Raw genomic sequence first — 115,343 nt, 5'->3', positions numbered from 1 at the left:
ATCGTCATCACAGCTTTTTTCGGCGGATCTTTAATTCTGAGCAATGCCGGTCTCGAATTCACCATGAATCTACGCCAAGCCTTCATGATGACCTTCATGAGTTGGGTTGGCCTGTCCCTCTTCGCTTCCCTCCCCCTAACGCTTGCAGGACTAAACATGAGCTTCACGGATGCGTTTTTTGAAGCCGTCTCCGGCATCACCACCACCGGCTCCACAGTCATGACTGGCCTGGACACCGCCCCCCCCGGCATTCTGCTCTGGCGTTCAATTCTACAATGGCTAGGCGGCATTGGGATTGTCCTGATGGCCATGTCCGTCCTGCCAATGCTCAGCGTTGGTGGCATGCAAATTTTTCGAACCGAACTCTCAGAAAATGAAAAAGCCCTACCCCGTACAGCTCAACTCGCCAGCTCCATCGGCGCAATTTATGTCGGGCTAACCATGCTTTGTCTACTCACATATTTATTGGCAGGTATGGGAAAATTTGACGCCCTCAACCATGCTTTAACCACATTAGCAACCGGCGGATTCTCTACCTACGATGCCTCTATAGGGCACTTCCACAGCGACATAATAGAGTTACTCTGCTCCTTTTTTATGATCATTGCAGGGACCCCCTTTATCCTGTATTTAAAAGCCGTACGAGGCAACCTCAGGCCTCTATTTGTAAATTCACAAGTACGCACATTTTTGCTAATTCTCAGCCTTTCAATAGCGGCAACCACAACCTACCTAGTCATAACCCACGACATGAGTGTATACCGGGCATTTATAGGCGCTACATTTAACATGACTTCATTGATGACCGGCACAGGCTTTGCCAGCGAACATTACGACCAATGGGGCGGCTTCGTTATTGCCCTCACCTTCTTCCTCATGGCCATGGGCGCCTGCGCAGGATCAACCTCCTGCGGCATCAAAATCTTCCGTTTTGAGATTTTCCTATCTGTCATCCGTGTACAAATACAAAAGCTCCTGCATCCGCACGGCGCCTTTGTTGCCCACTACAATGGCAAACCCATCCCCGAAGATGTTCCGCTCTCAGTGATGAGCTTCCTCTTCCTCTACGCCATATGCTTCATCGCTCTCGCATTGGCGCTCTCTGCTCTAGGACTGGATTTCATAACATCGCTTTCCGGCGCCATGACCTCCATATCGAATGTAGGTCCTGGGCTGGGTGAAGTCATCGGACCATCAGGAAATTTTTCACCCCTCCCCGACAGTGCCAAATGGGTCTTAAGTGTCGGCATGCTGCTAGGACGCCTCGAAATCCTGGCCGCACTTATCCTGTTGCACCCGTCATTCTGGCGGCATTAATGCTTTTTAGCTGGCAGGAAACTTTTCACGCGCATAGCTATATTCCTGAGAACAAAATTCACAGCGCATGGAAATCCGACCATCTTCTGCCATGTAATCAAGATCTTCAACCGACATCATCGTTAACATGGTACAGACCTTCTCTTCACTGCACCGACAACCTTTAAAGACATTCACAGGCTGAAACACCCGTACATCTTCTTCATGAAATAACCGCGTCAGCAGCGCATTAGAATGCAAATTCGGATCAAGAAACTCATCTTCCGTACAGCTTTCCAGTAAAATCATCGCCCGACGCCAGTCATCCTCATCCATATTACCCTTGATTTCCGAATAACCATCACCATCTGGCATTTTTTGAAGCATCACACCACCAGCCCGCCAAACGCCGCCGCGCTGCCCCACGGCCATCTTAATCCCGCTGATAATCTGCTCGGATTGATTAAAATAATGCTGCACACAATCCACCAGCGAAGCCCCACGCAACTCGACAACCCCCTGATAACGCTCCGCCGCCTCACCCTGGTCAACTGTAAAAGCGACATAGCCCTTCCCCAGATATTGCGCCAAATGATTACGCGAAGTCTCTTCGGCCTTTAAGGCCAAGAGCTGCGCCCGCGCCTGCTCTAAACGCTCAGAATCAAAATGCGCACACCCTCGAATTTGCCCTTCCGATGTCATATCAGCCACTAGAAGACTCACCGGACCATCTCCCCTGATTTGCAAGGTAAATATCCCATCAAATTTCAGCATCGAAGAAAGCAAAAGCGTCACCGTTACCGTTTCGGCAACCAAATGCGCCACCGGATTTGGATAATCATGCGGCTCAAGAATATCATTCAACGCGCTGCCCAACCGCACAGCGCGCCCCCGCAATGACGAAACATCCAACTGAAAACTCTGTATAACATCGTCGTCTGCTTCATCAAAGGCGCCGGGCGCATCAAGGCACCCCTCTGAGATTAAATCATCCATCCCTTCATTATAGCACGAAAACACAGGGCTTTTACGACTTGATTTTATAACCCGTACGCAACATCCAAAGCGTCAGCATAGCCAAAGAAAAATTAATAACGATCAAAAGACTAATGCCAACCAGCGTATTTCCATCCGCCTGCCCAATAAACCCGGCGCGAAATCCGTCAATCATGTAAAAAAACGGATTATAATGCGCCAATCCTTGCCAAACCGGCGGCAAAGCCTCCACCGCATAAAATGTCCCTGATAAAAAGGTCAAAGGCGTTACAATAAAATTTGTCACCGCTGCAATATGATCAAATTTTTCCGACCAAATTCCGGCCGCCAGCCCCAAAGAACCAAGCATCATCGTACCCAAAACAGCATAGGCAATAATCAACCACCACGAACTCACAGAAATCGGTACAAAAAAACTCATCACCGTCCCACTCACCAGCCCGACAATTAACCCGCGAGCAACAGCACCCACGGTAAAACCAACATACATTTCAAAGCTCGACAATGGTGGCAACAATATATCAACAATGCTGCCCTGAACCTTGGAAATCACGATAGAGGACGACGTATTGGCAAACGCGTTTTGTACCATTGTCATCATAATCAACCCCGGAGCTAAAAACTCCAGAAACGGCACATCACCAACCCGACGTGCCACACCACCAAACGCCAGTGCAAAAATCGTATAAAATAACAACGTTGTAATAACCGGCGCAACCAATGTTTGCATATACACATTCATAAATCGGTCAACTTCACGCTTAATCAACGTCAAAAGACCGATAACATTGACAGTGTTGATATGAAGGGGTGTTAAGGACTCTGGCATTTTCATCATATTTTCGTTAAAATTCATACCATGTCACAAAATAATATTTCCAACACCAATAGCAAGCCACAAAACAACAAGCGCAAACGCCCAAAAAAAATTACCGAAACCTATCTCCACAATGCCGGACTATATTACCTTGAACGCTACGCCTCCAGCGCCGCGAACTTCCACGATGTCATGCTCCGCAAAGTCAAACGCTCCTGCATAACCCATGAAGATCAAGACTACACCCAGTGCACCGCATTGGTAGACCAACTGGTTAAAAAATTTATCCGCACAGGCCTGCTCGACGATGCCGTCTATACCCGCGCCATGGTCACATCCTTGCGTCGCCGCGGAAAATCCACCCGCGCCATCCACAGCGCCTTACGCGCCAAAGGGCTCGATTCCAGTCAAATCGAACAAACACTGGTCATAATAGATCAGGAATCGCACGAGAACCCAGCCGAAGCCGAGCGCCACGCCGCTCTCACATTTGCACGAAAAAAGCGCCTGGGACCCTGGCGCAGCGACAAAGAAATAAATTTTCAAAAAGAGCTCTCATGCATGGCCAGAGCCGGATTTTCTTATGATACGTCGCGAAGCGTTTTAGAAATAAGCGAAGACAATATCCCCTTCACATAAATACACATTATTCCGTCGCCTCAGACGCCTCCTTAACCGAAACACTAGCGGCCTCCCTCTTATCCCGAACAACACGCTCGGCAGGTAAAATAACCGTTGCCGTTGTCCCTATACCCTTTTTCGAAAACAGGTCAAACGAACCACCATGAAGCCCCACAAGCGCACCAACCAATGTCAGTCCAAGCCCCGTTCCCGAACCGCTGCGGCTCAAATCATTATCAACCTGCCCAAAAGGAGAAAGCGCCTTTTTAATCTCATATTCGTCAAGTCCAACCCCCGTATCCGTAATCGAAATATGCATATCACCTTCACGACTAAGCTGCGCACTCACCGTAATGCGCCCATCGTAGGGCGTAAACTTGACCGCGTTAGAAAGCAAGTTCAACAAAATCTGCTTCAAAGCAAGCTCTTCCACGATAATATTGGGCACACCTCCCAACGCCCGAGTGATATGCAAATGAGCATTTTCAATCTTAGTCTCAAGCAACTCGGCAACCGAATCAAAAACCGCTTCAATATTAACGACACTTTCATTCAACTGCCGGTCCCCGGCCTCAATTTTTGAAATATCCAGAATTTCGTTAATAACCTGCAACAACTTATGCCCGCTCTCATGAATATCACAGGCATATTCCCAATAAGGACGATGCTGAATCGTCCCACACACCTCATTCTTAATCATCTCAGAAAACCCGATAATTGAATTAAGCGGCGTACGCAATTCGTGGCTCATATTCGCCAAAAACTCGGACTTCGCGCGGTTCGCAAGGTCAGAATGCACTTTCGCTTCCTGAATAGCCAAATCAGAGTTTTTCCGACGGGTTATATCCTCAACACTTCCCTCAATAAATAAAAGCTGCCCGCTGTCATCAACAACGCCACGAATATTTTCATGAACCCAAATAATCTCCCCATCGCGCTTGTACATTTTAACCTCATGCGAAAGCGCCTCCGGCAAACTCGTAAGCCTGTCATAAACACTTTGACGCTTCGCCGTATCAACATAGACTTGCTCATTGGCATTTTTGACCCCACGAAGTAACTGCTCCGGACTATCATAGCCTAAAATCTTCGCCATCGCCGGATTGGCACTTAGATAAAGCCCGTCAGACGTCATCTGAAAAATCCCGCCAACAGCATTTTCAACGATAGAACGATACTTCTTCTCCGCATCGCTCAATGCCCGTTCAACCTTACGGCGCTCCTCAATATTGGTAAAAGTCCCAACAACAAAATCGTGACGGTGTCCCCCGTTTGTATTACGAGCAACAGCCTTCATAACCAGTTCCACAGCCTTAAAGGTACCATCAGCCACGCGGATTTGCGTAAAACTGCGTGCCTCATCCTTGCCCTCATACAAAACAGCCCGCAAACCACGCATTACCTCTTCACGATCCTGAGGATAAACAAGCTGCTCAAGATTCTGCCCCGTTGATTGCCCCACATCAAAACCGGTCACTTTCTCCCAGGCCCGGTTCAAAAAAACAATTCGCCCGTCACGATCAGCTTCAAAAATAATATCACCAATCGCATCAACAACCGCGCGGCTGCTCCGCTCCGCCGCCTCTACAGCATCCGCAAGACGTTCACGCTCTTCAACCTCAGCTTTCAGCTCAAAATTCTTCCGCGCCAAGGTATCATTCATTTTTTTAAGATTATAAGCCTGCTTCTGCCCATAATGAACGAAAAATGCCCCGGCAACCACCAGGAAAACAGCCAAAAAAGCAACCATATAGGGAAAGCCGCCCAACAACCTCACACGCTGCGAAACCTGGAAATCACTCGCAACCTCAAAATGACGGCCCGCAAAAGAAAATTCATAAACCTGACGTCCCCCCGTTGCAGATGTTGTCTCGGGATTACGGACAAACTCAAAAAGCACATTATTACTTTCAACATCTTGTATGCGCATAGATAGAACCTGCTGATGCCCTGTAGCCCAACCCTCATCATAAAGAGAGGCTACATCAACAACTGCCAGTAAAAATCCTTTACGCACCCCTCCCGCGCTCACAGATTTCATTAAAGCAAACGGACGGTAAGTGATTTTAGGATTCTGACTGCGGACATATTGCTCAAAGCCTCCAACGTTAGGCACCAAACGCAAATCACCAGAGACCTCAAGCTTCAAAAGAACTTTAAGCATCTCAGCATCCGGTTTAAGCTGGGGTCCACCATTAATTTCATTCTGCAACGTATTGCTTCGCAAATACGAAAACGTCCACTCTTTATCAGGGGTTTCATAAAACCAGACAATCTGGCTATAGGCCTCAAACGCTGAATGTTCTTGATTAATATAGCGGCTTAATCTGTCCTCTTTCATCTCAAAAGACAAAGCCATCATGGCCGCCAACCCCTTTAATGGTTCTGACAAACCACGAAAATCACTAACAATCTCTTCAACAAAATCCTGTGAAACGTGGACTTGCTCTTCCACTACAGCCCCGCGAACAACACTTTGCAACACCGTAAATGTGCTAAAAACTAGCACTAATCCCACAACTAAAAATACATAAAGGACAGCAGAATCGGAGCCTTTTCGCTGATGTTCAAAGCCGTTAATAGAACTATTTTGCTGCCCTTTAGGTTGCCCCTGCATGATGTAAACTCATTTGTAATTCGTGCATTATCCCCTTGCACACCCCCATAAAGATGCCTGAAAACCCTTAAAAAAATGCTAAAATACGAAACGTTCTAAAAAACCCTGAAAAACAAAGCTATAAGACAGGCCTGTTCTCTACATTTTTTCATTTGTGCACTGCTACGCTTTAATGTAACAATGGCAACAGCAAACCTGTGGCATTCACCATTTTGAAAAGGAATATCACCATGTCGCGACAAAATCCTTTTGCTGAGTTTTTCACCGCCAACGATTTTTCAAAATTTTTTGAAAATGCTCAATCGATGCCTTTTGACCTGCAAGGTTTCATGGAAACCCAGCGCAAAAACATGCAAGCCCTGTCCGATGCACAGCAAATCGCCATTGAAAACCTTCAGACAATTGCTCAACGCCAAAGTGCCATCATCTCAGAAATGGTTGAAGACAATGCACAAATCACCAAAGAATTGATGAGCGAAGGCACACCGGAAGAAAAAATCTCCCAAAACGCCGATCTGTTCAAAACACTCTATGAGCGCAGCGTCAAAAATATGAACGATATTGCTGAAATGATGAACAAATCTAATCAGGAAGCCAGCAGTATCATCAACAAACGCGTCAAGGCCACAATGAACGAAGTCAAAGCCGCAATGGACAAATCGCAGAAAAAAGCGGCCTAACTAACGCTTTATATATTTGCTTTCCCTACGAAAACAGGGAGCTTCTTCTCTCATGAACATAAACTATTCATAGATTGCAGTTGCCTTTTCTAAAGCGGCATCCGCACCATAACCTTTAAACCGCCATACTCACTGGCCTCAAGCCAAATCTTACCGCCATGCGCATGTATAATATCCATCGCAATCGGCAACCCCAAACCAACGCCGCCAGTTTCCGCGTTGCGTGAGCTATCAACCCGCATAAAGGGCTTAAACACCGCCTCATACTGATCCTCCGCCACCCCCGGCCCGTTATCCTCAATCACAATCTGTAACTTTTCGCCGTCTTTCCTGGCGCTCACCCAGATATGGTCCGCATACTTCCCTGCATTCGTTAACAAATTGCTGATCGCGCGCTCAAACGCAAGTGGCCGTACCACCAAACTCAATCCTCCTGCAACCATCAAATCCGTTTTTACTCCCTGATGTTTCATCTTCGCGACCAACCTCTCAAAAAATTCTGCCAACGAAACGGCCTCAAATTCCTCATCACCATCCCCGCGCACAAAATCGAGATACCCATGAATCATCCGCTCCATATCGGCAATATCTTGCTGCATATCAGCTTTATCCAGCCCTTCCTCCATCATCTCAACCTGCAGCTTCATCCGCGTCAATGGTGTGCGCAAATCATGAGACACACCGGCCAGCATCTCTGTGCGCTGCGAAACCTGACGCTCAATACGTCGGCGCATCTCCAAAAACGCATGACCAGCTTGGCGCACCTCTTTTGCCCCTTCCGGCTTAAAAAACGGCGCAGCGCGCCCCCGTCCAAATCTGTCCGCCGCCACCGCCAACTTGCGAATAGGCCGCACCTGATTACGCATAAACACCACCGCCACGACGAGCAGCAATAAAGACGCCCCTATCATCCACAACAAAAACACATAACCAGACGAAGAAAACAAGCGCCGCTGCGGCAAGGAAACACGCACCAGCCCATCCTCAAGCTGAATAAACACCTCAATCATCTTGTCGGCAAAGTTGGCATGAATAACAAACGGCTCAGAAATTTGCGTCGCCAGCTCCGCTGAAAGCTTTTGCGCCACAACGCTCTCCCATACTTGCACAACTGAAGATTCCTGTTTATCTGGCAACCGCCCATCGGGAATAAAACGAACATCCAAATCCAGATACCGCCCCGAATACGCAATAATATTTTCAATATCCCTAATTGTATCACCATTCTTAATCGTTGCCGTAATCACCGACAACTCACCCGAAACGGCAAAAGCCAGCCGTGTTGTCATTTTGCTCCAATGACGGTCAAAAAACACAAAACTGGTAATAATCTGGATCAACAACACCGGCGTGACCAAAATCATCAACGAACGTCCAAACAGGGTTCGCGGCAAAAACTTTTTAATAGGCAACCCTTCGCTCATTCCCTAAAGCTCCTCACTCCTAAGAACATACCCTTTACCGCGCACTGTTTGTAAATAGCGCGGTTTCTTGGTGTCGTTCTCAATTTTTCGCCTGAGCCGGGTTACCTGCACATCAATCGTGCGCTCCCCGGCATCCACGCCGCACGCGCGGGCCAACTCTTCGCGCGATAAGACCTCTCCTCCACGCGCGCCCAACGCCTTAAGCAGCTGCGCCTCTGCGCTTGTCAACCGCACAACATCACCGCCTGCGCTAAGCTCCTCATGCACCGGATCAAACACCCACGGCCCAATCTTTAGGCTTCGCTCCACGTGCACAGGCTTGGCTGTGCGCTTCAAAATCGCATTAAGACGCAACACCAATTCTCGCGGCTCAAAAGGCTTGGACAAATAATCATCCGCCCCCGCTTCCAGACCCGTAATCCGGTCTTCTGTTTCCCCCAGCGCTGTCAGTAACAAAATCGGCACTACCGAGCCGCTCTCCCGGTATCCAGCTGTAAATTCCAGCCCCGTCTTGCCCGGCATCATCACATCCACCACAAGCACATCCACCTCAAAGCTTTCAAGCAACGCCGTCGCCTCAAACGCATCTGCCGCCGCAATCACCACAAACCCTTGCTCACTCAAATACCGGCACAGCAAATCCCGAATGCGCCGGTCATCATCAACCACCAGAACATGCGGCCAAGCCTCATACGAACCGCCATCTTTCGGGTAATTTTCTTGCGAACTCTTGCTCATCATCATGAAGTGGTTTACAAATCCTGTTAGTTTACCGTAATTTATAGCCGAATTTAACGCGGAGTACACCTCAAATGGCTTTAATTCCTTACGATGATCGTGATGGCTTTATCTGGATGGATGGAAAAATGCTGCCTTGGCGCGAAGCCAAAATACACTATCTTACCCACGCTCTGCATTACGGCACACAAGTCTTTGAAGGTGAACGCGCCTATGACGGCCACATCTTCAAAAGCCGCGAGCATTCGCAGCGCCTGCATAACTCTGCCAAAATCATCTATATGGACATGCCGGTTTCCGTAGATGAACTCGAAAACATCAAGCAAGAAGTTCTTAAAGCCAACAACCTCGAAAACGCCTATATTCGTGCAGCAGCATGGCGCGGAGCGGAACAAATGGGCATCGACGTTGCCGGAACAAAAACCCATGTCGCCATCGCCGCCTGGGACTGGGGCAGCTATTTTGACCCGGCAATTCGTGAAAAAGGCATTTCCCTGAAAACGTCCACCTGGCGCAAACCCGCACCCAACACATCCCCCACCGCGGCTAAAACCGCTTCACTCTACAATCTAAGTTGCATGGTCAAGGTTGAAGTCAAAAAAGCCGGCTACACCGACGCCCTTATGCTTGATCACGAAGGCTATGTCGCAGAATCCACCGGCGCCAACCTCTTTGCCGTCAAAAATGGGCAAATCCACACCCCCATCGCTGATCGCTTCCTTAACGGCATCACCCGCCAAACTGTCATGTCATTGGCCCGCGAAAGAAACATCAGTGTAGAAGAACGCCGTATAAAGCCCGAAGAACTTGAATCTTTTGATGAAATTTTCCTCACCGGCACCGCTGCCGAAGTCACAGCCGTTGGTAAAATTGATGACATTACCTATAGCGTTGGCCCCATCACCCGCAAACTGCACGAAGCCTACGAAGACCTCATCCATGGCCGCACACAAGACGTAAAGCAAAGCGCATAAAACCTCGCTAAGGATACAAAGCGTCATTGCGAGCGCAAGCGAAGCAATCCACTTGTGCCACAGAGGGTATGAATTACCGCATCGCCTTGCCGCAACTTGCAATTACGGCCCCATAAAATCAGTATTACCCTTAAATAACAATGAATTAATGCTTTGTTAATCTTTCTTCTATACCATTTGCATAACGATAATAATTAAAACGACAAAAAGCTTAAAAATTAGCGGCGTTTAAACAGAGGGTATATTGATGGCGGTTAACACCCCAGATGTTCAAAAAATTTTGCTAGGCAAAGTCCGCGACTGGCTCAACACCAACCACGACGCCCTCAATGCGCTTGTTCCAAACGACCATGCGCAAAAAGCAGCGCTTACGATCAATGAAATCCCCGAACTCAGCGCGCTGCCAAACTCTACAGAAATTGTCAGCAAAACGGCGCAACAAGCACACGCCATTCTGGAACAATTCGACAACCAAGCGCTCAGGGAAAATTTCGCAAACGAAATCATGCCTGCCCTTCAGGTCATAGCAATAAGCGAAGCGATAAAAACGGACCTTGAAAACAACACAATTTCGCTGGAAACACAGGCCGGCACTTTCCAGATCAAATGGAACCACATGCGAAACGGTACCATCAACCCGGAACTGGAAAATGGCTTTTCTTACAGAACTCATGATGGCAAAAAACTCGAAAGTTTAGACGCACAAAACGCTATCAACAGCGCTCTAATAGACCTAACCGCAGGCCCTCTCATACAAGGCGAGATGGCCAAAGTTATTGCCCGGCGCCTGCAAGAAACTGATAGAGATGCAGATGATAAAATAAATTTCCGCGACATTCGCGCAGTAAGACAAGGCTTTTTAAGCCAAACTGGGCGTCTAACCCCTAACAACTTTATAGACATCGCAACCATTCCTGCATTCTACAAGGCGATGGAATTGGTCAAAGATGATGTAGAGGCTGATGTTTTCGAAAGAGTTATGAAAGACGCAGAATCCGACATAAAGATGGCGCAAGAAGCCTTCAGTGCCCTCACCGAAACCCAAACACCGGCACAACCGGACGCGCCAGCCCAACAAAAAAAACCTCCGGCCGAAAAACCTGCAGCATCAACGCAGCAAGAAAACCCTCCAGCTGCAGCAAAAAAGCCAGAAATCACAAAGCCTGCTACAGAAAAATCGGCCACCACAGAAGAGCCAAAGGCAAAGGCAAAGGCAAAGCCAAAAAACGAAACCATCGTCCTCTCTGATTATCTTAGAGAAGAAGTGCAATACGCCACCCTCCTCCTTGAGCGAGCATTCGCCGAAGGCAAATCACATAAATATCTGTTTTACAATGAGCCGGATAAATCCCTCGATCCAGCCACACTCGCGCAAATTCGCGACACGTTAATAACCGCAGTTTCTAAATACGGCCAGGAATATTACGACGGCGACAAATACATCCTCGGCCCGGACGATAAAACCCGCTACACATTCAGCAAAGAAGGCTATATCTACAGCTACCAAATCATCGATGGCAAACCGACAGACAAAGAAACCATCGGAAAAATCACCGATGGCCTGAATCTTGAAATTGCCGAAGAGGGCGAATTTAAAGGCAAGCTCGTCGGGCAGATCAAACCCAACCCGATAGTTGTTGCCCTCATCAACGACATCAGAAAAGACCTCTTCGCTGTCGATATAGATGCCGAGCAGGAAAAACTCGCCCTCGAACAAAGAAAGCTTGAAGACAAGCAAAACCGACTCATTGAAGACTATTTTAATGCAAACCCGGCTCTGGCAAGTCTAGAAGATGAATTCCGCGAAGCCCTCAAAAAACACGACAACGCCGACCCGTTCAAAAACACGGCCATCGCAAAGAAAATCCGCGAGCAAAGCGCCGATAAAGAGACCTTTGATCTCTTCCTCGTCGCCATTCTGACCAATCAACAATCCATGAACGAACTCGGCGCAAAAAGCCAAAACTTCGGCCAGGAACGCGCAGACATCAGCGCCATTGCCAATCTCTTCCGAGTCATGAGCGACGACAAACTTTATGACCCGAATAAGCTATCGGAGCTATACGGCAAAGCAGACTTTAAACCGGATAATATTCTTTCATTAAACGCCTATACGTGGCTCGAAGGCTATAAAGGCGACCACCCCCTTGCCGTCGAAGCGCTCTATCTGGGGCTTGACGAAGAGAGAAAACAAGCCATCCTGCAAGCGTTCGAAGGCAAAACGCAAGTCACTTTACAAGAGGCCAGAGTTTTTGTCCGCCGCCAGATCGACCTGCGCGCCATCAAAACCCTGGACCCAGGCACCTACGCCGACGCCGAAAAAGCAGGCAAACTTGATACCATAGCCGGGCAAAACGCCTTCATCGCCGCCAACCACGCAACCCTGCGCGGCGTCAGCCAGGCCATGATGGAGGGCCGCTTCAACCCCGACGAACGCGATGTCAAAATCGCCTTCAAAGCCTTCGGTACGCTAAGCATACAAGACCCGAGAATCCGCAGGCACATCAACCGCATGATGACCCTGACGGACAACACCCGTCCAAACGCAAAATACGCGCAATATGTCCTGACGCCGGATGAACTGGAAACACTTACAAAAGACAAGGTCAAAGAACTCACAGACGTCGGAATTATAAAATCCCCACCGGGCACGGAATTCAAGGCTCTGGCCTCTGTCGCAAAAGAAAAAGTCCTGCAAAGCATCCTTGCACAGCCGCTGTGGAATGACCCAGGCCGCCCGGGCTTCGAAGCCTATGAGCGCCTGATGCTCCAATACTACGAAAGCCACATTAATAACTATCACGCCTGGCACAATGGTGACGTCAACGACCAAACCATGGACACCTGGAACGGCCGCTACGGCGGGCCAACGCAGGATCAGATGATGTATCTTTACGTGCGTAATAACTGGCACCACATGAATGAAATCTTTAAAGGCGACACAAGCTTTTTCTTTAATAAAAGCGGCAATCGCTTTAATCACGGCCTGACCTACGAAGAAGCGGTTGCACAACTCAGCCCGGAAGATCGCGCAACCCTTGATGCAGGCATGAAAGCGCTGGACCGCGTCTCAGCCTACACCTATCTGGTCGAACGCCGCCCCAGTGAGAAATACGAAGACAGAAGCTATTACTTCGAACTGCGTCAGGACCGATATGTGCCAAACGTGTTAGCCGCAGACCTTAAAAATAAATTTGGAGAAAAAGCCGATCCGGTAGCCAAACAAGAGCAAAGCGGCCCCAAAAAGGACGAAGACAGCCCGCAGCAAAGTCTTACCAACAAAGAAAAAGAAGAAATTCCCGGCAGACCAGATTCCAATTTACTGGAAGATGACGGCCTTCCGCCGGCAAATGCAGCAAAATTAGCAACTTGGGCAACGTCAGGCTATGGCGCAGCAAAAGCCTTCAACAAAGCCGGACAAATAGCACAAGTTGTTCCTGAGGCTTCAGCCAAACACGCAGCAGCAGCAATGAAAATTCTAAGAATTGCCGATAACGCAGAAGTTGGCTCAAGAAAACAAATTGACGCTTTAAACCGCGCAAGCGGGCTCATGAAAGAAGTAGGCCTCACCGAAGCGCAGCTCCGCCTGCAAGGCGCCCTTAACGGCACCCATCCCATCCCGGAAAGCAAGCTGGACAAAGCAGGTCGCGCACTTAAATTATTGGTCGCCGCCGACAATGCACCGCAATACTCTCCGGACATCGCAAGAGCTCATGAGCTCGCACAAAAACTCATGGACAAAGCCGGCCTCAGCGAAACGCAGGTCCGTCTCCTCGGCCTCCAAAACGGCACCGAAATCCTTCCTGAAGGCAAAGAAAAAACTGCAAACAGAGTTCTACGCGCCCTGGAAATTGCCGACAACGCGCAAACTGCGGCCAAACGAACGCAAGCCATGGAATCAGCTCAAAGAATGATGAAAGCCCAAGGCTTGACCGAAGCACAGGTCCGCGCCTTCGGCCTTGCGCAGCAAAATCCGAAAGCTGTTAAAGAGCTAACAAAAATAAACCTAGACATAGAAACAAAGACAAAACAGCCGACAAAAGCAAACCCGGCTGCGGCTGCGGATACGAATACGACAACAAAGGCTAAACAGCTTGAGAGCACAGCTGCTGCAAAACCATCAAGCGACACTCCTGACAAAAAAGATCATATAATTAAAAGAATTGAAAACATTATTGAAAGCGCAAAGCATCCAAGCATAAGTGAAAAAGAACGTGCAAGCAGATTAAAAAGTGCAGAACGTTTAATGAAAAAACACGGGATAACAGAAGATCAAATCAAAGAACAGACACCTTCGAAAACCACCGAAACGACTTCAAGAAAAACAGCACAAAAAGATGCCTACAAGATTACCTCTTCTGAAGGAAAAGCACTCCTTTCTGAAAGAGAAACATCTAAAGCACTTACGTTAACAACAAAACTTGATGAAATTCCGAAAATTGAAGCCCCCAATATCTTGAAAAGAGCAACTCAAGGTCTTTCAAAACTCTTCAAGCGCGCCGGTAAAGGCGGCGCGGCAATTTCAAAATCTGTTTTTGGCGGGACCTTGGCTGGTTATGCCGCTGGCGCAGGCGTCGGCATAACCATAGCCGCAGCAGAAACCAGCCATCTGGAAAGCAAGCACGACTTTCTTATAGCATCCAATCTTCTGACAAAAGACCAACACACAGCGCTAGCCAACCTTTACGGCTGGTATATCGGCTCTATGATCGCTGATCCCTCGACCGTTACCAGTGAATACCTCATCAAAGACGCCATCAAAGATCTCGGCCTCAACCCGGTCGTCACCGAAATGGTCAGCCCCGACATGATCATAGACGTCTTGGAAAAAGGACTAACTGACGCCGAAGTGAAGGCCATAAAGGAACAATTCACCGATAAAGATAAACTAGCAGAAATGTATACAAGCATTGCAAAAGCGCACGGCTTACCTGAAAAAGTCACAGTGGAAATCAACGGCAAACCTCAAGAGATTTCAATCGGCGTGGCCATGCTTGACCCTAAAGCCGCAAAAGAAATATGGACAAAATATACAAAATTAATTCCAGACGGAAACGACAACAGCGACAACCCTGAACACATCACACGATATGTTGCAGATGAGAGCGTAAACCCAACAGAACGCCGTGGCCTGCTATATCTCGAAACGGTCAACGAAATGACCGCAACCACCACACAGATGGTTCAGGAATACGAAAAAACGCAGGAAATGCTGCACACACCATCCAACATCATTGCCCCCTAATGGCGCCTTTTACAGCTAAGGAAATGTTCCACGTGCTATCAACAAAACAAAAGGCGGCCTGAACACCAACTCTATAAAAAACGGCATATCATTGAAAACAGCTTCGCCAAACTCAAAGACTGGCGCCCCGCATAGCAGCTCGCTACGATCGTCATATGGCAAATTTAATGAGTCCTGAGCCTAACAGACGCGCTTATGAGGCCATGTCTGGTAGATACAGATCAAAATCAGTGCCCATAAGATAACGGCACCGGCCTGATGCGTGGTTGCGATGTGCAGCTCAACGCCTGATAAAATTGTGGCTATTCCTAAACATAATTGCAGCAGTGCCATTATTACGGCGGCATGGAGCGCACGAAAGCTTTGTTTTTTTGCCATCGCGTGCATCCAGAGGCTTAGAACCATACCAACAGTAAGGATGGCCAGCCAGCGGTGAATGAATTGCACGCCACTATGATTTTCAAGGACGTTGGGTAGAAGCGCATCATATTTCCAAAAATCCGGAGGAATCCACTCGCCGCCCATTTTCGGAAAGGTTTCGTTATATATTAACCCTGCATCCAGCCCCGCTGTGAAAGCTCCCCAGAGGACAGTGATGGCGATAAAGACCAAAACGATCCAACCATGGATATTAAGGGCACGGTTTGCGTAGCGGCGGGTTTTGAATGTGAGTGATAATCCGACCCAAAGCAGGCTGGCGAAGATGATAAATGCCAGCCCTAGATGTGCGGCGAGGCGATAGTGGCTAACTGCTGGCTGATCGACAAGACCGCTTTTGACCATATACCAGCCCATAAAACCTTGGGCGCCGCCCAGTACAAATAGTCCAAGAAGTTTAAGGTGATAGCCGTGGGGGATCATTTTACAGAGCCAAAAGAAAATGAGTGGCAGGGCAAAAACGATTCCAATAAGACGGCCCCAAAGGCGGTGAAACCACTCCCAGAAAAAGATGGTTTTGAAGTCGTCAATTTGCATCCAGGTATTTTTCTTTTCGAATTCAGGGCTTTCCTGGTAAAGCGTAAAAACGCGTTCCCATTCGGCGTCATTCAAGGGGGGCAGAGCGCCCATCAAAGGCCGCCATTCAACCATTGAGAGGCCGGATTCACTAAGGCGCGTAATTGCGCCTATGACTATCATGGCAAAGACCATGAAGGCGCAGGAATAAAGCCAGATGGCGATAGGTTTATTGTGTCGGCGGTGGGGTGCGATAGGCATTTTAAAAACCCTTTTCCTGTATTTCAGCGCTTTTACAAAAAGCACAATTGTGTATGATCTTGGTTTATACAGGTGAATATAAAGAGAAAAATCGTCGTGGCTAGTTTTGATTTTGTAGAAAGTACATCGCAGGCGTATCGCTTTGTTTGGAACAGACGGGTGGATGTGGTGCGCTTTTCGGCAATGGTTTTAGTTCTTAAGATTCTCTTTTTTGTTGGTTTTGTTGCTTTTGATATCCAGAAAGAGGCCTTACGGCAGGGGCTCTTGCTTTTACCGATTTTTTTTATGGAAGGCTGGGTCATTGCGACGCTGGTGATTATGGCGCTGCATGCGCATGAAACCCGGCGTGAAACGCGCAGCTCTATTTTGCCGCCTGCAGAGGATACTGCGCGGAATATTAAAGCTTCCATGATTGTGTATGTATTGATCAAACTGATGCTGTCCTTTGTTGTTGGCTCGGCTTATCACGGTCAACAGACCATTCCAGACGCTCCCCCACCCGATCCAAGTTTGCAGACATTTATATTGGCGATGATGCTTATTGTATTTTTGATCTGGGCGTTTCGCTTTTTGTGGATTTATATTCCGGTTGTAATGGGGAAATCTGTACGCACCTATTTGATTCGTTTCCGGGCATATTCGGATTCGTTTCCTTTGCTGGGTGTTTGGGTTTTGTGTTTCGTGCCAATGATGTTGTTTATGATTTTACTCAGTGAATTTTATGGCACGGTTATGGGGGTTTTGGGTGTTGGTGATAGTTCTATCGTATTTGAAACCGGCATGGCTGTTATTCAGGCTTTTATAGATTTTGTGCTTTCGCTGGTTTCTAGTCTTGCTGTTGCTTATGGCGTGTATTCAGTTTTTAACAATGAGAATAAGAAAACCGATATTTGGTGAGAGTGTGAAATGAAAATTTATGTGACAGATCAAAACGGGGTTGAGCATGCGCTGGATGCGGTTGAAGGGTGGCGCGTGATGGAAATTATTCGTGATCATGGATTGCCGATTAAGGCCGAATGCGGCGGGGCTTGTGCGTGTGCGACGTGTCATGTTTATGTTGATGAGAACTGGTTAAGCAAGCTGGCGATGATGCGTGATGACGAAGAAGAGATGCTTGATGAAGCATTTGACGTGCAAGATAACTCACGCCTATCGTGTCAGATTATCATGGATGAAAGTCTGGATGGGTTGAAGGTGCGCTTGGCATGCTATGATTGATTACATCTAAACTGTAAAAGTCATAACTTAATCTGACGATTATGAATTATCGGCCAGCCAGCGCTTCTTGAGGCGCGCTGTCCGATAATTCTTGCACGTTATCGATATTTTTCGATTGTGCAAGCTCTTTGGCATCCCGGAAGGTTTGCATTGGGGGTTTGCCGTAGCAGTATTTCCCGGAATGAGGCCGCGTTTCATTATATTTTCGCAGCCATTCATCGACGTCCGTTTGCAGCTCTTCGAGGCTGTAATACAGCTTTTTGCGGAAGGCGATGTCGTAGAACTCCTGCTTCATGGTGCGGTGGAACCGCTCGCAGATACCATTGGTTTGCGGAGAGTTTGCCTTCGTTCTGGTGTGATCGATATTTTCGATTCCCAGATAAAGCTGATAGGCGTGGTTCTCGGCTTTGCCGCAATATTCCGTGCCGCGGTCGGTAAGGATACGCAGCAGCACAAGCCCTTCTTCTGCGAAGAACGGCAGGACCGTGCCGTTAAGTGTATCGGCCGCCGTGATGGCGGTCTTCTCGGTATAGAGCCGGGCAAAGGCCACGCGGGAATAGGTATCGACAAAGGTTTGCTGATAAATCCGGCCCACGCCCTTGATGTTGCCGACATAGTAAGTATCCTGCGATCCCAGATAGCCCGGATGTTCGCTCTCAATCTCACCATGGGCCTCGCGCTGTGATTTTTGTTTTTCCAGCGCGGCGAGTTGTTCTTCGGTCAGGATGATGCCGTCTTGGGCAACCTTGGCTTCCAGCGCATTGAGGCGCTTCTTCATGGTCTCCAGATCGTTGCGCAGCCATACCGAACGGATGCCACCGGGCGAGATCAAAATGCCTTTTTTACGCAGTTCGTTAGCCGCACGTTGCTGGCCGTAGGCCGGAAACTCAACGGCGATCTCAATGCAGGCCCGCTCCACGCTTTCCGCCACGCGGTTCTTCAAGATCGGCTTCTTGCGGCTGATCTCGATCAGCGCTTCTTCTCCGCCGTTCTCGTACAGTTCACGATAGCGATAGAACGTATCACGGCTATAGCCCATGACTTTGCAGGCTTGCGAAACATTGCCCAATTGCTTGGCAAGCTCCAATACGCCCAGTTTCGGTTTGATGATTTTTTCCTGATAACTGCTCATGTCTGACACTCCTTTGCTTTTAAATGCAGTTTGTAAAGAATGTCAGATCAAGTCTCAACTAATACATCTAAACAAAATAACATCCCCATCTTGCACAACATATTCCTTGCCCTCTTGCCGCATTTTCCCAGCTTCTTTTGCGCCTTGCTCACCATTCATCGCAGCATAATCTGCAAAAGCAATCACTTCCGCCTTGATAAAACCTTTCTCAAAATCGCTATGAATAACGCCCGCCGCTTCCGGCACTTTTGCTCCAACGCGCACAGTCCACGCACGCGCCTCCTTTGGCCCAGCTGTAAAATACGTCTGCAAACCCAACAGCTTAAAACCCGCCTTGATAATTTTATCAAGACCGGATTCCTCCAGCCCTAGCGTTTCTAAAAACTCCATTTTTTCTTCAGCGTCATCTAATTGTGCAATTTCGGACTCAATAGCCGCACAAATCACGACTGATGGCGCCCAGAGGTGGTCTCGGTTCTTCGGCCAGCTTTGCGGCGAAGTTAAGCTACGATCGGTTGGTTATTGTCATGCCGCCTGCCTGTGGTTTTGTTTCTCCGGGTGAAGGGCGCGGCCGCCGGAGCCGTTAGGCGGAGGCGGCAAGCCCGAGGCCGGAGAAACAAAATTTCGTTCATCATAAACGTCGTCCGGGGTTTGTCCATCAAATACCGAATGCGGCCTCTGCGCGTTGTAAAACGCCAGCCAGCGCCCGATATCCCGCCTGGCTTGCAGGCCGCTCTCGAACGCGTTCAGATACACGCATTCATATTTCAGACTCCGCCACAGCCGCTCGATGAACACATTGTCCATCCAGCGGCCCTTGCCGTCCATCGAGATCGCGATCCCGTTTTCTTTCAGGACGCCCGTCCACGCGTCCGCCGTGAACTGGCTGCCCTGATCGGTATTGAAGATCTCCGGCGGCCCGTAGCGGGCGATGGCTTCCTCCAGCGCCTCCACGCAAAAGCGCGTTTCCATCGTGTTCGACAGCCGCCAGGCCAGCACCTTCCGGCTGGCCCAGTCCATGATCGCTACCAGATACAAAAACCCGCGTTTGACAGGGATGTACGTGATATCCGCGCACCATACATGGTTCGGGCGGGTGATCGTGAGCCCCTTGAGCCGGTAGGGATAAATCCGGTGGCCGGGATGCGGCATCGAAGTGCGCGGCCTTTGATAGACCGCCTCGATTCCCATCAGGCGCATCAGACGCCGCACGCGGGTGCGGCCTACCTCGTACCCCTGACGGCGCAGATGCCGGGCCATCTGACGGGACCCGTAAAACGGGGTTTGCAGGAATTGCGCGTCAATCAGCCGCATCAGCGCCAAATTGTCCGCGCTCTCCCCGCGCCGCTCGTAATACCAGCCAGAGCGGCTGATCCCCAGCAACCGGCACTGCGCCGCGATGCCGATATTGTCATTGGACGGGTCTACCATTTCCTGCCGCCCCCGGACCGCAACCGGGCGGAGGCATCGGCTAAAAAATCACGTTCCACTGTCAGCTGTCCGATCTTGGCGTGCAAGTCCCTGACCTCGGCGTTATGCGCGTCCGCTCGCGATTCCAGCTTGCCCGCAAAACCCGCCTCCAGCGCAGCCAGAGCCTCCTTCTTCCAACGGTGAATGACCGTCGCATGCACCCCGTAACGGGATGACAGCTCCGTGATCGGCGCGTCCTCCCGCAACGCCGCCAGCGCAACCTGCGCTTTAAACTTCGCCGGGTAGTTCTTCCTTGTCTTACTCATAATCCATGACCCTCCTTCGGTCATAGATCGTAGCTTAACTCACTGTCCGAATTCTTGGGACCACCTCTCAGATCCAGTCTCTGAGGATCATAAGGCGTACCGATAACACGAAAAACATGCGACCTTACTGATAAAAATTCTGTTGCCCATACCGTCCGTAATCTCTACGAAGAAAAGAACATTCGTATTTTCATTAATGCCGCAGCGTATACAGCAGTAGACAAAGCCGAGGACGAGCCAGCAGCAGCACTTGCTGTTAATTGGTATGGAGCAGGGCATTTAGCTACAGAAATTTCTAAATATGAGGATGCAGTTCTTATTTATTTATCGTCAGATTATGTTTTCGATGGGAAGAACCGAACACCTTATGAAGAAAACGCACCCGCTAATCCACTTTCAGTATATGGCCTATCAAAATTTGCTGGTGAAATTGTCACACGTTCTTTTGTTTCACGCCATATTATCTTGCGAACCTCATGGGTTTTTGGCGCAGACGGACAAAACTTTCTCAAAACCATGCTTGCATTAGGCAAAGAAAAAGATGAATTACGAATTGTAAATGACCAGTTTGGCGCGCCAACCTACAGTTGCGACGTTGCAAAAGCCCTATGGCACATTGCCAAAACCGTTCAAAAACCCGGCTTTAAAGAATGGGGGCTTTATCATTACACAGGTCAAGGACCTGTGAATTGGTATGATTTTGCCGCTCATATTTTTACACAACATAAAAAAAACGGCGGGAAAGTACCACACAATCTTATTCCTGTACCATCCATAGCGTTTCCACAAAAAGCATCAAGACCATCTTATTCCTATATGAGTTGCGCACGCATAAAAAAGGTTTTTGGCCTTGAGCAAAGCGATTGGAAAAAAGGCATAAGAGAAACCTTGATGCTACTGTTCCTCTAACAAATTTCTATTGACGATACAGTCATTTAAAGTACTGATCCGGCACACTGGGCGCATGGCCAATGGCAAAGCCTTTGTCCTTCAGTTCCCCAAACATTTTTGCTCTGCTGTAAAAATAACCTACTTAAACAGTGCTGAAATAGAGCGTTCCTCATTAATCCGGCGCATTGCCTCACCAATCAGCGGCGCGACAGAGAGCTGCTCAACGCTGTCGCTGGAACTCACAGACTCGGTCGCCGCAATTGTATTGGTAATCACAATTTTCTCCATCGGAGACGCTTCAATCTTGCTCACCGCCCCGCCCGATAATACCCCATGCACAACGTAGGAATACACAGACTTGGCCCCGTTTTCTTTCAGCGCCACCGCCGCATTACACAACGTTCCGCCGGAATCGACAATATCGTCAACCAGAATGCAGACTTTGCCTTTAACCTCCCCGATTACATGCATAACCTCGGAAACCCCGGCCTTTTCCCGGCGTTTATCGATAATCGCCAAAGACGCATTCAACCGCTTGGCCATCGCCCGCGCCCGCACAACCCCGCCAACATCCGGCGAAACGATGCAAATTTCCTCACCGTCAAATTCATCGAGAATTTGTGGCACAAACACCGGCCCGGCCACCAGATTATCCACCGGAATATCAAAGAACCCTTGAATTTGACCAGCATGCAGCTCCATGGTCAAAACCCGGTCCGCGCCCGCCGCCGTAATCAAATTTGCCACTAGCTTGGCCGAAATCGGCGTCCGGCTACCCGTCTTACGATCCTGCCGCGCATACCCGAAATACGGAATCACCGCTGTAATCCGCCGCGCCGACCCGCGTTTGAGCGCATCAATCGCAATCAACAGCTCCATCAAATGGTCATTGGCCGGAAAAGATGTCGATTGAATAAAAAAGCAATCCTCGCCGCGCACATTCTCCATAATCTCAACGAAAACTTCCATATCGGAAAAACGCTTCAAACTCGCCTGGGTCAACGGCACATTCAAATAAGAAGAAATTGCTTCAGCCAGCGGACGATTGGAATTCCCGGCAATCAGTTTCATTTTAACCCTAACTTGTTATTTTTATTAAAAAATACGCATATCAAGCTGCATACGAGCGCACTATACGGAAAAATCACCAGCAAAATCAAGCACGCTTTTGGATAAAAAACCCGGTTATGATCACTCTTGAATCATAATAACCGAAATCTGCCGACCATAATCTTTTTCATGCCGATGCGTCGCCCTGCGATAACTGAAAAAATCCTCTTCATTAAAATACGTATCCAGATCCTTGATCAGCACGTTTTTAACGCCCGCCCGGCCCAGCTTCGCCGCGCAATAGCCCGGCAAATCAAACTGCAAATGCCCTGCGCACCGACCTGCCGTGAAAAACACCTCATTCCTACCATCTTCCTCTAAAAACGTATCTGCAAAATCATCCCTCACCTCATAGGATTTCTGCCCAATGCACGGCCCTATACAGGCGCGAATACTTTCCGGTACAGCGCCAAGCTCCAGCATCATAGCTAACGTATTATCCAAAACCCCTTTCAACGCACCACCCCAGCCAGCATGTGCAGCCCCCACAACCGGCGCACCATCACTTTTTTTTCCATAAAATAACACTGGCGCACAATCCGCCGTTAAAACTCCCAACGCCAGGCCTGACACATCCGTAACCATCGCATCAGCCTTCGGACGCGCTTCAATATCCCAACCCTCGCGTACCACCAGACATTGGTTGCTATGGATCTGATGTAAACTCAACAAGTTTTTAGCCTCACACCCGACAATTTCGCTCACAATCTGGCGGTTTTTCTGAACAATACTTAAAGCCTCCCCCGACCCGGGTCCACAATTTAGCGCGGCAAAAATGTCCCGGCTTACACCACCGCGACGGCTAAAAAAACCATGGAAAACCGTATTATTTTGCAGCCCCACAAAATCACTATGCTTAAAATAAAGCGGATCAGAATCCTGCTGGAGCAAGAGGTTTGTCATGATAATAAAATCCAATCACTTTAAACAACGATCCCATTTGATCTGAATCAATCAACCGATGCAAACCTTTTTCGATCATATCGACCTGCTGCACATCGGCTTTTTCTGCCAACATCCGCGCCCGTAAACCAATACCGAGCGCCCGCAGAAAATCCCCCTGCTCCACCGGCCCGGCAACACCAATATCAACACCTCTCTGTAAAGCCTCAAAATTCACGTGGCTGGTCAAATCCGCATCACCAATATGACTCAGCACATCAACATATTCATGGCCCTTAATCGCCTGAAATGTATCGCCCGGCCCTGAGTGCACATGCCCGTAATCAATAAACAGTGCTGCCCCGCCCTGCGCCTTTAAGCGACTACAGACGCACTTCACAAAATCATTTCGATACGGAGCGAATTCATATACATCACCCTCCATTGGCACAAAAACCAACTGAGCGTCTTCATCCAGCCCGACCTTGCGTTGCACATCACCCACATATTGCTCAAACGGCAAAGCATCCAAAAACTCATTGCCAATCACAATCATCGGCACATCACCCGGCACACCTTTAAAATCTTCATGCCAAACCACCTCATATTCGGCCAACGCCTCTCGCTGTTTCCCGCGCAACACCGGACTCATCTCAACCAGATGAATCCGCAAAGCATCATGAAACCCTGCTACATTTCGACTAGCACGCAATATATCAGCCATCAACGTCCCACGCCCCGGCCCGCATTCCACCATGGCCAGCCGCTCAGGCGCGCCCATCTGCATCCACAAATCCGCCGCCCATACGCCGATCATTTCACCAAAAAGCTGCGAAACCTCAGGCGCAGTTACAAAATCTCCAGCCCGCCCAAACGGGTCGCCCTTCATATAATAACCATGCTCAGGATGCCCCAGCGCAAGGGCCATAAACGCGCCGATCAACATCGGCCCATCCGCACGAATTTTCTGTCTTACGATCTCTTCAAGCGGACTGGGCATCGGATCGTTTCCGCGCTACCGCATAAATAACCAGCCCCAGCCCTACCACAATCATTGGCGTACTCAACACTTGTCCCATCGTCACCGCCCCGCCAAATACAAATCCAATATGAGAATCCGGCTCGCGGAACAGCTCAACAAACGCCCGCGCGCAGCCATAGCCGGCCAAAAACATACCCGATACAATCCCGGGCCGCGCCCGCACCCAGTCACTCCGGATCAACACAAACAGGATCAAAAACAACACCAACCCTTCCAGCACCGCCTCATAAAGCTGGCTTGGATGCCGCGGATATGGCCCACCGCGCGGAAACACCATCCCTAACGGCGAATTCGTCACCCGCCCAAACAATTCACCATTGATAAAATTGGCGACCCGCCCGAAAAACAACCCCAAAGGCACACACGCACACACAAGGTCAGCCAGCCGCAGATGCGAAAATTTATGAATGGACGGATAAATCAAGAGCGCAACGATTACCCCTAGCGCCCCGCCATGAAAGGACATCCCCCCCTCCCATAACATCAAAATTTCTGCCGGATGCGCCGTGTAATACTCAAGATTATAAAACACCACATATCCGAAGCGCCCACCCAAAATCACCCCGGCAATCGCCCAGGGCAAAAAGTCATCAATATCCAACTTGTCCGGACGCCGGTTCTCATCCAGATCAGCCAGCCGTTTGCAATACCACCAGCCAAGCAAAAATCCGGCCAAATATGCCAGCGCATACCAACGAATATCAATCGGCCCTAAACTGATCGCCACAGGATCTATATTTGGAAATTCCCACATGGCCCCCTTTATAAATCATCACCCCAAAATAGAAATAAAAATTTCCACAGGCCTAAAGATTAAAAATCTCAAAACAATTTGGACTCTACACAGAGCCATGATACTGACTCAAAGCTACACACAAGAGCTGGAACAATGATAAAAAGCAAAGATAAAATGCTGGATGACATCGCCCATGTTGCAGACGGAACATTAAGTATTTTCAGTGGTTTAGGTGAAAATATTCGTGAAGACGTAAAAACACGCATTGATGAAATTGCCCACCGCCTTGACCTTGTGCCACGCGAAGATTTTGACCGCCTCGAAGCACTCGTACAGACTCAGGAAAAACGCATTCAGACTTTAGAAAAATCTCTAAAGACAAAGAAATAAAACAACAATCACGGAAAGACTTTATGACCACGCAGCTTGAAACCTACGAAGACGACATCCACCCGCTCGACAGTGTTGAAGATGTGCTCAGTGCCAACAACTGGACATTCGAACGCATGGCCGAGGATGAACTGGCTGTCGATATCATGGGTCGCAGCGGAAGCTATAAGTTGCTCTTTATCTGGCAAGGGGAAATGCACGCTCTGCAATTTTGCGCCCAATTCGATTTACAAATCGCGGGTAACAACATCAAAATTGCGCGCGAAGTGCTGCTGGAACTAAACGAATCCCTTTGGATGGGCCATTTCGACCTGCCTGCAAAAAACACACGCCCGGCATTCCGCCACACTTGCTTGCTGCGCGGCTCATCTCCCGCACTTATAACCGAATTAATCGATGACATGGTCGATATCGCTCTGGCCCAATGCGAACGCCACTACCCGCTCTTCACCCTGCTCGCCAGCGCCAATGACATCAACGATGCAGCGCTGTCACTGGCGATGATGGAAACAGCCGGGGAATCATAAGACCCTATGAGCGCTCAGCCCAACATTGTTCTGATCGGCTGCGGTAAAATGGGCGGCGCCTTATTACAAGGCTGGCTTGACCAAAATATCGACGCAAACTTCTCCGTCATTGAACCGCACGACATCTCAATCACCGAAATAACGCACCACAAAACCGTTGAAGCCGCCGCCAAAGACTTAAAATCCGCCGCCCTCATCGTGCTAGCTGTCAAACCACAAACTATGGCCACACTCTGCACAGAGCTGAAAAACCATATCAACGAAGACACCACCATCCTGTCTATCGCTGCCGGACAATCTCTAACCAGATTTTCTCAATATTTCGCCCCCACCCAGCCGGTAATCCGCGCCATGCCCAACACCCCTGCCGCCATCGGCAAGGGCATGAGCATCGCTGTAGCCAATAAACACACCAGCCAAAGTGCCAAAGCACTGGCCGAAACCCTGCTCAAAACCGCCGGAAAATTTGAGTGGACAGACGATGAATCCCTGCTCGACGCTGTCACCGCCCTCTCAGGCAGCGGCCCAGCCTACGTCTTTTATTTAATCGAAATGCTGGAAAAAGCTGGAAACAAAGCCGGCCTCCCTATAGAAATGGCCACCACCCTCGCCCGCCAGACCGTCATCGGCGCCGCCGCGCTGGCCGAAGCACAAAGCGAAATACCCGCCAAAACCTTACGTAAAAACGTCACCAGCCCCGGCGGCACCACCGCCGCCGCGCTTGAAATCCTCATGGATGGCCGCACCCAGAACCTCTTCAACGAAGCTCTGCAAGCCGCTACAGCCCGCAGCCGCGAATTAAATTCTTAACGACCTTTAGTACCCAACCCAATATCTTTAGCCAGCTTCGAGCGTTGCGCCGCATAATTCGGCGCCACCATGGGGTAATCCATCGGCAGCCCCCAGCGCTCACGATATTCCTCCGGACTCATCCCATAAGCCGTTTTCAAATGCCGCTTAAGCATTTTGAGCTGCTTACCATCCTCAAGACAAATAATATAATCCGGCATCACAGACTTTTTAATCGGAACTGCCGGCTGAGGACGATCCGTGCTAACATGGCTATCCGCATTCACATTGACCAGCGTTTTATAAACCTGCTCAATCACCGACGGAATTTCCCCGGCCTGAATTGTATTATTAGACAAGTAAGCCGAAACAATTTCCGTTGTAAAAGCAAGATATTCTTCCCGGTTTATTGTTATTGTCATGAAAACGCCCTCTCTTCAGAAATGGAACACAAAGTACAATCTAGGTAAGGTAAAATATTTGTCAAGAAAATGCGCCGAAGAACAATACTCACCCCGCACCTTCTAAAATACGAGACGCTTTTTTGGGCATCGATACGTCCGCATCCCGTAAATACACTGGCCGTGCATCACGCTCAAAAACGCCGTCTACAAGCCCTTGGTCCTGTAAAACCTGCGCCACCATCGCCATATCCGCCAATCCATATCCATAATCAACATCATTCCATAACCCATGAATTTCATTAATAAATCGTACGACGCCATCACCAATCAACACACTATTTCTTGGCAAAGCCTTCAACAAAACCTCAGCCAATTCCGCCCGCGGCGCAGATACAGCCAACCCTTGCGCATTAAAATCCTGAATATAAAAATCGCTACGCTTCGTTTCTAAAACTACACTGCAATCCAAACCATGCTCAGCAACATAATTCATAGCCAACGCTTGCAAAGTTGTAACCCCGATAACAGGAATATCCAAACTCAGCCCAAAAGCCCGCGCCGCCGACATCCCAATCCGCAAGCCCGTAAACGCTCCCGGCCCGATCGTGCACAACACAGCATCAAGATCCCCATAATCCAGCCCTGCCTCTTCCATAACTTCCTGCGCAAATGGGATCAGACGCTCAGCCTGCCCGCGCACCATCGCCTCACAGCGCACAGCCTCGCGTTCACCGGCAACCACCGCAGCCACACATCCCCCCAGCGCCGTATCCAGCGCCAGTATATTTTGAAAGTCACTCATAGCATCTTTACTTAAAGTATTGAGCACGCCTCATCAAATGTTAATCGCGGAGCCCGTGGATGCAGCGCAGATGCATCCCCATACCCCAGATTACACAGGAAATTCGGCTGCACAGCGCTATCCGCAAAGAATTCGTCCTTCACGCCCGCCGCATCAAAGCCCGACATCGGCCCGCAATCCAGCCCCAATCCACGCGCGGCTATCATAAAATACGCCCCCTGCAAACTACCATTGCGAAACGCACTTTCGGCAATCAACGCCTCATTACCGGCAAACCAGCTCCGTGCATCTGCATGTGGGAAAAGCTGCGACAGCTTCTCATAAAATTCCAGATCATGAGCTATAATCGCCGTCACCGGCGCCGCCATCGTCTTCTCAACATTACCCTCATCCAAATGTGGCTTTAAACGAGCCTTGGCCTCCGGTGTTTTCACAAACACAATCCGCGCCGGACAAGAATTCGCCGCCGTCGCCCCAAATTTCATCAAATCATAAATCTCGCGCAATAACGCATCAGGCACGTCTTTTTCCAGCCACACATTATGTGTGCGCGCCTCTCGAAACAATAAATCCTTCATTTTTTCATCCATAGCGCTCATACGATATATCCTTTTCTTTACGACAAAACTCAACTACACAAAAAGCATGAATAGATTACTTCTTCAATGCGCTTTAACACTTTTGCTCATAGCCGTACTGTTAAGCCCGGTTTACAGCGCCGCATCCGAAAGCACGCAAAACCACGCTGTAATCCTTACCTATCACCGCATTGGCGAAGATAATCTCCCTGATGAAAATCTAACAATCGAACAATTCACTACCCATATCCATGAAATTAAAACCGGCGGCTACAATGTCCTGCCGCTTACGACAATCCTTGAGGACTTTGAAACAGGTACGCTACTGCCACCGCACACCATCGCCATCACCTTCGACGGCGCCCACAAATCCGCACTGGAAAACGCTGTGCCCTTGCTTTTGAAAGCAAAATTACCATTCACCATTTTTTATGCCGCGCTAAACCTTGATCAAGAAGACCCCGCCAGCGCCAACTGGAACGATTTAAAAAAACTCGCCAAAAACAAAAATATCACGCTGGCCTCGCTCCCCACGTCCTACAACCATATTGCCTACAAAACCCGCACAGAAATGCTGACCGCCCTGAACGAAGCACGCAGGCGCCACCGCGAAGAATTCGGCCACGAAACGCCATACCTCGCCTACCCATTCGGAGAATACAGCCTGGCGCTTAAGGACCTCGCAAAAACGCAAGGGTTCAAAGCCGCCTTCGGCCTGCACTCTGGCGCAATTGACGCCACCAGTGACCGCTTCGCCCTGCCGCGTTTTAGTATGACCGAACATTACGGAGACCTCGAGCGTTTCCGTCTCGTCACCCGTGCCATACCCCTGACCGTGACCGACATCGAGCCACCAGACCCGGACTTAAAAACCGCTCCCTTTTTCACAGGCTTCACCCTTCCCGATGCATTAGCCAGCAAGAGCAAAAACCTCTCCTGCTTCATCTCAGGCGAAGGCCGTGCCAAAACTGAGATATTAGGAAACCGCATCGAAATTCGTGAAGATACCGGCCTGCTAGACAACGACCGCATCCGCCTAAACTGCACACTTCCCGGTCCCCTATCTGAAAATGACGAACCGCAATGGTATTGGCTCGGTCTGCTCTATTTTAGAAGTTCTCAGCCGGACGAACTTCAACGACCTCAGGAACAAAATGCTTCAACATATTCTCAATACCCATCTTCAAAGTCGCCGTAGAACTTGGGCACCCTGAACACGCCCCACGCATATGCAAAAACACCACACCATCTTCAAACCGGTCAAAAACGATGTCACCGCCATCCATCGCCACCATAGGACGCACCCGAGTTTCAATCAATTCGCGGATCTGCGCCGAAATTTCATCATCCTTGCCCTTATCCTCGGAAAGCCCCTTGCCTTGATAATACGCCTCCAGCACCACCGGTTGCCCCGTTGAAAAATGCTCCATCAAGGCTCCCAAAACCATGGGTTTAAGCACCGACCAATCCGTGTCTTCATCCTTGGACACTGAAATAAAATCTGCCCCTAAAAACACCCCCTCAACGCCTTGTAAACCAAATAAGCGCTGAACCAACGGCGCCTCTGACGCCTCCCCTGTGGTCTTAAACTCCGCAGTTCCCCTATCCAAAACACTTTGTCCAGGCAAAAACTTAACTGTCGCCGGGTTCGGCGTTGCTTCCGTTTGAATAAACATTAGTAAAAAGTCCCTTTCCGATAGCTGAAATAAGACAGGCGACCATTAAAATCAAGTCAGGAGTTAAGCGTTTCAGGCACAATCATAAGCGGCACTCGCAATTCACTTAACCCCTTACCAGTAAAATAAGAAATCAAAGGATTGGAAGACGAAGACGAAGCGCCTAAAACCAGTGCGCGGATCGTCGGATCAGTATTAAGGATCTGCGCAATTTCACGATATGTTTTACCTTCCTTGATGTAAATTCCGGGAATACACCCCGAAAGCTCGTAAAAACGCTGCGCAGCCTTCCATAAGGCTTCCTCAGCCTCTGCCCGCTTATCACGCTGAATTTGCTTTTCAATGAAGTTCCAGTGCAAAAAACCTTCATCTTCTATCACATACAAAACAGCCGCATGACCGCGTTTCTGCTTAACAAGAGTCGCCACACGCCGAAGCGCCGCATCAAACTCCGAGCTATCATCAACGACAACCAAAAACACCCCACCATCTGTATCCGGCAGCAATGAGCGAACATCGTCTTTCTTTGTCTCAGCTTTCGTCATAAAAAACACCTTAAAGCATCCACAGCCTTTATCCTAGCTGCGCCGCACAATAAAATTCGACAACCATCCGGCAAAACATGCAATCAAAACGCACAGAGCCCCATACAAAAACGCATGATTTCGTGAAAACTCATAAATATCAGAGCTAAAACCGGTCAACCCCACCCGTAAACTTTGCGCATCCTCATACACGACCTTGCCCTTACCAACAAGCAAAGCCCGCACCGTATAGTTTCCCGCCGGGACATGCGCTGGCAAATGAAAATCCACCCGAAAAAAATCATCCCCCAAAAACTCGACTGCCCCGGCCTTCTGCGAATAAAGCTGATGCTGCTGTTTATAACGCAACAAAGCGCTCTGAAAGAGCTTAATTTTATCCTCATCTATACGTTTCTCTTTAGGCACAACCCGTAACGCATTTAAACCAACATGATATTCCTTAAGCAACTCATCGCTCATCAATTTCTTTTCATCATCAACGCTTAAGGCGAAATCATAATAAGAAGGAATATTATCAAACTGCAAAGTTTCCCTATTCACCCAGGCCCCGAAAACCTGGCTTTTCTGACGCACCACAGTCGAACGCGGCGGCCCCTCAAGCGTTAAAACAATATCCCCACGCCCTTTTCGATATCCGATCATCGACAAAGTTGTACCGGTAAAACCCGTTGTAATTTCGACATAATCATCAGCAATATCAAATTGCAGAGGCTCCGCCGCCGCAATCTCCGAAAAAGCGCTAACAACATAAACCCCAAGTACAAAAAAGAACGCTATCGCGCTAAAAGAATTCAAAAAACGTCGACAGCAGGTCATCGAACATACTCCGCTGAGAACAGATCAACCGGCATAACGAACAAATCGACAACAAGCTTCAAACACACCGACAAAATAATGATCGCCAAAGTAACACGCGCTGTTTGCCCCTTAAAGAACCGGGCAAGAACAACCCCGAACTGCGCACCAACAACGCCGCCTAAAATAAGAATAAGCCCTAAAACAATATCAACAGTATGGTTCATCAATGCATGCATAATCGTTGCCGCAGCCGTTGTGAAAATCACCTGAAACAAAGACGTGCCAGCCACCAGCAAAGGCGGCATACCCAAAATATAAATCATAGCCGGAACGATTAAAAAACCGCCGCCAATCCCCAAAACAGAAGCCAGAACCCCGCCAACAAAACCAATCCCGGCGGGCACCAACGCACTCACAAACAGCTTTGACCGGGGGAAACGCATCTTATAAGGCAACGACAAAACCCAGGGAGAAACCTTGCTATCATTAAAAGCCTTGCGCACGCCCTCCTTTTTCTTAAGCACGGACACAAAACTTTCCATAATCATAAGTATCCCGATACCGCCAAGCAAAATGATATATAAAAATGAAATTGCAAAATCGATCTGCCCCAGATAACGCAACAACTTAAAGATAAAAATCCCCACAACCGACCCCACAGCCCCGCCGGAAACCATCACCAACCCCATCTTGATGTCAACATTACCCCGCCGAAAATGCCCCATCGCTCCGGCCATACTCGAAGCCACAAGCTGGCTGGCCTGCGTTGCCACCGACACCGCCGGAGGAATACCAAAAAATATTAAGAAGGGCGTTGTTAAAAAACCGCCGCCAACGCCAAAAATACCAGACAAGAGCCCGACAAACGCGCTCAACATAAAAACGGTTTCCGCAGAAACCGCCATTTCAGCAATCGGCAAATAAATCTGCATGGACTAGAAGTATCGTGTTTCCTTACTGTGCCCCCACAGTGCCGAAAAACTGTCAAATTTTCAAGATTTTATGACATAAAACTGAAAAAAACAGGATAACTAATAATAGCCATCCTCAAAAACACTCGGCCCGCGCACTTTCAGCGTCTTATCCTGCAAGAAATCACGATAATATCCGGTAATCGCAAAATTTGTTCCATCATGAAAATCAACCGACTTAATCACATTCAAAAACGCGTTATGCCATTCGTGATACACGCTTTCTTCCGCCGAACATTCAACCAGATAAACCCTGTTCCGATAATGCGAAGCAAAGGCAATCCCGCGTTTTTTCACCTTCGCACCTTTATAATCTTCAAACGAAAATGACGCCATCGAGGCAAACCCCTCGCCTAAACCGTTATTGTCCGTCCCCTCATGCACAACGACATCATTATACAGCCCAAAATACCGCTCCCAGTAATCCCTGCTAAAGGCTGTACGCTGAATGGTCCCGGCATTCCGGCGCGGATAAATCTTAAACCGTCCATCATTCTCAATATTCACCTTGCACCCGGCAAAATTATACAGTCCGTGCGCCGCCGTATTCGGAGCGCGAATAGTCAAGACATCCCCCGGATTTTGATTGGAAACAGCGTCCCATCGATCATCATAGGTCAGGCTCATCTTAGAGCCCACATCCCGCCACATAGCAACATCCGCGGCGGCAGAGGATACACCGGCGCAAAGAGCCAACGCGCAAACACTTGATAGTCTAAATATTTTTTTCATCTGATTGCCCCAAAGAAAATATGGGTGGCTGAAACGCCGTGAACTCCCATGATTATGCCTCAAACACAACCATTTTGCCAGAGGGAATATGAATAACCGGTTAACCGACGTGCCAGAAACCCATAATATCCCGAACTTCAGCTACGGTTCTGTTCGCGATTTCATTCGCTTTTGCGTTGCCTTGGGCCAAAATCGCATCAATCTGCGCCGGGTCAGCCATTAATTCATTCATCCGTGCCGTTATAGGAGAAAGCTTCTCCACTGCAAGCTCAGCCAGAGCAGGCTTAAATACGCCCCAGCCCTGCCCGGCATATTCCGCCAGCACATCCGCCTTCGAAATACCCGCCAGCGCGGCATAAATCGTCACCAGATTGGCCGCCCCCGCGCGCCCTTCAAGCCCTTCAACCGCCTCAGGCAATGGATCAGGGTCAGTCTGCGCCTTCTTGATTTTCTTGGCAATTATGTCCGCATCATCAGTCAGATTAATCCGCGATTTCTCACTATCATCCGACTTGCTCATCTTCTTGCTACCGTCTTGCAAACTCATCACCCGCGTCGCCTCACCGACAATATACGGCTCAGGCGGCAACAAAACATCCCCGCCAAAACGCGCATTAAATGTCGCGGCAATATCGCGCGCCAGCTCCAAATGCTGCTTTTGATCCTCGCCCACCGGCACATGCGTGGTCTTATATAATAAAATATCCGCCGCCATCAGCACCGGATAGGCAAACAGCCCCAAACCCGCCCGTTCGGCGTTCTTCCCTGCCTTATCCTTGAACTGCGTCATGCGCTCCAGCTTGCCCATCTGCGTCATCGTGGCCAAAAGCCACATCAGCTCAGAATGCCCCGGCACCGCAGACTGTACAAAAATTGCCGATTTTGACGGATCAATTCCACCCGCAATAAACGCCGCCGCAATCTCGCGCGTCGCCAATGTCAAAGCCTCCGGCTCCTGCGGCACAGTAACCGCATGCAAATCCGCCACCATATACAAACACTGGCTATCCGGCTCTTCCTGCAAAGCCACCCAGTTTTTCAGCGCCCCGAGATAATTCCCCAGATGCAAATGTGATGTCGGCTGCATACCTGACAAAATGCGTTTCATTCTTATACTTTCTTTTTCTTTAAAAATCGCTTTAGCTGATCAAGATTCACTAACCCAAAAACCAAAACTAAAACACTATAAATCCCCAAACCTGAAACCACAGTTATGATCATCCGCTGCATTTTACTCATTGCATAATCGTTATCAATTGCCAGCATCAGAAAAACAACCCCACCGACCATCAAACCAGTCGCCCAAAAAATTTTCAATGACGCCCGTTTGAGCCTATCATCGAATTCTACGCGTTTTCCTTTAAGGGCTTTAACATGAAAAATGAACTGCAACCAACCCGTTAATCCTGTTGCAAGGGCAATGCCCGCTACTCCGATATACTGAATAAGCAGCAAACTCAACGCAATATTGATAACAGTAGCAATAACGGAAATCTTCACAGGTGTTTTAGTATCCTGAGAAGCCCAATGAACAGTAGAAAAAACTTTTACACAAATATAGGCTGGCAAGCCAAAAGCATAGCCGGTTAAGACCATCACTGTTGCCTGACTATCCTGATAATCAAAAGCCCCTCGCTCAAACAACCCTCCAACAAGATCGCGACCAAAGAATGCCAGAGCCGCCGCCGCAGGCAGCGCCAGCAACAAACACATCTCCAAGGCGCGGTTAAACAAATCCCGCCCCTCATCCATATCACCCTTGGCCAGCGCCTTAGAGAGCATCGGCAACAATGCCGTGCCCACCGCAATCCCTACCACGCCCAGCGGTAACTGATTGAGCCGGTCGGCATAATAAAGATAGGAAATCGAACCCGCACTCAGGAAAGACGCAATCACCATATCAGCAAACAAATTGATATGCATCACGCCCGCGCCAATCACACCGGGGCCCATCAACTTAAACACACGCTTAATTTTCACATCAAATACGGGTCTCTTGAACCGCAAATACACCCCGGACCGCCGCGCCGCCACAACCAGCCAGATGAGCTGCAAAACGCCCGCAAACAACACCCCAAAACTGAGCGCCTGCCCGGCATCAGCAAAATACCCACTCAGCAACAACGCCGAAATCAGACAAAGGTTAAACAGCACAGGAGCAAACGCAAACGGCGCAAACCGGTTCAGCGCATTCAAAACCCCGCCCAAGAGCGCTGTCAACGACATCAACAACAAGTAAGGAAACGTAATTCGCGAAAGCTGAACCGCCGCATCAAACCGCACCGGGTCATCAATAAAACCCGGCGCAATCGCAGATATAACCCACGGCATCCCGGCCAGAGCCAGCAAAACCACCACTGACAACATCGACAACATGACCATAAACACATTACTGGCAAACGCATCGGCCTCTTCCTGCCCCTCCTTCTCTACGCTTTCCGTATAAAGCGGCACAAAGGCGACACTAAATGCGCCCTCCGCCGTCACCCGGCGAAAGAAATTCGGCAATTTCAGCGCGACAAAAAATGCATCTGCAACTGGCCCCGCGCCCAAAATTGCCGCCGTCATGATATCACGGATAAATCCAAAAATGCGGCTAAGCCCCGTCAAGCCCGCCACCGTCGCCATCGCTTTTGCAAGTTTCATAGAAAACTACTTACCATCTGATAATCGTCATTGCGAGGAGCTTTTGTGACGAAGCAATCCATTTTAACGAATTTCTGGATTGCATCACTCCGTCCGCAATGACAGTATGCCAAGATGCAAAACCCTGAAAGCACACAATTCGGACAGCGCACTGTCACCCCCGAGGAAAAAACCGGACTCGTGCGCGGTGTATTCGATTCCGTCGCCGACAATTACGACCTCATGAACGACCTGATGTCCGGCGGCCTGCACCGTCTGTGGAAAGATACGTTCGTCCGGCGCATTCGCCCCAAAAACAACATGAAATTTCTCGATGTCGCGGGCGGCACCGGCGACATCGCCTTTCGCATTAAGAAAAAATCGCCCGGGTCCGACATCACCGTCTTCGATCTCAACCCCAATATGCTAGAAGTTGGCCGTGACCGTGCGATTGATCGCGGCTGGATCAATGATTTTGAATGGATCACCGGCAACGCCGCCAACCTCCCCTTCGAGGATAACAGTTTCGACGTCTACACCATCGCCTTTGGTTTGCGTAACGTGACCCTCATCGATGAAGCCCTGCGCGAAGCCACCCGTGTCCTGAAACCCGGCGGGCGCTTCTTCTGTCTTGAATTCTCCCATGTGCGCGAACCGTTACTCGCCAAAGCTTACGACCTCTACTCCTATAATATCATCCCGCGCATAGGCCAAATTGTTGCCAAAGATCGTGACAGCTACCAATACCTTGTTGAAAGCATCCGCAAAATGCCGCAGCAGGAAGAACTCAAAAACCGCATGGAAAATGCAGGGCTTAAAAACTGTTCATTTTCAAATCTTTCCGCCGGAATCGTCGCAATTCACCGTGGAACCAAGCTGTAAACACACCGCTAATTTGCCATAATTACAATGGCTTGTCGTTTTTTATTGACTCGCAAGTCTCGATTGCGCAAAAGTGGCCATTCACAAACCACTATATAACTGTGAGAATTAAGGAGAGGACTACTCTAATGAATAACTTTACAAAATCAATCGTCTATTCCGGTGTTGTACTGGCCGCAGGTCTGGTTGCAATTTTCGCAATCTACAACAACATGGGAACATCTGGAAATAACATATCATACATTGAACCTGCAGCAGGTTCAGAAGCCGCTGAAGGCATAGCTGAAGGCGTCTCTGGCTTTGCTAGTTCAATCCAGGAAGCAGCTGGCGAAGCTGCTGAAACTGTTTCTGAAATGACAGAAACAACAATGGAAACAGCCGCTGATGCAGCCGATGCAACAGCCGAAGCTTCTGATGATGTTTATGACGCCATGGCTGAAATTGCTGATGATGCTGTCGAAGCCACAGAAGAAGCAGCAAGCGAGACTACTGAAGCAATCGAAGACGCCGCAGCAACAAATCCGGATGAAGAAACAGCCGAAACCATTGAACACGCAGCTGACAGCATTGAAGATACCATTGAAACAGAGCCTGCTTCCGGTGATGCAATCATCGAAAAAGCAAAAGAAATGATGCAATAAGACTCGCTCTTAAAGCAAAAGTTTAAAAGCCCTGCTAGCCATAGCAGGGCTTTTTCTTTATAAACAGCGTCATGACACAAAATCTTAAAGAAAAATCTATCCTCTTGATTATCAGCGGCGGCATTGCCGCTTATAAATCACTTGAGCTCATCCGCTTACTGAAAAAAGCCGGATGCACTGTGCGCTGCATCCTCACCAAAGGCGGGGAGCAATTCGTCACGCCTTTAAGCGTCTCCGCCCTGTGCGAACAAGAAGCGCTAACCGGAGATACATACAAAATGGATCACATCCATCTCTCACGCACAGCCGACGCTATCGTCATCGCCCCGGCCAGCGCCAATATCATAGCTCAAATAGCCCACGGACTGGCCCAGGATCTGGCCACCACCGCCTTACTGGCCGCCGACAAACCCGCCCTCATCGCCCCGGCGATGAACCACAAAATGTGGCATAACCCGGCAACACAGGCCAATATCGCCACGCTGCAATCCCGCGGTCATACTATTATCGGCCCCGAAGAAGGCGACATGGCCTGCGGCGAACGCGGCTTGGGACGCATGAGCCAGCCCGAAGACATCCTTAAAGCCGTTCTTTCCAACATTCCAACATTCCAACATTCCAACATTCTAAAGGGCCGCACGGCCCTTGTAACCTCCGGCCCGACCCTCGAACCCCTCGACCCGGTACGCTTCATCGGCAATCGATCATCAGGCAAACAAGGCCATGCCATTGCAACCGCTCTGGCCGCCCACGGCGCCGATGTCACCCTCGTCACAGGCCCGGTCGCCCTGCCAGACCCGCCCGGAATCAAAACCATCCATATTGAAACTGCCCAGGAAATGCTAAACGCCTGTGAAAACGCCCTCAACACCAAAGAAGCCATTGACATCGCTGTGTGCGCCGCCGCCGTATCGGATTGGTCTCCAACCAAACTTCAAAACCATAAAATCAAAAAACGCGCCGGCAAAACCCCACCCTCCATCGCGCTCAAAGAAAACCCGGACATCCTCAAAACCTTGAGCACACATAAAAATCGCCCGATGCTCATCATCGGCTTTGCCGCCGAAACCGAAAACTTGGCCAAAAACGCCGCCGACAAACTCAAACGAAAGAAATGTAACTGGATTCTCGCCAATCTCGTTGGCCAGCCTGCCCAAAAAACCTTTGGCGAAGACCAGAATCACGTCTATCTTATAACCTCTTCAAAAACTCAGGACTGGAAGCCCATGAGCAAAGACGCCATTGCCACCCGCCTAGTGAAAGAAATAGCAAACTACTTTGAAACAAAAGCAGTACAGGACGCAGCAGAATGAGCGAAGTAAGAGTTAAACTGATGCCTTTGGAACACGCCGTAGGACTTCAACTCCCCACCTACGCCACCGAACAATCCGCCGGCATGGACCTGTCCGCCGCCCTCGAAGAAGCCCTCGAACTCGGCCCCGGCGACCGCGCACTGGTTCCCACCGGCCTGTCCATCGCCCTGCCCGAAGGCTATGAAGCTCAAATCCGCCCGCGCTCAGGCCTCGCCCTCAAACATGGCGTCACCGTCCTCAACACCCCCGGCACCATCGATGCCGACTACCGCGGTGAAATCAAGGTCATCCTGATCAATCACGGCCAACACGCCTTCACCATTGAACGCGGACAAAGAATCGCCCAGATGGTCGTGGAAAAATTCGAAACCGTAAACTGGGACGTCGTCAAAACCCTCGAAGAAACCGACCGCGGCGAAGGCGGCTTCGGCTCAACCGGCACGGAATAATAAATGAAAAATAACTCATATCTAATATTAGCAATAGTTTTTCTTTTTACTTTTACTCCCCCTTCTCGAGCAGAAGAGGAAGCCATATGCTCATCTCTTGAAACTTGTTTGGAAATGGCAAAAGAAGGAAATGCAGAAGCGCAGTACATCCTGGCAATGTTATACTTAAAAGAAGCAACTGAAATAGCCGAAGAAAACGAATTTGAGCATAAAACGAATCCAAGAGCTAGAGAGTTATACACACAACACACCAAATGGAAAAAGGAAGCTCTGGACCAAAACTACGCCCCTGCGCAAGTTTACGAAGGCTATCAACAATATACCAAAAAATTTATTGTTCCAGAACCCAGCCTGCAAGAACAAAAAGATGGCCTTCAAAAAGGAGCTGAATTGTTTCTGAAAGCCGCTAAACAAGGAGATCGACGCGGTCAATTTTTAAGAGCAATAGCCGTAGCAGAAGACGATAATACATCAAATGATATTGAAGGTTACGCATGGATGCTGCTTGCTTGGAAACAAGGGCTAAGAAAATATCCCTACAGGCCGGAAATACCTACTAAACCATTCTTGGATTCTTATAAAGAAAGCCTTTCGGAATCTGACAGAAAAGAAGCCTTACTATTATCAGCAGAATACAAAACCTTTTATAGCAAATAGATAAAATCCATCCACAAACCGCCCCTGTGCTTCTCCTGTGTTCACTGTGGTTTAAATTTTTTTCTTCGTGACCTGAACGCCCTTAGTGGTTTAAATAAACCCTATGCAACAAGCTGCGTTAAAAACATCCCCAAAGTCACAAGATGACTTCCTCGCCGACGGCCACACGCCGATGATGGCGCAATACCTCACGCTCAAAGACCGCCATAAAGACTGCCTGCTCTTCTATCGTATGGGCGATTTTTATGAACTCTTCTTCGACGATGCGCTCAAAGCCTCCGAGACTCTCGACATCACCCTGACCAAACGCGGCAAAACCGCCAAAGAAAATGGGGGCACGGACATCCCCATGTGCGGCGTCCCTTATCACGCCTATGAACCCTACCTCGCCAAACTCATTCGCGCCGGCTTTAAAGTCGCCATCTGCGAACAAACTGAAAGCCCCGAAGAAGCAAAGCTGCGCGCCAAAGCCGAAGGCCGCCCCGCTTCCAAAACCCTCGTCAACCGCGATGTCGTGCGCGTCGTCACCCAGGGCACCCTGACCGAAGACGCGCTCCTCCAGCCCCACGAAAACAACTATCTCTCAGCCCTCACCGATGTCGGCAACCAATACGGCCTGGCCTGGACAGACCTGTCCACCGGTTCATTTACGGTGCAACCCGTCCTCAAAGACCAAATCCAGACCGCGCTGGAACGCATTGCTCCGCGCGAAATCGTCATCCCTGACACACTCGCCACAGAATTGGGCCATGACCCGCGCCACAGCCCGCAAGCCCGTTCCTTATTCGACAGCCAAAACGCAAAGAAAAAACTGGAAGACCTCTTCGACGTCAACACACTCGAAGGCTTCGGCGCATTCTCCCGCGCCGAAATCGCCGCTGCCGGAGCGCTGATCGACTATATCCAGCGCACCCAGATCGGTAAAATTCCGTATCTCGAAAAACCCCGGCAAATGACGGCTTCGGCCAATATGGAGATTGACGCCGCCACCCGCCGTAATCTCGAAATCACCCGCACCCAAAGCGGCGAGCGTAAAGGCTCCCTCCTGGCCACAATCGACCGCACCATCACGCCGCCCGGCGCGCGCCTGCTACAAACCTGCCTGTCTGCTCCACTGATCGACATTGATGAAATCAACGCGCGCCTGAACCGCGTCGAATATTTTACAGGCCAAAGCCCTTTGCGCAATCTCCTCCGTGAGCAGCTCAAAGCCATGCCCGACATGGAACGCGCCCTCTCACGCCTGTCAGTCGGGCGCGGCGGCCCGCGCGATCTCGCCATGATCAGGGACGGACTGATGCAAATAGAGATCATCCGCGCCGCATTACAAAATCATGATGGCGCAAAAGAGGTTCTCTCCGATCTCCTCACCGCCCTGCAAACCGAAGCCTTTACCGCCGAATTACAAGACAAGCTCACCCAGGCCCTCGAAACAGAACCGCCAATGCTTGCGCGCGATGGCGGCTTCATCCGCACAGGCTTTTTCAAAAAGCTCGACGACCTCAAAACGCTAAAAAGCGAGAGCAAACGCCTCATCGCCGGCCTGCAAAGCCAATATCAAAAAGACACCGGCATCGACGCGCTCAAAATCAAATTCAACAACGTGCTGGGCTATTTTATCGAAGTCCCTGCCCGGCGCGCCGATCCGCTGATGGAAAAAGGCCCCGAAAGCCCATACATTCACCGCCAGACAATGGCGAGCGCCGTGCGCTTCACCACCACCGCTCTCGCCGAACTTGAACGCGACCTCTCTTCCGCTGGTGAAAAAGCCCTCGCCATCGAACTCGAAATCTTCCAGCAACTCACCGAAGAATGCGTTGCGGCTTCCGAAGAAATTGGCCAAAGAGCTCGCGCCATCGCCACCCTCGATATGGCTACCGCACTCGCCCAACTCGCCAGTGACCAAAATTATTGTCGCCCTCTTCTTGATAACAGCCTCGCCTTTACCCTCGAATCCGCCCGCCACCCGGTCGTCGAAACCGCGCTCAAAAAAGACCACGAAACCTTCGTGCCTAATGATTGCACCCTTACCCCCGACAATCACCTCTGGCTGCTCACCGGCCCCAACATGGCAGGAAAATCCACCTATTTGCGCCAAAATGCCCTCATCGCCATTATGGCGCAAACCGGGTCATTCGTTCCGGCAAAAAAGGCGCATATTGGGATCATCGATAGGGTTTTCAGCCGTGTCGGAGCATCAGATGACCTGGCGCGTGGACGATCCACCTTCATGGTCGAAATGGTCGAAACCGCCGCCATCCTCAACCAGGCCACCGACCGCTCCCTCGTTATCCTTGATGAAATCGGCCGCGGCACCGCCACCTTTGATGGCCTGTCCATCGCCTGGGCCTGCGTCGAACACTTGCACGATGTCAATAAATGCCGCGCCCTTTTCGCCACCCATTACCACGAACTTACCGCCCTGACATCACGCCTGCCCGCCCTGTCCTGCCACTCCATGCAGGTCAAGGAATGGCAAGGAGACATCGTTTTCCTCCACAGCGTTGCCCCCGGCGCTGCCGATCGTTCCTACGGCATCCACGTTGCCAAGCTCGCCGGCCTGCCAGAATCCGTCATCGCCCGCGCCCGGAGCATTCTGGAAAAACTCCAAACCGGTGAGCAGTCCGGTAATCTCGCCCGGCTTTCCGAAGACCTGCCGCTATTCTCCCTCGCCGATAACAAGCAAAGCGCCGCGCACATCAACCCCGCACTCGAAAAGCTCGAAACCATAACACCCGATACGCTCTCCCCACGCGAAGCCCTCGACGTGCTCTACGCCCTCAAAACACTCCTCAAAGACTCATAACCTATACTTGACCACCCTAAAGCCCCCCCTTTAAGCAAAGCCACCTTGCATTCACCTGTATAAAATATTATATCGACAACAGAATAAAAACAGCAGAAAAAACAAAAACACAGCACAAGACAACACAAGGATAAAGGCTTTGACAAACGCCAAAACCACGGCCCCGCAAAAAGACACAATAACCACCGATGCCATTATCATAGGTGCAGGCCCCTGCGGCCTGTTCTGCGCTTTCGAACTTGGCCTGCTGGATATGAAATGCCATTTCGTCGACATCCTCGACCGCCCCGGCGGCCAATGCACAGAGCTTTACCCCGAAAAACCAATTTACGACATCCCCGGCTACCCGGAAATCACCGGCCAGGAACTTACTGATAAGTTGATGAAACAGATAGAACCCTTCCATCCGACATTCCACCTTAACCAAATGGCTGAAAAACTGGAAAAGCTTGATAACGGCAACTGGCAACTCACCACCGACATCGGCACAATCCTCGAAGCCCCCGTCGTCATCATCGCTGCCGGCGGCGGCAGCTTTGTCCCCAAAAAGCCCCCCATCCCCGGCATCGAAGAATACGAAGGTGCATCAGTCTTCTATGCCGTGCGCAAAATGGAACAATTTAAAGACAAAAAACTCGTCATCGTTGGCGGTGGTGATTCTGCACTGGACTGGACCCTGAACCTTCAACCACTGGCCAAACAACTCACCCTCATTCATCGCCGCCCTGAATTCCGCGCACATATGGACAGCGTCAATAAAATGCGCAGCCTCGAAAACGAAGGGAAAATCAATTTTCAGCTCGGTCAGGTCAAAGAGCTCAAAGGCGAGAACGGCCAGCTTTCCTCAGTAATCATCGAACATAAAGACAAAACAACTACAAAAATCGAATGTGATTGCCTGCTGCCCTTCTTCGGCCTGACCATGAAACTCGGCCCTATCGCAGATTTCGGCCTGAATTTACACGAAAACCTCATCCCCGTGGATACGGAAAAATTCGAAACATCAACGCCGGGCATCTTCGCCGTCGGCGACATTAACCATTACCCCGGCAAACTCAAACTCATCCTCTCCGGCTTCCATGAAGCCGCTCTCATGAGCCGCCAGGCCTTCCGCTATATCTACCCCGATGCCAAACTGAAATTCGAATACACAACCTCCAGCTCAAGCCTTCAGGAAAAACTCGATGTCCCGACCGCCAAAGAAAAGAAAACTGCTTAGGATCAAAAAATCTACATAACGTAGATAATAACCGCTTAATCCTCAATATCCTCAAAAAGAGCCGTAGAAATATACCTCTCCGCAATTGACGGAATCATCACCACAATCTGCTTGCCCTTGCTTTCAGGCATTTTCGCAATCTGCTTGGCCGCTGCCATCGCCGCGCCCGATGAAATACCGCAAGGAATGCCCTCCAGCCGCGCCACCTCGCGCGCCGTTTCAATAGCTTCTTCACTGCTGATTTTGACTACACCGTCAATCAACGTCGTATCCAGATTATCCGGCACAAACCCCGCGCCGATCCCCTGAATCTTATGCGGCCCCGGCTCACCACCGGAAATCACCGGACTTTCTGCCGGCTCCACCGCATAGGCCAAAAACCCCGGCTTTTTCTCTTTAAGCACCTTGGAAACGCCGCTCACAGTGCCCCCGGTCCCGACACCGGCAACAAGAATATCCACAGCACCATCCGTATCATTCCATATCTCCATTGCGGTTGTTTCACGGTGAATTTGCGGATTGGCCGGATTATCAAACTGACTAAGCATAAACGCTTCGCCCTTCTCAGAAACAATCTCCTCAGCCCGCGCAATCGCGCCCTTCATTCCTTTTTCCGCCGGTGTCAACACCAGCTCCGCCCCCAAAAAGCGCAGCATCTTGCGCCGCTCCAAAGACATGCTTTCCGGCATCGTCAAAATCAACCGATACCCCTTTGATGCCGCCACCATCGCCAGCGCAATACCCGTATTTCCAGACGTCGGCTCCACCAAAACACTCTTGCCCGGCGTAATCTTTCCTGCGCGTTCAGCAGCCTCAATCATCGCAAAACCAATCCGGTCTTTCACCGAAGACACCGGATTAAAAAATTCCAGCTTGCATAAAATATCGGCCTCAAGCCCATATTTTCCAACAAATTTAGGCACTCGCACGAGCGGCGTATTCCCGATTGTTTCCAAAAGGTTATTGTAAATCTTCCCGCGGCTCTCTCCATCAGGCCTCAACGGCCTTGAATCTAGCGCGGGCTTCGCAGATTTATCAGCTGGGGAATTCATACTCTAATCTCCTTACTCAAATTAGCTCCTCAAACACACAAACATTTCAGACGAAAAGACAAAGATTAATCACCCTCGCCAGGTTTCGGACTAAAATGCTCTTCCATCTTATTCGGAACATCTTTCATCTTTTCCGCATCCGGCATCGGCGCCCGCGTGCTGGTAATATTGGGCCATTTTTCAGAATATTCCCGGTTCATCTCCACCCACTTTTCCGCCTTGCTATCTGAATCAGGCAAAATCGCATCAATCGGGCACTCCGGCTCACACACACCGCAATCAATGCACTCATCCGGGCTAATAACCAGCATATTCTCACCCTCGTAAAAACAATCAACCGGGCAAACCTCAACGCAATCGGTATACTTGCACTTTATACACACATCTGTGACCACAAAGGTCATGGCACATTCTCCTTATATCTATGCGCTTGATTATCAATAAAACCGCTCAAAAACATTAAGCCCCAAACCCTTATAACGCAAGGGGTCTGATAGGAAAATTTATATGTGAGAAACTCCATAAAGCCACTAAAGCTCAATAGACGCTTCAACAAAACCGCGATAACCTTATAACTATGCGCACCCTGTATTTTTTGACATGCTTTTGCCTGCTTCCGCTTTTACTGGGGGGCTGTTCGCATCCTCCTCCACCAGACGCCGAGCTCACTCCAATGACACATCAAATAATAGACCCCGATGACGCAATCCTCAGAGAATCCGTCAGCTACTTCCTCGAAAATAGCGAAGCCCCCAGCGCATCGACTTATGACTTCGAACGCATAGACCTGAACGAAGATGGCCGCCGCGACGCTTTAATCCTGTTCAAAACACCTTACGGTTACTGGTGCGGAACACATGGCTGCACCATGCTTATTCTGCGCGCTCATAACAACCATTTCTCACTTGTCAACGACATCCAGCCCATTCGCGAACCGGTCTATATCAGCCCTGCAAAAAGCCACGGCTGGAAAAACTTGCTCGTACGCGTATCTGGCCGCTGGGATAAAGCTAAAAACGTTGTAATGGCATATAATGGAGAAAAATACCCGAACGACCCATCAAATTTGCCCCCATTCGACCAATACAATGATGACGAATATGTCCGCGCACTTTATAATTAACTGTGAAACTCCACGGGCCAAGGCCCGTGGTATCACTTTAGTTCAAGCTGCGCTTGTCCAGTATCTTCTTCTCCCTGGTTTTGAATATAGCGCTTAATAACACTCTCACCGATGCCCACTGTGCTGACAAAATAACCGTCGGACCATATGCCATCTGCGCCCCAATATGCTTTGCGCATATACTCAAACCTTTTCTTCATAAGACGGCCTGATCACTGACACGCATCTTGGGGGGAATTGATAACAACAGGTGCACATGATCAACATCGTGATTGATCTCCAACACTTCAACCTCAGGCAACATCTCATGAAAACTCGTTATCAATTCCCGCAGATAGGCAAATGATCCTTCATTGAAAATTTTACGCCGGTACTTGCTGGTCAAAACCAGATGGTATTCGCATTTGTACGCACAGTGGCCTTGCTTCCTTAATCGCATGAAGAAGATACTGGACGCACTCCATCCACGGGGCAAGCCCCTTGGTTTTTACGTGCCTATAAAAAGAAACCCACCTTACTTATGAAAGCGATTTTTCAAAAATTCATCACGATAGGAATACACAATATCTTTAAAGCTTTTCTTCCGCTTCGCACTTGCAAACACCATCCCTTGCGAATCATCTTCAAACTCAAGACCAACACTACCAATAAGCTCGTCCAGATTCGTACATTTCAAATGCGCCTCTTCAAGTTTCAACATCACCGCTTGCTCTTCTTTGCTATAATCCCCATCAATATGCACAAGCTCCCGTGCGAATTGGAAAAAATGCGCCTGATCACGCACGTCCGTAATCCCGGCAAACATTTTCTCAATATCCTGCGCCGTTTTTACATCTTCGTTTAAAATCGCCCGCTGCTCATCCGAAAACGGAATATCATCCAACGCCTCCGCCATAAAACGCAGCTCTTCATTTGAAACAACATCATCCGCATGTGCCACAGCAAACAGAGTCCGCCACATATAAAACTGACTATCGGTTACAGCTTCACTCATCCCACACCTTCCTGCTGATAAAATGCAATCATCTGATAAATCACCTGTTTAAGCATCTCTTCTTCCGGACTGGCCGCCTGCTCTCCCAACGGCAAATCAGGCTTGCGATTCATCCAGCGTAAATCCGCCTCATAAACCGCCGCCTCATCACCCAAATCATCCTGAATACTTTCAATAACCGCAAGCTCATCATCATGTAAAACACCGTCACACCAAACCACAATCCGCGCCAAACGAAAAAACTGGCTTCGATATTCGGAAAGTTCAATTTCTTGAAACAAATGGCGCGCATCACAAGGCACATGCATATCTTTCTCAATAACGGCACACTGCTCAGGCGAAAAACTAAAAACACCCATCACCTGTTTAACCAGATTCTGCTCGACCTCAGCCAACTCCCCATCCCCGTGCGCCAGTGAAAACACTGCCCGCCAAAGCGCAAACATCTCACGATCTGGAGCCTGCGAAGCGTGATACTGAATTTCTGCAAGAAGACTTTCCATTAATCTCCAGTAATAACTCTGTCATTAAGCGACTGCACAGGCCGTGCATTCACCGGGAAAAGCGCCTGAAAAGCCTTAAGCTGCATCTCGGAAATCTCAATGGGCTCTTTCAACACATGCCAGCGCACACCTTCGCTGCATGGAGGAGTCGTCAACGACCCATCATATTTGTAATACTCCAAAGATGCAGGCATCAAATCTGCCGCATTGATTTCAACACTTTCAATGCTTTTGCTTCCACCTGCCTGAATCGGCGCATTTTGCCAAACCCCTTCAATCACAGGGTTATGCCCCCCTATTTTCATCATCACGCCAATCACACCCAGCGTTCCATCCGCAGCCTTATGCACCAAATGCATTTCCATGGGATACGGCGCTCCGTCTAAATAATGCTCACTGGGCGTATGAAAATGAAGCTGCAATAAATTATAGTTCACACCAGCCGCCTCAAAACCGCTTCCTGCATCATAATTCACCTGAATCGTATGCCCGTTATTCACCACATTCAAAGACGACGGCTTATAGGAAAGCGTAATATCCGGCACGTCTTCCTGTAAAAACTTGGCAATATTAACCGGTGATTGCTCTTGACCGCTTGCACAAAGCTCATAAGAACCATCCAGAGTACCCCAATACGGCGCCGCCTCACCGCCACTATATCCCCAATGCGCCTGTGCAGTGCCATGATGTTCTACCGCCACCGTCTCAGCATCCATATCACCATGCCCTTCATCTGCAGACATACGATCTCCAGCGGATGACTCGGCTTTTACAACCTGAACATCAGTGCCAGCCTCTTGCGCATACGCAGGCACCACCGCTTCCTGCACCACCTTCACAACACCATCCGCAGTTTCTTCAATAACAGGCTGCACTTTTCCCTGCACCGCATCGACAGGCACCACCGCTTCCTCAGCCCACCCTGGCATAACAAAAACAAAAGAAAAAACAGTGCTTAAAAGAAATTTTTTCATCGGTGATCCCCACTTCAATCCGGTTGGTGTAACGAATGAATCGAGTTTACAACCTCACCGCCAAAAGAAAAGGATTGTTTAAGACTGTTTCCCAAAAATATAGTTTACATATAATTAGGCGATATGTTAAAAATCCAAACTATGAATAATAAAAAGAACACAAAAATACGCCGACAAGCAAAACAGGCAACCATGCGCGGCAACTATGAAAATGCTATTTCGCTTATTGATAACGGTATAAAAGAACAAGATAGAACATTCGACGATCTTCTCACACTACAAGAATGTCTCGGGCTTTCCGGAGCATGGCTACAAGCAGAATGTATTCGAGATATTTTGTTTGATAGAATTAACACCGTCAAACAAGGCAAACGATTTGCAGCCCTGCAAGAAAGATTAGATCCGCCAAAACTTTCCAATATTACCAGAGGAAGACAATTTGGTGGGGCATGGCATACCAGAAACAACCTTGACCCGTCACAGGGTTGAAGTTTAAAACCAGCCAATGAGCAAAACCATTCACATCATCGGCGCCGGCCTCGCCGGTTCAGAAGCCGCCTGGCAAGCCGCTAATCTCGGCGCACATGTTATCTTGCACGAAATGCGCCCTGACAAAGGCACCCCCGCCCACAATACAGGCAATTGCGCCGAGCTCGTTTGCTCAAACTCCTTCCGCTCTGACGACGCCGAATATAACGCCGTAGGCCTGCTGCATGAGGAAATGCGTATGCTCAATTCCCTCATCATGCGCGAAGGCGAAAAAGCCGCCGTCCCCGCTGGCGGCGCGCTGGCCGTTGACCGCGATATTTTCTCCGCAGGTGTTACCAAAGCCCTCCAAGACCACCCGAATATCACAATCCAAACCGGCGAAATCACAGAAATTCCGCCCGAATGGAATAATGTCATCATCGCCACCGGCCCGCTCACCTCCGATCCGCTCGCCGCATGGATCAAAGAACAAACCGGCGAGGATGAGCTGTCCTTCTTTGATGCTCTGGCCCCCATCGTCCATTTTGAGTCCATCAACATGGACATCGCCTGGATGCAATCGCGCTACGACAAAGCTGAAGGAATCGGCACGGGCAAGGACTACATCAACTGCCCGATGACCAAAGACCAATACGAAACTTTCGTCTGCGAACTCATAAACGCCGAGTATGGCCTGTTCAAGGAATGGGAACTCCCCTCCGGAGCACAAACACTGGCCGAAGCCGAAATCGACACGCCCTATTTCGACGGCTGCATGCCCATTGAGATTATGGCGGCCCGCGGCCCCGAAACCTTGCGCTTTGGCCCGATGAAACCCGTCGGCCTCACCAACCCGCATAAGGGTGAAAACGAACAACCCTACGCCATCGTCCAGCTCCGCCAGGACAATGCGCTGGGAACGCTCTACAACATCGTCGGCTTCCAGACGAAAATGAAATGGGGCGAACAAACCCGCATTTTCAAAACAATCCCCGGCCTTGAAAATGCGCAGTTCGCCCGCCTCGGCGGCCTCCACCGCAACACCTTCATCAACTCGCCCAAATTGCTCGATGCCCAGCTCCGCCTGAAATTCCGCCCACAAATCCGCTTCGCCGGACAAATCACGGGCTGCGAAGGCTACGTTGAAAGCGCCTCCGTTGGCCTGATGAGCGGACGCATGGCCGCCAGTGAGCTACTGGGCATCCCGTTCGAAGCCCCGCCCATCACCACCGCTCACGGTGCATTGCTTGGCCACATAACAGGCGGCGCGAAAAGCGAAACCTTCCAGCCCATGAACATCAATTTCGGCCTCTTTCCGGTTCCCGAAAATCCATTTATCACCATGCCAAACGGCAAACGTAAAAAACTCAAAGGTAAAGATCGTAAAAAAGCGTATACTACCCGCGCACTTGAAGACCTTGAAAACTGGATGAACAATGACCGAAAAGCCGCCTAAAGATATCGTTGTTTTACTGCACGGAATTCTGCGCTCCAAAACTGACATGCTGCTGCTCGAAAATTTTCTTGAGAAAAACGGCTACGAGACCATCAACATCCTCTACCCCTCACGCGAAAAAAGCCTCGAAGACCTCACCGACTTTGTCGCCGAAAAAATAGAGAACCACCCCGGATACAGCCCCAAACGCCCTCTCAATTTTGTAACCCACTCAATGGGCGGCCTCATTACGCGCTACTTCATCGCTACCCATAAACCTGAAAATCTGGACAAAGTCGTCATGCTCGGCCCACCCAACACGGGCAGCGAATTTGCCGACTTCCTCGATGATAATGAATGGCTGGGGCCCATATTTCGTTCGATTTTCGGCCCCGCCTCAGGCCAGCTCAAAACAGGCTACAAGCATATTGACGATGATATCACCTACCCTCTCGGCATCATCGCCGGATCGGCCTCTGTCAACCCTCTTGCTCCCTGGATTTTAGATGGACAGCACGACGGCATCGTTCCCGTAGAGCGCACCAAAATCGACGGCATGAGCGACCACATAGTACTACCCGCCACGCACAGCTTCATGATGTTCAACCCCAAAGTCATGGAGCAAACCTTACATTTCCTGCAAAATGGGAAATTTAAACACGCTTAAGAATGCTTAAAGAAATTTATCAACCCGCTGCCGATCCGCCGAAAGCGTCTCATCAAGCTGCTCTTGCAAAATCGTGCGCGTTTCTTTAGCAGTCTGCTCGGCCGCCTGCTCGTCTCGTGATAACGACAGCGCCTCTTCTGAAATTTGCACCTCATCTCTCACAGGCGCTTGAGACGCTGTTTTTTCAACGCGCTTATCTTCAGAAACTTTGTTATTTTGACCGCGATTAGCCGCTGATAAATTCTGCGGACCGCCCGCCCCTTGAATGGAATCAACCATAATCTCTACCCTAACTCAGAAAAATCCTGACCATCACTATCCTAACAACAAAATCGTTAAGATTCAATTACATAATCAAAATATTAAACGTAAAACCTTAAAAGCCGGAGCCACCGCCATCCTTGAATGAAACACATCATAATCACAGGATTTCAGCTGCCACATGTAAATTTCCGCCAGCTTCTGCTGTTTTCGCAATAAAATATTCTCACAAGAAACACCATCAACAAACTGTTCTAAAACAGATTTTATAACATCTGACAACCCCTCAACCGGCTTAAATTCATACAAATGATCCAGCCGCTGCCCCGCCTCTTTCAACAAATCCTCCGGTAAATAACACCGCCGTTGGCGCGCATGAAAGGAAACCGCGCGTAAAATCCCGACCAAACCGGCATTCACCGCCACAACCTGCACGGGCTCACGCTGGACATCCCCACCAACCACCTGCATCGCCAACTTCAACAATGGCGTAGACGTAAAATCCGCATAATTCACCAGCCCCTCAACATTACCGGGAAGCACATCTTCCAAATCAAACTCCCGCACATGCAAGAGTGTATCAAAATGTTCTTGCGGCAAATCATAACGCGCAATCGCCTCCGCCAGAGACTCCAAAATCTCATTACCCGGCGGCATTTTCCCGTCATAGATTTCGGCGATCCGCTCACGCCACCACTGCAACCGGATCAGCCCCAATTGCGTCTCGCTGACCACTTCCCGCGTCTTGGCAATCTCATAATTAAGCGCAAACAACGCCCACAACCCCTCACGCACCGAGGCAGGCACAAACATTGAAAGTAAAAACCGGTCCGGGTCATGCTCCCGAACCAACCGCCCACAATATGAAATCGTCTTAACCATTGATTATTCCTGTAAAACAATTAATTTACTGGCTTAACAGTTTCTACCATCAAAGAAAAGCTAAGGAGCTAAACCATGTCCGCCTTCGATTTGCCCGAACTCCCCTACGCCTACGATGCACTGGACCCGTACATGTCCGCCGAAACGCTTGAATTCCATCATGACAAACACCACAACGCCTACATCGTCAACGGCAATAAAATCCTCGAAGGGTTAGACCACATGGGCAACACGCTCGAAGAAGTTGTCATCAACGCCCACAAACAAGGCGAGCAAGGCCTGTTCAACAATGCCGGACAGCACTGGAACCACACCCATTTCTGGAACTGGATGAAACCAAATGGCGGCGGCGCCCGTCCCAGCAATCTGGAAGCCGCCATCACTGACAGCTTCGGCTCATTTGAGGCCTTCCGTGAACAATTCCTCAATGCCGGCGCAACCCAGTTCGGCTCCGGCTGGTGCTGGCTGGTCATGAACGCTGAAGGCAAGCTGGAAGTCACCAAAACAGCCAACGCCGACAACCCGCTCACATCGGGCCAAACCGCGCTATTGGGCTGCGATGTCTGGGAACACAGCTATTACATCGATTACCGTAATGCCCGGCCCAAATACCTTGAAGCCTTCGTCGATAATCTCGTCAATTGGGAATATGTCGCCGAGCTGTTCGAAAACGCGTCGCGCTGAAACCATCGGGCAAAAACGGAAGCCCCGTTCAAATTAGCCGCATAAACGCCTAACTCTAATCACAGCGCGCTTCCAGCGCATTTGCTGGAGGCATTGCATCCACCCGCTCTTTAATGGCCGCAAACTCGTCCTTAAGACCCGCCGCTTCCTGCGGCAATTTATCAGGATGAATTTGAATTCTGCCATCTGCACCAAGCTGAATTGCATCAGAAATATTCACGCCAACCCCTGCAAGCACCTGCTGAGAATGATCCAAAGAATATTTATACCCCGTCAACTCCTGATACTGCATGCATGCTGTCTTCGCTTCAGAACTAAGCCCCATCCCCTCATAACTCGCAGGATCGACATTTTCTCCTGTAGCAATAGCGCTCTGTAAATCCGAGACCGCACTTTCCAGCGCAGAGTTCAACGCCACATTTTCTCTCCCCTCCACAGAAGAAGGTTCCTGATTTTTAAAGTGCGGAGCAACCTCTCCAGCGACCGGTTCAATAGAATGTGCATTGCCCCGAAACTCCTCAACCTTTGCCCCCCGCCCCTGTTCTACATCAACAGAAGACTCAGACACTTCCCCGTGCAAAAGCCCTTGCGCCCGGCTTACGTCTCCATCACGCAAAGCCTCCAGCGCGTTATTATATGGCGTCATATCAATCGGCCCACCCGCCGCCAAACGCTCTTCAACAAACTGCGCTGCCACCGCCTTATAGCTATCCGCAATCCCGAAATCATTATTAAACATGAACTCTATTTGCTGCTGCACAGCCGGATCGCTCAAATCAGGACTTTTTTGAAGCTCCCTCTCCAAACCCGGTAAAATAACACGTGCCTGAGAAAACGCCTCACGATCAAGAGCCGCCATATTTCCCATATGAGACTCGGCGTTTCCGATTTTTTGCGCAATGAAGGCAGATCCGCCGTCTACACTCTGCTGTTCAGCGGTCTGAACAAAAGCCGACGGATAATACTCTGACACAACAACTTCTGGTACAACTGGCTGAGATTCCGGCACGCCCGGCTCTGGCGCAACCTGCACCACTGACCCTACCGCTTCATAAGACGGTACCGCAGCATCACGCTCATGCACACGAATAGACAGATTCTCCAGCACCTCCGCACTTACCTTTTGCTTAACCGCAATACCGCCTTCTGCCCCTGGCCCTCTGTTCTGATAGATAATCGTAGAATTATACGCACTTAACTGAGCATATAACGCCCCAACTTCCGGGCGATCTGCAAAACTATGACGATATGCCTCATGCTCAGGGGCATGATGTTTAATACTCCCATCCTCATGAACCACAACAGCAGCAAAAACGCGCCCATCCTCTGGAAGCCGATCGCCAAGCCGTAAAGTGGGATCAACCAAATAAGCACTTTTCCCAAGCCTGTGCTCACCAAGCTTAAGAGGGCCAAGACGTTCGATATTTCCACCTTCACCCACAACGACTTTCCGGCGAATTTCACCATCAAAGTCACCGCTGGTTATCCGCACCAAACTCTCGGAAGACCCGGCCCCCAAATCTTGCCCATAATAAATATCGCGCGGACTTGTCGCCTTTAAATCCTCAATCAACGGCGTTGCAACCGCATCATAATCACGGCGCATCTGCTCTGCATCATAGGCTAAAACCTGCCCCGGCGCCTGCGGGTCATGCATCAACAACATCGTCTGCCCGTTTTCATCAGTAATATAGCCAACCCCGCTACGCCCGCCGACCTCAAGAATAACCGGCATAGGCAAAGAGTCCGGCCAACCGGCAACCTGCCCTTCAGCCTCACGCACACCAAATTCCGGCGCGCTCGCACCTTCACTTTCTATCAATCCACGAACTTGTTCTGAAACGCTCTGCGCCATCATTCACACCCTTCAAATTCACGCGTAAAACCTCGCTATCCGCCAATTACAGCGGTTTTTTATGCGTTTATGATATAGAAAGGATGTTAAGAAAGATTTAACTTAAAATGGTAATAAAGCCGCGGCAACTCTACGTCCATCAGCCATCAAAACATTGTAAGTCCGGCACGCCGCGCCGCTGTCCATAACCTCAACGTTAAGACCGCACGCTTTCAACGCATTTTTCAAATTTGAAGATAAAAACTGAATTGTCGCCCCACAGCCCAGCAAAACCACATCAATCTCCGCAGCCTGCTCTATAAGCGGAACAAAATCAGGCTCGCTCAAGTCCGCCACTTCGCCCGCAAAGTCCCAGCGCTGTGACCCTTCAGGCATCACAATCAAAGCGCCCTCATACACAGCCCCGCTCACGCGAAACCGCCCACCACTATAACTTTGAATGATTTGTTGCCCGGACCTAATAAGCGGCGTCACGTCCATGAGGATTATGCCTTCTGCGGCGTAGTATCCCCGCTCTGGACTTCACCGCGTTTCACCCCGGTATTGAGCAAAACCGGCGCCGCCACAAAGACAGATGAATAAGTCCCGACGACAATCCCGAAAATCAGTGCATAAATAAAGCCCTGAATAACCTCGCCGCCAAAAATATATAGTGCAATTAAGGCTAGCAGCGTCGTGCCCGAAGTCATTAACGTCCGGCCCAACATCTCATTAACGGACTTGTTAAACAGCTCAGGCAAGGACATTTTCTTAAACTTGCGCAAATTCTCACGAATACGGTCAAACACAATCACCGTATCATTGATAGAATATCCCGCGATCATCAAAATCGCCGCCACCGTTGAAAGGTTAAACTCCATCTGCGTCAACGCAAACAACCCGATCGTTGCAATCGCATCATGCGCCAGCGCAATAATGGAAGCCACGCCAAACTGCCACTCAAACCGAAACCATACATAGGCAAGAATACCAGCCAAAGAAAACAGCACTGCCAGCAAACCCTGCTTCTTAAGTTCTTCACCAACCTGCGGTCCAACAAATTCAGTGCGGCGATAGTCCACTTCACCCGCATCCGCATAAATGTCATCCAACGCCTCACGCACATCTTCAATCGCCATTTGTTGTGCTTCAACGCCGCCCTTTTGCTCTGGCAAACGGATCAACAAATCTTCCGGAGAACCAAATTCCTGCAATGTAATTGCACCCAGATCCAGATCATTAAGCAAAGCGCGAAGCTCTGCCAAATCAGGCGCCTCAGGCGTGCGGATTTCAATCACGGTCCCGCCGGTAAAATCGATCCCGAAATTCAAACCTCTTTGAACAGTTAAAGCAATCGAACCAAACACCAAAACAGCCGAAACCATATAGGCCAAAAACCGCAAGCCTATAAAATTAAAATTCGTTTCTTCCGGAACTAATCGTAAACCTTGCATTCAAACTTCCTTAATTTTATTCATTCAAATCTGTACATACTCAAAAATCATCCAGAATGCGGCGAAAACAGTGGTTTTCGAGAACCGTAGCGCAGCGTACATTTTGGTACGTGAGTAACGGAAGCGTAGAAAACTACTATTTGCAGCCCATTATGGGCGATTTTAAACCGGCACGGTGCTCGGTTTTGTTTTCTTCAACCAAGCCACCACCATCAAACGCGTCACCATAATCGCCGTAAAGAACGACGTGACAATTCCCACACCCAACGTCACCGCAAAACCTTTAATCGGCCCCGTCCCCAAAGAAAACAGAATCAACGCCGCAATCAACGTTGTCAGGTTAGAATCAATAATAGTGCCCATCGCGCGGGCGTATCCCGCATCAATTGCCGATATCGCACTGCGCCCGGCGCGCAGCTCCTCGCGAATACGCTCAAAAATCAAAACATTCGCATCCACCGCCATCCCGATGGTCAGGACAATCCCGGCAATCCCCGGCAAGGTCAGCGTCGCCTGCAAGCCCGACAAAATCGCAAAAATCAGCGCCACATTCACAATCAACGCCACATCCGCCATCAAGCCAAACCCGCCATAAGCCAGCGCCATAAACACCAGAACCAGCGCCAAACCAATCAGGCTCGCCTTCTTCCCGGCTTCAACGCTATCCGCCCCCAGAGAAGGCCCAACCGTGCGCTCTTCCACCACATTCATCGGCGCAGGCAAAGCCCCGGCGCGCAATAAAAGTGCCAGATCGTTAGCTTCTTGCACACTAAAACCGCCCGAAATCTGGCCCCGGCCACCGCAAATCGGCTCGCGGATCACCGGCGCGGACAAAACCTCGTTATCCAACACAATCGCAAACGGCTTGTTCACATTCTTGCGTGTCACATCGCAAAAGCGCCGCGCGCCCGTATTATTCAAACGAAAAGAAATCACCGGCTGCCCGCCCTGATCAAAGCTCGGCGCTGCGTTTTCCAGCATATCCCCGGTAATCAACGCCCGGCGTTCCACCGTCACTTTCTGCGTTGGATCTTCCGACAGCGGATAAGTTTTACTCGCCCCCGAAGTCCCTGGATCTTTAACCAAATGAAAATTCAGCTTCGCCGTTGTCCCAATAATCGCCTTCAAACTTTCTGCATCCGCGCCCGGCGCCTGAATTAAAATCCGGTCAGCGCTCTGGCGCTGAATAATCGGCTCCGTTGTACCCAACTCATCAATCCGCCGCCGCACAATTTCAATCGACTGCGCTAATGTATGGTCATACAGCGCCTTCTTGCCTGCCTCATCAAGAGCCGCATCAATCTTCAGGCCATCACCGGAAGTATCAATATCCAGATTACGCTCCAGCTTGCGTAATATCCGCCGCGCGCCTTCACCATCTTTCTTATTTTTCAAACTAAGACGCACACCGCCAGGAATAACGCCAATGCGCGTATAACCAATTTTGTCCTCGCGCAAAGACTTGCGCAAATCCTGAAGCATAGAATCTGCCCGCTCTTTGAGCACCAGATCAACATCAACCTCATAAAGCAAATGCGCCCCGCCGCGTAAATCCAGCCCCAGATTAACCGCTTTATTCGGCGCCCAGCCCGGCAAATTAATCTGCATCCAGCTCCGCGTCTGCTCACTCACAGCATTTGGTAAGGCATACAAAAACGCCAGCGCGCAAACGAGCAGCGTCAGAACAATTTTCCAGGGTGCAATTTGAATCATGTCTCGTCATCCGTCATTGCGAGCGCAGCGAAGCAATCTAGAATCACAAACTGGATTGCCGCGTCGAGCCAAACGGCTCTCCTCGCAATGACGCCTTTCTTACTTCTTATTTTCTTTTTTCTTATCATCTTTTTTAGAGTCGTTCGCAGGCTTCCCCGCAGACACTCTCGGTCCGTGCGCCTGTAGCATAGAACGTAAAACCGTCACAGTCATACCGCCCTCCAGCTCAACCTGAACCTCATCATCACCATCTTTGATCTTGGCAATTCTGCCAATCAACCCACCGGCCGTTACAACCTTGTCGCCCTTCTTAAGCCCTTGCAACATACTCGTATGTTCTTTAATTCGCTTTTGCTGCGGACGGATCAGCAAAATGTAAAACATAGCCACAAGCAACCCGACCAGCCCCATATTCCAGATAAAGGCCTCTGTCGCGCTTGGCGCGTTCGGCAATGTCGCCGGGACATTTCCGCTCATTTCAACACTTTGTGCATACGCTTTGGAAATCAGCATCAATATGCTCCTTATATTTCGACTCAAATTCTGTTAATGAGAGGACTATAAAGATTGGCGCGCCGAAAGCAAGCGTCTCACCCTTTATGCTGTTAATGCCGTTGGATAAATTTGAGCAAAGCCCATCCGCCAAGCATAAGACCAATCAAAATCACGATATAAACAACCTGCCCGGTAAATAACGCCTTATGCAAATGCAACCCCAGCGCCGCCAGGCCGGGCAACAGCAAAAACAGTCCCGCCACCAACCGCACATAACCATAGACTCTCGGCATACCGCTCTCTATGCCAGCAACCTCAACCATCTGCCGCTCAATCGGGGGACTAAACAAATAAGAAATTTGCTCAATCTTGCGCACCTCAACAAGTTTAAGAGCCCCTTCCCCGTTCTCATAACGCACAACCGGCAATGCACGCCCCTTATCCGTAGCTTTCTGGAACCCTGTAATCTCGAATTCCCCAATGTCGCCGTGCGAACGCATACTCAAAAACCCGCATAGCAAATACAGTCCCGCCGGAACACAAATAACCGCCAAAATCATAATCAATAATTCCATAACCTAGCTTTCCAAATATCGAGAAGGATTAATCGCATCCGTTCCCCGCCGCACCTCGAAATGCAATTGCGGACTATCGACGGAACCAGTCGAACCGACAGTGCCGATCATCTGGCCGCGCGTTAAAACATCTCCGCGCTTCACATCTATCCGGTCCAGATGCGCATAGGCCGTCATCCAGCGATCATCATGGCGCACCAGAATCAAATTCCCCGAACCTTTGATCTCATTTCCCGCATACACCACAACGCCGTTATCCGCCGCTTTCACCCCGGCCCCGCGCGCCGCTCTGATATTAACACCGTCATTATGCAACCCGTTTTTCTTCGGCCCATAAGATGAAATGACTGTTCCATTCACCGGCTTCAAAAATTTCGACGATGAACGCTTCGGCGGCTTGGTCGTCACCTTAACAGGCTTGGGATTTGACGCTTTCGCAACCTTAACCCCTACCTCACCGGAAGAAGGTTTGCGTGCGGGAATTGGAACCCCCTGCTCTTGCGAAAGTGACAAAACCTCCGCCTCCGGCCGCGGCGACACGCGCGCACTGCGTATAACGGACGGACTCGTCTTCGGCGTCACACCGGGCAAGCGCAAAACCTGCCCCGGTTGAATCACATAAGGCGGACTTAACCGGTTAAGCTTGGCAAGCTCGGACAAACTCACGTTATAAAGTCGCGACACAGTATAAAGACTATCCCCAGCGCGCACACGGTAAGTCCGCGGCGCAGGCAACTTCAACCGCTGCCCAGCATTAAGAATAAACGGCGCTCGCAAACTGTTGCTCACCACAATATCGCGCATCACGATGTCATAACGCTGTGAAATGCTCCACAGATTATCGCCGGCCACTACCGTGTAGGCCCCCGCGCTCCCCGCCCCTTCCGCCGTGCCATAATGCGACACCGGCGCTGGCTTTTGAACAAGACAGGCGGACAAGGACAAAGCAACTATGAAAAAACCAAAGACAGAATATCTCATCAGAGCAGTATAACGCACAAATTAGGACATCAAAAGAAATAGGAATGCCTAATTTTCTTGACAAACTACACGAAATTACATAATAAATCACCGGCTAAGGAGACAAAAAATGACAACAGAAAAAACTTTTGACAATTATACAATTTTCACAGGCATAGGCATCCATATACAATTCCGTGAAGCTGGCGCAACTATAGAAACGGTAAACGCTCGCGACTTAGAAGAGGAATTAAAAATTGCGCAAACCGAAGGCACGCAAGACCCAAACTACCCCCTAAAAAGACAAGCGCTCACTGAATGCCAAGCCATCCGTGGCTTCTAAGCCGCCTGCCCCTCATCATCGCTCGCTATATCCGGCAATAACGGCACAAACCGCACCGGCATAACATCGCGCACGCTATAGGCCTCCTCGCTCTCTTTCTTATACAGCTTGAGCCATTGGTCCCCGCTCGGCCCCACCGGAATAATCATCGCCCCGCCGATTTTAAGCTGATCGAGCAACGCCTGCGGCGGCTTTTCCCGCGCTGCCGCCGTCACGATAATCTTGTCAAATGGCGCTTGGCTCATCCCGTTAATCTTCGGCCAACCAAGCATCCCGTCCGCTGCAATCACGGTAATATTGCGCAAACCCAGCTTTTCAAACATTTTCTCCGCGCGGCTTAGCAAAATCTTATGCCGCTCAATCGTATAAACCCGCCGGCACAGCTTCGCCAAAATCGCGCTCTGATACCCGCACCCCGTGCCAATCTCCAGCACCTTATCCCGGTCTGAAAGCTGCAAAGCCTGCGTCATCGCCGCCACCACATAAGGCTGGGAAATCGTCTGCCCGCGTCCGATCGGCAAGGCCATATCATCCCACGCCTGATCCTTCACCGCCGCCGGTACAAACTCATCACGTGGCACCCGCTCCATCGCCCCCAGCACACGCGCGTCGCCAATCCCCTTCCTGCGAAGATCCATAACCAACCGTATCCGACGATTTATATCCTGCGTGTTCATAGCAATAAATTTTCTTTAATTGACTGAGATGCCTTTAACGCGCCCCAAGCAAAACAAACAAAAGAAAGTAATGCGGGTAAAACCATCAGCAAAATAAATAACCAAAAGCTTGGCACACCAAAATTTGCAAAACTCATTTGAGCGAGCATATACGTAACCAAAATAGAAAGAAAAGCCATAAATAACCCAATCAGAAACAACAAAACAGCCGCTTTAATTTTCTTAATATCAATTTTTAATTTTCCAGAATCGATCGCTTGCGGTATGAAAGTTATTAGAGCAATAACCGCCCCTGCATTTATTGTTATAAGTGCCTGCAAACCAAAAACGCCAAGGTCTTTTACGACCTCTGCATGCATTTTTTGCATTTCCAAGACTACCTCAACCTCAGTCATCATTCCTTCACAATCTTCTCTAATCCACCCATATACGGCTTCAAGACCTCCGGCACCCAAACCCCCCCATCGCCCGGATCATGATAATTCTCAATCACCGCGATCAACGCCCGGCCCACCGCCACACCGGACCCGTTCAACGTATGCACAAACCGCGTCTGCTTCTCTCCCTTCGGACGGCAACGCGCATTCATCCGCCGCGCCTGAAAATCCCAGCAATTCGATACCGATGAAATCTCGCGGTACGTTTCTTGCCCCGGCAACCATGCCTCAATGTCATAGGTCTTACGCGCCCCAAACCCGGTATCCCCGCTACATAACACAATCGTGCGATACGGAATCTCCAGCTTCTGCAAAACCGCTTCCGCGCAGCCAACCATACGTTCATGCTCGGCCTCGCTGCCTTCCGGCGCGGTCACGCTCACCATCTCAACTTTATAGAATTGGTGCTGACGCAACATCCCGCGCGTATCCTTCCCCGCCGCCCCGGCTTCCTGCCGAAAACACGGCGTAAAGGCCGTATAGCGACGCGGCAGATACTCTTCTTCCACAATCATCTCGGCAACGATATTGGTCAACGGCACTTCCGAAGTCGGCAACAACCAATCCCCGCGTGTCGTACAAAACTGATCCTCTTTAAATTTCGGAAGCTGCCCGGTGCCGAACATGGCATTATCACGAATCATCAAAGGCGGAGACACCTCTGTATAACCATGCTCGGACGTATGCACATCGAGGAAAAACATCCCGATCGCCCGCTCCATCCGCGCCAACCCGCCGCTCAAAAGCGTAAACCGGCTCCCCGACATTTTCGCCGCCGTTTCAAAATCCATCATCCCTAGCTTTTCGCCAATCTCGGCATGATCGGGACCTTTTGGGATTTTAATCTCGCCCCATTTACGCAGCTCGACATTCTCATCCTCATCCGCCCCATCAGGAACGTCCGTCGCCAGTATATTCGGCAAACAGGCCAGTAAATTCTGCAAACCCTCACCCAGCGCCCGCTCTTTATCCTCAAGCTCACTCATCCCCTCTTTTAACGCCGCCACATCTTTCATTTGTTGAGACGCATCACCACCGGATTTCTTAATCTCGCCAATCTGCTTGGAAATTTCATTACGCATCTCCTGATCACGCTGCAACTCAGTCTGCACCCCACGCCGCTCTTCATCCAGCTTCAAAATAGCTTCAGACTGTCCATCCAGCCCGCGCCGCGCCATCGCCGCGTCAAAGTCATTCGGATTTTCGCGTATATATTTTATGTCGTGCATTTTTACCTAATCCATAAATCGTCATTGCGAGGAGCATAGCGACGAAGCAATCCATTCAATTTGACTGAAATGTAGATTGCTTCGCCAAGGCTCGCAATGACAAATATAATTTTTCTACGCATTAAAAAACTTCGCTTCTTCGTGTCTTCGCGTTAAAAATAAGTATGAAGAACATTTTCTCCATCGAAAAACCCCAAAATCCCCTACCGCTGGTTTTTGACAGCCCCCACAGCGGCGACCGCTACCCCGATGATTTCGACTTTGCCTGCGATTTTCACACGCTTGAATCCGCCGAGGATAAATACGTCGAAGACCTCTTCGCCGCCGCGCCCAATCACGGCGTCACCTTTTTGCACGCCCATTTCCCGCGCAGCTATATCGACGTCAACCGCGCCGCCGAAGATATCGACCCGGAACTGTTGAACGGCGACTGGACCGGTCCACATCCAATCGCCCCCTCGTCCCGCTCTCACGCGGGCATAGGCCTCATCCGCCGCCTCGTGCGGCCCGGCGTACCTGTTTATGACCGCAACCTGACAACAGAAGAAATTCTCCACCGCCTCGATACCTATTACCACCCTTATCATAATGCACTCGAAGCGCTCATCAACGAAACCCACTACAATTTCGGCCAGGTCTGGCACATCAACTGCCATTCTATGCCCGCATCCAGCGCCTACCCGCGCCGTGGAATCGGTCTTGTCGGCAACCGCCCAAAGCCCGCTGATTTCGTCCTTGGCGATCGCGATGCCACCGCCTGCGACAATGACTTCACCCACGCCCTGCGCGATTTTCTCAAAGAATTAGGCTACACCGTGTCCATCAACGACCCCTTCAAAGGCGTCGAACTGGTCGAGAAATACTCCTCCCCCGCCGAAGGCTTCCACTCCCTCCAGTTTGAAATCAACAAATCCCTTTATATGGATGAAGAAACGCTGGAAAAAACCAGCGATTACAACGCGCTCAAAAACCATATTGAGAAACTGATTCAGTTTTGCGCTTCCTACGTCGAAAGCCGCATCACCACCCTCGCGGCGGATTAGAACACGTTATTACGCCTACCCCAATCGAGCAGCCGCATCATAGATACGGTTTCCAAGACACTCTTTACCTTCACAAGGAATACCAAGCACTTCACTAACTCGGCCCACTTCTTTCCGGGAAACCTGTCCATTTGCGCTTGGCTGAATATCAAAATGGTTTGCTAAATTTATAGCCCGCCAAATTTCATCAAAAGCGCCTCGATCATTCAATCGACCCAACTCATCTTCAGCGGCTTGTAAAAAATTCATTTCCGGTACCGGCATACTCTACTCCTTAAAAATACTGTTATTATGAATAATATTGCTTATAGGCTACAAAAACTTTCCATGTCAACACCATTCTCCGAACCTCCGTATCTCCGCGTTAAAAAACCTCCCCGAATTTCTCCCGCAAAACCCGGTCAACTTCTTCCATCGACGCATCCACGCCCAGCGCCTGCATGCTCGTCACCCCGTGCTCGCTAATTCCACATGGCACAATCCCCGAAAAATGCGATAAATCCGGCGCAACATTAATCGCAATTCCGTGAAGCGTTACCCAGCGCCGCACCCGCACCCCGATCGCCGCAATCTTCTCCTCCTCAATAATCCCCTCACCCTCCCACTGCGTGGGCCCCTCCCTCTCCCCACGGGAGAGGGTGTCTTGAGCGCCAGCGAAAGACGGGTGAGGGGTTTTTACCCAAATTCCCACGCGCCCTTCCCGCCGCTCCCCGGCAATTCCAAATTCCGCCAATGCCTGAATAATCCACTCTTCCAGCTGCCAGACATATCTCTTGATATCCGGTCCCTTCTGCCGCCGCTTCAAATCGACCATCACATAAGCCACCCGCTGGCCCGGCCCGTGATAGGTATACTCCCCGCCGCGCCCCGTCTCATAAACCGGCAAACCGCCAGCATCCAATAAATCATCCGCCTTCGCGCTTGTCCCACCGGTATACAGCGCCGGATGCTCCAGCAGCCACACGCACTCATCGGCCCGGCCTTCATGAATATCCGCCACCCGCGCATCCATAAAGTCCAACGCCTCAGGATATTCCACCGGCTTTTTCGAAATCTTCCATTCCATAAAAGCTTCAATAAAGGAAACTCTATCGCACTGCAACACTCATACACACTTGCACTCCACCCTTGCTTTTGCTATCAAAGCGCACCTCATTAAGATATGCGGCTGTGGCGGAATTGGTAGACGCGCAGCGTTGAGGTCGCTGTGGGAGTTAAATCCCGTGGAGGTTCAAGTCCTCTCAGCCGCACCATCTTAAAAAACTGATAGCAACAAAAATGATCGAAAGCAGCCAGACGCTATGAGCAAAAATAAAAAGAATGCCCCCAAAGACAGTAAAGAAGCTCTCTGGAAAGACGCGCTGGATTACCACCGTTTCCCCTCACCCGGTAAAGTCGCGCTCAAACCCACAACCGCGCTTTCAACCCAGCGCGATCTAGCTCTGGCTTATTCCCCCGGCGTCGCTGCCCCGTGTGAAGAAATCGAAAAAGACCCGCTAACGGCCTACGATTACACTTCCAAAGGCAACCTCGTGGCCGTAATCACCGAAGGCACCGCCGTACTTGGCCTCGGCAATATCGGCGCATTGGCCGCCAAACCCGTGATGGAAGGTAAATCGGTCCTGTTCAAAAAATTCGCCAACATCGATTCCGTCGATGTTGAAATCGACATGAACACACAACTGGAAAAAGATGCTGATGGTAAATATGACCGCGAAGAATATATCCAGAAATTCGTCAACATTGTCGCCTCACTCGAACCAACCTATGGCGGCATCAACCTCGAAGATATCAAAGCGCCCGAATGTTTCGAAATCGAACGCCGCTTGAAAGAGCGCATGCACATTCCCGTCTTCCATGACGACCAGCACGGCACCGCCATTATCGTCGGCGCTGCCTTCTATAATTGGTTGCATATTGCAAAACGCGATATCAAGAAAATAAAACTCGTCACCTCCGGCGCGGGCGCATCGGCCACCGCTTGCCTCAACATCCTCATCGAACTCGGTCTGCCGCGCGAAAACATCACCGTATGCGACAGTAAGGGCGTCGTTTATAAAGGCCGCTCGGAATATATGGACCCGGTCAAAGAAACCTTCGCCGTTGAAACCAACGCCCGCACCCTCAAAGAAGCCATGGAAGGCGCCGACGTCTTCCTCGGCCTGTCAACCGCCGGCGTCGTTAAACAAGACATGGTCAAAGGCATGGGTGAAAAACCCCTGCTCATGACACTGGCCAACCCAACCCCGGAAATCATGCCTGAAGAGGCTCTGGAAGCCAAACCGGACGCCATTATCTGCACTGGCCGTTCTGACTACCCCAACCAGGTTAACAATGTGCTGTGCTTCCCATTCCTGTTCCGCGGCGCGCTCGATGTCGGCGCCACAGCCATTAACGAGGAAATGAAGCTCGCTTGCGTTAAAGCCATCGCCCAGCTAGCCCGTAAGGAAGCCACCGCCGAAGTCGCCGCAGTCTACAGCGACGAACAACTCGAATTTGGCCCGGAATATATGATCCCCAAACCGTTCGATCCGCGTCTGATTGCCGAACTTCCCAAAGCTGTGGCACAAGCCGCAATAGATAGCGGCGTCGCCACGCGCCCTATCAAGGATTGGAATGCCTACAGCGAAACACTTCAAAGCTATACCGTACAAACCAACATGGTTATGCGTCCGGTCATCTCTCGCGCCCGCACCGCACCCAAACGCGTTGTCTATTGCGAAGGTGAGGAAGAAAACGTCCTACGCGCCATCCAGATCGTTATTGACGACAATCTTGCCAAACCTGTAGTCATTGGTCGCCGCCGCGTCGTGGAAAGACGCCTTGAAAAATTCCGCCTGCGCATGAAAATTGACAAAGACTTTCAACTGATCGATCCGGAAAACGATCCGCGCTACCACGAATACTGGAGCGATTATCACAAAATCATGCAGCGCCGCGGCGTAACGCCCTCAAGCTCCCGTTTCACCATGCGCACAAACACAACCGCCATTGGCGCGCTCATGGTCCGGCGCGGCGAAGCCGATGCCGTAATCTGCGGCATCACCGGCCAATATCACGTTCACCTCAAACACATCACGGACATTCTCGGCAAAACGGAGGGCGTCAAAACCCCTTCCGCATTGATGCCCCTGCTCCTCGAAAAAGGCCCGTATTTCCTGTGTGACACCCATATCAACGACAACCCGAATACGGAAGAGCTTGTCGAAATGGCCAAAATGGCCGCCGAGCGCGTCCAGCGTTTCGGTCTAACGCCCAAAATTGCCTTGCTGTCCTATTCCAACTTCGGAAACTTCAACAGCCCGTCGGCGCAAAAAATGCGCGAAGCCGCCGAGATTCTGCGCGCCGAATATGAGGGCACAGACATCGAAGTCGAAGGCGAAATGCAAGCCGACACCGCTCTGTGCCAAAAAACACGAGACCTCTTAATGCCCAATTCCCGTCTCACCGGCGAAGCAAACCTCCTGATCGGCCCCAACCTCGACGCCTCCAACATCGCATACAACATGCTGAAAGTTTTAGGCAACGGCATTCCAATCGGCCCGCTTTTAATGGGAATCGCAAAACCGGCGCACATCCTGACAACCGCCAGCCATAGCCGCCGCATTGTCAATGTCACCGCACTGGCGACCGTCGATGCGCAAGTCGCCGCCGGCGAGATACACGAGCACGAAACCATCGCCCCGCGCAAACTCAAAAGCGCCTAAAAAGGCTCTGCGCATAAAATCCACTTGATCTAACACCCCCTTTTCGGGGATGTTAGAGAGCCTTTATCTACTCAACCAAGGACCAGCCCGCATGCAAGATGAACACGACAAAACGGCTGAAAACACAACCACCGAAGACGTCAGCTTTACACTCAGCGACGACGAAATCCGCCACGCGCTAAACGCCCTGCACGCTGAAGACTCCGATACCATCCACGCGGTTCTGGAAGAACTAAGCTCTGCCGATACCGCCGAGCTTCTCGCCAAAGCGCCCCCCGAAGACCGTCATGAAATCATTCATATGTACGGCGACACGCTGGAGGCGGATGTCTTTTCTGAAATGGATACAGAGCTTCGCCGCACCACCCTAGAACAAATGCCCGCCGCACAAGTCGCCGCGATTATTGCGGCTCTGGAAAGCGATGACGCACTCGACCTTATTGAAACATTCGACGAGAATTTTCAAAAAGAAATCATCCGCAAACTCTCGGCCAAAACTCGTGTCGCCCTCGAAGAAGGTCTCTCCTTCCCTGAAGAAAGTGCCGGACGCCTGATGCAACGCGAAGTCGTCGCTGTGCCGCAATTCTGGACCGTTGGCAAAACCATAGACTATCTGCGCGCCGCCGCCTCCGACCTGCCCGAAGACTTCTTCGACCTTTTCGTCATCGACCCCGCCTACCACGTCAAAGGCCATGTCCCGCTAAACAAACTCATTCGGGCACGCCGTGCTGGCAAAATCGAAGACCTGACAATGGAAGACACCCACCCCGTTCCCGCCGACATGGATCAGGAAGAAGTCGCCCACCTTTTCCGACGCGAAAACATTGTCTCAGCACCCGTGGTGGATAACGACAACCGTCTGCTCGGCGTTATCACCATTGACGACGTCATCGACGTTATTGACGAAGAAGCGCAGGAAGACTTGCTCAAACTCGCCGGGGTCGATCAAGGCGACCTTTACCGCGCCGTACTTTCCACCACTGGCACACGCTTTCGTTGGCTGTTCATAAACCTGCTCACCGCCATTCTCGCTTCACTCGTAATTTCGTTCTTTGATGCCACAATTCAGGAAATCGTCGCCCTCGCTGTGCTCATGCCCATCGTTGCGTCCATGGGCGGAAACGCAGGCACGCAAGCCCTGACCGTCGCCGTGCGCGCTTTGGCCACCAAAGAACTGTCCGAAACCAACACCGCGCGCATCATCTGGAAAGAAACAATCGTCGGCTCGCTCAACGGCCTCGCCTTCGCATTTATCACCGGCATAATCGCCGCCGCCTGGTTTGCAAGCCCCATGCTCGGCCTCGTCATCGCCATGGCCATGATCATCAACCTGTTTGTCGCCGGAATTTTCGGCGCAGCCATCCCCGTCCTTCTGGATCGCTCCGGGGCAGACCCGGCTGTCGCATCAACCGTCTTTCTGACCACCGTCACCGACGTCGTCGGCTTCTTCGCCTTCCTCGGCCTTGCGGCTGTATTTCTTCTTTGACCAAACTATAAATGGTCGCTCTACAAACACATAAAGCAGCGTCGAAACAAACACACACAGCACGACAAAAAACGGTAAATACACCACATATCCCATCCGTTCACTCATATCTGCAAAATCCACAACCCTCTCTGCCATCACTTCAGCCAGATAAAGAAGCGGTAAATGAACCAGATATAAACTATAAGAAATCAGCGCAATAAAACTAAAACCGCGCTTTTCAAATAAACCATGCCCCGGGCACTCACCCAGCAACCCCAAAAGCATGGCCGCAAAACCAGCCGAGATCAAAAAGGCCAACCAGACAATATCAAACCTGCTTACATCCAGATCCACCAGTGGGCCGGGCAAACTCAGCCCTAAAATCAAAAGCACCCCAAAAAAAAACAACGCGCCCGAAACAACAGGTTTTAATAAAACTGCCCGCACCGCTGCGCTATGCAACAAGAATGCCGCCAGCATGCCCATCAACAACCCGTCCAAACACCAATCAAACCGCGTACGAATAGATAAAAAATACTCTTCATATCCGCTAATCTCCGGCGCAAACAAACCCCGCGCCAAAGGCTGGGAACAAATCAACAAACCTATAACCGCAATGCGCGCCCGATCATCTGAGAGCTTCAACACCCCCCAAATCAAAAACGGCGCCAGCAGGTAAAACTTGATCTCAATCGCAAGCGACCAGAAAACCGCAATAATATCCGAAGGCCAGTAATCTTGCATAAACACAAGATGATACGCATAACGCCAGCCTATCCCCTCATAACTCTCCGGATAAGGGAAATAGGGAAACGCTCCGAAAACCGCAAGCGTCAGCACAAGGTAATACACCGGCGCAATCCGAAAGAACCGGCGCGGCGCATAATTATACAGCACCGACCAAAGCGTCCGGCGCTTTTCAAATGAACGGATCAAATGCGAACTAATCAAAAACCCGCTAAGCACAAAAAAAAGATCCACACCCACCCAGCCATTGATAAAAATCGCCCCTAGATCAAGCCCGCCAATTGGTATATAAGGAGTGCTTAAATCAGACCAGAAGGGTCTGACTGAGTGACGGAGTAAAACAAAAACAATTGCCATGGCCCGCAGGCCATCCAAAACAGCAATTCGATTTGAAAAGTGAGAAAGCACAGACCCAAATACACTCTTTAACGTTGATGAATAAAACAATAGCCCAACACATGAAGTGTAGCGATTTTATAACGTTAACCCAATAATCTTTAAAAATAGTCCTGAAATTTTATGTCCGCATCCAAACTTGTAAAACCAGCCGTTGAATATAAAGAAAGCTTCCTCGAAGCTTTAGACGAATTCCACGCCGAAGGCCGCTACCAGTTCCTCGACCATGCAGAGCTTGAAAAAGACTTCGAAACCTTTGTGGACGACCTTAATGAAGGCAGCCGCCACCTCCACAAAACTTTTTCTGACTGGGCCGAACCCGTCCCCGAAACAATCCTCTGGCTAGTCAAAGAAGACAAATATATCGGCACCTTCAATATCCGCCAACGCCTCAACTGGCATTTGGAAAAATGGGGCGGACATATCAATTTTGTCATTCGCCCCTCAATGCGCGGCAAAGGTTTCGGCAAAAAAATCCTGCACAAAGGCATGCCTTACGTAAGCTACCTTGGCATCGACCGGGCTTTAATCACACTCAACCCGAGAAACAAGGAAGGTATCCGCATTGTTGAATTCTGCGGCGGTGAATTCGAAGACGAAACCCCCGAAACCGATAAATTCCCGTCCCGACTCCGCTACTGGCTGAATTGCAATTGACCTTCAGGTCATCCCTGCGGCGTCTCGCTGAAGCATAGCGAAGACGAACGCTTAAACAGCAGAGATCCGGTAATACAAAACTTGCATGTTTTTTTCATATCCGTATAAAGGCATATGGCTAAAAAGAAGACACCGTCAAAACGCAAAACCACAGGCAAAACAACGCGTAAGCCCGCTAGCAAAAGCACAGGCAAAGCCACGCGCAAAACAACGCGTAAACCCGCGCGCAAAACAAAAGCGCAAAAAACCTCACGCCTGCGTTTTGCTGCCAAATGGCTCTTCGTAATCGGAATGTGGGCGGGAATCGCACTGGCCGGACTGTTCGCATATTATGCCCAGGAACTCCCCGCCATCACCGAAGACGCCAGCTTTGAACGCAAACGCGCCATCATCGTCAAAGCCATAGACGGCTCCACCGTTGCGCGCTATGGCGAAATTGTCGGCAACAAAGTCACCGTCGAAGACATCCCGCCCTATCTCGTCCAGGCCGTGCTCGCCATTGAAGACCGCCGCTTTTACCACCACCCCGGCCTCGACCCGCTCGGCCTTGCCCGCGCAATGTTTGTGAATATCAAAGAAGGCCGAGTCGCCCAGGGCGGCTCAACCATCACTCAGCAACTGGCCAAAAACCTCTTTCTTTCCCAGGAACGCACCTATAAACGCAAAATCCAGGAAGCCATGCTCGCCTTGTGGCTGGAATACGAACTCACCAAGGATGAAATTCTCTCCGCCTATCTTAACCGCGTATATCTCGGCTCCGGCGTTTACGGCGTTGATGCCGCCGCCAGGCTCTACTTCAAGGCCCCGGTCAAAAACCTTACCTTGCGTGAATGCGCAACGCTGGCCGGCCTGCTCAAGGCGCCGTCACGCTACTCCCCCTTGCGCAACCCCAGCCTTTCCAAACAACGCACCGAAGTTGTTCTAAATGCTATGGTCGACGCGGGCTACATCACACAAACACAAGCCAAAGGCGATAAGTCCATCCCTCCCAAACCGACACAAAAACCCACAGACGCTTTGGCCGACCGCTACTACACAGACTGGATCGTCGATTCACTCGACGAGCTCATCGGCACACCGAGCGAAGATTTGATCATCGAAACCACACTAAACCCTGAAATCCAGAAATACGTACAAGACGCCGTCTCCACAACCATAGAAAAAAATGGAAGCGAGCGCTCTATTTCCCAAGGCGCCATGATCGTCATGCGCCCCAATGGCGCCGTTGTCGCCCTCATCGGCGGACGCAATTACTCATCAAGCCAGTTCAACCGCGCCACACAAGCCAAGCGACCGCCTGGCTCCTCGTTTAAACCGCTAGTCTACCTCACCGCCCTCGAACAAGGCTGGGACCCGCAAAGTCTGATCATGGATAAACCCATCACCAGTGGACGCTACCGCCCGAAGAATTTCGGCAACAAATATTACGGCGAAGTTACGCTTGAAGAAGCCCTGACTTACTCCCTGAACACCGTGTCCTACCAACTCATGAAGGAAACCGGCCCTGAAGCCGTCATCTACACCGCGCAGCGCATGGGAATAACCTCAGAACTTGAACCGGACCTTTCTCTGGCCCTCGGTTCCAGCGGCATTACACTACTGGAAATGGCCACCGCATACTCCACCATTGCCAATGGAGGCTACGCAGTTGAACCCTTCGGCATCACAAAAATCATATCCAAAGACACCGGCGAGCTTTATTATCAACGCCCGCCCCATCGCACAATGAAACGCGTATTCGCCGCCCATAACATCCAGAACCTCACCTCTATGATGAACAGCGTCATGGAATACGGCACAGGCCGCGCCGCCCAAATCGGCCTTCCTGCTGCTGGAAAAACCGGCACCAGCAACGATAGCCGCGATGCCCTGTTCATGGGCTTCACACGCGAACTCGTCGGCGTCGTCTGGCTTGGCAACGATGATAACTCCCCCATGAAACACGTCACAGGCGGCAGCTTCCCGGCACAAATCTGGGCCAGCGTCATGCGCCGCGCCGCCGGTCAATACCCGCAAATGAACCAGAGCGACTTCGCCCCGGCTTCCGGCTTCGAAGAACTCCTTGGCAGCCTCTTCTTTCGCTCGGAAAGAGACAAAGAACTCCACATGCAAACTTTGGGAAATATCCAGCCAGCCACCGGCGAAGGCAGAAAACGCTCACTCAAAGAATCCCTCCGCTATAACGATTAATCTGTGAATCTGAATCCTAAACCGTAATAATATTACCTGAAGCTTCAAGAGCTTGCTCGTCAGTCAGACCTGTGACGCCCAAGATAAGCGCGACCGCCTGGAAATTATCACCACCGCCATCAGCATCAACATAGACCGTTGAATCCATGCCATTATCAGTAATTTGCAGAAAGTCTGCAATTGCATCGTCAACCAGATCATAGCCGTCAAGGACATCTGAAATGTCTATCCGATCCATGACTTCATTAAAACCGATAATCTGCTCAGGGTTTGTGAAGGAATTGCCATCAATGAGGGTTATCTTTCCGTTCTGCACGATATCAATGGCCGTCGCAAGATCGATTATGCCATACTGCGTGGCCGTATCTGCGCCGTTATTAACCAGAATCGGCACATCCTGAGAGGCTGATTTTTCAAGCGCAAAGCGAACATCGGTGAGGCTCATATCCGGGTCCTGCGCCCATATAGCGGCGACCTTGCCGGCAACTATCGAGATAGAGGAGGAATGCGCGCCGCTCTCCTCGACGAATTCGATACCGTCTCCAGAAAAGAAGTTACTCCCATCGCTCTGAATGCGGGTAACCTTTATGATATTATCTGCATGCATTTCCCCGGATTCCGGCTCTCCGGAATCAACACCGGAAGAACCCGCATACGTGACAAGAACGGCATCATGAGGTGCGAGCATGTCCGACCACAGATTAAAATAAGACTCTGAATCAACACTGAAGCTCAAGCTGAAGATACGAGCACCGTTTTCCAGCCCGGCTTCTATAGCCCGCGTTACACCAAAATATGAACCCAAATTTGTTTCTGTAAATTTAAGAGTCATGATTTTAGCGTCTGGCGCCGTTCCTGTAATCGTTTCCGCCGCATTCAACTGATCAATCACGTTATTCGTCATGCCTACACCATGCGTCATTACAGGATAGGGAATCCAGCCATTATTCTCAGGACCCGCATGCTCGGTATCCGTTGTGCTATTGTTTACCAAGCTATAGCCAGTATAATCATCAATATAGCCGTTATTGTCATTGTCAATACCGTCGCCCGGTGTTTCCCCTTCATTGATATACAAATAATCATTGTTAGAAAATTGGCTGGCATACGCGCCCTGATCAATAATGCCTATGATAACTTGTGCAGGTCCGGTATCAGTCGGGTTTTCTGATGTGTTGGTTCCGTCACTTTCTTTATGAGAGATGTTTGTCAGTCCTATAACATTGCCAATTGTGTTCGACGATTGGTATAGGTCGTTTTCAAAAGTGTCGGGGCGCTGGCTTGATATTTTTCCATCTTGATATGGCTGTTCGAAAACATCTACCTCTTTCAGGTTTTTCAGAATGCTGTTGTAGCTCGAAAGCCGCAGTTGTGTCGCAGGCTGTGCTCTTAAATTGAGAGGAATGGTTTTGAAAATTTGCCCCAGCGATACAAAATTTTCATAAACTGTCTGTGTGCCCAGATAAGTAGAACCAAAACTATTAAGTTCTATAGACGAAGGTCTATCGAAACCATCGCCATTTTCCTGATCTGTGCCCGCAGCTTTTATGAAATCCAGGTTGCTAAAATTTTTAATATTATTGACAACGCTATTGTTCTCGGACATTGCCGCATCTTGAGAACTGGTATTATCAATCACAGCAGTTTGTTCAGTAGAAACCTCTTTATCATGTGCGTTATCAGTTTCTTCGATACTTTGTTCTTCAATAATCATAAAAATCACTAACCCAGCTTATTTACTATGCATATAAAACAAACGCCTTAACATATGAAAGGATATATAAAACATTGTTATTATTTTGCTTTTCCTAAAAACGTAATAATATATCCCCTTCCCTTCTAATATATTAAACTGAATTTATGTAAAATTTTATTAATATTTATAGCAAATTAATTATTTTAACCCACATTATGGAGTGATTGGATCAACATTAAACCTTCCCGGCTATGGCTTAAATGGCTCTGCAACCATCATCTGCCGATGAATCTTAACACTTCATTAATACACAGCTAAAACGCCCCAAACCCGCACAAAGCCAAGTGAACAAGCCTAAAAAGAAAGCAAATACCTGCAAATGAACACCCCCGCCCCAAGGGGCGAGGTACCACGTCATTGCGAACCGCCAAAGGTGGTGAAGCAATCCAGAATTTATCCTTGTGGCACTGGATCGCTTCGCTCGCGATGACGATTACGCCGTAAGCGGCGAGGAATTAAACCTGAAAGAGATTGAAGTTGGTCATTGCGGTATCCCCGCAACTGCCAGCGAATCTGCCCGCTCATTCTCCGGATGCCCGTCATGCCCCTTCACCCAGTGAAACGTAACATCATGCCGGGAAACCAGTTCGTCCATCCGCTGCCATAAATCAACATTCTTGACCGGCTTCTTTCCCGCTGTTTTCCATCCTCTGGCCTTCCACCCATCCAGCCATTCGGTAATCCCCTGCATCACATATTTGCTGTCGGTATAAATCTCAATCTTCGGATGCCCCTTAATCGCTTTCAAAGCCTGAATCACCGCCATCATTTCCATACGGTTATTCGTCGTCTCCGCTTCGCCCCCGCACAATTCCTTCTCATGTCCGTTCCAGCGCATCACCGCCCCCCAGCCCCCAGGACCAGGATTGCCGGAACACGCTCCATCAGTATAGATTTCAACAACCTTGCTCATGCGCGCCGCTTCATAGCCTCTTGCTTATGCAACCCTTCAACAATCACGTCCAAAAACGCCGCCTCACTCTCCACACCGCGAAACGCCTCCGAAGGAATCGTCACCCCGTATTTATCTGCAATAAACTGATATTTCGGCAAACGGTTTTCAAAAAGCCGCGGAAACGCCCAGCGCGAAAAGTTATCAGGATCAATATCCTCTACCACTTCAACGCCTTCCTCTTGCTCATACTTACTTAACCAGCGATCAAACCGCTCCGGCGAATAAAACAACGGCTTGGGATAAGCTTTTGCACGCTCTAAAACCACCTTTTCTTCTTCAGGGCTAGCCTTGATATAAACAATCAATGAATTCTCATCGACCATATCCAGCAAAATCTTGTCATCAATCTCACACATAGAACCTGTGGAATCATTCACAACATGCATAATACCTTGCTCATGCGCCAACCTCACACGCTCAGGCAACCTTGCCAATGCCGCGCACTCCGCATTAAAATACGCATTCTGCCGTCGCCGAAACTCCTCCAGAGACATTCCCCCTTTATCAGGGTTCCCCAACCGTCCGACATAATCTGAAAGCTGCGAAATATCACCGCGTGTAATGGTATTTTCAACGCCCAGTGTCTGCACAATTTCATCGCCCAAAAACCGCGTTCCAATCTCATAATCACACGAATAATGATACCAGCCCTGCCTCGCCAGCATACTCGAAAGATATGTCTTCCCAACGCCGGACATTCCCATCAGCGTAATCACCTTGCGCTCAATATCGTTAAATTCAGAAACCGTAATAGGCATGGGGCTCTCTTTCCTTGTTTATGCGGCCTGCTCTAAAATTTTAGGGAGCTTAAAATTCACATTCTCTTGCGTAATCGCCACTTCACGAATAGAAACATCAAAACGCGCCCGCGCCGCTTCAATCACTTCATCCACTAACGCATCCGGCGCACTCGCCCCGGCCGTAATCCCCAACGTTTGCACACCCTCCATCCAGCCCCAGTCAATATCGCTCGCCCGCTGCACCAACAACGCCTTCGCACAACCATGCTGACTCGAAACCTCCACCAGCCGGTTGGAATTTGACGAATTCGGCGCGCCGATAACAATCACCGCATCGCTTTGCGGCGCGATAGCCTTCACCGCTTCCTGCCTGTTCGTCGTTGCATAACAAATATCTTCCTTATGCGGCCCGCAAATAGCCGGAAATTTTGCCTGAAGCGCCGCCACAATATCTGCTGTATCCTCCACCGACAACGTCGTTTGCGTACAATACGCCAGATTTTCAGGAGCCTGAACACATAGTGCCTCAACATCCGCCCGCGTTTCAACCAGCAAAACAGCGCCATCAGGCAATTGCCCCATCGTCCCAATCACCTCTGGATGTCCCTTATGCCCAATAAGAATAATCTGATGCCCAGCCTCAAAATACCGCTCCGCCTCCCGATGAACCTTACTCACCAAAGGACATGTCGCATCCACATAAAACATAGCTCGCGCCTGCGCATCCTCCGGCACAGACTTCGCCACCCCGTGCGCCGAAAAAATCACTGGCCGCTGATCCCCCGGCGCATCCGCCGGAATTTCGTCCAGTTCCTCAACAAACACCGCCCCCTTGGCCTTCAAACTATCGACAACAAATTTATTATGCACAATTTCATGCCGCACATAAACCGGCGCGCCATATTTCTCCAGCGCCATCTCAACAATCTGAATAGCCCGATCCACGCCTGCACAAAACCCCCGCGGCGCCGCCAGTAAAATCGTTACTTTACGTTTATTGTCCATCATACTCTTGCTTTGCGTCATACGCTCTCGTAAGCTGCTTAGACATTCAAGCTTTCTAGCATCGGGATACAGCAAATGAAACCTTTAAGATTTTTTGCCCTTGGTATTTGTTTTTTGGGACTTTCCGCCTGCCAAACATTCGATGGAGTCGTCAAAGACCTTGAATCCATAAAACTCCCCGCCCTTAAAAACTCAACCGCCACCAGCGCACAACAACTCGTCTACAGCGGCAATTGCCCATCTGTGGAAGCCGTTCCTGAACTCCAGTCCCTCTCCGAATTCACCGAAATCACGGACCAAAGCGATTATAACCTCATCTCCAGCGTCGAGATCACCAACATGCAAAGCGCTTGCAACTATGATGAACGCGCCGTCACCATCGACCTGAGCATGAACTTTTCCGGCGAGCTCGGACCGCAGGGAAAAGCGCCGGGCTCTTTCTCCTACCCGTTTTTCGTCGCCATCACATCGGCCAGAGGCGAAATTCTCGCCAAAGAAATTTTCACCGCATCTTTAAGCTATGAGCCTGGCCAAACCACGCAAACCTACACCGAAAAACTGCGCCAAATCATCCCGATCGAAAACAAAGACCATGGCGCACGCTATAAAGTCCTCGTTGGCTTCCAGCTCACACCGGACCAACTGACCTTCAACCGCAAAGCAATCGCCGATGAAATCGCTCAGAAAGAAGCTGAAGAAAAGCTCCTGCGCCAGGCCCAAAAAATGAAAAAGAGTACCTTTGAATCTGGAGCCCAAAACGCACAGGAACAAGCAGCAAAAGACAATACCTATATTGGCAAACCCATAACCATCACACCATAAAAAAACAGGCCTTGCTTATGTTTGAACTTGAAAAATTCTGGATCAGCGAAGCCGCGGACCACCAAGCCGCCTTAGAAAAAACCTTCGCCACACTCAAAAATGAATTCGAGCAAACACTAAACACTTGCATCCAGTCTATTGAAAGCGGAGGGAAAATACTGTTCTTTGGCAATGGCGGCAGCGCGGCAGATGCCCAACACCTTGCCACCGAACTCACTGTACGCTACATCAATAACCGCGCCCCCATTCCCGCCATAGCCCTGACCACCGACACCTCCGCACTCACCGCCATCGGCAATGATTACGGCTTCGATCACCTCTTTTCCCGGCAAGTCGAAGCCCTCGGAGACCCCGGCGACGTCGCCATCGCCATCTCCACCTCGGGCAACAGTGAAAACATCCTGCGCGGCCTCAAAATGGCGCGCGAAAAAGGCCTCAAAACCATCGGCCTGTCTGGCCGTGACGGCGGCAAAATGCCCGGCCTGTGTGATACGCTCATCATCATCCCCTCAGATACCACCGCCCGCATCCAGGAAATGCACATCATTCTAGGCCATATGCTGTGTGGCGCCCTAGAGAAAAAACTAAAACTCGTCGAATAGAGGCTTGAGAAAGCAGCATTTTTCACATACAATCCTTTCCACCATGACAAACACAAAATCGATCGAATCCCTGAATTTCGAAGACGCTCTGGGAGAACTGGAAGCCATTGTCCGCAGCCTCGAAACCGGCCAGGCCCCTCTTGAAGAATCCATCACGGCATACGAACGCGGAATCGCCCTCAAAAAACACTGCGAAACGCGGCTCCGCGATGCCCAGGCAAAAATCGAAAAAATCACCGTCGACAAAGACGGGACAATTGCAACTGAGCCTCTGGATAACAAAGAATAGAAACCACGAATGAACACAAATAAACACGAATTTTAAACCACAGAGTTTAAGAAGTCAGAATGAGTTTAAGGAGATTTTTTATATTCAGACTCTTTCACCTCTTTTTAACTCTGTGCCTCTGTGGTTAATTTTATTCGCGTCAATTCGCGTGTATTCGCGGTTAAACTTTAAAAGGAAAACAAAATGCCATCACCGAGAAGCGCCTCCCCCCAACTCCAAAACGCCCTGGACGAAGTTGCTCAAGCCGTCAATCTGACGATTGAACGCCTTCTTCCCGAAACGGAATTACCCGAAGCCCCGCTTTATGAAGCCATGCGCCACGGAACTCTCGGCGGCGGAAAACGTCTGCGCCCATTCCTGTGTATGGAATCTGCCTTCCTGTTCAATGTTCCCTCATCGCGCGCGCGCCGCGTTGCCGCCGCTCTGGAATTTGTTCACTGCTACTCACTCATCCATGATGACCTCCCTGCAATGGACGATGCATCCTTGCGCCGCGGCCATCCAACCGTCCACAAAAAATATGACGAAGCCACCGCCATTCTCGCTGGTGACGCCTTGCTCACCCTGGCCTTCGAAGTTATCGCCGATACGGAAACACACCCCGATCCGCATGTACGCTGCGAACTCATCACCGCACTGGCCCACGCAGCAGGAGGCCACGGCATGGTTGGCGGACAAATGCTCGACCTCATCGCGGAAAAAGAAGAGGAAAATTTCGACGTTGGTGAAATATCCCGCCTGCAACGCATGAAAACCGGCAAACTCATGGCCTTCGCCTGCGAAGCCGGAGCCATCCTCGGCAAAGCCAGCGACCCGCAACGCAAAGCCCTGTGCAACTACGCTCACGACCTCGGCCTCGCCTTTCAGGTCACCGACGATATTCTTGATGTTGAAGCTGATCCGCAAGACACCGGCAAAGACACCGGCAAAGACGAAGACGCCGGCAAGGCCACCTTCGTTTCAACTTTAGGAAAAGACACAGCCCGCGCCCGCGCTGAAATGATTATCGGTCAGGCCAAACGCCACCTGAAAATCTTCGAAGGCCGCGAAAAAATGCTCACCGAACTGGCCGATTATGTGCTGGAGCGCCGCGCTTAAGCAATACTATCGCTCCAACGCCATATCCAGACAGTTTGTGGAAACCGCGACATACGGCGTTTCATCGTCATTCGCGACAAAGCCTTGATCGATGGGAAAGGTCGCGTATTGCTTGCTCTCACAGACATTTAAAGCCAAACCGTGCTCATTAAAGCCTTGCTGCACCTTTTTTTCTGCTACAACAACAACATTTGCGGCATCTTTTCCAACCCAGGGCAAAAACCCGGACGTTGCAGAGATTGTACCAGAACCGCAAAAAGCACGCCCTTCTTCTTGAGTAGGTTTACAGGCTATACTGGAAACAACCACATCAATCTTCTGGGCATGCTCCTTGTCGGTATAAGCATTATCAGCAATATTCGCCACCCCGGTAGCCGCCGCCGTCCAGACTGCCGTCATCAAAGAACCAATCAACACACGGTTTATCATCTCACTTCTTGTTGCAGGGCGCACCCCGTCGTATTCGTCAACAGTCGTTGTCCAGTGCTCCTTGAAAGCAGGAAAATCAGCCGCAGCATGAATGGCCGGAAATACAGGGGCCGCATAAATAGACAAGCCTGTTTTCGCACCCTCTGACAATCCGCTTATCGATTTAGAAATCTTTTCTCGCAATTTTTTAAACATAAAAAACCTCCATGAACTTGAAAACAAGAACCTTCTACCCCCCCCCATCAATCATTATGTCAACAAAAAATAACCTTTGCGTCCTTTGTCCCCTTTGCGTTAAAACTTCCCCCTATGGCACAGGCACAGAAAAAACGAACCGTCATTGCGAGGAGCGATAGCGACGAAGCAATCCAGAGAGAAAAAACTGGATTGCCACGTCGGAGCGTTGCTCCTCCTCGCAATGACGCTAGCGTGTTATCCCGCGTCGAGCGCCCTGCCGACCTCAAAACCCTCTCCGACACGGATCTCCATACCCTCGCCCAGGAACTCCGCCGCGCCACGATTGAGGCCGTCTCCCAGACCGGAGGGCACCTTGGTGCCGGGCTCGGCGTCGTTGAGATGACCGTGGCCATCCACGCCGTCTTCAACACCCCCGAAGACCGCCTGATCTGGGATGTCGGCCACCAATGCTACCCGCATAAAATCATCACCGGGCGCAAAGACCGCATCCATACATTGCGCCAGAGCGGCGGTCTGTCCGGCTTTACCAAGAGAGCCGAGAGCGCGTACGACCCCTTCGGCGCGGGCCACAGCTCAACCAGCATTTCCGCCGGCCTTGGCATGTCCGTCGCTTCAGACCTGTCGGGCGACAATAAAAACGTCATCGCTGTCATCGGCGACGGCGCGATGAGCGCCGGCATGGCCTTTGAGGCTATGAACAACGCCGGAACCCACAAAAATCGCCTTATCGTCATCCTCAACGACAATGAAATGTCGATCGCCCCGCCCGTCGGCGCGATGAGCCACCATCTGACCAAACTTGTATCCTCGAAAACCTATATCGGCGCGCGCGAAGCGGGAAAAAAGCTGATGAACGTCATGCCCGCGCCCCTGCGCCATGCTGCCAAACGCGCCGAAGAATCCGCCCGCACGCATCTGGGCTCAGGCAGCCTCTTTGAAGAAATGGGATTTTACTATATCGGCCCCGTAGACGGCCATGACCTGGACCAGCTTTTGCCCATCCTACGCAATGTCCGCGATAGCCATCATAACGGCCCTATCCTCATCCATGCCCTGACCCAAAAAGGCAAAGGCTATCACCCAGCGGAAAACGCCGTCGACAAAATGCACGGCGTCAAAAAATTCAACGTTATCACCGGCGAACAAGTCAAATCTGACGCCCGCGCCCCCAGCCACACAAGCGTCTTCGCCAAACAACTCATAAAATGCGCCGAGAATGACGACAAAATCACCGCCATCACCGCCGCCATGCCCGACGGCACCGGCCTTGATAAATTCGCCGCCCGCTTCCCAGAGCGCACCTTCGATGTCGGCATCGCCGAACAGCACGCCGTCACCTTCGCTGCCGGGCTGGCCGCCGAAGGCTACAAACCCTTTGTTGCGATTTACTCTACATTCCTCCAGCGCGCCTACGACCAGGTCATCCACGACGTCGCCATCCAGAACCTGCCAGTACGTTTTATGATCGACCGCGCCGGTTTGGTCGGCGCAGACGGAGCCACCCACGCCGGCTCTTTCGACATTGCCTATCTGGGCTGCATCCCGAATATGACGCTCATGGCCGCTTCCGACGCGGCAGATCTGAAAAAAATGGTCACCTTCGCGGCAAACTACGACGACGGCCCGCTCGCCCTGCGCTATCCCCGCGGCGAAGCGCTTGAGGCCATCGCCGAGGACGACAACCCCGTAGAACTGGGCAAAGGCCGCATTGTTTACGCCTCTCCCGTCATTGCGACCCCGGACCTGATCCGGGGGAAGCAATCCATAGCGATTTTATCCTACGGCACCCGCCTTCAGGAATGTTTAAAAGCCGCCAAACAGCTCGAAGAAAAAGGCCAAACCGTCACCGTGGCCGATGCAAGATTTGCCAAACCGCTGGATACCGATCTCATCCAATCACTAGCCACCAACCACCATACACTGATCACCATCGAAGAAGGCTCCCGCGGCGGCTTTGGCAGCATGGTGCTGGAATACATCCATAACGATTCCAATATCCAACATTCCAACATTCCAATCATCCAAACCCTCCACCTCCCCGACACCTTCCAGGACCACAATGACCCCACAAAACAGTACGAAGAGGCAGGGCTGACAGCCCAACACATCCTCCGTCATTGCGAGGAATGAAATGACGAAGCAATCCATATGAAATTAAAGTTTTTACAGTTTGAATACGAATTTGATAAAGACGATGCAAAAATCGTCATTCCTTTAATTTTATGCGGTCCGTAGGACAGAACACCACGGGTTTACCCGTGGATGAATGAGCCCGGAGGCGGTATGTTGTTTCCGTTATGGAAGTTATTACGACTGGGCACAGCGCTTACCGCCTCGAATATCACGTGGTTTGGGTCTGCAAATACCGCCGGAGGGTCCTGAAGCCTGGTGTCTGTGCATACGTGCACAGGGTTCTTCTCAAGCTGTGTCGAAGTATGCCCGGCGTCACGATAGAGACGATTGGCTTTGATCAGGATCACCTGCATATGGTCATGGTGATACCCCCGAAATACGCAATAGCGTCTGTTATGGGCACGATGAAAAGCCAATCGGCGAGCGCCTTGCACAAGCGGTTTGATTTTCTTGCCAAAGTTTACTGGAAGGAAAATATTGTGTGGTCGCCGGGCTACTTCGTAAGCAGCGTAGGCGTTGATGAGCACGTTATTCGCCGTTATGTAGAACGTCAAGGACACCGGGATTCAGGTCAATTCCGCGAGGAATTGTAATGCGCAAAGCGCGGCGCAGCCCCATAGAACCACGGGTTTACCCGTGGGTATCTATTACTACTAGCCCTCATATTCACAGATGTTGCGCCACTAACGTTAATTCTATTGGCCTGTGCTTATTACTTAATATTCTTCTATGGCAAAAAGACATCCGAAAAATTCCAATCAACATATTTTCAATGGATAAAACTAAGATGCCCTCATTGCAAAAGCAGACAAGTTTTTTTGCAAGGATACCAAGGTTACAAATCAGACGAACATTATTTTGCTCTAAGTGCCATGAAACTTCTGTATTAATTGATAGCGGGCTTATAATCCCTTACACAAAAAAACCTTCAAAGCCGGAAAAAGCGTAGCAATAAAATTACGTTATTACGTACCCACAGACCAGTATCAATAAATCTTACCTCCGTCATTGCGAGGAGGCGTGAAACGCCGACGCGGCAATCCATTTATAGATTGCTTCGTCAGGCCTATAGCCTTCCTCGCAATGACGCGTTAAAATCACTCCCATGAAACGCCTCGCCATTTACATCCTCACCAACCACAAGAACGGCACTCTTTACACTGGCGTCACCTCAAACCTTCCCAAACGCATCTACGAACATAAAAACGAAATCACCAAAGGCTTCACAGCCAAATACGATTGCAAAACCCTTGTTTATTTCGAAATCTTCGACGACATGGAAAACGCCATTGCCAGAGAAAAGCAAATCAAAGGCGGATCAAGAAAAAAGAAAATCGATCTGATCAAAAGCATCAATCCTGAATGGAACGATCTATACGACAACATAACATCATAGATTGCCGCGTCGGGGCCATGCCCCTCCTCGCAATAACAAACTATCTTTTTCGTCATTGCGGCCCAGGACTTGATCCGGGGGAAGCAATCCAACCCCTCCGTGCCTCCGCCCCTCCGCGTTTAAAAACCCCCTTGACAAAATAGGAATAATATCCTATTATACCCCTCATGGATATTGAACTAGAAAAACTTCGACAGAAATACCAAACACCGCCTGAAGAAACACCCCAAGCCATCGCCGCTCTCAAAGACGCGCTGGACGATCCCCTGCTGATCAGCGGCTACGATCCTGCCCTGCTTGCCCGCCAGGCCGAAATCCTCGACCGGCTTTTCACCGCCATCCTCGACCAGAAAGTCGCAGGCCGGTTCGACTCCCGCTCTCCCGAAACCGTCCAGCAATGGATGCATTTTGCCCTGCGCATCCAAAAACAATGCACCGATACGGTAAAATCAAAAGCCGCAATCGACTACATGAGCACGCTCAACGCGCTCAACACCGCCCCCTACCCCCGCAAAATCGAAAAACAAAATGATTAACTCGAAAAAAATATACAAAACAACGCATTACCCCTTCTCCCTCGAGAGAGATGCCACCCTCCTTTACCCCCTCTCCCTCGGGGAGAGGGTTGGGGTGAGGGGATATTAAAATGACACAAACCCGCCGCCCATGGCCGGAAAAACGCCGTAAAGCCCAGGCCGAAAACTGCCTGAAGAACCGTCCATTTAACCAAGCCACCGGCCCCAAAACGCCCGAAGGCAAAGCAGCAGTCTCACAAAACGCCCTAAAATCCGGCCTATACACCGCCGATATGCAAGAACTGCGCAAGCTTTTACGCCGCCAGGCCGCATTCATAAAAACACTCCATCCTCCCCCTTGAGGGCGTGTCTAATCCCTGAATAAAAGAACGAAAAACAATGAAAAAAACAGAAAATCTGTGTTTATCCGTGTCCATCTGTGGTTAAATCTCATGATGTCTCTTCCCAGACCTACCGTCGTAATTTTCGACATGGATGGCACCACAGTGCGCCATCTCAACCCGCGCCTGCTCGGGGTCATGGAATGGCTCGATGACATTGTGTTCAAGATATCCCGTCTGTGGACATGGCTCTTTGAACGCAAAGCCCAAGGGCCGCTTTTGCTCGAAAAACCCGATGAGCCAATCAAACCGCCCAAATCAATTATTGTCCACAAAGCCATCCATAAACTGCGCCGCAAACCTGTTGAATTACTGGTCGAGCCCTGCCCCGGCATTTACTCTGTACTCTCATTCCTTAAAACCCGTGAAATACCGATGGCACTGGTCAGCAACGGTCTGGGCAAGGGCTACGGCGACGAAATTGTCAAAAGATTCGGTCTCGACAACTATTTTCCGGTCACGATTTTCCGCGAAGACATACGCAAATCCAAACCCAACCCGGAACCGATCTTACAAGCCCTTGATCACATCAAAGAAAACTTAAACGCCGAAGATGTTGTCTGGTATATCGGCGACCGCCACAAAGATGTCGCCGCCGTCAAAAACGCAGAAAAACTCCTGCCCTGCCCCATCATCCCGCTTTCATACGGTCTGAACGCCGCCGCCGCCATCATCGAGAAAGGCTACGGCCAGAACCACATCCTGATGACCTATCAGGATATGCACGACATATTGGAAAGCATATTTAAAAAGCGCGCCGCGTGATTAGCGAACATCAGCTCCACTATAGATACCCACGGGTAAACCCGTGGTTCTATGGGGCTGCGCCGCGCTTTGCGCATTACAATTCCTCGCGGAATTGACCTGAATCCCGGTGTCCTTGACGTTCTACATAACGGCGAATAACGTGCTCATCAACGCCTACGCTGCTTACGAAGTAGCCCGGCGACCACACAATATTTTCCTTCCAGTAAACTTTGGCAAGAAAATCAAACCGCTTGTGCAAGGCGCTCGCCGATTGGCTTTTCATCGTGCCCATAACAGACGCTATTGCGTATTTCGGGGGTATCACCATGACCATATGCAGGTGATCCTGACCAAAGCCAATCGTCTCTATCGTGACGCCGGGCATACTTCGACACAGCTTGAGAAGAACCCTGTGCACGTATGCACAGACACCAGGCTTCAGGACCCTCCGGCGGTATTTGCAGACCCAAACCACGTGATATTCGAGGCGGTAAGCGCTGTGCCCAGTCGTAATAACTTCCATAACGGAAACAACATACCGCCTCCGGGCTCATTCATCCACGGGTAAACCCGTGGTGTTCTGTCCTACGGACCGCATAAGCACCCCTTGCGTACAATTCGCCCAGAGCGGCAAAAATTTAACGCCTTGCATGTGTATGGATGTCACGGACGACTATCAACCTGTTTTCATCAAATCTGAAGGTGGTTGTTCTTAATATTTTCACAAATAGGCTTGTTACTAAATTAACCTATTTTTGCAACAGGTCTATTCAAAGAGAGTAGTTTGCAGACCGTTTATCGCAGAATTTAGCGAATCTGCAACGCCTCATAAACAATATAGTCTTGCGGATTTTCATGCACCTGCAACAACTCCAAAGCAGGCTCCGCCGCCTCAAAGAACCGCTCCTGCCATGCAGCCGCCCGCCCCATCTGCGAAATCACGCCGCTTTGCGTATCCAGCAATTCCAAAATCTGCTCCAGCGGTGTTTTCGGCTTCGGATAAACCACAACATTCAAATCCTTACGGCTTTCAACCTTCGCCAGTTCGGCCGCATAATCCAAAGCATCCTCCAAACCGCCAAGCTCATCCACCAGCCCGGCCTCAAGCGCTCTCCGCCCGGTCCACACGCGTCCACCGGCAACCTTATCCACTGCGTCCTTCTCCATGCCCCGCCCCTTGGCCACACGCGCAATGAAATTGTCATATACATTGTCCAGCATCGCATTGATCCGCTCTGCCTCGCTCGCGCTAAACGGCGTATTGGCAGACCACAGACCTGCATTCTTGCCCCAATGAATCTTTTCCCAATTCACACCCAATTTTCCAAACAGATCACCCAGTGCGAATTTTCCGCCAACAACGCCGATCGATCCGGTGAGCGTCGTCGGCAATGCATAAATCTTATCCGCATACGCAGCAATCCAGTATCCACCGGAAGCCGCCGTCGCACCCATAGACACAATCACCGGCTTTCCGCGCTCGCGGGCTTTTTCCACCGCGCGCAAAATGCTCTCCGACGCAGATGGCGATCCGCCAGGACTATCAATCCGCAGCACAATAACCTCAACATCCTCATCCTTCGACGCCTTCAAAATCGCCGGAGCAATTTCATCAGCCGCCGCAATACCGTCACCGCCAAAACCGCCACCGTCTCCAGACGGCATAATCGCCCCAACAGCATAAACGAGCGCCACTTTAGCCTTCTCGCCGACCATCAAACCATGGGCTTTCTTTTCCATCACCCGGCCATAATCTTTCAGATCAATCAGCTCAAGCCCGTCTGCATCGCGCTCCCCGGTTATAAGCTCAGCCACATTATCCAGCAGCACATCGCCATAATCCGCATGCGTAATCAGGCCAGCTTCTTCCGCCTCCGGCGCCGTAAACAATCCCTTATTCACCAGCTTCTCGAACGCCGCCTCGCTCATTCCACGATCCGCAGGAATCTGCTCCAGCATTTCAAAACGAATGTCATTAACAATCGCGCCCAACTCTTCACGGTTCGGCGCACTCATAGCCTTATTCGTCAAGCTTTCATAAGCCGTTTTATATTCCTTACGCTGAAAAAATTGCGGACTGATGCCAAGTTTATCAAGCGTGCCACGTGCAAACGGCACCTCCAGCCCTACGCCCGGAATCGACACCACGCCCAAAGGCTGCATCCAAATCTCGTCAAAAGCCGAAGCCAGATAATACCGGCTCAAACCGCCACCGCCTTCACCATAGGAAGAGGAATAGATATGCGCAAATTTCCCGGTTGCACGAAAACGTTTCAGCGCCGCGCGGATTTCCGTGATTTTAGAAAACTCGAAATTCCCGGCATACATCCGCGCGATAATGCCCTTTACCCGCTCATCTTCCCGCGCATAATCCAGCGCATTGACAATATCATGCACCGTCGCACTCGATGCCCCTGCAAACGGATCGGCAAAACTCGGCGGAGACGGCAACTCGCGCAAACCGTCCTCAAACTTCATAAACAACACCATTTCACTGGGGAGCGAAGGTGCCGCAGCCTTCTTCGGCAAAAAGGCAGGCATCACAATCAGTGCAACCAATAAATTGAGCAAAACCAGAAACCCAATCCCCATCGCCATACGCTTCAGCGCCAGCCACAGAATCGGTAAAATCTTCCATTGCATTTTGGGCTGTGCCACCGCACGCGGCATAGCGTTAGAAAAAAACGGTCGATGCTGTCTAAAATTTCGTCGTGACATGAAAAAACTATACCGTCCGCCAAACATGACGAAAAGCTTTTTGAACAGGATTTTTACGAATAGGGATATTTTATTTTTATTGACATAACGATTTGCGGATTCTAAAAAGATTCAAAAATGAATAACGGCATAGAAAATGAGCATTAGGGGTCATAGACAAAGAAGACGGCAAAATATCCGACAGGAACGATACTTCTGCTCGCTCACAGAAACCGCCCGATCCTTTTTTAATCAACAAGCTAAAGCGTTTATAAAATTTCAAGAATATTACGAGAAAAATGGCTTATGGCGCGCTTACCAGCTTTATCAGGAGCAAAACCTTCACAAAATTCCCCAAAACCGAACATATATGGGATCATTGTTATTCCGTAATGGCCGCACCAAAGACGCAGAAGCCATATTCAGACAACATGTTGACCTGACCCCAGATGATTTAAAAGCACGTCAAACACTGGGGGATATATACAGAGTTCTCGGACAAGACAGAAACGCCGAAACACAATATAAATCGATTTTAAACATAGACCCGCATGACACCTATGCCCTCAACTCACTTGGCAAACTTGAAATGCGGCGCGGCCATTTTGACAAGGCAGAAAGCTATTTACAAACCGCGCTCCAACATCATCCTCATAACGCCCCAACCCTCAACTTGCTTGGCAACCTTGAAATGCAGCGTGGCAATTTTGATAAGGCTGAAAGCTATTTGCAAACCACGCTCCAACATCATCCGCATGACGAGATGGCCCTCAACTCGCTTGGCAACCTTGAAATGCAGCGTGGCAATTTCGACAAGGCCGAGAGCTATTTACAAACCACGCTCCAACATCATCCGCATAACTCCCCGGCATATTATGGGCTAGCCAAAGTGGCATGGCTAAAAAATGATAAAAGCACATGCCAAAAGATTATAAAGGAACAGATGCAAAACAATAGAGCATCCATTCCACAAATTATTCTGTTCCTCGCATGTAAATTCGAACAGGAACCGCTACTGCCAATCCTGAAAGAGCAATACGGCGAAAAGAGTGTAGAAAACATGTTAGAGCTAGCTCATCGTTTTGAAAGCGATATTTTTGCAGAACGCACATGGCCGGCAATGCTGAACCCCCTTTACGCGCATCCTGAACTTTATACCCCCGTAAATGGCCGCACAGTTTTGGAAATGGGTGATGTTCCAGACGGAATAAGACAGGCAACGGCGCAAACCGTTACTCTGCGCCACGAGGCCAAAGACTGCGCCCTATAAACACTGGGCCTTGTGGCGGAGCCAGTGATCGGCGAGGACGCAGGCCATCATCGCCTCGCAAACAGGTGCGCCGCGAATCCCGACGCATGGATCGTGGCGGCCTTTGGTGATGATATCGGTTTCTTCGCCGTGTATATCGATGGTCTTGCGCGGCGTAAGGATCGAGCTGGTCGGTTTGAACGCGACGCGCACAACAATATCCTGTCCGGAAGAAATTCCGCCGAGTATGCCGCCCGCATTATTGCTCTGAAACCCGTCGGACCGGATTTCATCGGCGTTTTCCTCGCCGCGCAAAGAAACAGCCTCAAAACCTGCGCCAATCTCCACCGCCTTGACCGCATTGATGCTCATCATCGCCTTGGCCAGATCCGCATCCAGCTTGTCATACACGGGCGCGCCAAGACCGGCGGGAATACCGCTCGCATGCACCTCGACCAGCGCCCCGGCAGAAGACCCGCTTTTGCGAATGCCGTCCAGATACGCCTCTATCTCCGGTACAGCCTCGGCATCAGGCAACCACAAAGGATTTTGTTCCACCTGATCCCAACCCCAGCGATCACGGTTAATCTTTTTCTCACCGATCTGCACGACAGCGGCGCGGATTTTGATCTTGCCTCCGATCTGGTCCTCCAGCACCTTACGCGCTACAGCCCCAGCTGCCACCCGGCAAGCGGTTTCCCGCGCCGAAGACCGCCCGCCGCCGCGATAATCGCGAATGCCGTATTTCTCAGCATAAGTAAAATCCGCATGGCCGGGACGAAACTTGTCTTTGATCTCATCATAGTCCTTGGATTTCTGGTCTGTGTTACGGATCAGCAGAGCAATCGGCGTACCGGTCGTTAAGCCCTCAAACACGCCGGAAAGGATCTCTACCCTATCGGCCTCTTTGCGTTGCGTGGTAAAGCGCGATTGCCCCGGCTTGCGGCGATCAAGGAATCCCTGGATATCCTCAGGTGTTAACGCGATTCGGGGCGGCACACCGTCCACGATCACGCCAATCGCCGGGCCGTGGCTCTCACCAAAAGTTGTATACTGAAATAATGTTCCGAAACGATTACCTGTCATAGCCGTTACTCTAACCCGCTCTAGCCGACATGAACAGCTTCTTTTTGCGCGCTCAACGTCCCTTGTTCAATCACCGCGACGGTAATCCGTGAAATACACACGCGCTTGCCAGTAGCCTCTTCGGTGATATCGGTCTGCCACACCTGAGTCCGCCGGCCCATATGCAGCGGGCGGCATTCCCCAATCACATGCCCTTCGGTTACGGCGCGAACATGGTTGGCATTAATTTCCAAGCCAACAGCACGATAAAGATCGGGATCAATCGTCATCCACGCCGCCACGCTGCCCAGCGTTTCCGAAAGCACACAGCTTGCTCCGCCATGCAAAATACCGAAAGGCTGCGTTGTGCGCTCATCCACCGGCATCCGGCCTTTTAGGAAATCAGGACCAACCTCGCTAAATTCCAACCCGATATGCGTCCCCATATTGGCATTGCGCAGCCCTTCCAGATAATCGAGTGTATAATCTTTAAACCAGATCATTTTCCTCCTCCGTCATTGCGAGCGTAGCGAAGCAATCCACTTGTGCTCCAGAGGGTATAGATTGCCGCATCTGGCTGCTACAAGCCCTCCTCGCAATGACTAAAAAACTAAGCAGCTTCTTCACCACTATCTTTCTTTGGCCCAATGGACGCCAGCAACTCACCGGTTTCCGCCGCGCTGTCAACACTGCACATGCCAACGGTGTGATAGCCCGCATCCACATGAAGCACCTCGCCGGTTACGCCACTACCCAAATCGGACAGCAAAAACAAACCGCTGCGCCCCACATCCTCAATCGTTACATTACGCTTGAGCGGTGAGTTCAACTCATTCCATTTCAGGATATAGCGAAAATCGCCAATTCCCGAAGCCGCCAGCGTTTTAATCGGCCCGGCGCTAATCGCATTCACGCGGATATTCTTCGACCCCAGATCGGCGGCCAGATACCGCACAGAAGCCTCCAGAGCGGCCTTCGCCACGCCCATAACATTATAATGCGGCATCACGCGCTCCGCCCCGTAATAGGTCAGCGTAATGAGCGATCCCCCCTCTTTCATGAGCGGCACCGCCCGCTGCGCCACGCTTGTGAAGGAATAAACGGAAATATCCATCGTGCGGATAAAATTCTCACGCGTCGTATCCAGATACAATCCATCCAGCTCATTTTTATCGGAAAACGCAATCGCATGAACGACGAAATCGACCTGCCCCCACTCATCCTCAATAGCCTTAAAAGCCGCATCCACGCTGGCCTCGTCGGTTACATCGCACGGCACAACAATCTTTGCACCAATCTTCTCTGCTAAAGGACGCACCCGTTTTTCCAGCGCTTCACCTTGATAGGTAAAAGCCAGCTCCGCACCGCTCTGCGCCGCCGCCTCGGCAATACCCCAGGCAATCGAACGATCATTCGCCACGCCCATAATCAACCCGCGCTTGCCTTTAAGAAAATTATTCTGTGCATCCATAGTCATTACTCACTTCATCAATAATATTGAATAAATTTACGATAGCAGCATCCTACACATTTCGAAGTATCCGTCCAGCCCTCATCCAAATCACCACCTTGGTATCATGGCCCTTTCCTGATAATATCACCAAGATCGAAATTTTCACTCGCTACCGCATTTATATCTCATGAATGACCCCTTGCCCGCTACCGAGCATATTTTCAACGCCCTGCGCCGTAGCATCATGGGTGAATTCGAAGATTTAAACATCACTTTTATCCCTTATGCTGATGGTGATATAGAAGCCGCCTTCGAAGCCAAAAAACGGGAGCTGCGTGAACATCCCGCAGGAACCAAGCTCCTCTACCGCATCGAAAAAAAACTCTCTACAGACCCGCAAAACAGTTTTTTTGCCGCGCTTGCAGATCATAAATCAAGCAAAGCCTTGGGCATACTCAAAAAACACTCCGTGATCGCTGCATGCTTCATCAACCAACACGATCTGGAACGTTTTGAAGACCTGAATACAGCCTGTAAATTTATAGGCTACAGCACCGCCTTCGAAGCCATCCATGCTTACCTCGGCCTGCTCCATCCTCCTGGCAACGAAAAACAGCAGAAAAAAACGCCGTCTTCCCCCGCCAGCGAATCTCTACGCACACATCTCAAAGGACAAGCCTTTGCCGTCATGATCATGGAAAGCAGTGGCGAAAAAGGAACGCTACGAACCCTCCTCAAAGCATTGTGCGAATACTCCACCACACCTTCACTATATTTTGAGCCCGAAAAAAACCCTCTTCCCCTCGCCGCCGATGGCATCAATGTCGTCTATAAAGACCTGAAAGATGAAATCCCGCCCAAAACCGGCCCGCTTGAACACACCCACTACATGGCCGAAGAAATCGGCAACACCTATGATGATATTAGCCTGCGCCAATGGATCAGATTCTGCTACGGCGCCCAGGAAATGGCCTGGGCCGGAACCAGCCAAAACGACATCCTCAGCGCTGCCGTGTATGGGTCTGACACCCCTCACATTCGTTCCTATGCCCATATCTGCGCCGAAATGCTTAATATGACGCCAGTGCCACTAAAAAATAACGAAATATACAATCCCTTCACAGAAGATTCCATCAGCGAACGCCTCCATATCCGCGCTTGCAAACGAGCCTTTGCCGAAGTGCGTGAAGCCGTGGAGGAACAAAATAACCCGGCCCTGTTTTTACAAAAAGCCCGCGAACAAACCCGCGCTCTGTTAAAAGGAAGACCACTGGGCTGGTGCGCCCCAGCGCTCATCGAAGCTGAAAACGCCTATCGCTTGTTTAAGGAAAGCCGCACCGCTGAAGAGGAAATAATCGACAACGCATTCGAAGCAAGCTTTTCGCAAATAAAATGGCGCGATATAAAAAAACTAAATAGAAAATTCATCGCTTATCGTCGCAGCGATCAGATATTGACTGCAACCGCCGCATTAGAATTGATTGGCAAAGACGAAACCTACGCACCTTACAAAAATGCCTTCGAAATTTTAAACAATGGATCATAACAACGCATACAAAAGCCGCCCATCAAAAGGCGGCTTTTATACTGTTTATAACGCCATTATAACGTCCCGCATATCGAACCGCTTACGCTGGAAACACCAATAACGACCTGACCGGTAGGACATTGCGTAAAAGGCATGGACGTAAACGGATTTACACATACAACGCCAGGATCTGCACCCGCGCTAACGCGACCAATTTTCTGAACCACTTGACCTGGAGGACATTGCATATCAGCAACATCCCCGCCAATCAATTCAGGATCAAAACAATTACCACCTGAAACATCGCACAACTCTTCCACATAAACACGGTCTGCCTGAAGATCGCCCTGAAGGTGCAGCGCCTGCTGCGGGGTATTTCCGGCGTCCAGACCAATACCGATAGCGCCATCATTCACAGACGAAACACGCGGAATGCGAATATCATCTGTAGGGTCATTCGGGTCGCCAAACGGGATAACGAGATCACCGCCCCGCGCCCATATTTCTCTTGATTGAAAAATTATAAAACGCAGCACATCATCATAGGATTCATCATCCGACTCATTCCAAACCCCTGCAACAAACTTGGCATCTGCGAGGGCGCCGCCGATCTGATGATCACAGTTTTCTTTTTCATTCGGCGAGGGATCATTAGCAGCATCAGCTTGATCCGCAGCAGGCAATAAAAGATCAATACAACTCTCGCCCGGCGCCGAAACCCCCGAACGCACGTAAGCGCCAAGTCCGTTAGCGCCGTGGGAAATAACAACGGCATGCGCTGTGCAGGCTTCATCCAGCAACGACCTATTATTTTCATCGACAACACAAATAGCGCCCATAGTTTCATCAAAAGGCGGCCTGCCGGGCTCGTCGGTAAGATCGAAAGTAACAGCATATGTCAGATAATTATCCCAGCCGTCAAAACCGTCACTTTCAACATATCTTTCGTTCGAAAGAGCGAGATTTGCAGAAAAATCAGCAAGATCGGCAAACGGCACCGCGCCAACTCTAACATTCATATTGTCGCGGCCCAAAACATTTTTAATATTCCCATTCGCAACGTTACAATCAGCGCGCCCATACATGGCATCACCCGGCCCGAGCGTGGGATCCGCCGGACATGGATAGCCGAAAATTTTTGCAAAGTATACCAACTGCTCATTCGCTTTCCGGATAGATTCAAGCGTTTTATTGGAACGTAAATCCCGGTTATACGTGTCAAGGCCGATAGCGACAGCAGACATGGCAAAGCCGATAATCAACAAAACGATAGCCATCTCGACAAGCGTAAAGCCGTTCTGTTGCGAAATTATATTTTCACCCCTACGCAAAATCATGATCGTTCCTTTTCATTATTGGCACAAACAAGCTTTAACATGATGACCATGGACTTTTTTACATAACCTGGCAGGCGGCGAATCAGTACCAAGAATACATGTCCCCCCCACGTGAACAACTGGGCTTACAGCGCCAGCCGCCCCCCCCACGACCTCCCACTTGCCCATGCCCACAGCATCAGGCAAACAATCATCTTTATAAATCTCCTCGGTCACAGTCGGCGGATCCAACGGATGGAGAATATCGCACGTCTTTGTAATCGTGTAGGTACGCTCACCGGAAAACCCGGGCGGACAATCACTGCGCGTTACATTAGAAGGCGGCGGTACAGAACATGAACAATACTGAGCGATAACCGCAGGATCGTTCTTATTCGGATAAATGACCCATGCTCCAGGAGCATCCGAACCGCCACTACACTCGAATTCCGCGTTTTGTGGAATGCCTTTATCATTAAGGGCCTTCAAACCAAGAGGGCAAGGAGCATAAGCCCAAAGAAAAGGAGGAACAGGCTCACAACGGCAAGGATCATCAGGATCGTCGGCCGCCGGTGTCGGCGAAGTGCATGCCCCTCGCGTCAGGTCTCCGCTGACATTACAAACATAAGTCGAGCTTCTAATCTTGCGCCCCTTATTAAAACCAGACGGACACCCTACAGGCGTAATCTTCGTCCCGGTCAAACACCCGCAACCAGACCGGTCTGTTACCTGCGTCGAAAGACCGCTCGGACAGGCCGTTGTTGAAGTCACGACAACATGTCCGGTAAAACTACCGTTACAGTTGTTGCCATCATGACAAGACGCTTTGGAATTCACAACAACGGGGTCGATAACAGGCGTACAATTACACGGATCTCCCCAAGAGGACTGATACTCCCACACCCCGGAATTGCATCTATACTTGGCGCTGCGCGTCCCGCCTGGATTCGTCGGCGCAGTCGATACGGTTATAGTCTCTATTGTATTATGCGGGGCGCTAGGAAGAAGTCCCGATCCTGAACACAGATTTTTACTCTCGGAAGGACAAGACGGTGGCGGCGTAGCATCACAAATAAGCCCTCCGTCAGAATCAACCCCCGTAACAAATTTTCCGGCAGGACACGTCACAATGACCTCATCAGTGCAAACCGGAGCGCCATTTTGAATTCCTGTCATAAACAAGCCTGGACCACAAATGAGTCCCTGATCATGGGATAGATCACCGGCAATAACCTCAGATTTGAAGCATGTTGTGCTCCCGCTGGTAAAATCACAAATCTCTTCAGATTCGACCTTTCCCTCAAGCTCTGACGTACCCGGATTGTCCCGGACAATCAAAGTCCCGTCAACCTGCAAATCTTCACCGGGGTTATTCGCTGCAACAACGCTGCCAATACCGATATCCCCGACAGTTTTAAGGATGGCATCATCATTTGCACCTTCCAGCTCCCACATTGGAATATCCCCATCAAGAGCATAAACAACCAAATCATCATAAGTAGCGGCCGCGCCGTTATTATCCGTCCCGGTCTCTGCAACACGGAAAATCGCATCTACATCGAAATCACAGTTTTGAGATTCCTCGCTTGTCCCCAGACAGGCAGCTCTACGTCCTTCATAACCATAAGCTCCCGCACCATTCTCACCAGCACTTAAAATAATAAAATGCGCAGAGGCTTGCGGCTGTAAAACAGATGCATCAAGTTCATTTTGCACATCAATGACCCCTCCCCCGGCGCTAAATGTTTTTCCAACGGCCAGCGGTTCGGCAACAGCATAAAGCAACCGGTTCTGATAGCCATCATAAGCTTGCCCCTCCTGCAAATTCAGATTTTTAAATGGCAAAGCGCCAATACGCACCCGCACAGGCGCAATGCCGGCAGCAGGAACCCGCGTAGGCGGCACTGTCGAACGATCGAAATACGCAATATTACGCGCGCCCGTAACAACGGCATAACCAAGCGCCGCATCAACATTGCTACCCGCAGCAACAGCCCCAGTATCTGTACAATCACTCTCCACACCGTAGAGAGGTCCATTATTATCCCGCGTTGCATTCAAAGAAGCCGGGCAAGGGTAACGCCCAAAATTATTAACAAATGCTGCAAGGGCTACATTCGCATTTGAAACAGCTATTTTCGTATTTTCCGCGCGAACAAAACGCTGCCTTTGCTCAAGCAACTGAAAAGCCGCAGCGAAAACCAGCCCTATTATCATGGTGACAATGGCCATTTCCACAATCGTAAAACCACCCTCGCTGTAGCGGGCCGGGAAAGAAGGCTTGCGAGTTGTTTTAGTTTGCACATTCATTTGCTTTCTCCACATTTTTTTACTCAATTCTCTTAAGGACATACGTTATTGCAACAAGGTTGCCCAGACGCTGAAAAACCTGTCACATATTGCTGGGGTCCTGGCGCCCCCGGACATGTCGCCGAACTCAAGGTTTGCACAACAATATTGCAACGCACCTGATTATGAGCGACCCCCCTCATAGCCGTACCTGAAAAACCACAACGCATATCAGGCTCTTCGCCCGCAATCGCCTCGGGCTTCATGCAATTTCCGCCGTTCCCGTCACAATACTGATGAGAGTACAAACGGCCCAGTTCTTGAGAATCTAACGGATCAAGGCTGGCGCGAACATTACCGATAACATCAAGCTCCGCTTCCGGCAGAGCGTTATTAATGCCATAAAATCCAGTCGGCGCCCCTGCATTTTGCTGGTCCACAGCAGGATTCCAGTTTGCAAATGGCGCACTGCTAAGCGTTATATTATTGGCAACAAAAATATCATCATAGTTATTCGCATCACTCGCACTCGAGGATTGGCAGGTATCATAAAGAAAAGTCGCCTCGTTATTCGTGATATTGTTACAATTTTCCGCATCTGCAGCGGCCATATCACACGCTCGCGCAGGCGCAGCGTTATTAGCATTGTAATACGCGCCATTGCCATTTTTGCCATGTGAGAAAATGACATAATGAACATTATTAACCGGACCATAGACCTGAGCCGGTGGAACCGCGCCGGGAACAAGCAGGCTTGTATCCGTACAAACATTATCCGCCGCAGGATCTGCAGTTGCGTCAAGCACTGTAGGATGCCGCATCACAAAATCTTCACGGATGGTTATACCACCGAATATGCCGGCAAATGTAGCCTCATTTGTAAGCAAACCGGACACTGCATAAGTCAATTTATTATTCCAGGAATCAAGAGCTTCATGGGGAGATAAACTTAATGACTTAAAAGGGAGCATCCCCATATAAACCGGATCATTACCGCCAACGCCATCTGCATCCAAAGCCGATGTAACTGTAAAAGGACCCAGCGCCGTTGCGCTCGTATCACACTGCCCGGTTCCGCCAAAATCGCGCAATTCCACGCCGAAATCAGCATCGCTAGGACCAAGTCTGGGGTCTGCCGGACAAGGATAACGGTTATTCACAAAGTAATATTGCTCAATGGCATCTCTTGCATTTTGAGCTCTGCCCGCCGTCAATTGCTGCTTCGATGTCAAAAGCCAAATACGATATTGCTGAACAAGAGGAGCGGCCAATATACCAATAACTAACAACGCAACCGCAACATCAATCAGTGTGAAACCGTTTTCAGACTTTAAAATCTTGTGTTGTAAAAATTTGTTATCCAAAGTTACGCCCCATATTCTTAATTTTCACCCGTATTCATCTACAACGTTAAATACGTATTTGATTCCACATACCTCAAGGCAGACAAATTTTCCCTCTCTTACCAAGACTAGCAAAAATTAGTTAAAATTAGTTAAAATTTTATATTGATAACAAATAAAAATATAACACATTGATAAATAATGATTTTTTATTCAAAAAAAATTACAGCAACCAACACAAAATCTTCTCAATGTGTAAATTTTGTACTTATCAAATTGTAAATATGATAATTTTCAAAGGGGAAATATAAAAAAGCTGTCTCATGGGAGGCAGCTTTTTTACTTTAATAAGGATAGCAAGAGACAGGTACTAGCTGACAACTTCCCACGTACCATCATCATTCTTACATGCTGTACCGACAGCCGTTTCCTGACGCCCGCCGACATAGATCATTTGTTCATATTCACGGCAATAACGCCCATAAGAACTTTGCCCGTCACGCACAGGCGTTACCGTACCATAGTTCCCACTTTCAGGATTATTCCATGAGACCGACTCACCAATCGGCGCCGTTTGCGCACGTTGATTGGCCTGCCCCAGCATAACGCGGTCCGCTTTATCCAAAGATGCGCCAATCTCGCTACCAATGAACGCACCAAGCAAAGCCCCCGCACCGGTCGCCCAGAGCTGGCCGCTCCCGCCGCCAACTTTAGACCCTAACAAACCGCCTACAACCGCGCCGGACACGCCGCCGATTTTTTCTTTCGTGCCGCTATTTTGAATGTTCTCACAACCGCTCGCAACAAACGCCACCAGCACCAAAGGAATTAAAAATAAATTCTTCATAGTCTTCGCCTTTCTTCATCTTGCGATTCGTATCCACGCAGCATATATCGTATTTAGATACATGCAAGACACTATACGTTTATAAAATAGAAACCCTTTGATAAAAATCAAAAAAAGAGCGAATAAAAATGAGCAATAAGATCATAGAGAAATACGGCCCCAACCCCATCGCTCTTTGCAAAGACTGGCTCGCCGAAGCCACAAAAAGTGAAATCAACGACCCAGAAGCCGTTAATCTCGCCACTGCCGATGCCCGTGGCCGCCCCTCAAACCGTATGGTGCTGATTAAAGACATCAGCGATGAAGGCTTTAAATTCCATACCAACGGCGCCAGCCGCAAAGGTCAGGAACTGGAAGCAAACCCCTATGCATCGCTGTGCTTTTATTGGAAATCCACCCGCAAACAAATCCGCATAGAAGGCACGATCCGCCCCGTCAGCGATGAAGAGACGGACGAATATTTCGCCACGCGCTCGAAAGAACGCCAGATTGGCGCCTGGGCTTCGCAGCAATCCGAAACATTCGACGATGAAAACCACATGGACAATGCAGTCGCAAAATTCGTCAAGAAATTCACAAATCTGGATAAAATCCCGAGGCCCCCATATTGGAAAGGCTACCGCGTGAATCCGACTTCAATCGAATTCTGGATTGCGAACAAACACCGATTGCATACCCGTTTTATTTATCGCAAAAACAAGGACGGCCAGTGGGATGCACATTGGATGTGCCCGTGATGCACAAATTATGTGTCATCCCCGCCTTGTGCGGAAATACGGATGCCCGTATAAAACGGGCATGACGTTTTTTAGAGAGTAAAAAGATGAACGCCCAGCCCAAAACCCAAGACCCATCGCCCAACACCCACAGTTTCAGCGCCGATGTTTCGCGCCTGCTCGATATCGTCGCCCACGCGCTTTACACCAATCATGATGTCTTCCTGCGCGAACTCATTTCCAACAGCGCCGATGCTTGCGACCGCCTGCGTTATGCAGCCATTGAAAAACCGGAACTCACCGCCGACAATCCGCAATTTAGAATTCATATCTACAAAGACACCGACGCCCGCACACTCACCGTGGTCGATAACGGCATCGGCATGAGCAAATCCGAACTGATCGACCATCTCGGCACAATTGCCAAATCCGGCACAGCCGCCCTCATGGAAAAAATGAAGGCCGGAGAAAAATCCGGCGGCGATCCCCTTAAATTGATTGGACAATTCGGTGTTGGCTTTTACGCCGCCTACATGGTCGCCAGCCATGTGCGCGTTATCAGCCGCAAAGCCGGTTCAAAATCGATCTGGGTTTGGGAATCCGACGGCGCGAGCGGCTTTAACGTCCGCAAAGCCTCCAAGGACGAAGAAGCGCGGCTCGATGGGGATCGCGGCACTGCCATTATTCTCGACATTAAAGACGAGGCAGCCGAATTCCTCATCAACGAAAAAATTAAACAAACGGTTGAAACCTATTCAGATCATATCGATTTTAAAATCTTCCTCGGCAGCCCCACCGATACCGATACTGGCGAAGGCCAGCCGATAAATAAAGCCAGCGCCATCTGGACACGCTCCAAAAATGACGTCACCAAAGAACAATATGACGAATTTTATAAACACATCACCCACGGTTTTGACGAACCGCTCATGACCTCGCACTGGCACGCCGAAGGCAAGATCGAATTCTCCGCCCTGATGTTTATCCCAACCTTACGCCCGTGGGATCTGTACGACCCTTCACGCAAGAATGCCGTGCGCCTATATGTGCGCCGGGTGTTTATCTCGGATAATGTCGAAGGCCTGACCTATCCCTGGCTGCGCTTCGTGCGCGGTGTTATAGACTCAGAAGACCTGCCTCTCAATATCAGCCGCGAATCTCTACAATATAACCCAATCATTACGCGCATTCGCACCGCCGTAACCAAACATATTTTGAGTGATCTTGATAAGCTCTCCCGCGATGATTCAATTGGCTTCAGCGCCTTTTGGGGACAATTCGGCCCGGCGATCAAAGAAGGGCTGTATGACGCCGAGCAGCACCGTGAAGCCATTTTCAAAATCTGCCGCTTTTACTCCACCCACGACTCTAAAGAAGGAGGGGGCGAAAAATTTACATCCCTCGATGAATATATCGAGCGCATGAAAGAAGATCAGAAAGATATTTACTATATCAGCGGTGAAAATTTGCAGTCCCTTAAAAACTCTCCGCAAATCGAAGGCTTTAGAGCCAAAGGCATCGAAGTCTTGTTCCTCACCGACACCATTGATGATTTCTGGCTACAAAATGTAAGCGATTACAAAGGAAAGAGTTTTAAATCCGTCACCAAAGGCGACATTAACCTGGGCAAAAACAAAGACGAAAAGAAAGACGAAAAAAGCACTGAAACACATAAAGACCTGCTTGAAAACCTTAAAAAACTGCTCGAAGACGATGTTTCCGAGGTACGCATTTCAAACCGCCTGACAGATTCTCCCGTGTGCCTCGTCGCCCCCGAAGGCGGCGTCGATATGCATATGGAACGCGTCCTTAAGATCCATCAAAAATACACAGGCACGTCAAAACCTGTGCTGGAAATCAACGCCGAACATCCCCTCATTCAAAAGCTGGAAACACTCAAAGCAAAATCGGAAGACTTTAAAAACGCAGGCCTCCTGCTTTTTGATCAAGCCAAAATCATCCAGGGCGAGCCCGTAAAAGATCCCGGCGCCTTCGCCCGCCGTATGGCCGGTTTTATAAGCAAAGGGCTGGATTAGAAGCAACCACCGCTTCCATCATAAGAACACCCTGGGATAGAACAAACAGCATCAGGATGATTCCCTCCGCCCATTTTCACAACAACCCCGGTCGAAATCGGAAACGCACCGCTGCAGCCGCCATTATTATTCATTCGATTATTGTAATGCTCTTTCAAATCCATCCCCCCCAGCGCAGCCGGAAGAGACGGCGGCGGGAACGCCTTGAGCAAATTCAAATTCCACTTCGCCGTTCTCGCCCCGGCATTCGGACAAGTATAAGGCAAAGTTCGCGGATCATTCCCTGGCATATCCTTAAGGCTTATAAACAGATCCTTATCATAATCCTGACATCTCAGAAAATTCCATACAGTGTTCATCGACATACAAACCCCGCCGACCGGCCCAAGACCGCCACCATAAGTATGATTAAAATTATTTCCGAGATAGGTATTCATCGGCCCACGCACAAGATTGTTCAAATGCTTGTCAAGCTCAAGCGCCGTGAACGCCCCTCCCGGCGGATCAGGGCCATTCGGACCAAGGTAAATAGGCGTAAAAGGCGAAGCTCCGGCCACCCCTGGTGGCGGAGGATGCCGCTGCCTCCACATCGGATGGTTTGTAAACAAGGGAGCGCCAACCACCCGATCACTAAAAATCCAGTCAGCCGCCGAAGCCAACTCACTAATCCGGTCATTAAAACAAGTATATTGTAAGACACTATCAGCCTTGAGAATAAGACGCGAAGCCGCCTCGACCTCACGCTGCCCCTCCAGCCAGGTACGCGCCTCCAAAACATCCCAAAACTCAGGATCACAGCCCGGAGACTCTTCAATGGGAGCCGCCGCCGCGCGCACATGAATCGGCACCCAAAGTATTGATAATACTACAAAAAGTGCTAAAATTGACCGCACCGCCAAACCCAAACTCACATAATTTTAAATATCATACCTTCTATAGTCTATCACAAGCTTGATAAAACTGCATAATTTGAATTGAGTCCCAGAAGAACAAAAATACCACGCACACTCAATTCTGCAGAAAAATGTAAAGGACTAAAGCATGCCCTGATAATGACGCTCGCTCATTTCTTCAATCTCATCTTCAGAAAAATCGAAATACTTACCAAGCTCCTCAATCATAACTTGCCGCAATAAACCGCCCAGATCCTCTCCTATTTCACACCACATATCAAGAATAGGCCGACGGAACAGAACCAACACATCCTCATCATTCGCCGTTTTTTTCTCAACACCGGGAGAAATCTCCTTTCCACTGCGATAGAGCGCCAACAATTCGTATGTATCTTCCAACTCAAGCTCCTGTTCCAACGTTTCATCAGGAAATTCATCCAGCGAAATCGCCAGACTGTCGCAAAATTCAAGCAATTCTTCGGGAAGAGATTCAAGAATAGAAGCTGCCATTACATTGAGATCATCAATACTTGGCGGCACCGTAAAATTCATAATGATTTGTTTTGCACTCATCGGCTTTGCCTCTCATGGAACTCGGCCAACTCCTCACGCAAATATCACAAAACATCCGTGAAGAAGGCCGTAAAACCACAATGATTCTTTAATGCCTTCATGCTACGCTCAAAAAGGAATACGGACAATGCCCCACACAACAATTGAAAAAATTGATCCACATACCCCGCCGAATCAAACGCATTATCTCTGGACAAACTATTGCAATGACAAAAGAGATTGAGCAGTATGAAACCATGATTAAAACCATTCTAGACGCTCTGGATAAACACGACATAAACTTGGCCACTGGCGTACCTGATGGCTGGCTTGTACCCATGATTAACGGACTGAGCGAAGACAAACGTTTCGATTACATCCCCGCCGCACGCGAAGAAGAATGTTTTGGCATCGCCGCAGGCGCGGCCATGAGCGGACAGCGCGCTTTGGTTTTAATGCAAAATTCCGGCTTCCTGAACTCTGTAGGCGCCTTCACAACGCTTTGCCAAAAATACCAAACGCCGTTTGTCTGCCTGATTGCCCATCGCGGCGGAATCAACGATTCAAACAGCTATGACCCCAATAAATATAAAAGTTTCGAAGCACTTACGCGGGCAGTGAATATATTCGTTTATCCCTCATCGTGGGAAAATTTGCCACTCAACATTCCCAAAGCAATCGCACGCTCGGAAGGCGCAGGCGAGCCAGCCTTCATCACCCTCTCAGAAGGGCTAAAGGCATGAAACAATCCGAAGCATTTGAAAGGCTCACAAAGATCGCCGAAGACCGCAATGCTCTGATTGTTGCCGATATTGGCTCACAATCTCTCTGGCTGAAAGAAGCCAAAGACCGCCCGGAAAACCTCTACCTCTCCGGCCCTATGGGCATGGCCTCTTCCGTAGCCCTGGGCGTAGCAATGGCATGTAAAGACCGCGCCGTCATCGCCGCTTGCGGAGACGGCGCACTAGGCATGAATCTCAGCTCACTGGCCACAATATCCAATGCAGCGCCAAAAAACCTGAGCGTAGTTGTGATGGATAATAGCATCTACGAATTCACAAAATCACTTCCTACACCAACCAGAGGTATAAACTGGAACCACATATCATTGGCCTGTCCGGGCTTTCAAAGCAACATAGCGCTCAAGGACATGAAAGACCTTGACCTGCTGTCCGGCCCGCATTTCATCCACGCGGAAATCACCCCCGGAAAACTTCCTCCGGACCTGGGCATGAATGCCATAGATGTTCATCACCGTTTTAAAGCCTATTTAAATAATTTGGGGTAAACACTTGGCTGTGCTAGAATGAAAACTGAGAAGTAATTCAGTACGTTAAACAGACTTTACTGATATTCACCAATAACCCGAGAGCATGCGAATCATATGCCTTACAATCTTAATGATGTTAAAATTTTACTCGTTGATGATATGAAGCCTATGCTGACATTAACGAAAAGCATCTTAACAACCTTCGGTTTCACTCATATTTTCACCGCACAAAATGGAGAAGAAGCCTTTAACCTGCTTTGCAAGCACGATCCGGACTTCATCATAACCGATTGGATCATGGAACCGATGGACGGCCTCCAGTTCACTAAAAAAGTTCGCACAGACCCCAGGTCCCCTAACCCTTACGTCCCTATTATTATGATGACAGGATTCAGCTCAAAGCTTCGCGTTGAAGGCGCGCGGGACAATGGAATCACAGAATTTTTAGTCAAACCTTTTACGGCGCAGGATCTCTATGCCAGAGTTTTCCAGATCATAGAAAAACCCAGAAAATTCGTAGATACAGGAGAATTTTTTGGCCCCGATCGCCGCCGTAAAAGCGGCAAGGGCTACGAAGGTCCACGCCGCCGCGATGAAGACCCGGTGAACACACCGACCCAAAACACCCCCGAAGCTCTGAACATTTTAAAGAAATTAAGTGAAGAAGCACAAAAAATCTGAGTAAACTATGAAAAACACACAAAACGTAAAATTCATCACCCCTCCCAACCGACTAAAAATGAAAGTCGGCGGCGGAGGTATTTCTGAAGAACGTATCCAACGGGCACAAGAAGTCATCAATAATTTTGAAATGGACTTCCGTCCTGAAGCCAGAAAACTCGCGATAACTCTCGACAAAGCCACAAATGATGCCATCCAGAGCATCAAGAGCAAAAAGGTTTTCAATAAGGAAAAAATGATCCACCCGGTCATGCAACTTAAAGCCAATGGAGGTATGTTTAAATATTGCCTCCTCACAGACGTCGCTGACATTTGCCTGCAGTTTATGGAAGCCGTCCATGAGTACAATACCGAAGCCATTGAAATCATTAAAGCTCATGAAAATGCCATTCAAATCATCATCAAAAACGATCTCAAAGGTGATGGCGGCCCGGAAGGCTATACCTTGGTACAAGAGCTTCACAAAGCCTGCACCCGCTATTTCAAAAAATACAAAACTTAAAAAACCCTCTCTTCAGACTTTAAGGAATCTTAATTTTTTGATAGGATAATAAGAGGTAGGAAGGAAAGGATTCGCCTATGACAGCAGTGCCCGCAGGGATAGCCGCAGAACGAGCCATTCTCAGGCAGAATGTGGCCCTGTCCGTGATCAAGCAATCCGCAGATCAAGCGCAGGCTTTAGTGCAAATCCTTGATGATGCCGCCCGCTCTGCGCCCATTTCCAGCACCCGCGGCACCAATATCAACACCAGCGCATAAAACCGAATATAATTTGAAAAAACAGCCCGCCCACCAGCGGGCTTTTTAGGGTTTCTTCAAGCAAAGCTTGGCTAGAAAACATTACGTCCGCGAAGCGGTCACCTCGCGTCCGGCAAAGGTGATTTAAGCCGCAATCTGCATAAGCTGGTGATTGGTTTCCCACAGATGCCGTAACGTAGAAACCATATGGAGAACATCTTCTTCCGAATGCGCGGCTGTGGCTGTCAAGCGCAACCGCTCCGTCCCTCTGGGCACAGTCGGATAATTAATCGGCTGCACATAAATATCATGATCATTCATCAAAATATCCGTCAGCTCACGGCAGCAATTCGGCTCCCCGACAATGAGCGGCACGATATGGCTATCCCCCGGCAGGAATTTTAGCCCGGCCTGCGTCAAACCGTCTTTCAGCAGCTTCACATTTCGCCGCACCCTCTGGCGTTCTACATCAGAATTTTTTAGATGCTCAACCGCCGCCATCGCCGCCGCAGATACTGCCGGCGGCAGCGCAGTGGTAAAAATAAAACTCGGCGCATAAGAACGCACCGCATCAATAATGACCGCATCGCCGGTAATAAAACCGCCCATCGCACCATAAGCTTTACCAAACGTCCCTTCAATCACATCAATCCGGTCCATCAGGCCGCGCTCTTCAGAAACACCGCCACCACGCGGACCATAAACTCCCACCGCATGTACCTCATCCAGATAGGTAAATGCGTTATATTTATCCGCCAAATCGCATATTTCTTCCATCGGGGAAATATCGCCTTCCATGGAATAAACCGATTCAAAAGCAATAATTTTCGGCCGATCCAAATCAACAGATTTCAGCAGACTTTCCAAATGCCCCATATCGTTATGACGATAAATAAATTTCTGCTGCTTACTGTCCTTAATTCCATGAATCATCGACGCATGGTTAAGCTCGTCAGAGAAAAAAGCGCATTCAGGCATCAATTTACCGAGCGTACCCAAAGCACCTTCATTGGCAACATAGCCAGAAGACATCACAAGCCCCGCTTCTTTAGAGTGTAAATCGGCAACAGACTCTTCTAACTCCACAACATAACAGGTTGTCCCGGAAATATTGCGCGTACCTCCTGCGCCAGAGCCAGAATTCTCCAGTGCCGCGCGCGCCGCTGCCAAAATCTTCGGATGCTGCCCCATCCCGAGATAATCATTATTACACCAGATCGTAACTTCTTTTGATTGACCATTCGGCATGCGGTAGATCGCACGGGGAAAATCCCCAACCTTGCGTTCCAAGTTAGCGAAATAACGATAACGCCCTTCTTGTTTAACCTGGTCAACGCAGCCTTCAAAATGAGTATGGTAATCAAATCTATCGGTCATAATGGCATTATCCTTATTTTTTTACACTCCCTGATGCGCCTCGGTATAATCTTGCAAAGACAAGGCTTTCGTAAGAAAGCATCCTAGTATAATCTGGAACAACTGCACTTGACTAGCGTTCGTTGATTTTCTTATCACACAACCGTAGGATTTCAAGACTGGAGACACAAAAAACATGATTTTCGTATTCGGCGCCATCTTGCAATCCATCCGCATCACCACAGACCCGGAAGAAACTTTTGGCGCTGTCCACTACGCTAAACATTACAAAAACAGCATCGGCGGCAAGGGGGCCCTGCAAGCCTTGGCCGCAGCCAAAGCAGGTGCAAAAACCGCACTGGCCGGTAAAATGGGGGATGATGAACTGGCCAAACATATCCTTCTGCGCTTGCGCACTCATGGTGTTATCACCTCCGGCGTAGCCAAGGCAGAGAAGCTGCAAACCGGTACGTCCATTCGAATCGTCGATGAAAATCGCACAATTTTGGCCATGGGGGCCAGCGCCTATACCAAAGCCCACCAACTTCCTATGGAAACATTAAACAGCGATAGCACTGTAGTGTTGCAAACCGAAATCAACATGGAAGAAAACTCCAAACTTCTGGCCACAGCCAAAAAGGCTGAAGCCACAACGATCTTAAATCTTGCCCCAAAAGCCTACATCTCAGACGAAGATCTTGCGAACCTGGATTATCTGATCGCACCATCAGCCTCCAAAAAAGCGCTCAATCACATACTGAAGGCTAAACACTTAACAACGATATTCATAAGCACTGACGGAAGCTGCGAATTAATTGTAGAAGGAGGCCCGCCATCCAAGGTACCAAAACCCGCTCACGAAGCCTTAAATTGGAAATACCCCGAAGGTGCTGAAGACACCTTCTGCGGAACATTCGCCGCCGGAATAGATATGGGCCTAAGCCTCGAAAAAGCAATCGAACGCGCTCACATCGCAGCCAGCCTCACCGCCTCGGTTAACGGCGCCTATGATGCCATACCTTTTAGCGACATGGTCGATGAATGCATCAAAGCGCTGCAAGCTCAAAAAGAAAGCTAAAACCCAAGCGTATTGGCAAATTGCTCGGCGCGGCCTAAATCTTTATCCAGTGCCGCCATAACCCTGGACAGATCCGCACTCTCATCATCGCGCCACACGCGCAAAGTCTTCAAATAAACCCCCGTCAGTCCTGCGACTTTCAACGCGCCGCGCACCCCCGATGTCTCAAGCCCCGCAGCCTCCAGCATCCAGCTCATCGAACGGCAAAGATGCGGCGCGGAAATAAGCGCTTGCTTGGGATCAAAACGAAAACTCTCCAAAATTGAAACCAACCCGGCCCGGTAATCATTCAAAGCCTCATAACGCTCCATCATGATGTCAAACAACCGGTCACGTTCGGAAACGCTGGGATCCGATTTGCTGACAGCTTCCAAAACGCGCCGGTCAATCATCCGGCCAAACAACGCAAGAATATCCGCCTTATCCTCAACCAAATCAAACAGCTCCGCCAGCGACACTCCGGCCGCCTCCGCAACATCCGAAAGCGCCACATTCGCCCAGCCCATCTGCTCGGCCTGCTCTAACGCTTTTAAAACAATTGTGCTTTTCAAATCTTTTTCAGTTTTTTTTGCCATCGGCTTAAACTCTCTCCTTGGCGCGGCGTTCTTAATTCGCTACATCTTTTAACAGCTTTTTTATGAATCACAAAAGGAATGAATAAATGTCACAACCGCAATTTGATGTCGTCGCCGTAGGAAATGCTTTGGTCGATGTCCTCAGCCAGACTGACGAAGCCTTTGTTCAGGACCAAAACGCCCGCTATGGCATGGAAAAAGGCGCGATGACCCTTATAGATGAAGCCCGCGCCGTAGAGCTTTACGCCCAAATGCCAGCCGGTATCGAAAGCTCAGGCGGCTCCGCTGGCAACACCATGGCAGGATTTGCTTCTTTCGGCGGACAAGGAGGGTTTATCGGCAAAGTCGCGGATGACGATCTCGGCAGAATATTCCAACATGATTTACGCTCCTTAGGAATTCAATTTGATACCCAGCCCCTGATTATGGGTGCAAAAACCGGCCGCTGCCTTATTTGCGTAACGCCAGACGCCCAGCGCACCATGAACACTTTTCTAGGCGCCAGTGTTGAACTTACTCCCGGTGATATTGACGAAGATCTCATCGCCAAAGCCAAAATCACTTATCTGGAAGGCTATCTGTTCGATCGTGACACCGCTAAACAAGCCTTTATATACGCCGCCGAAACCGCGCACGCCGCCGGCCACCGCGTCGCCCTTACGCTGTCCGACCCATTCTGCGTTGACCGCCACCGCTCCGATTTCCTGCGGCTGGTAGAAAGCCATATCGATATTCTCTTCGCCAACGAAGAAGAAATAAAATCCCTCTTCATGCAGGATAATTTTGAAGATGCCGCCAGCGCTGTCAGCAAACATGTCGAAATCGCCGCCATGACGCGCAGCGAAAAAGGCGCGGTCATTAGGAACGGTGAAAAAACTTATGAAATATCCGCCGCGCCTGTATCCGAAGTCATCGACACCACCGGCGCAGGTGACCAGTTTGCTGCCGGATTCCTCTATGGATTCACATCCGGGAAAGACATTGAAACCTGCGGAAAGCTTGGCGCTCTGGCCGCCGCCGAAGTCATCGGCCACATGGGTCCGCGCCCAGAGCATTCCTATAAAGAGCTAATAGCAAAAGCAGCTTAAGAGTGAGAAGACGTTGGCGCAGAAGCGCTCGGCCCTTGCACCGGTTCGTCCTCTTCCCGGCGACGGTAAGTACGAACAGCGCTACGCGCACTAACTAAAGCGAACCCTGCAGACAATACACCTGACAGAACCGCCAAACTAGTAAATGCTAACTTGTTTCTTCCACCCTCATATACAGCATCTTGAGCAGCCGCCATGGCTATTTCAGACTGACATTTCCCTATACGCTCTTCTGACGGGAAAGGTACATTTCCCGACAAAAATACATAATCCCTAAGCGAAACAGGTGAACTACTATCAACAGCGCGCTGAACAATTTGCTCCCTTTGATTTTCCAACGCCGCCCGAAGATCCGAAGACAGTAAACTTCTCTCACAGTACTCACGATAAAGCGGCTTAAATTCCGCGACCAAACCATCCCATTCCGGACCAGAACGTAAAACATCTCGCTCATCTAGAAAAGATTTCGTAGCAAATCCAGACCATAGACTTACGCCTGTTAATGTGGCCGCAGCGAAGGCTTGACCAGCAAATTTTTTCTTCCATTTTTCCATAAGAACATCTCAAAACACAGTTATTTTTTTATAGAAAATTATGTGGTTGTACGCAGCTTGTCAATGATACATTTGGGGCTGAAGCAGCTTAAAAAAACGTTGATAACAAGGTTAAAGCAGCCTAAAAAGAACGACGCAAACGCTTTTCAAAGATCTGCATCGTTTCCGAACACTGGCATACAATGCGCACTTCATCAAAATCGGCATCCAGCCGGTCGGCAATCCCCTGGATGATCAACCGCGCCGCCCGCTCTTTCGGGAAGCCTTTTTGCCCAGCCCCGATAGGCGGAAATGCAATAGAGCGTAAAGACATCCTCCGTGCCAGTTCCATCGTCTTGCGCGCCGCATTCAGCAACTGCCTGTCATGACGGTCCCACTCATCTTTCCAAACTGGCACAATCGCGAAAAACACGTTCCTGCATCCCATTTTAAATCCAGGAACAGCATAAACATCCCCCGCTTGCGGATTGACCACATTCCGATACAAAAATTCGTCCATGCGGTGCCCGGCAGCACGCTGAATCGCTTTATTCACGCTCCCCCTATACTCGAGCGTTTGCGGAAGTAAAGTGACAACGGCATCGGTTTCCTGAGCAGCAATATTTCCCTGCACAAGCTCGATACGATCTAAATAAGAATTGGAGGCTCGCACCGCCTCTGCTATGAATAACCCCATGCATTATAATAAACTGATATATATTACCGTTCTATTACTTTTTTGCTCTTTTTCGGCTTCTTGGGCGCAAAAAAACATGCTTTTCGGCCTTGCCATGCACGGTCAGCCAAAATACGACGCGAACGCGGCGCACCTGGACTACGCCAACCCCGATGCCCCCAAAGGCGGAAAGCTCAAAATTGCAGCCATTGGCACATTCGACACGCTCAACCCCTTTTCCATTAAAGGTAAGGCCGCTCAAGGCCTTAATCTCGTTTATGACCGCCTGATGGCGCGCGTCTGGGACGAACCCTTCACCACGTACCCGCTCATTGCCCGAAGCGTTGAAATACCAGAAGACCGCTCCTCTATAACTGTCCACATTAACCCCAAAGCCCGCTTTCATGACGGCAGCCCCATCACCGCAGATGACGTAATTTTTTCCTTTGAAACGCTGAAAGCCTCCGGGCGCCCAAATATGCGCCAGATTTACCGTCTCGTCGATCAGGTCATCCGGCGCGATCCTCTCACCGTTTACTTTCATTTCGGAGAAGGATACGACCGGGAAACCGCCATGATTATCGCCAGGATGCCGGTCCTGTCCAAGGCGTATTGGGAAGGCCGGACCTTCGACCAAACCACACTTGATATCCCTGTTCTCAACGGCCCCTACCGCATCAAAGATTTTGATGCGGGCCGCCGGATTACATATGAGCGCGTCCCCGATTACTGGGCCAAAGACTTGCTTACTAATGTCGGCCATCATAATTTTGATGAAATCACTTACGAATATTATCGCGACGACACGGTCGCATTTGAAGCTTTTAAAACAGGCGATCTCTCCCTGCGCCGCGAATGGGACGCAGGAAAATGGGCCAGCGCTTACGACTTCCCGGCGGCAAAGGATGGGCACGTAAAACTCGAAGCCCTGCCCCATGGTCGCCCGGAACGCGCTCGTGCCCTCATTTTCAACACCAGGCGCACACCTTTTGATGACATCCGCGTGCGCAAGGCCCTGAACCTGCTCTTTGATTTTGAGTGGATCAATAAGAATATTTTTCACGGGCAATATAAACGCTCCGCCAGTTTTTTTCCAAACTCAGAACTGGCGGCCACAGGAACACCACAAGGCATGGAGCTGGACATTCTGAACCTCTGGCGGAACGATCTGCCACCGGAAATTTTTGATTCTCTTTTCGATTTTCTGCATCCCACGGACATAAAAAAACAAAGCCCGCGTGAAAAAATGCGTCAGGCCGATCAAATGCTCAAAGACGCGGGATGGATTGTCGAAAACGGCAAACGCGTCAAAGACGGCCAGCCATTCAGTTTTGAGATCATCGTCGATGCGCCGGAGAATGAAAAAATCGCCCTGCATTTCAAACGCGCTCTGGAAAAAATGGGCATCGAAGTTCTAATTCGCGTATTGGATGCAGCTGCCTATCGCGGACGACTGAATGAATATGATTTCGATATGACGATTTATTACTGGCTCTCATCCCTCTCGCCTGGCACGGAACAAAACCTTTACTGGACCTGCAAAGCAGCGAATGAACCGGCGCGCTGGAACTTCCCCGGCATTTGCAGTCCAACTATCGATGCGCTGGCCGGCAGCATCGCTTCGTCCGAAACCCGTGAAGAACTAGTGGCCCGCATGCGTGCACTGGATCGAATTCTGGTTCATGGCCATTACATCATTCCGCTTTATTATAGCGGCGTTGATTATGTCGGTTATTGGCCCCCCATCACCAGCCCTGAAACCACTCCGCTTTACGGCATGGTCATAGAAACATGGTGGATGCCCGGAAAAAATTAAAGAGTAATGGGGACAATCCGTAAGCTTTCGTAAATGATGATTGAGCCGCCCATGCGCCCTTGCTATGATCTCCCCAGGTTTGAATCGTTTATGAGTCTTTAAGGAACGCACTTCAATGTTCAAAAAACACCACGCTCTGGTTTTTGGTTTAGTATCTGTAGTCGCCATCACTGCCTGCACACCAGGCAAGGAAATCGGTGATATTGGCGGGCAGTTCTGGCAGCGCGCCAACGTTTCCGACTCGATCTACATGCAAGGCCCCAAAGCCCAACAAATGCTAAACCGCGATATTTCACGCTGCGTTATCGATTTGCGAGAGCTTGAACGTCTCGGCACGCTCAAAGACGCAATTCCAACAGACTTTCGAGGCCGAACCCTCAACCCTGACGAGCAAGAGCTTTACGACTGGGATACGCCTGAACGCAACAAACATCTCTACGCTGAACACTCCAATTACACGAACTTTGAATCATGCATGGAAGAAAGAGGATGGGAACGCGTTGAACATGTCCCCTTTGATGTCAGCCGTAAAGGCCGCGAGAACTACCTGCGCGCCCACGTCGATTATCATGAAAAATCTGACGAAGCAAAAACAAAAAGCCGCCACCAAACAAGCAACGATATTGGCGATTACAGCGATCTGAACGATTAAGCCGCTTTGCGTTTTTCAAACATCTCGGTAATCTTATCTTTCACAGCATCTACGCTCAGTGACCCCATCAGCGTATGGTTCAGAGTCTTTGAATTATACCCTCCAAAATCAATCAACTGATCAAAGCTCTCCGGCGTACGTACAAAATCAGCATACCCGCCCCATGGCCGGTAAATTAAATCATAGCTCGGCCCAAACAGCCCGAGTGTTGGCACCAGCGCCGCAGCGGCCGCATGCATCAAACCGGAATCATTGCCCAGATAAAAATCACACCGTGCAATGGCCGCCGCCGCATCCCCCGGCGTTCCTTTGGCAATGCAGTCAATCCGCCGCTCCTCAGGAATGCTTTCCAGAACTTTCAACGCATCGTCTTCCTCACCCGGCGCACCAAACACCGCCACACGCGCACCTTCCATCACACCACCCGAACCCGTCATAAACCGCACCACTTCAACAAACCGTTCAACCGACCAGGTCTTGCCAATCCAGTTCGCCGTCGGCCCAACGCCCAACACCGGCCCACCTTCAGGAATAAGCGCCGCCGCCTTTTCTTTCTGCACATCCGTAAACCACAATTTCGGCCCCGGCACCTGGTGCCCCAGCTTCATTACAGCTGCGTTCTGCTCCACCTTATGCCCGGCCTTAACTGCACAACCGCCAAAAATATA

General features: G+C 50.0%; 118 protein-coding genes, 1 tRNA gene and 1 pseudogene (2 of these 120 running past the window's edge). 54 read left to right on the top strand and 66 right to left on the bottom strand.

All coding sequences use genetic code 11. The features are described 5' to 3' along the window. Positions 1–1,317, top strand: the 3' portion of a protein-coding gene (locus tag H6859_02120; GenBank protein USO06023.1) for a TrkH family potassium uptake protein. It extends 126 nt beyond the left edge of the window; 1,317 of the gene's 1,443 nt are visible here — the last part of the coding sequence; the start codon falls outside the window, past its left edge; it ends in the stop codon at positions 1,315–1,317. Positions 1,318–1,323: 6 nt separating this feature from the next. Here H6859_02120 and H6859_02115 read toward each other — a convergent pair whose 3' ends face one another. Then, the gene (locus H6859_02115) at positions 1,324–2,292 is read right to left on the bottom strand and encodes an Hsp33 family molecular chaperone HslO (protein USO06022.1); all 969 of its coding nucleotides are present in this window, start codon (positions 2,290–2,292) and stop codon (positions 1,324–1,326) included. Positions 2,293–2,323: 31 nt separating this feature from the next. Then, the gene (locus tag H6859_02110) at positions 2,324–3,127 is read right to left on the bottom strand and encodes an ABC transporter permease (protein USO06660.1); all 804 of its coding nucleotides are present in this window, start codon (positions 3,125–3,127) and stop codon (positions 2,324–2,326) included. Between the two features lie 24 nt (positions 3,128–3,151). On the opposite strand from H6859_02110, the gene H6859_02105 reads away from it, so the two are divergent. Beyond that, the gene (locus tag H6859_02105) at positions 3,152–3,748 is read left to right on the top strand and encodes a regulatory protein RecX (GenBank protein ID USO06021.1); all 597 of its coding nucleotides are present in this window, start codon (positions 3,152–3,154) and stop codon (positions 3,746–3,748) included. Between the two features lie 7 nt (positions 3,749–3,755). Here H6859_02105 and H6859_02100 read toward each other — a convergent pair whose 3' ends face one another. Then, a complete protein-coding gene (locus H6859_02100; GenBank protein ID USO06020.1) occupies positions 3,756–6,347 on the bottom strand; it encodes a PAS domain-containing sensor histidine kinase in 2,592 nt (863 codons plus the stop codon). A 230-nt stretch (positions 6,348–6,577) separates the two neighbouring features. Between H6859_02100 and H6859_02095 the strand changes: the two genes are divergently transcribed. Next, positions 6,578–7,027, top strand: coding sequence for a phasin family protein (locus tag H6859_02095; GenBank protein USO06019.1), 450 nt, complete (start codon positions 6,578–6,580; stop codon positions 7,025–7,027). A gap of 89 nt (positions 7,028–7,116) precedes the next feature. On the opposite strand, the gene H6859_02090 is transcribed toward H6859_02095, so the two are convergent. Both H6859_02090 and H6859_02085 read right to left on the bottom strand, forming a co-directional pair. Next, positions 7,117–8,451 carry a HAMP domain-containing protein gene (locus H6859_02090; protein USO06018.1) on the bottom strand — a complete coding sequence of 445 codons (1,335 nt, stop codon included), beginning with the start codon at positions 8,449–8,451 and terminating at the stop codon, positions 7,117–7,119. A 3-nt stretch (positions 8,452–8,454) separates the two neighbouring features. After that, the gene (locus H6859_02085; protein ID USO06659.1) at positions 8,455–9,192 is read right to left on the bottom strand and encodes a response regulator; all 738 of its coding nucleotides are present in this window, start codon (positions 9,190–9,192) and stop codon (positions 8,455–8,457) included. Between the two features lie 71 nt (positions 9,193–9,263). On the opposite strand from H6859_02085, the gene H6859_02080 reads away from it, so the two are divergent. Both H6859_02080 and H6859_02075 read left to right on the top strand, forming a co-directional pair. After that, complete coding sequence (locus tag H6859_02080) at positions 9,264–10,163, top strand: branched-chain amino acid aminotransferase (protein USO06017.1); 900 nt, start codon at positions 9,264–9,266, stop codon at positions 10,161–10,163. A 247-nt stretch (positions 10,164–10,410) separates the two neighbouring features. Beyond that, on the top strand, positions 10,411–15,408 hold the full coding sequence (locus H6859_02075; GenBank protein ID USO06016.1) for a hypothetical protein: 4,998 nt from the start codon (positions 10,411–10,413) through the stop codon (positions 15,406–15,408). 180 nt (positions 15,409–15,588) lie between these two features. Here the strand turns inward: H6859_02075 and H6859_02070 are convergent, their stop codons facing one another. After that, positions 15,589–16,623: a COX15/CtaA family protein gene (locus H6859_02070; GenBank protein USO06015.1), complete on the bottom strand. Its 1,035-nt coding sequence runs from the start codon at positions 16,621–16,623 to the stop codon at positions 15,589–15,591. 96 nt (positions 16,624–16,719) lie between these two features. On the opposite strand from H6859_02070, the gene H6859_02065 reads away from it, so the two are divergent. Together H6859_02065 and H6859_02060 are read left to right on the top strand one after the other, a co-directional pair. Then, entirely contained in the window at positions 16,720–17,520 is an 801-nt protein-coding gene (locus H6859_02065; GenBank protein ID USO06014.1) for a hypothetical protein, read from the top strand. A gap of 9 nt (positions 17,521–17,529) precedes the next feature. Continuing rightward, on the top strand, positions 17,530–17,841 hold the full coding sequence (locus H6859_02060; GenBank protein USO06013.1) for a 2Fe-2S iron-sulfur cluster binding domain-containing protein: 312 nt from the start codon (positions 17,530–17,532) through the stop codon (positions 17,839–17,841). Positions 17,842–17,887: 46 nt separating this feature from the next. On the opposite strand, the gene H6859_02055 is transcribed toward H6859_02060, so the two are convergent. From H6859_02055 to H6859_02045, 3 genes and pseudogenes are all read right to left on the bottom strand, one after another. After that, positions 17,888–18,973 (bottom strand): IS481 family transposase, encoded by a 1,086-nt coding sequence (locus tag H6859_02055; protein USO06012.1) that lies wholly within the window; start codon positions 18,971–18,973, stop codon positions 17,888–17,890. Positions 18,974–19,027: 54 nt separating this feature from the next. After that, entirely contained in the window at positions 19,028–19,363 is a 336-nt protein-coding gene (locus H6859_02050; GenBank protein ID USO06011.1) for a DUF933 domain-containing protein, read from the bottom strand. 240 nt (positions 19,364–19,603) lie between these two features. Next, positions 19,604–20,709: pseudogene (locus H6859_02045) on the bottom strand (IS3 family transposase). Positions 20,710–20,811: 102 nt separating this feature from the next. On the opposite strand from H6859_02045, the gene rfbD reads away from it, so the two are divergent. Further along, positions 20,812–21,618, top strand: a complete 807-nt coding sequence (gene rfbD / locus H6859_02040) for a dTDP-4-dehydrorhamnose reductase (protein ID USO06658.1) — start codon at positions 20,812–20,814, stop codon at positions 21,616–21,618. A gap of 120 nt (positions 21,619–21,738) precedes the next feature. Here the strand turns inward: rfbD and H6859_02035 are convergent, their stop codons facing one another. The 4 genes from H6859_02035 to H6859_02020 all read right to left on the bottom strand — a co-directional run bounded on the left by H6859_02035 (position 21,739) and on the right by H6859_02020 (position 25,388). Next, complete coding sequence (locus H6859_02035) at positions 21,739–22,671, bottom strand: ribose-phosphate pyrophosphokinase (GenBank protein ID USO06010.1); 933 nt, start codon at positions 22,669–22,671, stop codon at positions 21,739–21,741. 120 nt (positions 22,672–22,791) lie between these two features. Beyond that, on the bottom strand, positions 22,792–23,613 hold the full coding sequence (pgeF, locus tag H6859_02030; GenBank protein ID USO06009.1) for a peptidoglycan editing factor PgeF: 822 nt from the start codon (positions 23,611–23,613) through the stop codon (positions 22,792–22,794). Continuing rightward, positions 23,582–24,592, bottom strand: a complete 1,011-nt coding sequence (locus H6859_02025) for an SAM-dependent methyltransferase (GenBank protein USO06008.1) — start codon at positions 24,590–24,592, stop codon at positions 23,582–23,584. Before H6859_02025 ends, pgeF begins: the two co-directional genes overlap by 32 nt. Continuing rightward, positions 24,576–25,388, bottom strand: coding sequence for a prolipoprotein diacylglyceryl transferase (locus tag H6859_02020; GenBank protein USO06007.1), 813 nt, complete (start codon positions 25,386–25,388; stop codon positions 24,576–24,578). The genes H6859_02025 and H6859_02020 overlap by 17 nt, the downstream gene beginning before the upstream one ends. A 135-nt stretch (positions 25,389–25,523) precedes the next feature. Between H6859_02020 and H6859_02015 the strand changes: the two genes are divergently transcribed. From H6859_02015 to H6859_02005, 3 genes are read left to right on the top strand one after another with little or no spacing between them, the layout of a single operon-like run. Then, positions 25,524–25,760, top strand: a complete 237-nt coding sequence (locus tag H6859_02015) for an accessory factor UbiK family protein (GenBank protein USO06006.1) — start codon at positions 25,524–25,526, stop codon at positions 25,758–25,760. 23 nt (positions 25,761–25,783) lie between these two features. After that, entirely contained in the window at positions 25,784–26,287 is a 504-nt protein-coding gene (locus H6859_02010) for a YbjN domain-containing protein (GenBank protein USO06005.1), read from the top strand. Positions 26,288–26,293: 6 nt separating this feature from the next. Further along, positions 26,294–27,097 carry a pyrroline-5-carboxylate reductase gene (locus H6859_02005; GenBank protein ID USO06004.1) on the top strand — a complete coding sequence of 268 codons (804 nt, stop codon included), beginning with the start codon at positions 26,294–26,296 and terminating at the stop codon, positions 27,095–27,097. On the opposite strand, the gene H6859_02000 is transcribed toward H6859_02005, so the two are convergent. From H6859_02000 to H6859_01990, 3 genes are all read right to left on the bottom strand, one after another. Beyond that, a complete protein-coding gene (locus tag H6859_02000; protein USO06003.1) occupies positions 27,094–27,498 on the bottom strand; it encodes a MucR family transcriptional regulator in 405 nt (134 codons plus the stop codon). The genes H6859_02005 and H6859_02000 overlap by 4 nt on opposite strands. Positions 27,499–27,586: 88 nt before the next feature. Next, positions 27,587–28,282, bottom strand: coding sequence for a tRNA (adenosine(37)-N6)-threonylcarbamoyltransferase complex dimerization subunit type 1 TsaB (gene tsaB, locus H6859_01995; GenBank protein USO06002.1), 696 nt, complete (start codon positions 28,280–28,282; stop codon positions 27,587–27,589). Between the two features lie 11 nt (positions 28,283–28,293). After that, positions 28,294–28,881, bottom strand: coding sequence for a malonic semialdehyde reductase (locus H6859_01990; GenBank protein ID USO06001.1), 588 nt, complete (start codon positions 28,879–28,881; stop codon positions 28,294–28,296). Positions 28,882–28,927: 46 nt separating this feature from the next. Here H6859_01990 and H6859_01985 point away from each other — a divergent pair, with 46 nt between their 5' ends. Beyond that, positions 28,928–30,058: a polysaccharide deacetylase family protein gene (locus H6859_01985; GenBank protein USO06000.1), complete on the top strand. Its 1,131-nt coding sequence runs from the start codon at positions 28,928–28,930 to the stop codon at positions 30,056–30,058. On the opposite strand, the gene H6859_01980 is transcribed toward H6859_01985, so the two are convergent. The 7 genes from H6859_01980 to murJ form a co-directional block, all read right to left on the bottom strand. Then, on the bottom strand, positions 29,970–30,536 hold the full coding sequence (locus H6859_01980) for a NifU family protein (GenBank protein ID USO05999.1): 567 nt from the start codon (positions 30,534–30,536) through the stop codon (positions 29,970–29,972). The two genes, H6859_01985 and H6859_01980, sit on opposite strands and share 89 nt — an antisense overlap. A gap of 56 nt (positions 30,537–30,592) precedes the next feature. Continuing rightward, positions 30,593–31,081 (bottom strand): universal stress protein, encoded by a 489-nt coding sequence (locus H6859_01975; protein USO05998.1) that lies wholly within the window; start codon positions 31,079–31,081, stop codon positions 30,593–30,595. A gap of 33 nt (positions 31,082–31,114) precedes the next feature. Then, on the bottom strand, positions 31,115–31,897 hold the full coding sequence (locus H6859_01970) for a TIGR02186 family protein (GenBank protein USO05997.1): 783 nt from the start codon (positions 31,895–31,897) through the stop codon (positions 31,115–31,117). Then, positions 31,894–32,811, bottom strand: a complete 918-nt coding sequence (locus tag H6859_01965; protein USO05996.1) for a sulfite exporter TauE/SafE family protein — start codon at positions 32,809–32,811, stop codon at positions 31,894–31,896. Before H6859_01965 ends, H6859_01970 begins: the two co-directional genes overlap by 4 nt. A 99-nt stretch (positions 32,812–32,910) precedes the next feature. Beyond that, complete coding sequence (locus tag H6859_01960; protein USO05995.1) at positions 32,911–33,582, bottom strand: hypothetical protein; 672 nt, start codon at positions 33,580–33,582, stop codon at positions 32,911–32,913. A gap of 100 nt (positions 33,583–33,682) precedes the next feature. Beyond that, entirely contained in the window at positions 33,683–34,690 is a 1,008-nt protein-coding gene (trpS, locus tag H6859_01955; GenBank protein USO05994.1) for a tryptophan--tRNA ligase, read from the bottom strand. Between the two features lie 2 nt (positions 34,691–34,692). Further along, positions 34,693–36,228: a murein biosynthesis integral membrane protein MurJ gene (murJ, locus tag H6859_01950; GenBank protein ID USO05993.1), complete on the bottom strand. Its 1,536-nt coding sequence runs from the start codon at positions 36,226–36,228 to the stop codon at positions 34,693–34,695. 114 nt (positions 36,229–36,342) lie between these two features. Here murJ and ubiE point away from each other — a divergent pair, with 114 nt between their 5' ends. From ubiE to H6859_01915, 7 genes are all read left to right on the top strand, one after another. Next, positions 36,343–37,089 carry a bifunctional demethylmenaquinone methyltransferase/2-methoxy-6-polyprenyl-1,4-benzoquinol methylase UbiE gene (gene ubiE / locus H6859_01945; protein USO05992.1) on the top strand — a complete coding sequence of 249 codons (747 nt, stop codon included), beginning with the start codon at positions 36,343–36,345 and terminating at the stop codon, positions 37,087–37,089. A gap of 128 nt (positions 37,090–37,217) precedes the next feature. Then, a complete protein-coding gene (locus H6859_01940) occupies positions 37,218–37,730 on the top strand; it encodes a hypothetical protein (GenBank protein ID USO05991.1) in 513 nt (170 codons plus the stop codon). A gap of 71 nt (positions 37,731–37,801) precedes the next feature. Next, positions 37,802–39,043, top strand: a complete 1,242-nt coding sequence (coaBC, locus tag H6859_01935; protein ID USO05990.1) for a bifunctional phosphopantothenoylcysteine decarboxylase/phosphopantothenate--cysteine ligase CoaBC — start codon at positions 37,802–37,804, stop codon at positions 39,041–39,043. Then, positions 39,040–39,492 (top strand): dUTP diphosphatase, encoded by a 453-nt coding sequence (dut, locus tag H6859_01930; protein ID USO05989.1) that lies wholly within the window; start codon positions 39,040–39,042, stop codon positions 39,490–39,492. Before coaBC ends, dut begins: the two co-directional genes overlap by 4 nt. A gap of 3 nt (positions 39,493–39,495) precedes the next feature. Continuing rightward, positions 39,496–40,149 carry a hypothetical protein gene (locus H6859_01925; protein ID USO05988.1) on the top strand — a complete coding sequence of 218 codons (654 nt, stop codon included), beginning with the start codon at positions 39,496–39,498 and terminating at the stop codon, positions 40,147–40,149. A 103-nt stretch (positions 40,150–40,252) separates the two neighbouring features. Then, complete coding sequence (gene mutS / locus H6859_01920) at positions 40,253–42,955, top strand: DNA mismatch repair protein MutS (protein USO05987.1); 2,703 nt, start codon at positions 40,253–40,255, stop codon at positions 42,953–42,955. 139 nt (positions 42,956–43,094) lie between these two features. Continuing rightward, on the top strand, positions 43,095–44,174 hold the full coding sequence (locus H6859_01915) for an NAD(P)/FAD-dependent oxidoreductase (protein ID USO05986.1): 1,080 nt from the start codon (positions 43,095–43,097) through the stop codon (positions 44,172–44,174). Positions 44,175–44,209: 35 nt separating this feature from the next. Here the strand turns inward: H6859_01915 and cysK are convergent, their stop codons facing one another. Together cysK and H6859_01905 are read right to left on the bottom strand one after the other, a co-directional pair. Further along, positions 44,210–45,226, bottom strand: coding sequence for a cysteine synthase A (gene cysK, locus H6859_01910; GenBank protein ID USO05985.1), 1,017 nt, complete (start codon positions 45,224–45,226; stop codon positions 44,210–44,212). Positions 45,227–45,291: 65 nt separating this feature from the next. Further along, on the bottom strand, positions 45,292–45,630 hold the full coding sequence (locus tag H6859_01905; protein USO05984.1) for a ferredoxin family protein: 339 nt from the start codon (positions 45,628–45,630) through the stop codon (positions 45,292–45,294). 269 nt (positions 45,631–45,899) lie between these two features. Here H6859_01905 and H6859_01900 point away from each other — a divergent pair, with 269 nt between their 5' ends. After that, positions 45,900–46,349, top strand: a complete 450-nt coding sequence (locus H6859_01900) for a hypothetical protein (GenBank protein USO05983.1) — start codon at positions 45,900–45,902, stop codon at positions 46,347–46,349. 32 nt (positions 46,350–46,381) lie between these two features. On the opposite strand, the gene H6859_01895 is transcribed toward H6859_01900, so the two are convergent. From H6859_01895 to H6859_01875, 5 genes are all read right to left on the bottom strand, one after another. Next, on the bottom strand, positions 46,382–46,528 hold the full coding sequence (locus H6859_01895) for a transposase (protein USO05982.1): 147 nt from the start codon (positions 46,526–46,528) through the stop codon (positions 46,382–46,384). 17 nt (positions 46,529–46,545) lie between these two features. Then, a complete protein-coding gene (gene tnpA, locus H6859_01890; GenBank protein USO05981.1) occupies positions 46,546–46,788 on the bottom strand; it encodes an IS200/IS605 family transposase in 243 nt (80 codons plus the stop codon). Between the two features lie 75 nt (positions 46,789–46,863). After that, positions 46,864–47,343, bottom strand: a complete 480-nt coding sequence (locus H6859_01885) for a TerB family tellurite resistance protein (GenBank protein ID USO05980.1) — start codon at positions 47,341–47,343, stop codon at positions 46,864–46,866. After that, positions 47,340–47,846: a TerB family tellurite resistance protein gene (locus H6859_01880; protein ID USO05979.1), complete on the bottom strand. Its 507-nt coding sequence runs from the start codon at positions 47,844–47,846 to the stop codon at positions 47,340–47,342. Before H6859_01880 ends, H6859_01885 begins: the two co-directional genes overlap by 4 nt. Beyond that, complete coding sequence (locus H6859_01875) at positions 47,846–48,820, bottom strand: carbonic anhydrase family protein (protein USO05978.1); 975 nt, start codon at positions 48,818–48,820, stop codon at positions 47,846–47,848. Before H6859_01875 ends, H6859_01880 begins: the two co-directional genes overlap by 1 nt. A 141-nt stretch (positions 48,821–48,961) precedes the next feature. Here H6859_01875 and H6859_01870 point away from each other — a divergent pair, with 141 nt between their 5' ends. Genes H6859_01870 through H6859_01860 form a run of 3 tightly spaced genes read left to right on the top strand, consistent with a single transcriptional unit; the run spans position 48,962 to position 51,390 of the window. Beyond that, complete coding sequence (locus tag H6859_01870) at positions 48,962–49,309, top strand: hypothetical protein (GenBank protein ID USO05977.1); 348 nt, start codon at positions 48,962–48,964, stop codon at positions 49,307–49,309. Between the two features lie 16 nt (positions 49,310–49,325). Continuing rightward, positions 49,326–50,744, top strand: a complete 1,419-nt coding sequence (gene trmFO / locus H6859_01865) for a methylenetetrahydrofolate--tRNA-(uracil(54)-C(5))-methyltransferase (FADH(2)-oxidizing) TrmFO (protein USO05976.1) — start codon at positions 49,326–49,328, stop codon at positions 50,742–50,744. Further along, positions 50,725–51,390 carry an alpha/beta hydrolase gene (locus H6859_01860; GenBank protein USO05975.1) on the top strand — a complete coding sequence of 222 codons (666 nt, stop codon included), beginning with the start codon at positions 50,725–50,727 and terminating at the stop codon, positions 51,388–51,390. The genes trmFO and H6859_01860 overlap by 20 nt, the downstream gene beginning before the upstream one ends. A 6-nt stretch (positions 51,391–51,396) precedes the next feature. On the opposite strand, the gene H6859_01855 is transcribed toward H6859_01860, so the two are convergent. Together H6859_01855 and H6859_01850 are read right to left on the bottom strand one after the other, a co-directional pair. Further along, complete coding sequence (locus H6859_01855; GenBank protein USO05974.1) at positions 51,397–51,669, bottom strand: hypothetical protein; 273 nt, start codon at positions 51,667–51,669, stop codon at positions 51,397–51,399. Positions 51,670–51,744: 75 nt separating this feature from the next. Then, a complete protein-coding gene (locus H6859_01850) occupies positions 51,745–52,533 on the bottom strand; it encodes a squalene/phytoene synthase family protein (GenBank protein USO05973.1) in 789 nt (262 codons plus the stop codon). A gap of 75 nt (positions 52,534–52,608) precedes the next feature. Here H6859_01850 and H6859_01845 point away from each other — a divergent pair, with 75 nt between their 5' ends. Next, a complete protein-coding gene (locus tag H6859_01845; protein USO05972.1) occupies positions 52,609–53,217 on the top strand; it encodes a superoxide dismutase in 609 nt (202 codons plus the stop codon). A gap of 55 nt (positions 53,218–53,272) precedes the next feature. On the opposite strand, the gene H6859_01840 is transcribed toward H6859_01845, so the two are convergent. The 7 genes from H6859_01840 to H6859_01810 form a co-directional block, all read right to left on the bottom strand. Next, positions 53,273–55,075, bottom strand: coding sequence for a hypothetical protein (locus H6859_01840; GenBank protein USO05971.1), 1,803 nt, complete (start codon positions 55,073–55,075; stop codon positions 53,273–53,275). A 99-nt stretch (positions 55,076–55,174) separates the two neighbouring features. Continuing rightward, positions 55,175–55,552, bottom strand: coding sequence for an Mth938-like domain-containing protein (locus H6859_01835; GenBank protein USO05970.1), 378 nt, complete (start codon positions 55,550–55,552; stop codon positions 55,175–55,177). Between the two features lie 5 nt (positions 55,553–55,557). Then, positions 55,558–56,505: a protein translocase subunit SecF gene (gene secF, locus H6859_01830; protein ID USO05969.1), complete on the bottom strand. Its 948-nt coding sequence runs from the start codon at positions 56,503–56,505 to the stop codon at positions 55,558–55,560. Positions 56,506–56,667: 162 nt separating this feature from the next. Beyond that, positions 56,668–58,218 carry a protein translocase subunit SecD gene (gene secD / locus H6859_01825; protein USO05968.1) on the bottom strand — a complete coding sequence of 517 codons (1,551 nt, stop codon included), beginning with the start codon at positions 58,216–58,218 and terminating at the stop codon, positions 56,668–56,670. A 99-nt stretch (positions 58,219–58,317) separates the two neighbouring features. Continuing rightward, positions 58,318–58,731: a preprotein translocase subunit YajC gene (gene yajC, locus H6859_01820; GenBank protein ID USO05967.1), complete on the bottom strand. Its 414-nt coding sequence runs from the start codon at positions 58,729–58,731 to the stop codon at positions 58,318–58,320. A 92-nt stretch (positions 58,732–58,823) separates the two neighbouring features. Then, a complete protein-coding gene (locus H6859_01815; protein ID USO05966.1) occupies positions 58,824–59,288 on the bottom strand; it encodes a hypothetical protein in 465 nt (154 codons plus the stop codon). A gap of 3 nt (positions 59,289–59,291) precedes the next feature. Beyond that, positions 59,292–60,269, bottom strand: a complete 978-nt coding sequence (locus H6859_01810; GenBank protein USO05965.1) for a peptidoglycan DD-metalloendopeptidase family protein — start codon at positions 60,267–60,269, stop codon at positions 59,292–59,294. A gap of 109 nt (positions 60,270–60,378) precedes the next feature. Between H6859_01810 and H6859_01805 the strand changes: the two genes are divergently transcribed. Next, entirely contained in the window at positions 60,379–60,591 is a 213-nt protein-coding gene (locus H6859_01805; GenBank protein USO05964.1) for a hypothetical protein, read from the top strand. Here the strand turns inward: H6859_01805 and H6859_01800 are convergent. From H6859_01800 to serS, 3 genes are read right to left on the bottom strand one after another with little or no spacing between them, the layout of a single operon-like run. Then, a complete protein-coding gene (locus tag H6859_01800; protein USO05963.1) occupies positions 60,588–61,268 on the bottom strand; it encodes a protein-L-isoaspartate(D-aspartate) O-methyltransferase in 681 nt (226 codons plus the stop codon). The genes H6859_01805 and H6859_01800 overlap by 4 nt on opposite strands. After that, a complete protein-coding gene (locus H6859_01795; protein USO05962.1) occupies positions 61,265–61,666 on the bottom strand; it encodes a hypothetical protein in 402 nt (133 codons plus the stop codon). Before H6859_01795 ends, H6859_01800 begins: the two co-directional genes overlap by 4 nt. Then, complete coding sequence (gene serS, locus H6859_01790; protein ID USO05961.1) at positions 61,663–62,934, bottom strand: serine--tRNA ligase; 1,272 nt, start codon at positions 62,932–62,934, stop codon at positions 61,663–61,665. The genes H6859_01795 and serS overlap by 4 nt, the downstream gene beginning before the upstream one ends. Before the next feature lie 164 nt (positions 62,935–63,098). Here serS and H6859_01785 point away from each other — a divergent pair, with 164 nt between their 5' ends. Further along, entirely contained in the window at positions 63,099–63,977 is an 879-nt protein-coding gene (locus H6859_01785; GenBank protein USO05960.1) for an N-formylglutamate amidohydrolase, read from the top strand. A 15-nt stretch (positions 63,978–63,992) separates the two neighbouring features. Here H6859_01785 and H6859_01780 read toward each other — a convergent pair whose 3' ends face one another. Beyond that, the gene (locus H6859_01780) at positions 63,993–64,241 is read right to left on the bottom strand and encodes a hypothetical protein (protein ID USO05959.1); all 249 of its coding nucleotides are present in this window, start codon (positions 64,239–64,241) and stop codon (positions 63,993–63,995) included. Between the two features lie 100 nt (positions 64,242–64,341). Then, positions 64,342–65,043 carry a lipoyl(octanoyl) transferase LipB gene (lipB, locus tag H6859_01775; protein ID USO05958.1) on the bottom strand — a complete coding sequence of 234 codons (702 nt, stop codon included), beginning with the start codon at positions 65,041–65,043 and terminating at the stop codon, positions 64,342–64,344. Positions 65,044–65,141: 98 nt separating this feature from the next. Here lipB and H6859_01770 point away from each other — a divergent pair. The 3 genes from H6859_01770 (at position 65,142) to mgtE (ending at position 69,170) form a co-directional block, all read left to right on the top strand. Further along, positions 65,142–65,230, top strand: a tRNA-Leu gene (locus tag H6859_01770). A gap of 48 nt (positions 65,231–65,278) precedes the next feature. Beyond that, a complete protein-coding gene (locus H6859_01765) occupies positions 65,279–67,684 on the top strand; it encodes an NADP-dependent malic enzyme (GenBank protein ID USO05957.1) in 2,406 nt (801 codons plus the stop codon). A 91-nt stretch (positions 67,685–67,775) separates the two neighbouring features. After that, positions 67,776–69,170, top strand: coding sequence for a magnesium transporter (mgtE, locus tag H6859_01760; GenBank protein ID USO05956.1), 1,395 nt, complete (start codon positions 67,776–67,778; stop codon positions 69,168–69,170). Here the strand turns inward: mgtE and H6859_01755 are convergent. Continuing rightward, entirely contained in the window at positions 69,090–70,256 is a 1,167-nt protein-coding gene (locus H6859_01755; protein ID USO05955.1) for an acyltransferase, read from the bottom strand. The genes mgtE and H6859_01755 overlap by 81 nt on opposite strands. A gap of 162 nt (positions 70,257–70,418) precedes the next feature. Between H6859_01755 and H6859_01750 the strand changes: the two genes are divergently transcribed. Then, positions 70,419–70,952 (top strand): GNAT family N-acetyltransferase, encoded by a 534-nt coding sequence (locus H6859_01750; GenBank protein ID USO05954.1) that lies wholly within the window; start codon positions 70,419–70,421, stop codon positions 70,950–70,952. Positions 70,953–71,066: 114 nt separating this feature from the next. Then, positions 71,067–73,142 (top strand): PBP1A family penicillin-binding protein, encoded by a 2,076-nt coding sequence (locus tag H6859_01745; GenBank protein USO05953.1) that lies wholly within the window; start codon positions 71,067–71,069, stop codon positions 73,140–73,142. Positions 73,143–73,158: 16 nt separating this feature from the next. On the opposite strand, the gene H6859_01740 is transcribed toward H6859_01745, so the two are convergent. The 4 genes from H6859_01740 to ispH form a co-directional block, all read right to left on the bottom strand. Further along, positions 73,159–74,856: a S8 family serine peptidase gene (locus H6859_01740; protein ID USO05952.1), complete on the bottom strand. Its 1,698-nt coding sequence runs from the start codon at positions 74,854–74,856 to the stop codon at positions 73,159–73,161. A gap of 523 nt (positions 74,857–75,379) precedes the next feature. Next, positions 75,380–75,811 carry a ribonuclease HI gene (rnhA, locus tag H6859_01735; GenBank protein USO05951.1) on the bottom strand — a complete coding sequence of 144 codons (432 nt, stop codon included), beginning with the start codon at positions 75,809–75,811 and terminating at the stop codon, positions 75,380–75,382. Next, positions 75,808–76,611, bottom strand: a complete 804-nt coding sequence (locus tag H6859_01730; GenBank protein ID USO05950.1) for an ATPase — start codon at positions 76,609–76,611, stop codon at positions 75,808–75,810. Before H6859_01730 ends, rnhA begins: the two co-directional genes overlap by 4 nt. An 18-nt stretch (positions 76,612–76,629) precedes the next feature. Next, on the bottom strand, positions 76,630–77,619 hold the full coding sequence (gene ispH, locus H6859_01725) for a 4-hydroxy-3-methylbut-2-enyl diphosphate reductase (GenBank protein USO05949.1): 990 nt from the start codon (positions 77,617–77,619) through the stop codon (positions 76,630–76,632). A 54-nt stretch (positions 77,620–77,673) separates the two neighbouring features. Between ispH and H6859_01720 the strand changes: the two genes are divergently transcribed. The 4 genes from H6859_01720 (at position 77,674) to H6859_01705 (ending at position 80,409) form a co-directional block, all read left to right on the top strand. Beyond that, the gene (locus tag H6859_01720; GenBank protein ID USO05948.1) at positions 77,674–78,420 is read left to right on the top strand and encodes a hypothetical protein; all 747 of its coding nucleotides are present in this window, start codon (positions 77,674–77,676) and stop codon (positions 78,418–78,420) included. Positions 78,421–78,437: 17 nt separating this feature from the next. Further along, positions 78,438–79,022 carry a D-sedoheptulose 7-phosphate isomerase gene (locus H6859_01715; GenBank protein ID USO05947.1) on the top strand — a complete coding sequence of 195 codons (585 nt, stop codon included), beginning with the start codon at positions 78,438–78,440 and terminating at the stop codon, positions 79,020–79,022. 43 nt (positions 79,023–79,065) lie between these two features. Beyond that, entirely contained in the window at positions 79,066–79,311 is a 246-nt protein-coding gene (locus tag H6859_01710; protein ID USO05946.1) for an exodeoxyribonuclease VII small subunit, read from the top strand. 183 nt (positions 79,312–79,494) lie between these two features. Continuing rightward, positions 79,495–80,409, top strand: a complete 915-nt coding sequence (locus H6859_01705) for a polyprenyl synthetase family protein (GenBank protein USO05945.1) — start codon at positions 79,495–79,497, stop codon at positions 80,407–80,409. A gap of 6 nt (positions 80,410–80,415) precedes the next feature. Here the strand turns inward: H6859_01705 and H6859_01700 are convergent, their stop codons facing one another. Then, the gene (locus tag H6859_01700) at positions 80,416–81,033 is read right to left on the bottom strand and encodes a hypothetical protein (protein USO05944.1); all 618 of its coding nucleotides are present in this window, start codon (positions 81,031–81,033) and stop codon (positions 80,416–80,418) included. A 114-nt stretch (positions 81,034–81,147) separates the two neighbouring features. Here H6859_01700 and H6859_01695 point away from each other — a divergent pair, with 114 nt between their 5' ends. From H6859_01695 to H6859_01670, 6 genes are all read left to right on the top strand, one after another. Then, positions 81,148–83,166 carry a 1-deoxy-D-xylulose-5-phosphate synthase gene (locus H6859_01695; protein USO05943.1) on the top strand — a complete coding sequence of 673 codons (2,019 nt, stop codon included), beginning with the start codon at positions 81,148–81,150 and terminating at the stop codon, positions 83,164–83,166. Positions 83,167–83,333: 167 nt separating this feature from the next. After that, on the top strand, positions 83,334–83,762 hold the full coding sequence (gene tnpA / locus H6859_01690) for an IS200/IS605 family transposase (GenBank protein ID USO05942.1): 429 nt from the start codon (positions 83,334–83,336) through the stop codon (positions 83,760–83,762). 512 nt (positions 83,763–84,274) lie between these two features. Then, entirely contained in the window at positions 84,275–84,565 is a 291-nt protein-coding gene (locus tag H6859_01685) for a GIY-YIG nuclease family protein (GenBank protein ID USO05941.1), read from the top strand. Positions 84,566–84,732: 167 nt separating this feature from the next. Next, positions 84,733–85,101, top strand: a complete 369-nt coding sequence (locus tag H6859_01680; protein ID USO05940.1) for a hypothetical protein — start codon at positions 84,733–84,735, stop codon at positions 85,099–85,101. Positions 85,102–85,211: 110 nt separating this feature from the next. Next, positions 85,212–85,442: a hypothetical protein gene (locus H6859_01675; protein USO05939.1), complete on the top strand. Its 231-nt coding sequence runs from the start codon at positions 85,212–85,214 to the stop codon at positions 85,440–85,442. Between the two features lie 93 nt (positions 85,443–85,535). Beyond that, complete coding sequence (locus H6859_01670; protein ID USO06657.1) at positions 85,536–86,246, top strand: HAD-IA family hydrolase; 711 nt, start codon at positions 85,536–85,538, stop codon at positions 86,244–86,246. 76 nt (positions 86,247–86,322) lie between these two features. Here the strand turns inward: H6859_01670 and tnpA (H6859_01665) are convergent, their stop codons facing one another. Continuing rightward, positions 86,323–86,751, bottom strand: coding sequence for an IS200/IS605 family transposase (tnpA, locus tag H6859_01665; GenBank protein ID USO05938.1), 429 nt, complete (start codon positions 86,749–86,751; stop codon positions 86,323–86,325). Positions 86,752–87,035: 284 nt separating this feature from the next. Next, positions 87,036–88,871, bottom strand: a complete 1,836-nt coding sequence (gene sppA / locus H6859_01660) for a signal peptide peptidase SppA (protein ID USO05937.1) — start codon at positions 88,869–88,871, stop codon at positions 87,036–87,038. A gap of 424 nt (positions 88,872–89,295) precedes the next feature. Here sppA and H6859_01655 point away from each other — a divergent pair, with 424 nt between their 5' ends. Then, on the top strand, positions 89,296–90,195 hold the full coding sequence (locus H6859_01655) for a tetratricopeptide repeat protein (protein ID USO05936.1): 900 nt from the start codon (positions 89,296–89,298) through the stop codon (positions 90,193–90,195). Here H6859_01655 and aroC read toward each other — a convergent pair. From aroC to fabI, 3 genes are all read right to left on the bottom strand, one after another. Beyond that, complete coding sequence (gene aroC / locus H6859_01650) at positions 90,190–91,260, bottom strand: chorismate synthase (GenBank protein USO05935.1); 1,071 nt, start codon at positions 91,258–91,260, stop codon at positions 90,190–90,192. The genes H6859_01655 and aroC overlap by 6 nt on opposite strands. Before the next feature lie 20 nt (positions 91,261–91,280). Further along, positions 91,281–91,742 (bottom strand): hotdog fold thioesterase, encoded by a 462-nt coding sequence (locus H6859_01645; GenBank protein ID USO05934.1) that lies wholly within the window; start codon positions 91,740–91,742, stop codon positions 91,281–91,283. A 107-nt stretch (positions 91,743–91,849) separates the two neighbouring features. After that, positions 91,850–92,710: an enoyl-ACP reductase FabI gene (gene fabI, locus H6859_01640; GenBank protein ID USO06656.1), complete on the bottom strand. Its 861-nt coding sequence runs from the start codon at positions 92,708–92,710 to the stop codon at positions 91,850–91,852. Between the two features lie 169 nt (positions 92,711–92,879). Here fabI and H6859_01635 point away from each other — a divergent pair, with 169 nt between their 5' ends. Next, complete coding sequence (locus H6859_01635) at positions 92,880–94,238, top strand: hypothetical protein (protein USO05933.1); 1,359 nt, start codon at positions 92,880–92,882, stop codon at positions 94,236–94,238. A gap of 56 nt (positions 94,239–94,294) precedes the next feature. Here the strand turns inward: H6859_01635 and H6859_01630 are convergent, their stop codons facing one another. The 4 genes from H6859_01630 to H6859_01615 all read right to left on the bottom strand — a co-directional run bounded on the left by H6859_01630 (position 94,295) and on the right by H6859_01615 (position 100,015). Continuing rightward, positions 94,295–95,557, bottom strand: a complete 1,263-nt coding sequence (locus H6859_01630) for a type II secretion system protein (protein USO05932.1) — start codon at positions 95,555–95,557, stop codon at positions 94,295–94,297. 15 nt (positions 95,558–95,572) lie between these two features. After that, a complete protein-coding gene (locus H6859_01625; GenBank protein USO05931.1) occupies positions 95,573–97,846 on the bottom strand; it encodes a type II secretion system protein in 2,274 nt (757 codons plus the stop codon). 32 nt (positions 97,847–97,878) lie between these two features. Next, the gene (locus H6859_01620) at positions 97,879–99,189 is read right to left on the bottom strand and encodes a type II secretion system protein (protein ID USO05930.1); all 1,311 of its coding nucleotides are present in this window, start codon (positions 99,187–99,189) and stop codon (positions 97,879–97,881) included. Between the two features lie 349 nt (positions 99,190–99,538). After that, positions 99,539–100,015: a glycine zipper 2TM domain-containing protein gene (locus H6859_01615; protein USO05929.1), complete on the bottom strand. Its 477-nt coding sequence runs from the start codon at positions 100,013–100,015 to the stop codon at positions 99,539–99,541. Between the two features lie 128 nt (positions 100,016–100,143). On the opposite strand from H6859_01615, the gene pdxH reads away from it, so the two are divergent. Then, the gene (gene pdxH, locus H6859_01610) at positions 100,144–100,752 is read left to right on the top strand and encodes a pyridoxamine 5'-phosphate oxidase (GenBank protein ID USO05928.1); all 609 of its coding nucleotides are present in this window, start codon (positions 100,144–100,146) and stop codon (positions 100,750–100,752) included. A gap of 86 nt (positions 100,753–100,838) precedes the next feature. Then, a complete protein-coding gene (gene htpG, locus H6859_01605; protein ID USO05927.1) occupies positions 100,839–102,767 on the top strand; it encodes a molecular chaperone HtpG in 1,929 nt (642 codons plus the stop codon). Here the strand turns inward: htpG and H6859_01600 are convergent. After that, positions 102,764–103,615 carry a hypothetical protein gene (locus tag H6859_01600; protein USO05926.1) on the bottom strand — a complete coding sequence of 284 codons (852 nt, stop codon included), beginning with the start codon at positions 103,613–103,615 and terminating at the stop codon, positions 102,764–102,766. The genes htpG and H6859_01600 overlap by 4 nt on opposite strands. A gap of 186 nt (positions 103,616–103,801) precedes the next feature. Beyond that, complete coding sequence (locus H6859_01595; protein USO05925.1) at positions 103,802–104,233, bottom strand: metallopeptidase family protein; 432 nt, start codon at positions 104,231–104,233, stop codon at positions 103,802–103,804. A gap of 206 nt (positions 104,234–104,439) precedes the next feature. Between H6859_01595 and H6859_01590 the strand changes: the two genes are divergently transcribed. The 5 genes from H6859_01590 (at position 104,440) to H6859_01570 (ending at position 106,922) form a co-directional block, all read left to right on the top strand. Continuing rightward, on the top strand, positions 104,440–104,955 hold the full coding sequence (locus tag H6859_01590; GenBank protein ID USO05924.1) for a hypothetical protein: 516 nt from the start codon (positions 104,440–104,442) through the stop codon (positions 104,953–104,955). Further along, on the top strand, positions 104,952–105,500 hold the full coding sequence (locus H6859_01585; GenBank protein ID USO05923.1) for a sulfopyruvate decarboxylase subunit beta: 549 nt from the start codon (positions 104,952–104,954) through the stop codon (positions 105,498–105,500). The genes H6859_01590 and H6859_01585 overlap by 4 nt, the downstream gene beginning before the upstream one ends. Before the next feature lie 96 nt (positions 105,501–105,596). After that, positions 105,597–106,163, top strand: a complete 567-nt coding sequence (locus tag H6859_01580) for a response regulator (protein USO05922.1) — start codon at positions 105,597–105,599, stop codon at positions 106,161–106,163. Positions 106,164–106,170: 7 nt separating this feature from the next. Continuing rightward, positions 106,171–106,665: a hypothetical protein gene (locus H6859_01575; GenBank protein USO05921.1), complete on the top strand. Its 495-nt coding sequence runs from the start codon at positions 106,171–106,173 to the stop codon at positions 106,663–106,665. Positions 106,666–106,742: 77 nt separating this feature from the next. Next, a complete protein-coding gene (locus tag H6859_01570; GenBank protein ID USO05920.1) occupies positions 106,743–106,922 on the top strand; it encodes a hypothetical protein in 180 nt (59 codons plus the stop codon). A 123-nt stretch (positions 106,923–107,045) separates the two neighbouring features. Here the strand turns inward: H6859_01570 and hemA are convergent, their stop codons facing one another. Beyond that, complete coding sequence (gene hemA, locus H6859_01565) at positions 107,046–108,278, bottom strand: 5-aminolevulinate synthase (GenBank protein ID USO05919.1); 1,233 nt, start codon at positions 108,276–108,278, stop codon at positions 107,046–107,048. Between the two features lie 175 nt (positions 108,279–108,453). On the opposite strand from hemA, the gene H6859_01560 reads away from it, so the two are divergent. Continuing rightward, positions 108,454–109,335: a hypothetical protein gene (locus H6859_01560; GenBank protein USO05918.1), complete on the top strand. Its 882-nt coding sequence runs from the start codon at positions 108,454–108,456 to the stop codon at positions 109,333–109,335. On the opposite strand, the gene H6859_01555 is transcribed toward H6859_01560, so the two are convergent. Next, entirely contained in the window at positions 109,332–109,910 is a 579-nt protein-coding gene (locus H6859_01555; protein ID USO05917.1) for a TetR family transcriptional regulator, read from the bottom strand. The two genes, H6859_01560 and H6859_01555, sit on opposite strands and share 4 nt — an antisense overlap. Before the next feature lie 86 nt (positions 109,911–109,996). Here H6859_01555 and H6859_01550 point away from each other — a divergent pair, with 86 nt between their 5' ends. Beyond that, positions 109,997–110,998 (top strand): adenosine kinase, encoded by a 1,002-nt coding sequence (locus tag H6859_01550; protein USO05916.1) that lies wholly within the window; start codon positions 109,997–109,999, stop codon positions 110,996–110,998. Here H6859_01550 and H6859_01545 read toward each other — a convergent pair. Together H6859_01545 and H6859_01540 are read right to left on the bottom strand one after the other, a co-directional pair. Next, positions 110,995–111,552, bottom strand: coding sequence for a hypothetical protein (locus tag H6859_01545; GenBank protein USO05915.1), 558 nt, complete (start codon positions 111,550–111,552; stop codon positions 110,995–110,997). The two genes, H6859_01550 and H6859_01545, sit on opposite strands and share 4 nt — an antisense overlap. A gap of 121 nt (positions 111,553–111,673) precedes the next feature. Then, the gene (locus tag H6859_01540; GenBank protein USO05914.1) at positions 111,674–112,204 is read right to left on the bottom strand and encodes a macro domain-containing protein; all 531 of its coding nucleotides are present in this window, start codon (positions 112,202–112,204) and stop codon (positions 111,674–111,676) included. Positions 112,205–112,226: 22 nt separating this feature from the next. Between H6859_01540 and H6859_01535 the strand changes: the two genes are divergently transcribed. Together H6859_01535 and H6859_01530 are read left to right on the top strand one after the other, a co-directional pair. After that, on the top strand, positions 112,227–114,023 hold the full coding sequence (locus tag H6859_01535) for an ABC transporter substrate-binding protein (GenBank protein ID USO05913.1): 1,797 nt from the start codon (positions 112,227–112,229) through the stop codon (positions 114,021–114,023). A gap of 115 nt (positions 114,024–114,138) precedes the next feature. Beyond that, complete coding sequence (locus H6859_01530) at positions 114,139–114,675, top strand: hypothetical protein (protein USO05912.1); 537 nt, start codon at positions 114,139–114,141, stop codon at positions 114,673–114,675. Here the strand turns inward: H6859_01530 and H6859_01525 are convergent. Beyond that, positions 114,672–115,343, bottom strand: the 3' portion of a protein-coding gene (locus H6859_01525; GenBank protein ID USO05911.1) for a glycosyltransferase family 9 protein. The gene runs 294 nt beyond the window's last position; 672 of the gene's 966 nt are visible here — the last part of the coding sequence; its start codon lies off the right edge, out of view — the gene reads right to left on this strand; it ends in the stop codon at positions 114,672–114,674. The two genes, H6859_01530 and H6859_01525, sit on opposite strands and share 4 nt — an antisense overlap.

The organism is Rhodospirillales bacterium, from assembly GCA_023898785.1.
Lineage (GTDB): Bacteria > Pseudomonadota > Alphaproteobacteria > Micavibrionales > Micavibrionaceae > TMED27.
The sequence above is the reverse complement of the archived record's forward strand: the minus strand, read 5'-3'. Positions and strand labels throughout refer to the sequence as shown.

Excerpts from the sequence above, each read along its gene's own strand:
- H6859_01550 (USO05916.1), top strand. The coding sequence starts at position 109,997 with ATGTCACAACCGCAATTTGATGTCGTCGCCGTAGGAAATGCTTTGGTC.
- H6859_01680 (USO05940.1), top strand. The coding sequence starts at position 84,733 with ATGGATATTGAACTAGAAAAACTTCGACAGAAATACCAAACACCGCCT.
- ispH (USO05949.1), bottom strand. The coding sequence starts at position 77,619 with ATGACGCAAAGCAAGAGTATGATGGACAATAAACGTAAAGTAACGATT.
- trpS (USO05994.1), bottom strand. The coding sequence starts at position 34,690 with ATGAAACGCATTTTGTCAGGTATGCAGCCGACATCACATTTGCATCTG.
- H6859_01710 (USO05946.1), top strand. The coding sequence starts at position 79,066 with ATGACAAACACAAAATCGATCGAATCCCTGAATTTCGAAGACGCTCTG.
- pgeF (USO06009.1), bottom strand. The coding sequence starts at position 23,613 with ATGACAAACCTCTTGCTCCAGCAGGATTCTGATCCGCTTTATTTTAAG.
- H6859_01845 (USO05972.1), top strand. The coding sequence starts at position 52,609 with ATGTCCGCCTTCGATTTGCCCGAACTCCCCTACGCCTACGATGCACTG.
- htpG (USO05927.1), top strand. The coding sequence starts at position 100,839 with ATGAACGCCCAGCCCAAAACCCAAGACCCATCGCCCAACACCCACAGT.
- trmFO (USO05976.1), top strand. The coding sequence starts at position 49,326 with ATGAGCAAAACCATTCACATCATCGGCGCCGGCCTCGCCGGTTCAGAA.
- H6859_02010 (USO06005.1), top strand. The coding sequence starts at position 25,784 with ATGACCACGCAGCTTGAAACCTACGAAGACGACATCCACCCGCTCGAC.
- murJ (USO05993.1), bottom strand. The coding sequence starts at position 36,228 with ATGAAACTTGCAAAAGCGATGGCGACGGTGGCGGGCTTGACGGGGCTT.
- tnpA (USO05981.1), bottom strand. The coding sequence starts at position 46,788 with ATGCGATTAAGGAAGCAAGGCCACTGTGCGTACAAATGCGAATACCAT.
- H6859_01970 (USO05997.1), bottom strand. The coding sequence starts at position 31,897 with ATGACCTGCTGTCGACGTTTTTTGAATTCTTTTAGCGCGATAGCGTTC.
- H6859_01595 (USO05925.1), bottom strand. The coding sequence starts at position 104,233 with ATGAGTGCAAAACAAATCATTATGAATTTTACGGTGCCGCCAAGTATT.
- H6859_01785 (USO05960.1), top strand. The coding sequence starts at position 63,099 with ATGAAGAACATTTTCTCCATCGAAAAACCCCAAAATCCCCTACCGCTG.
- H6859_02055 (USO06012.1), bottom strand. The coding sequence starts at position 18,973 with ATGAGCAGTTATCAGGAAAAAATCATCAAACCGAAACTGGGCGTATTG.
- H6859_01860 (USO05975.1), top strand. The coding sequence starts at position 50,725 with ATGACCGAAAAGCCGCCTAAAGATATCGTTGTTTTACTGCACGGAATT.
- H6859_02015 (USO06006.1), top strand. The coding sequence starts at position 25,524 with ATGATAAAAAGCAAAGATAAAATGCTGGATGACATCGCCCATGTTGCA.
- H6859_02085 (USO06659.1), bottom strand. The coding sequence starts at position 9,192 with ATGATGAGCAAGAGTTCGCAAGAAAATTACCCGAAAGATGGCGGTTCG.
- H6859_02035 (USO06010.1), bottom strand. The coding sequence starts at position 22,671 with ATGAAACTGATTGCCGGGAATTCCAATCGTCCGCTGGCTGAAGCAATT.
- H6859_01705 (USO05945.1), top strand. The coding sequence starts at position 79,495 with ATGCCATCACCGAGAAGCGCCTCCCCCCAACTCCAAAACGCCCTGGAC.
- mutS (USO05987.1), top strand. The coding sequence starts at position 40,253 with ATGCAACAAGCTGCGTTAAAAACATCCCCAAAGTCACAAGATGACTTC.
- H6859_01875 (USO05978.1), bottom strand. The coding sequence starts at position 48,820 with ATGAAAAAATTTCTTTTAAGCACTGTTTTTTCTTTTGTTTTTGTTATG.
- fabI (USO06656.1), bottom strand. The coding sequence starts at position 92,710 with ATGGATGCACAGAATAATTTTCTTAAAGGCAAGCGCGGGTTGATTATG.
- H6859_01630 (USO05932.1), bottom strand. The coding sequence starts at position 95,557 with ATGATTTTGCGTAGGGGTGAAAATATAATTTCGCAACAGAACGGCTTT.
- H6859_01545 (USO05915.1), bottom strand. The coding sequence starts at position 111,552 with ATGGAAAAATGGAAGAAAAAATTTGCTGGTCAAGCCTTCGCTGCGGCC.
- H6859_02060 (USO06013.1), top strand. The coding sequence starts at position 17,530 with ATGAAAATTTATGTGACAGATCAAAACGGGGTTGAGCATGCGCTGGAT.
- yajC (USO05967.1), bottom strand. The coding sequence starts at position 58,731 with ATGCTGATTTCCAAAGCGTATGCACAAAGTGTTGAAATGAGCGGAAAT.
- H6859_02005 (USO06004.1), top strand. The coding sequence starts at position 26,294 with ATGAGCGCTCAGCCCAACATTGTTCTGATCGGCTGCGGTAAAATGGGC.
- ubiE (USO05992.1), top strand. The coding sequence starts at position 36,343 with ATGCAAAACCCTGAAAGCACACAATTCGGACAGCGCACTGTCACCCCC.
- sppA (USO05937.1), bottom strand. The coding sequence starts at position 88,871 with ATGCAATGGAAGATTTTACCGATTCTGTGGCTGGCGCTGAAGCGTATG.
- H6859_01960 (USO05995.1), bottom strand. The coding sequence starts at position 33,582 with ATGAAAAAAATATTTAGACTATCAAGTGTTTGCGCGTTGGCTCTTTGC.
- H6859_01745 (USO05953.1), top strand. The coding sequence starts at position 71,067 with ATGGCTAAAAAGAAGACACCGTCAAAACGCAAAACCACAGGCAAAACA.
- H6859_01750 (USO05954.1), top strand. The coding sequence starts at position 70,419 with ATGTCCGCATCCAAACTTGTAAAACCAGCCGTTGAATATAAAGAAAGC.
- H6859_01975 (USO05998.1), bottom strand. The coding sequence starts at position 31,081 with ATGACGAAAGCTGAGACAAAGAAAGACGATGTTCGCTCATTGCTGCCG.
- H6859_01895 (USO05982.1), bottom strand. The coding sequence starts at position 46,528 with ATGCGCAAAGCATATTGGGGCGCAGATGGCATATGGTCCGACGGTTAT.
- H6859_01700 (USO05944.1), bottom strand. The coding sequence starts at position 81,033 with ATGTTTAAAAAATTGCGAGAAAAGATTTCTAAATCGATAAGCGGATTG.
- H6859_02105 (USO06021.1), top strand. The coding sequence starts at position 3,152 with ATGTCACAAAATAATATTTCCAACACCAATAGCAAGCCACAAAACAAC.
- H6859_01575 (USO05921.1), top strand. The coding sequence starts at position 106,171 with ATGAAAAACACACAAAACGTAAAATTCATCACCCCTCCCAACCGACTA.
- H6859_01815 (USO05966.1), bottom strand. The coding sequence starts at position 59,288 with ATGGAATTATTGATTATGATTTTGGCGGTTATTTGTGTTCCGGCGGGA.
- hemA (USO05919.1), bottom strand. The coding sequence starts at position 108,278 with ATGACCGATAGATTTGATTACCATACTCATTTTGAAGGCTGCGTTGAC.
- H6859_01555 (USO05917.1), bottom strand. The coding sequence starts at position 109,910 with ATGGCAAAAAAAACTGAAAAAGATTTGAAAAGCACAATTGTTTTAAAA.
- serS (USO05961.1), bottom strand. The coding sequence starts at position 62,934 with ATGCACGACATAAAATATATACGCGAAAATCCGAATGACTTTGACGCG.
- H6859_01985 (USO06000.1), top strand. The coding sequence starts at position 28,928 with ATGAATAGATTACTTCTTCAATGCGCTTTAACACTTTTGCTCATAGCC.
- H6859_01780 (USO05959.1), bottom strand. The coding sequence starts at position 64,241 with ATGCCGGTACCGGAAATGAATTTTTTACAAGCCGCTGAAGATGAGTTG.
- dut (USO05989.1), top strand. The coding sequence starts at position 39,040 with ATGAGCGAAGTAAGAGTTAAACTGATGCCTTTGGAACACGCCGTAGGA.
- H6859_01580 (USO05922.1), top strand. The coding sequence starts at position 105,597 with ATGCCTTACAATCTTAATGATGTTAAAATTTTACTCGTTGATGATATG.
- H6859_01855 (USO05974.1), bottom strand. The coding sequence starts at position 51,669 with ATGGTTGATTCCATTCAAGGGGCGGGCGGTCCGCAGAATTTATCAGCG.
- H6859_02050 (USO06011.1), bottom strand. The coding sequence starts at position 19,363 with ATGGAGTTTTTAGAAACGCTAGGGCTGGAGGAATCCGGTCTTGATAAA.
- H6859_01840 (USO05971.1), bottom strand. The coding sequence starts at position 55,075 with ATGATGGCGCAGAGCGTTTCAGAACAAGTTCGTGGATTGATAGAAAGT.
- H6859_01730 (USO05950.1), bottom strand. The coding sequence starts at position 76,611 with ATGCCTATTACGGTTTCTGAATTTAACGATATTGAGCGCAAGGTGATT.
- pdxH (USO05928.1), top strand. The coding sequence starts at position 100,144 with ATGAGCAATAAGATCATAGAGAAATACGGCCCCAACCCCATCGCTCTT.
- H6859_02070 (USO06015.1), bottom strand. The coding sequence starts at position 16,623 with ATGCCTATCGCACCCCACCGCCGACACAATAAACCTATCGCCATCTGG.
- H6859_01765 (USO05957.1), top strand. The coding sequence starts at position 65,279 with ATGAGCAAAAATAAAAAGAATGCCCCCAAAGACAGTAAAGAAGCTCTC.
- H6859_01535 (USO05913.1), top strand. The coding sequence starts at position 112,227 with ATGCATTATAATAAACTGATATATATTACCGTTCTATTACTTTTTTGC.
- coaBC (USO05990.1), top strand. The coding sequence starts at position 37,802 with ATGACACAAAATCTTAAAGAAAAATCTATCCTCTTGATTATCAGCGGC.
- H6859_02095 (USO06019.1), top strand. The coding sequence starts at position 6,578 with ATGTCGCGACAAAATCCTTTTGCTGAGTTTTTCACCGCCAACGATTTT.
- H6859_02025 (USO06008.1), bottom strand. The coding sequence starts at position 24,592 with ATGCCCAGTCCGCTTGAAGAGATCGTAAGACAGAAAATTCGTGCGGAT.
- H6859_02020 (USO06007.1), bottom strand. The coding sequence starts at position 25,388 with ATGTGGGAATTTCCAAATATAGATCCTGTGGCGATCAGTTTAGGGCCG.
- tnpA (USO05938.1), bottom strand. The coding sequence starts at position 86,751 with ATGGAAGTTATTACGACTGGGCACAGCGCTTACCGCCTCGAATATCAC.
- H6859_01880 (USO05979.1), bottom strand. The coding sequence starts at position 47,846 with ATGGAAAGTCTTCTTGCAGAAATTCAGTATCACGCTTCGCAGGCTCCA.
- H6859_01990 (USO06001.1), bottom strand. The coding sequence starts at position 28,881 with ATGAGCGCTATGGATGAAAAAATGAAGGATTTATTGTTTCGAGAGGCG.
- H6859_01900 (USO05983.1), top strand. The coding sequence starts at position 45,900 with ATGACACATCAAATAATAGACCCCGATGACGCAATCCTCAGAGAATCC.
- secD (USO05968.1), bottom strand. The coding sequence starts at position 58,218 with ATGATTCAAATTGCACCCTGGAAAATTGTTCTGACGCTGCTCGTTTGC.
- H6859_02000 (USO06003.1), bottom strand. The coding sequence starts at position 27,498 with ATGACAATAACAATAAACCGGGAAGAATATCTTGCTTTTACAACGGAA.
- H6859_01720 (USO05948.1), top strand. The coding sequence starts at position 77,674 with ATGAAACCTTTAAGATTTTTTGCCCTTGGTATTTGTTTTTTGGGACTT.
- H6859_01625 (USO05931.1), bottom strand. The coding sequence starts at position 97,846 with ATGAATGTGCAAACTAAAACAACTCGCAAGCCTTCTTTCCCGGCCCGC.
- H6859_01940 (USO05991.1), top strand. The coding sequence starts at position 37,218 with ATGAATAACTTTACAAAATCAATCGTCTATTCCGGTGTTGTACTGGCC.
- H6859_02115 (USO06022.1), bottom strand. The coding sequence starts at position 2,292 with ATGGATGATTTAATCTCAGAGGGGTGCCTTGATGCGCCCGGCGCCTTT.
- H6859_01530 (USO05912.1), top strand. The coding sequence starts at position 114,139 with ATGTTCAAAAAACACCACGCTCTGGTTTTTGGTTTAGTATCTGTAGTC.
- H6859_01570 (USO05920.1), top strand. The coding sequence starts at position 106,743 with ATGACAGCAGTGCCCGCAGGGATAGCCGCAGAACGAGCCATTCTCAGG.
- H6859_01965 (USO05996.1), bottom strand. The coding sequence starts at position 32,811 with ATGCAGATTTATTTGCCGATTGCTGAAATGGCGGTTTCTGCGGAAACC.
- H6859_01800 (USO05963.1), bottom strand. The coding sequence starts at position 61,268 with ATGAACACGCAGGATATAAATCGTCGGATACGGTTGGTTATGGATCTT.
- H6859_01655 (USO05936.1), top strand. The coding sequence starts at position 89,296 with ATGGGATCATTGTTATTCCGTAATGGCCGCACCAAAGACGCAGAAGCC.
- H6859_01850 (USO05973.1), bottom strand. The coding sequence starts at position 52,533 with ATGGTTAAGACGATTTCATATTGTGGGCGGTTGGTTCGGGAGCATGAC.
- H6859_02110 (USO06660.1), bottom strand. The coding sequence starts at position 3,127 with ATGAAAATGCCAGAGTCCTTAACACCCCTTCATATCAACACTGTCAAT.
- H6859_01795 (USO05962.1), bottom strand. The coding sequence starts at position 61,666 with ATGATGACTGAGGTTGAGGTAGTCTTGGAAATGCAAAAAATGCATGCA.
- H6859_01980 (USO05999.1), bottom strand. The coding sequence starts at position 30,536 with ATGTTTATTCAAACGGAAGCAACGCCGAACCCGGCGACAGTTAAGTTT.
- H6859_01675 (USO05939.1), top strand. The coding sequence starts at position 85,212 with ATGACACAAACCCGCCGCCCATGGCCGGAAAAACGCCGTAAAGCCCAG.
- H6859_01585 (USO05923.1), top strand. The coding sequence starts at position 104,952 with ATGAAACAATCCGAAGCATTTGAAAGGCTCACAAAGATCGCCGAAGAC.
- H6859_02080 (USO06017.1), top strand. The coding sequence starts at position 9,264 with ATGGCTTTAATTCCTTACGATGATCGTGATGGCTTTATCTGGATGGAT.
- rnhA (USO05951.1), bottom strand. The coding sequence starts at position 75,811 with ATGAGCAAGGTTGTTGAAATCTATACTGATGGAGCGTGTTCCGGCAAT.
- aroC (USO05935.1), bottom strand. The coding sequence starts at position 91,260 with ATGACAGGTAATCGTTTCGGAACATTATTTCAGTATACAACTTTTGGT.
- H6859_01805 (USO05964.1), top strand. The coding sequence starts at position 60,379 with ATGACAACAGAAAAAACTTTTGACAATTATACAATTTTCACAGGCATA.
- H6859_02100 (USO06020.1), bottom strand. The coding sequence starts at position 6,347 with ATGCAGGGGCAACCTAAAGGGCAGCAAAATAGTTCTATTAACGGCTTT.
- H6859_01925 (USO05988.1), top strand. The coding sequence starts at position 39,496 with ATGAAAAATAACTCATATCTAATATTAGCAATAGTTTTTCTTTTTACT.
- H6859_01810 (USO05965.1), bottom strand. The coding sequence starts at position 60,269 with ATGAGATATTCTGTCTTTGGTTTTTTCATAGTTGCTTTGTCCTTGTCC.
- H6859_01560 (USO05918.1), top strand. The coding sequence starts at position 108,454 with ATGATTTTCGTATTCGGCGCCATCTTGCAATCCATCCGCATCACCACA.
- secF (USO05969.1), bottom strand. The coding sequence starts at position 56,505 with ATGCAAGGTTTACGATTAGTTCCGGAAGAAACGAATTTTAATTTTATA.
- H6859_02075 (USO06016.1), top strand. The coding sequence starts at position 10,411 with ATGGCGGTTAACACCCCAGATGTTCAAAAAATTTTGCTAGGCAAAGTC.
- tsaB (USO06002.1), bottom strand. The coding sequence starts at position 28,282 with ATGAGTGACTTTCAAAATATACTGGCGCTGGATACGGCGCTGGGGGGA.
- H6859_01885 (USO05980.1), bottom strand. The coding sequence starts at position 47,343 with ATGAGTGAAGCTGTAACCGATAGTCAGTTTTATATGTGGCGGACTCTG.
- H6859_01905 (USO05984.1), bottom strand. The coding sequence starts at position 45,630 with ATGACCTTTGTGGTCACAGATGTGTGTATAAAGTGCAAGTATACCGAT.
- H6859_02090 (USO06018.1), bottom strand. The coding sequence starts at position 8,451 with ATGAGCGAAGGGTTGCCTATTAAAAAGTTTTTGCCGCGAACCCTGTTT.
- H6859_01755 (USO05955.1), bottom strand. The coding sequence starts at position 70,256 with ATGGCAATTGTTTTTGTTTTACTCCGTCACTCAGTCAGACCCTTCTGG.
- H6859_01615 (USO05929.1), bottom strand. The coding sequence starts at position 100,015 with ATGAAGAATTTATTTTTAATTCCTTTGGTGCTGGTGGCGTTTGTTGCG.
- H6859_01740 (USO05952.1), bottom strand. The coding sequence starts at position 74,856 with ATGATTATTGAAGAACAAAGTATCGAAGAAACTGATAACGCACATGAT.
- H6859_01670 (USO06657.1), top strand. The coding sequence starts at position 85,536 with ATGTCTCTTCCCAGACCTACCGTCGTAATTTTCGACATGGATGGCACC.
- H6859_01835 (USO05970.1), bottom strand. The coding sequence starts at position 55,552 with ATGGACGTGACGCCGCTTATTAGGTCCGGGCAACAAATCATTCAAAGT.
- tnpA (USO05942.1), top strand. The coding sequence starts at position 83,334 with ATGGAAGTTATTACGACTGGGCACAGCGCTTACCGCCTCGAATATCAC.
- H6859_01685 (USO05941.1), top strand. The coding sequence starts at position 84,275 with ATGAAACGCCTCGCCATTTACATCCTCACCAACCACAAGAACGGCACT.
- H6859_01715 (USO05947.1), top strand. The coding sequence starts at position 78,438 with ATGTTTGAACTTGAAAAATTCTGGATCAGCGAAGCCGCGGACCACCAA.
- H6859_01635 (USO05933.1), top strand. The coding sequence starts at position 92,880 with ATGAATGACCCCTTGCCCGCTACCGAGCATATTTTCAACGCCCTGCGC.
- H6859_01590 (USO05924.1), top strand. The coding sequence starts at position 104,440 with ATGACAAAAGAGATTGAGCAGTATGAAACCATGATTAAAACCATTCTA.
- H6859_01695 (USO05943.1), top strand. The coding sequence starts at position 81,148 with ATGGCACAGGCACAGAAAAAACGAACCGTCATTGCGAGGAGCGATAGC.
- H6859_01645 (USO05934.1), bottom strand. The coding sequence starts at position 91,742 with ATGATCTGGTTTAAAGATTATACACTCGATTATCTGGAAGGGCTGCGC.
- lipB (USO05958.1), bottom strand. The coding sequence starts at position 65,043 with ATGGAATGGAAGATTTCGAAAAAGCCGGTGGAATATCCTGAGGCGTTG.
- cysK (USO05985.1), bottom strand. The coding sequence starts at position 45,226 with ATGAATTCCCCAGCTGATAAATCTGCGAAGCCCGCGCTAGATTCAAGG.
- H6859_01870 (USO05977.1), top strand. The coding sequence starts at position 48,962 with ATGAATAATAAAAAGAACACAAAAATACGCCGACAAGCAAAACAGGCA.
- mgtE (USO05956.1), top strand. The coding sequence starts at position 67,776 with ATGCAAGATGAACACGACAAAACGGCTGAAAACACAACCACCGAAGAC.